104 protein-coding genes, 3 tRNA genes and 2 pseudogenes (1 of these 109 cut by a window edge) are annotated in these 114,397 nt (G+C 64.0%); 34 read left to right on the forward strand and 75 right to left on the reverse strand.

Annotated elements, in window-relative coordinates; all coding sequences use genetic code 11:
* From V8683_RS05790 to V8683_RS05850, 13 genes and pseudogenes are all read right to left on the reverse strand, one after another.
* Window positions 1-443, reverse strand: the 5' portion of a protein-coding gene (locus tag V8683_RS05790; RefSeq protein ID WP_411189427.1) for a MaoC/PaaZ C-terminal domain-containing protein. Its footprint begins 442 nt before the window's first position; the window shows 443 of its 885 coding nt (coding positions 1-443); the start codon lies at window positions 441-443; its stop codon lies beyond the left edge, outside the window.
* A 14-nt stretch (window positions 444-457) separates the two neighbouring features.
* Window positions 458-1,828: an MFS transporter gene (locus tag V8683_RS05795; RefSeq protein ID WP_411189426.1), complete on the reverse strand. Its 1,371-nt coding sequence runs from the start codon at window positions 1,826-1,828 to the stop codon at window positions 458-460.
* Window positions 1,829-1,926: 98 nt separating this feature from the next.
* Window positions 1,927-2,715: an SDR family NAD(P)-dependent oxidoreductase gene (locus tag V8683_RS05800; protein WP_411189425.1), complete on the reverse strand. Its 789-nt coding sequence runs from the start codon at window positions 2,713-2,715 to the stop codon at window positions 1,927-1,929.
* A complete protein-coding gene (locus V8683_RS05805; protein ID WP_411189424.1) occupies window positions 2,712-4,397 on the reverse strand; it encodes a class I adenylate-forming enzyme family protein in 1,686 nt (561 codons plus the stop codon). The genes V8683_RS05800 and V8683_RS05805 overlap by 4 nt, the downstream gene beginning before the upstream one ends.
* A gap of 41 nt (window positions 4,398-4,438) precedes the next feature.
* Window positions 4,439-5,431, reverse strand: a complete 993-nt coding sequence (locus V8683_RS05810; RefSeq protein ID WP_411189423.1) for an NADPH:quinone oxidoreductase family protein — start codon at window positions 5,429-5,431, stop codon at window positions 4,439-4,441.
* Between the two features lie 235 nt (window positions 5,432-5,666).
* Window positions 5,667-6,323 (reverse strand): 3-hydroxyacyl-CoA dehydrogenase family protein, encoded by a 657-nt coding sequence (locus V8683_RS05815; RefSeq protein ID WP_411189422.1) that lies wholly within the window; start codon window positions 6,321-6,323, stop codon window positions 5,667-5,669.
* A 2-nt stretch (window positions 6,324-6,325) separates the two neighbouring features.
* Entirely contained in the window at window positions 6,326-7,201 is an 876-nt protein-coding gene (locus tag V8683_RS05820; protein WP_411189421.1) for a 3-hydroxyacyl-CoA dehydrogenase family protein, read from the reverse strand.
* A 12-nt stretch (window positions 7,202-7,213) separates the two neighbouring features.
* On the reverse strand, window positions 7,214-8,380 hold the full coding sequence (locus tag V8683_RS05825) for an acyl-CoA dehydrogenase family protein (RefSeq protein WP_411189420.1): 1,167 nt from the start codon (window positions 8,378-8,380) through the stop codon (window positions 7,214-7,216).
* A 31-nt stretch (window positions 8,381-8,411) separates the two neighbouring features.
* On the reverse strand, window positions 8,412-9,173 hold the full coding sequence (locus V8683_RS05830) for an SDR family NAD(P)-dependent oxidoreductase (RefSeq protein ID WP_411189419.1): 762 nt from the start codon (window positions 9,171-9,173) through the stop codon (window positions 8,412-8,414).
* Between the two features lies 1 nt (window position 9,174).
* Window positions 9,175-9,945 carry an enoyl-CoA hydratase/isomerase family protein gene (locus tag V8683_RS05835; RefSeq protein WP_411189418.1) on the reverse strand — a complete coding sequence of 257 codons (771 nt, stop codon included), beginning with the start codon at window positions 9,943-9,945 and terminating at the stop codon, window positions 9,175-9,177.
* Window positions 9,942-11,651, reverse strand: a complete 1,710-nt coding sequence (locus V8683_RS05840; protein WP_411189417.1) for a class I adenylate-forming enzyme family protein — start codon at window positions 11,649-11,651, stop codon at window positions 9,942-9,944. The genes V8683_RS05835 and V8683_RS05840 overlap by 4 nt, the downstream gene beginning before the upstream one ends.
* A 9-nt stretch (window positions 11,652-11,660) precedes the next feature.
* Window positions 11,661-12,439 (reverse strand): annotated as a pseudogene (locus V8683_RS05845) (enoyl-CoA hydratase-related protein).
* A 29-nt stretch (window positions 12,440-12,468) separates the two neighbouring features.
* Window positions 12,469-13,650 carry a CaiB/BaiF CoA transferase family protein gene (locus V8683_RS05850; protein ID WP_411189416.1) on the reverse strand — a complete coding sequence of 394 codons (1,182 nt, stop codon included), beginning with the start codon at window positions 13,648-13,650 and terminating at the stop codon, window positions 12,469-12,471.
* A gap of 475 nt (window positions 13,651-14,125) precedes the next feature.
* Here V8683_RS05850 and V8683_RS05855 point away from each other — a divergent pair, with 475 nt between their 5' ends.
* Window positions 14,126-15,631, forward strand: coding sequence for a sigma-54 interaction domain-containing protein (locus V8683_RS05855; RefSeq protein WP_411189415.1), 1,506 nt, complete (start codon window positions 14,126-14,128; stop codon window positions 15,629-15,631).
* A gap of 132 nt (window positions 15,632-15,763) precedes the next feature.
* On the opposite strand, the gene V8683_RS05860 is transcribed toward V8683_RS05855, so the two are convergent.
* The 3 genes from V8683_RS05860 to V8683_RS05870 all read right to left on the reverse strand — a co-directional run bounded on the left by V8683_RS05860 (window position 15,764) and on the right by V8683_RS05870 (window position 19,263).
* Window positions 15,764-16,888 (reverse strand): CaiB/BaiF CoA transferase family protein, encoded by a 1,125-nt coding sequence (locus V8683_RS05860; protein ID WP_411189414.1) that lies wholly within the window; start codon window positions 16,886-16,888, stop codon window positions 15,764-15,766.
* Between the two features lie 420 nt (window positions 16,889-17,308).
* On the reverse strand, window positions 17,309-18,133 hold the full coding sequence (locus tag V8683_RS05865) for a CoA-transferase (RefSeq protein WP_411189413.1): 825 nt from the start codon (window positions 18,131-18,133) through the stop codon (window positions 17,309-17,311).
* A complete protein-coding gene (locus tag V8683_RS05870) occupies window positions 18,130-19,263 on the reverse strand; it encodes a CoA transferase subunit A (RefSeq protein ID WP_411189412.1) in 1,134 nt (377 codons plus the stop codon). Before V8683_RS05870 ends, V8683_RS05865 begins: the two co-directional genes overlap by 4 nt.
* Before the next feature lie 75 nt (window positions 19,264-19,338).
* Here V8683_RS05870 and V8683_RS05875 point away from each other — a divergent pair, with 75 nt between their 5' ends.
* The 3 genes from V8683_RS05875 to V8683_RS05885 are packed head-to-tail and all read left to right on the forward strand — an operon-like array spanning window position 19,339 to window position 22,126.
* Window positions 19,339-20,352, forward strand: a complete 1,014-nt coding sequence (locus tag V8683_RS05875) for a sugar ABC transporter substrate-binding protein (protein WP_411189411.1) — start codon at window positions 19,339-19,341, stop codon at window positions 20,350-20,352.
* Window positions 20,353-20,411: 59 nt separating this feature from the next.
* Entirely contained in the window at window positions 20,412-21,308 is an 897-nt protein-coding gene (locus V8683_RS05880; RefSeq protein WP_411189410.1) for a CoA transferase subunit A, read from the forward strand.
* Complete coding sequence (locus V8683_RS05885) at window positions 21,305-22,126, forward strand: hypothetical protein (RefSeq protein WP_411189409.1); 822 nt, start codon at window positions 21,305-21,307, stop codon at window positions 22,124-22,126. Before V8683_RS05880 ends, V8683_RS05885 begins: the two co-directional genes overlap by 4 nt.
* Window positions 22,127-22,221: 95 nt before the next feature.
* Here the strand turns inward: V8683_RS05885 and V8683_RS05890 are convergent, their stop codons facing one another.
* From V8683_RS05890 to V8683_RS05990, 21 genes are all read right to left on the reverse strand, one after another.
* Entirely contained in the window at window positions 22,222-23,115 is an 894-nt protein-coding gene (locus V8683_RS05890; RefSeq protein WP_411189408.1) for a CoA-transferase, read from the reverse strand.
* 39 nt (window positions 23,116-23,154) lie between these two features.
* Complete coding sequence (locus V8683_RS05895; protein WP_411189407.1) at window positions 23,155-23,919, reverse strand: CoA-transferase subunit beta; 765 nt, start codon at window positions 23,917-23,919, stop codon at window positions 23,155-23,157.
* On the reverse strand, window positions 23,912-24,841 hold the full coding sequence (locus tag V8683_RS05900) for a CoA transferase subunit A (RefSeq protein ID WP_411189406.1): 930 nt from the start codon (window positions 24,839-24,841) through the stop codon (window positions 23,912-23,914). The genes V8683_RS05895 and V8683_RS05900 overlap by 8 nt, the downstream gene beginning before the upstream one ends.
* Before the next feature lie 14 nt (window positions 24,842-24,855).
* Entirely contained in the window at window positions 24,856-25,647 is a 792-nt protein-coding gene (locus V8683_RS05905; RefSeq protein WP_411189405.1) for an ATP-binding cassette domain-containing protein, read from the reverse strand.
* A 5-nt stretch (window positions 25,648-25,652) separates the two neighbouring features.
* Window positions 25,653-26,660: an ABC transporter permease gene (locus V8683_RS05910; RefSeq protein WP_411189404.1), complete on the reverse strand. Its 1,008-nt coding sequence runs from the start codon at window positions 26,658-26,660 to the stop codon at window positions 25,653-25,655.
* Entirely contained in the window at window positions 26,657-27,682 is a 1,026-nt protein-coding gene (locus V8683_RS05915; RefSeq protein ID WP_411189403.1) for a hypothetical protein, read from the reverse strand. The genes V8683_RS05910 and V8683_RS05915 overlap by 4 nt, the downstream gene beginning before the upstream one ends.
* 50 nt (window positions 27,683-27,732) lie before the next feature.
* A complete protein-coding gene (locus V8683_RS05920) occupies window positions 27,733-28,764 on the reverse strand; it encodes a substrate-binding domain-containing protein (protein WP_411189402.1) in 1,032 nt (343 codons plus the stop codon).
* A gap of 15 nt (window positions 28,765-28,779) precedes the next feature.
* Entirely contained in the window at window positions 28,780-29,781 is a 1,002-nt protein-coding gene (locus V8683_RS05925) for an ABC transporter permease (RefSeq protein ID WP_411189401.1), read from the reverse strand.
* Window positions 29,774-31,288 (reverse strand): sugar ABC transporter ATP-binding protein, encoded by a 1,515-nt coding sequence (locus V8683_RS05930; RefSeq protein WP_411189400.1) that lies wholly within the window; start codon window positions 31,286-31,288, stop codon window positions 29,774-29,776. Before V8683_RS05930 ends, V8683_RS05925 begins: the two co-directional genes overlap by 8 nt.
* Window positions 31,289-31,342: 54 nt before the next feature.
* Window positions 31,343-32,530, reverse strand: a complete 1,188-nt coding sequence (locus V8683_RS05935) for a CaiB/BaiF CoA transferase family protein (RefSeq protein WP_411189399.1) — start codon at window positions 32,528-32,530, stop codon at window positions 31,343-31,345.
* 93 nt (window positions 32,531-32,623) lie between these two features.
* Entirely contained in the window at window positions 32,624-33,430 is an 807-nt protein-coding gene (locus V8683_RS05940) for a CoA-transferase subunit beta (protein WP_411189398.1), read from the reverse strand.
* Window positions 33,427-34,326, reverse strand: coding sequence for a CoA transferase subunit A (locus V8683_RS05945; RefSeq protein ID WP_411189397.1), 900 nt, complete (start codon window positions 34,324-34,326; stop codon window positions 33,427-33,429). The genes V8683_RS05940 and V8683_RS05945 overlap by 4 nt, the downstream gene beginning before the upstream one ends.
* Window positions 34,327-34,671: 345 nt before the next feature.
* Window positions 34,672-35,730, reverse strand: a complete 1,059-nt coding sequence (locus V8683_RS05950) for a LacI family DNA-binding transcriptional regulator (protein WP_411189396.1) — start codon at window positions 35,728-35,730, stop codon at window positions 34,672-34,674.
* Between the two features lie 148 nt (window positions 35,731-35,878).
* On the reverse strand, window positions 35,879-37,309 hold the full coding sequence (locus tag V8683_RS05955; protein WP_411189395.1) for an MFS transporter: 1,431 nt from the start codon (window positions 37,307-37,309) through the stop codon (window positions 35,879-35,881).
* 199 nt (window positions 37,310-37,508) lie between these two features.
* A complete protein-coding gene (locus V8683_RS05960) occupies window positions 37,509-38,276 on the reverse strand; it encodes an SDR family NAD(P)-dependent oxidoreductase (protein WP_411189394.1) in 768 nt (255 codons plus the stop codon).
* 76 nt (window positions 38,277-38,352) lie between these two features.
* Window positions 38,353-39,360: an ABC transporter permease gene (locus V8683_RS05965; protein ID WP_411189393.1), complete on the reverse strand. Its 1,008-nt coding sequence runs from the start codon at window positions 39,358-39,360 to the stop codon at window positions 38,353-38,355.
* Complete coding sequence (locus tag V8683_RS05970) at window positions 39,357-40,322, reverse strand: ABC transporter permease (protein WP_411189392.1); 966 nt, start codon at window positions 40,320-40,322, stop codon at window positions 39,357-39,359. The genes V8683_RS05965 and V8683_RS05970 overlap by 4 nt, the downstream gene beginning before the upstream one ends.
* Window positions 40,319-41,878, reverse strand: a complete 1,560-nt coding sequence (locus V8683_RS05975; RefSeq protein ID WP_411189391.1) for a sugar ABC transporter ATP-binding protein — start codon at window positions 41,876-41,878, stop codon at window positions 40,319-40,321. Before V8683_RS05975 ends, V8683_RS05970 begins: the two co-directional genes overlap by 4 nt.
* A gap of 7 nt (window positions 41,879-41,885) precedes the next feature.
* The gene (locus tag V8683_RS05980) at window positions 41,886-42,890 is read right to left on the reverse strand and encodes a substrate-binding domain-containing protein (protein ID WP_411189390.1); all 1,005 of its coding nucleotides are present in this window, start codon (window positions 42,888-42,890) and stop codon (window positions 41,886-41,888) included.
* Between the two features lie 122 nt (window positions 42,891-43,012).
* Window positions 43,013-43,894, reverse strand: a complete 882-nt coding sequence (locus V8683_RS05985; RefSeq protein ID WP_411189389.1) for an N-acyl homoserine lactonase family protein — start codon at window positions 43,892-43,894, stop codon at window positions 43,013-43,015.
* Window positions 43,895-43,897: 3 nt separating this feature from the next.
* Entirely contained in the window at window positions 43,898-44,470 is a 573-nt protein-coding gene (locus V8683_RS05990; protein WP_462847775.1) for a hypothetical protein, read from the reverse strand.
* 561 nt (window positions 44,471-45,031) lie between these two features.
* Between V8683_RS05990 and V8683_RS05995 the strand changes: the two genes are divergently transcribed.
* The 4 genes from V8683_RS05995 to V8683_RS06010 are packed head-to-tail and all read left to right on the forward strand — an operon-like array spanning window position 45,032 to window position 49,610.
* Window positions 45,032-46,768 carry an acetolactate synthase catalytic subunit gene (locus tag V8683_RS05995; RefSeq protein ID WP_411189387.1) on the forward strand — a complete coding sequence of 579 codons (1,737 nt, stop codon included), beginning with the start codon at window positions 45,032-45,034 and terminating at the stop codon, window positions 46,766-46,768.
* A 56-nt stretch (window positions 46,769-46,824) separates the two neighbouring features.
* On the forward strand, window positions 46,825-47,829 hold the full coding sequence (locus V8683_RS06000) for a dihydroxyacetone kinase subunit DhaK (RefSeq protein ID WP_411189386.1): 1,005 nt from the start codon (window positions 46,825-46,827) through the stop codon (window positions 47,827-47,829).
* Window positions 47,826-48,431, forward strand: coding sequence for a DAK2 domain-containing protein (locus V8683_RS06005; RefSeq protein WP_411189385.1), 606 nt, complete (start codon window positions 47,826-47,828; stop codon window positions 48,429-48,431). Before V8683_RS06000 ends, V8683_RS06005 begins: the two co-directional genes overlap by 4 nt.
* 30 nt (window positions 48,432-48,461) lie before the next feature.
* On the forward strand, window positions 48,462-49,610 hold the full coding sequence (locus V8683_RS06010) for a CaiB/BaiF CoA transferase family protein (protein WP_411189384.1): 1,149 nt from the start codon (window positions 48,462-48,464) through the stop codon (window positions 49,608-49,610).
* Between the two features lie 169 nt (window positions 49,611-49,779).
* Here V8683_RS06010 and V8683_RS06015 read toward each other — a convergent pair.
* A tRNA-Val gene (locus tag V8683_RS06015) sits at window positions 49,780-49,855 on the reverse strand.
* 79 nt (window positions 49,856-49,934) lie between these two features.
* Between V8683_RS06015 and V8683_RS06020 the strand changes: the two genes are divergently transcribed.
* Window positions 49,935-50,921 (forward strand): tyrosine-type recombinase/integrase, encoded by a 987-nt coding sequence (locus tag V8683_RS06020; RefSeq protein ID WP_411189383.1) that lies wholly within the window; start codon window positions 49,935-49,937, stop codon window positions 50,919-50,921.
* Between the two features lie 83 nt (window positions 50,922-51,004).
* Here V8683_RS06020 and V8683_RS06025 read toward each other — a convergent pair whose 3' ends face one another.
* The 8 genes from V8683_RS06025 to V8683_RS06060 all read right to left on the reverse strand — a co-directional run bounded on the left by V8683_RS06025 (window position 51,005) and on the right by V8683_RS06060 (window position 58,604).
* Window positions 51,005-51,439: a hypothetical protein gene (locus V8683_RS06025; RefSeq protein ID WP_411189382.1), complete on the reverse strand. Its 435-nt coding sequence runs from the start codon at window positions 51,437-51,439 to the stop codon at window positions 51,005-51,007.
* Window positions 51,436-52,122: a hypothetical protein gene (locus V8683_RS06030; protein ID WP_411189381.1), complete on the reverse strand. Its 687-nt coding sequence runs from the start codon at window positions 52,120-52,122 to the stop codon at window positions 51,436-51,438. The genes V8683_RS06025 and V8683_RS06030 overlap by 4 nt, the downstream gene beginning before the upstream one ends.
* Window positions 52,122-52,562 (reverse strand): hypothetical protein, encoded by a 441-nt coding sequence (locus V8683_RS06035; protein ID WP_411189380.1) that lies wholly within the window; start codon window positions 52,560-52,562, stop codon window positions 52,122-52,124. The genes V8683_RS06030 and V8683_RS06035 overlap by 1 nt, the downstream gene beginning before the upstream one ends.
* A gap of 709 nt (window positions 52,563-53,271) precedes the next feature.
* Window positions 53,272-55,176 (reverse strand): primase-helicase family protein, encoded by a 1,905-nt coding sequence (locus V8683_RS06040; protein ID WP_411189379.1) that lies wholly within the window; start codon window positions 55,174-55,176, stop codon window positions 53,272-53,274.
* A gap of 143 nt (window positions 55,177-55,319) precedes the next feature.
* Window positions 55,320-56,429: a DNA-primase RepB domain-containing protein gene (locus V8683_RS06045; protein WP_411189378.1), complete on the reverse strand. Its 1,110-nt coding sequence runs from the start codon at window positions 56,427-56,429 to the stop codon at window positions 55,320-55,322.
* A complete protein-coding gene (locus V8683_RS06050; protein ID WP_411189377.1) occupies window positions 56,429-57,475 on the reverse strand; it encodes a hypothetical protein in 1,047 nt (348 codons plus the stop codon). Before V8683_RS06050 ends, V8683_RS06045 begins: the two co-directional genes overlap by 1 nt.
* 243 nt (window positions 57,476-57,718) lie before the next feature.
* Complete coding sequence (locus V8683_RS06055) at window positions 57,719-57,952, reverse strand: hypothetical protein (RefSeq protein WP_411189376.1); 234 nt, start codon at window positions 57,950-57,952, stop codon at window positions 57,719-57,721.
* A 364-nt stretch (window positions 57,953-58,316) separates the two neighbouring features.
* The gene (locus V8683_RS06060; protein WP_411189375.1) at window positions 58,317-58,604 is read right to left on the reverse strand and encodes a hypothetical protein; all 288 of its coding nucleotides are present in this window, start codon (window positions 58,602-58,604) and stop codon (window positions 58,317-58,319) included.
* Between the two features lie 138 nt (window positions 58,605-58,742).
* On the opposite strand from V8683_RS06060, the gene V8683_RS06065 reads away from it, so the two are divergent.
* From V8683_RS06065 to V8683_RS06095, 7 genes are all read left to right on the forward strand, one after another.
* Complete coding sequence (locus V8683_RS06065) at window positions 58,743-59,312, forward strand: hypothetical protein (RefSeq protein ID WP_411189374.1); 570 nt, start codon at window positions 58,743-58,745, stop codon at window positions 59,310-59,312.
* Between the two features lie 10 nt (window positions 59,313-59,322).
* On the forward strand, window positions 59,323-59,553 hold the full coding sequence (locus V8683_RS06070) for a hypothetical protein (RefSeq protein ID WP_411189373.1): 231 nt from the start codon (window positions 59,323-59,325) through the stop codon (window positions 59,551-59,553).
* Window positions 59,554-61,710 (forward strand): lytic transglycosylase domain-containing protein, encoded by a 2,157-nt coding sequence (locus V8683_RS06075; protein ID WP_411189372.1) that lies wholly within the window; start codon window positions 59,554-59,556, stop codon window positions 61,708-61,710.
* A 126-nt stretch (window positions 61,711-61,836) separates the two neighbouring features.
* Window positions 61,837-62,412: a hypothetical protein gene (locus tag V8683_RS06080; RefSeq protein WP_411189371.1), complete on the forward strand. Its 576-nt coding sequence runs from the start codon at window positions 61,837-61,839 to the stop codon at window positions 62,410-62,412.
* Between the two features lie 69 nt (window positions 62,413-62,481).
* On the forward strand, window positions 62,482-62,985 hold the full coding sequence (locus V8683_RS06085) for a hypothetical protein (RefSeq protein WP_411189370.1): 504 nt from the start codon (window positions 62,482-62,484) through the stop codon (window positions 62,983-62,985).
* Between the two features lie 154 nt (window positions 62,986-63,139).
* The gene (locus V8683_RS06090) at window positions 63,140-63,880 is read left to right on the forward strand and encodes a hypothetical protein (RefSeq protein ID WP_411189369.1); all 741 of its coding nucleotides are present in this window, start codon (window positions 63,140-63,142) and stop codon (window positions 63,878-63,880) included.
* An 11-nt stretch (window positions 63,881-63,891) separates the two neighbouring features.
* Window positions 63,892-64,074 carry a hypothetical protein gene (locus V8683_RS06095; protein WP_411189368.1) on the forward strand — a complete coding sequence of 61 codons (183 nt, stop codon included), beginning with the start codon at window positions 63,892-63,894 and terminating at the stop codon, window positions 64,072-64,074.
* A gap of 212 nt (window positions 64,075-64,286) precedes the next feature.
* On the opposite strand, the gene V8683_RS06100 is transcribed toward V8683_RS06095, so the two are convergent.
* On the reverse strand, window positions 64,287-64,823 hold the full coding sequence (locus V8683_RS06100) for a hypothetical protein (protein WP_411189367.1): 537 nt from the start codon (window positions 64,821-64,823) through the stop codon (window positions 64,287-64,289).
* A gap of 59 nt (window positions 64,824-64,882) precedes the next feature.
* Between V8683_RS06100 and V8683_RS06105 the strand changes: the two genes are divergently transcribed.
* Window positions 64,883-65,554 carry a hypothetical protein gene (locus tag V8683_RS06105; RefSeq protein ID WP_411189366.1) on the forward strand — a complete coding sequence of 224 codons (672 nt, stop codon included), beginning with the start codon at window positions 64,883-64,885 and terminating at the stop codon, window positions 65,552-65,554.
* A 186-nt stretch (window positions 65,555-65,740) separates the two neighbouring features.
* Here V8683_RS06105 and V8683_RS06110 read toward each other — a convergent pair.
* From V8683_RS06110 to tig, 6 genes are all read right to left on the reverse strand, one after another.
* Window positions 65,741-65,816 (reverse strand) — tRNA-Val (locus V8683_RS06110).
* A 124-nt stretch (window positions 65,817-65,940) separates the two neighbouring features.
* Window positions 65,941-66,213 carry an HU family DNA-binding protein gene (locus tag V8683_RS06115; protein WP_027796408.1) on the reverse strand — a complete coding sequence of 91 codons (273 nt, stop codon included), beginning with the start codon at window positions 66,211-66,213 and terminating at the stop codon, window positions 65,941-65,943.
* A 318-nt stretch (window positions 66,214-66,531) separates the two neighbouring features.
* Window positions 66,532-68,961: an endopeptidase La gene (gene lon / locus V8683_RS06120; RefSeq protein WP_411189365.1), complete on the reverse strand. Its 2,430-nt coding sequence runs from the start codon at window positions 68,959-68,961 to the stop codon at window positions 66,532-66,534.
* Window positions 68,962-69,155: 194 nt separating this feature from the next.
* Window positions 69,156-70,427 (reverse strand): ATP-dependent Clp protease ATP-binding subunit ClpX, encoded by a 1,272-nt coding sequence (clpX, locus tag V8683_RS06125; protein ID WP_411189364.1) that lies wholly within the window; start codon window positions 70,425-70,427, stop codon window positions 69,156-69,158.
* A 276-nt stretch (window positions 70,428-70,703) separates the two neighbouring features.
* Window positions 70,704-71,357 carry an ATP-dependent Clp endopeptidase proteolytic subunit ClpP gene (clpP, locus tag V8683_RS06130; protein ID WP_411189363.1) on the reverse strand — a complete coding sequence of 218 codons (654 nt, stop codon included), beginning with the start codon at window positions 71,355-71,357 and terminating at the stop codon, window positions 70,704-70,706.
* Between the two features lie 161 nt (window positions 71,358-71,518).
* Window positions 71,519-72,865 carry a trigger factor gene (gene tig, locus V8683_RS06135; protein WP_411189362.1) on the reverse strand — a complete coding sequence of 449 codons (1,347 nt, stop codon included), beginning with the start codon at window positions 72,863-72,865 and terminating at the stop codon, window positions 71,519-71,521.
* Between the two features lie 471 nt (window positions 72,866-73,336).
* Here tig and V8683_RS06140 point away from each other — a divergent pair, with 471 nt between their 5' ends.
* Entirely contained in the window at window positions 73,337-74,485 is a 1,149-nt protein-coding gene (locus tag V8683_RS06140) for a glycerate kinase (protein WP_411189361.1), read from the forward strand.
* Between the two features lie 200 nt (window positions 74,486-74,685).
* Window positions 74,686-75,132 (forward strand): MarR family winged helix-turn-helix transcriptional regulator, encoded by a 447-nt coding sequence (locus V8683_RS06145; RefSeq protein ID WP_411189360.1) that lies wholly within the window; start codon window positions 74,686-74,688, stop codon window positions 75,130-75,132.
* A 104-nt stretch (window positions 75,133-75,236) separates the two neighbouring features.
* Here V8683_RS06145 and V8683_RS06150 read toward each other — a convergent pair whose 3' ends face one another.
* Both V8683_RS06150 and V8683_RS06155 read right to left on the reverse strand, forming a co-directional pair.
* Complete coding sequence (locus V8683_RS06150; protein ID WP_411189359.1) at window positions 75,237-76,340, reverse strand: DNA alkylation repair protein; 1,104 nt, start codon at window positions 76,338-76,340, stop codon at window positions 75,237-75,239.
* 71 nt (window positions 76,341-76,411) lie between these two features.
* Window positions 76,412-77,122, reverse strand: coding sequence for a helix-turn-helix transcriptional regulator (locus tag V8683_RS06155; RefSeq protein WP_462847823.1), 711 nt, complete (start codon window positions 77,120-77,122; stop codon window positions 76,412-76,414).
* A gap of 159 nt (window positions 77,123-77,281) precedes the next feature.
* Between V8683_RS06155 and V8683_RS06160 the strand changes: the two genes are divergently transcribed.
* Window positions 77,282-77,647 carry a hypothetical protein gene (locus V8683_RS06160; RefSeq protein ID WP_411189357.1) on the forward strand — a complete coding sequence of 122 codons (366 nt, stop codon included), beginning with the start codon at window positions 77,282-77,284 and terminating at the stop codon, window positions 77,645-77,647.
* Window positions 77,648-77,755: 108 nt separating this feature from the next.
* Here the strand turns inward: V8683_RS06160 and V8683_RS06165 are convergent.
* A tRNA-Leu gene (locus V8683_RS06165) sits at window positions 77,756-77,842 on the reverse strand.
* Window positions 77,843-78,144: 302 nt separating this feature from the next.
* Between V8683_RS06165 and V8683_RS06170 the strand changes: the two genes are divergently transcribed.
* On the forward strand, window positions 78,145-78,969 hold the full coding sequence (locus V8683_RS06170; protein ID WP_411189356.1) for a squalene/phytoene synthase family protein: 825 nt from the start codon (window positions 78,145-78,147) through the stop codon (window positions 78,967-78,969).
* A gap of 65 nt (window positions 78,970-79,034) precedes the next feature.
* On the opposite strand, the gene V8683_RS06175 is transcribed toward V8683_RS06170, so the two are convergent.
* The 3 genes from V8683_RS06175 to V8683_RS06185 all read right to left on the reverse strand — a co-directional run bounded on the left by V8683_RS06175 (window position 79,035) and on the right by V8683_RS06185 (window position 82,425).
* Window positions 79,035-80,252, reverse strand: a complete 1,218-nt coding sequence (locus tag V8683_RS06175) for a DUF1501 domain-containing protein (RefSeq protein ID WP_411189355.1) — start codon at window positions 80,250-80,252, stop codon at window positions 79,035-79,037.
* A 67-nt stretch (window positions 80,253-80,319) separates the two neighbouring features.
* Window positions 80,320-81,786 carry a DUF1800 domain-containing protein gene (locus tag V8683_RS06180; protein WP_411190531.1) on the reverse strand — a complete coding sequence of 489 codons (1,467 nt, stop codon included), beginning with the start codon at window positions 81,784-81,786 and terminating at the stop codon, window positions 80,320-80,322.
* Between the two features lie 297 nt (window positions 81,787-82,083).
* Window positions 82,084-82,425, reverse strand: coding sequence for a hypothetical protein (locus V8683_RS06185; protein WP_411189354.1), 342 nt, complete (start codon window positions 82,423-82,425; stop codon window positions 82,084-82,086).
* 227 nt (window positions 82,426-82,652) lie between these two features.
* On the opposite strand from V8683_RS06185, the gene ompR reads away from it, so the two are divergent.
* From ompR to V8683_RS06200, 3 genes are read left to right on the forward strand one after another with little or no spacing between them, the layout of a single operon-like run.
* The gene (ompR, locus tag V8683_RS06190) at window positions 82,653-83,387 is read left to right on the forward strand and encodes an osmolarity response regulator transcription factor OmpR (protein WP_027796422.1); all 735 of its coding nucleotides are present in this window, start codon (window positions 82,653-82,655) and stop codon (window positions 83,385-83,387) included.
* Between the two features lie 43 nt (window positions 83,388-83,430).
* Window positions 83,431-84,780, forward strand: coding sequence for an ATP-binding protein (locus tag V8683_RS06195; protein WP_411189353.1), 1,350 nt, complete (start codon window positions 83,431-83,433; stop codon window positions 84,778-84,780).
* A 29-nt stretch (window positions 84,781-84,809) separates the two neighbouring features.
* Complete coding sequence (locus V8683_RS06200; RefSeq protein ID WP_027796424.1) at window positions 84,810-85,358, forward strand: peroxiredoxin; 549 nt, start codon at window positions 84,810-84,812, stop codon at window positions 85,356-85,358.
* A gap of 6 nt (window positions 85,359-85,364) precedes the next feature.
* Here V8683_RS06200 and V8683_RS06205 read toward each other — a convergent pair whose 3' ends face one another.
* From V8683_RS06205 to ispD, 3 genes are all read right to left on the reverse strand, one after another.
* Window positions 85,365-86,513, reverse strand: coding sequence for an acyltransferase family protein (locus tag V8683_RS06205; protein ID WP_411189352.1), 1,149 nt, complete (start codon window positions 86,511-86,513; stop codon window positions 85,365-85,367).
* A gap of 194 nt (window positions 86,514-86,707) precedes the next feature.
* Window positions 86,708-87,187, reverse strand: a complete 480-nt coding sequence (gene ispF, locus V8683_RS06210; protein ID WP_411189351.1) for a 2-C-methyl-D-erythritol 2,4-cyclodiphosphate synthase — start codon at window positions 87,185-87,187, stop codon at window positions 86,708-86,710.
* Window positions 87,188-87,225: 38 nt separating this feature from the next.
* Window positions 87,226-87,948, reverse strand: coding sequence for a 2-C-methyl-D-erythritol 4-phosphate cytidylyltransferase (ispD, locus tag V8683_RS06215; RefSeq protein WP_411189350.1), 723 nt, complete (start codon window positions 87,946-87,948; stop codon window positions 87,226-87,228).
* Between the two features lie 185 nt (window positions 87,949-88,133).
* Here ispD and mfd point away from each other — a divergent pair, with 185 nt between their 5' ends.
* The 4 genes from mfd (at window position 88,134) to mscL (ending at window position 94,604) form a co-directional block, all read left to right on the forward strand.
* Entirely contained in the window at window positions 88,134-91,607 is a 3,474-nt protein-coding gene (gene mfd, locus V8683_RS06220; RefSeq protein ID WP_411189349.1) for a transcription-repair coupling factor, read from the forward strand.
* Window positions 91,608-91,728: 121 nt separating this feature from the next.
* Window positions 91,729-92,970, forward strand: a complete 1,242-nt coding sequence (argE, locus tag V8683_RS06225) for an acetylornithine deacetylase (RefSeq protein ID WP_411189348.1) — start codon at window positions 91,729-91,731, stop codon at window positions 92,968-92,970.
* A gap of 26 nt (window positions 92,971-92,996) precedes the next feature.
* Window positions 92,997-94,007 (forward strand): threonine/serine dehydratase, encoded by a 1,011-nt coding sequence (locus V8683_RS06230; RefSeq protein ID WP_411189347.1) that lies wholly within the window; start codon window positions 92,997-92,999, stop codon window positions 94,005-94,007.
* 150 nt (window positions 94,008-94,157) lie between these two features.
* Window positions 94,158-94,604 (forward strand): large conductance mechanosensitive channel protein MscL, encoded by a 447-nt coding sequence (gene mscL, locus V8683_RS06235; protein WP_411189346.1) that lies wholly within the window; start codon window positions 94,158-94,160, stop codon window positions 94,602-94,604.
* A gap of 100 nt (window positions 94,605-94,704) precedes the next feature.
* On the opposite strand, the gene V8683_RS06240 is transcribed toward mscL, so the two are convergent.
* From V8683_RS06240 to V8683_RS06250, 3 genes are all read right to left on the reverse strand, one after another.
* Entirely contained in the window at window positions 94,705-96,684 is a 1,980-nt protein-coding gene (locus V8683_RS06240; protein WP_411189345.1) for a hybrid sensor histidine kinase/response regulator, read from the reverse strand.
* Between the two features lie 82 nt (window positions 96,685-96,766).
* Window positions 96,767-97,246 carry a response regulator gene (locus V8683_RS06245; protein WP_411189344.1) on the reverse strand — a complete coding sequence of 160 codons (480 nt, stop codon included), beginning with the start codon at window positions 97,244-97,246 and terminating at the stop codon, window positions 96,767-96,769.
* A gap of 66 nt (window positions 97,247-97,312) precedes the next feature.
* A complete protein-coding gene (locus V8683_RS06250; protein WP_411189343.1) occupies window positions 97,313-98,935 on the reverse strand; it encodes a sensor histidine kinase in 1,623 nt (540 codons plus the stop codon).
* Between the two features lie 403 nt (window positions 98,936-99,338).
* Here V8683_RS06250 and V8683_RS06255 point away from each other — a divergent pair, with 403 nt between their 5' ends.
* Window positions 99,339-99,836 carry a hypothetical protein gene (locus V8683_RS06255; RefSeq protein ID WP_411190530.1) on the forward strand — a complete coding sequence of 166 codons (498 nt, stop codon included), beginning with the start codon at window positions 99,339-99,341 and terminating at the stop codon, window positions 99,834-99,836.
* 105 nt (window positions 99,837-99,941) lie between these two features.
* On the opposite strand, the gene V8683_RS06260 is transcribed toward V8683_RS06255, so the two are convergent.
* Window positions 99,942-102,275: an AsmA family protein gene (locus tag V8683_RS06260; protein WP_462880612.1), complete on the reverse strand. Its 2,334-nt coding sequence runs from the start codon at window positions 102,273-102,275 to the stop codon at window positions 99,942-99,944.
* A gap of 174 nt (window positions 102,276-102,449) precedes the next feature.
* Between V8683_RS06260 and V8683_RS06265 the strand changes: the two genes are divergently transcribed.
* Together V8683_RS06265 and V8683_RS06270 are read left to right on the forward strand one after the other, a co-directional pair.
* The gene (locus V8683_RS06265; RefSeq protein WP_411189341.1) at window positions 102,450-103,226 is read left to right on the forward strand and encodes an ABC transporter ATP-binding protein; all 777 of its coding nucleotides are present in this window, start codon (window positions 102,450-102,452) and stop codon (window positions 103,224-103,226) included.
* Window positions 103,223-104,035: an ABC transporter permease gene (locus tag V8683_RS06270; RefSeq protein WP_411189340.1), complete on the forward strand. Its 813-nt coding sequence runs from the start codon at window positions 103,223-103,225 to the stop codon at window positions 104,033-104,035. Before V8683_RS06265 ends, V8683_RS06270 begins: the two co-directional genes overlap by 4 nt.
* Window positions 104,036-104,093: 58 nt before the next feature.
* Here the strand turns inward: V8683_RS06270 and V8683_RS06275 are convergent, their stop codons facing one another.
* Both V8683_RS06275 and ligD read right to left on the reverse strand, forming a co-directional pair.
* Complete coding sequence (locus tag V8683_RS06275; protein ID WP_411189339.1) at window positions 104,094-104,654, reverse strand: DUF6013 family protein; 561 nt, start codon at window positions 104,652-104,654, stop codon at window positions 104,094-104,096.
* 254 nt (window positions 104,655-104,908) lie between these two features.
* Window positions 104,909-105,952: a non-homologous end-joining DNA ligase gene (ligD, locus tag V8683_RS06280; RefSeq protein WP_411189338.1), complete on the reverse strand. Its 1,044-nt coding sequence runs from the start codon at window positions 105,950-105,952 to the stop codon at window positions 104,909-104,911.
* Window positions 105,953-106,326: 374 nt separating this feature from the next.
* Between ligD and serB the strand changes: the two genes are divergently transcribed.
* Entirely contained in the window at window positions 106,327-107,166 is an 840-nt protein-coding gene (gene serB, locus V8683_RS06285) for a phosphoserine phosphatase SerB (protein WP_411189337.1), read from the forward strand.
* 81 nt (window positions 107,167-107,247) lie between these two features.
* On the opposite strand, the gene V8683_RS06290 is transcribed toward serB, so the two are convergent.
* From V8683_RS06290 to rimO, 4 genes are all read right to left on the reverse strand, one after another.
* Window positions 107,248-108,432 (reverse strand): cystathionine beta-lyase, encoded by a 1,185-nt coding sequence (locus V8683_RS06290; RefSeq protein ID WP_411189336.1) that lies wholly within the window; start codon window positions 108,430-108,432, stop codon window positions 107,248-107,250.
* A 52-nt stretch (window positions 108,433-108,484) separates the two neighbouring features.
* On the reverse strand, window positions 108,485-109,114 hold the full coding sequence (locus tag V8683_RS06295) for a hypothetical protein (RefSeq protein ID WP_411189335.1): 630 nt from the start codon (window positions 109,112-109,114) through the stop codon (window positions 108,485-108,487).
* A gap of 64 nt (window positions 109,115-109,178) precedes the next feature.
* On the reverse strand, window positions 109,179-110,105 hold the full coding sequence (locus tag V8683_RS06300) for a sugar kinase (RefSeq protein ID WP_411189334.1): 927 nt from the start codon (window positions 110,103-110,105) through the stop codon (window positions 109,179-109,181).
* Between the two features lie 5 nt (window positions 110,106-110,110).
* Complete coding sequence (gene rimO / locus V8683_RS06305; protein ID WP_411189333.1) at window positions 110,111-111,448, reverse strand: 30S ribosomal protein S12 methylthiotransferase RimO; 1,338 nt, start codon at window positions 111,446-111,448, stop codon at window positions 110,111-110,113.
* A 267-nt stretch (window positions 111,449-111,715) separates the two neighbouring features.
* Between rimO and V8683_RS06310 the strand changes: the two genes are divergently transcribed.
* On the forward strand, window positions 111,716-112,030 hold the full coding sequence (locus V8683_RS06310) for a transcriptional regulator (RefSeq protein ID WP_411189332.1): 315 nt from the start codon (window positions 111,716-111,718) through the stop codon (window positions 112,028-112,030).
* Window positions 112,023-112,307, forward strand: coding sequence for a helix-turn-helix domain-containing protein (locus V8683_RS06315; protein WP_411189331.1), 285 nt, complete (start codon window positions 112,023-112,025; stop codon window positions 112,305-112,307). Before V8683_RS06310 ends, V8683_RS06315 begins: the two co-directional genes overlap by 8 nt.
* 46 nt (window positions 112,308-112,353) lie before the next feature.
* Here V8683_RS06315 and phaR read toward each other — a convergent pair whose 3' ends face one another.
* The 3 genes and pseudogenes from phaR to V8683_RS06330 all read right to left on the reverse strand — a co-directional run.
* Window positions 112,354-112,926, reverse strand: a complete 573-nt coding sequence (gene phaR, locus V8683_RS06320) for a polyhydroxyalkanoate synthesis repressor PhaR (protein ID WP_411189330.1) — start codon at window positions 112,924-112,926, stop codon at window positions 112,354-112,356.
* A 141-nt stretch (window positions 112,927-113,067) separates the two neighbouring features.
* The gene (locus V8683_RS06325; RefSeq protein ID WP_027796445.1) at window positions 113,068-113,808 is read right to left on the reverse strand and encodes a 3-ketoacyl-ACP reductase; all 741 of its coding nucleotides are present in this window, start codon (window positions 113,806-113,808) and stop codon (window positions 113,068-113,070) included.
* A gap of 214 nt (window positions 113,809-114,022) precedes the next feature.
* Window positions 114,023-114,397: pseudogene (locus V8683_RS06330) on the reverse strand (acetyl-CoA C-acetyltransferase); the annotation flags it as partial.

The raw sequence follows: 114,397 nt of genomic DNA on the forward strand, positions 1-114,397 counted from the left end.
CCACGGCAAAACTCCGTACACCGAAGGGAAGCGATCGGCGCGTCGCTATCGGCATCGACGAGCTCTCGGCACGTGATCATCACCGCACCGCGCCCCGGCCCGCGATCGTAGACCTCCTCCACGCGATTCCGCCCGATCACCGTTCCGCTACTCGCCAACGGCCGATGCAGCACGACATCCTGCTCGACATGCAGAACCGCGCGCCAATCGATGCCGCTTGCCGGATCCCGCAGCCAGAAGCCGGGGTAGCCAAGCACGACAGCCATGGCGGGGATCGCGCGCAGCGCTTCCTCATACACGTAGCGCAAGGCGGCCGAATCCGGCGCATCGCAACCCCGCCCCGCGCCCACGCCGAGCGCGTACAGAATCGTGTCGCGCGGAGTGTAGTGCTGACGGACGTCCGTGAACGGCCATGCTTTCAGCGTCGCATAATCGATCGGCATGTCGAATGTGTCTTTTAGCGGTTGACGTGAACCGGCGCATGCGCCGGCAGAGCGGCATCCTCGTCTTCGTTGTGCTGAACGTGGCCATCCACTCTCTCAATCGAATCCTTGTATGTTTCGCGCGCCGACGCGACGGCGATCACCGACAGCACGCCGCCCGCCATGATGTACAGCGAGAGCGGCCACGATGCGCCCGCCCAGGCGAACAGGCCCGCCGCGATAAACGGCACCGGCCCGCTCGACGTCAGGCCACCCACCTGATAGCCGAACGCCGAGCCGGTATAGCGCAGGCGCGTTTCGAACTGCTCGGGCATGAAGCTCGCAATCGGGCTATAGGTGCTGGCATGGAGGATCGGCAGCGCCAGCATCAATGCGAGAAACACGCACGCGGTATTGCCGGTATCGAGCAACCAGAAAAACGGGAACGCCCCCAGCACGATGCCAATGGAACCGGCAAGCAGCACCGGGCGACGCCCGAAGCGGTCCGCGCACATCGCAAACATCGGGATCGTGAAAATCTGCACGAAAGACGCTGCACAGATCGCGCCGAGCAGCACTTCACGCTTGATGCCCACGCTTTGCGTGCCGTAGCTCAGGATAAACACCGTCGCGAGATAGAACAGAATGTTCGGCGCGGCGATGGCGAAGACCGTCTTCAGCACGGCGGGAAACGCCTTCGTCAGCACTTCGCCGGCGGGAAAGCGTGCTTCCTGCTTGCGCTCCTTCACCTGCTCGAAGGCCGGTGTTTCCTGGATCTTCAAACGAATCCACAAGCCCAGCAACACCAGAATCGCGCTGCCCACGAACGGCGCACGCCAGCCCCAGCTCATCATCTGATCGGGCGGCAGCTTCTGCACGAGATAGAACGACGCGGTCGCGAGCACCAGTCCGGCTGGAATGCCGCACTGCGGCCAACTGCCGTAGAAGGCGCGCTTGCCCGACGGCGCGTGCTCGACGGCCATCAACACCGCGCCGCTCCATTCGCCGCCGATCGCAATGCCCTGCATCAGACGGAAGAACACCAGCAGGCACGGCGCCCACAACCCCACTTGCGCATAAGTCGGCAAAAGACCGACCGCCGCCGTGGAGACGCCCACGATCGAAAGGCTCAACACCAACATGGTCTTGCGCCCGATGCGATCGCCGAAGTGACCGAACACCATGCCGCCGAGCGGCCGTGCAACGAACGCCGCGCCGAACGCCGCGAACGACGCGAGCGTACCCGTTACCGGCGTCAGGTTCGGAAAGAAGATCTTGTTGAATACGAGCGCCGCCGCCGTGCCGAATAGAAAGAAGTCGAAATACTCGATGAGTGTGCCGATAAAGCTGGCGCCCGCGACCTTCATCATGCCGGCGCGCCCCAAAAGCTTGCGTGTCTGGTCCATCTCTGTCTCCGTTTTATGTTGCGAACGGCACACGCGTAGCCGCGTGCCGGGCGCCCTTGTCAACCTGTCATATCGAGCTTGAACAGCTTCGCTTGCATCTACTTGACCAGCAGCCCGCCATCGACAACGATGGCCGCACCGTGGATGAATTCCGCGCCCGGTCCGCTCAGAAAGAGCGACACGTACGCGATGTCCGCGGCACGGCCAAGCCGGCCCGCCGGGACGCGTTTCAAGGTCTTGACGAGCGCCGAGTCCTCGTCTTCGAGCACGTTGCGCGTCATCGCCGTTTCGATCATGCCGGGGCACACCGCGTTGGCGCGAATGCCGCGCCGTCCGTAGTCGGCGGCAAGCTGGCGCGTATAGCCAATCACCGCGTGCTTGCTCGACGTGTAGGCGGCTCCGCCACCGCCCGCCTTGAAGGCCGCGACCGAGGCCATGTTCACGACGATTCCCGCGCCGCGTTCCAGCATGCCGGGCAGCAACGCGTTGGTGAGCCGCATCATGCCTTTCACGTTGATGTCGAACACGCGGTCCCATAGCGCTTCGGGCGTATCGAGCGTGCGCGCCCAACCGTCGAGACAACCGGCCGTGTTGCACAGAATGTCGATCGCGCCGAATGCGTTGAGACCTTGCGCGACGGCGTGCGTAATCTGCTGCGTATCGGTAAGGTCGGTGCGCACGCATAGCAGCGCATCGCGCGCGGGGCACGCTTCCTTTAGGCTGCCGAGGCCGTCGGCGTCGATATCCACGGCGACCACGCGCGCCCCCGCCGCGACGAACAACTCGACCTGCGCACGACCAATGCCCGATGCTGCACCGCTCACGAGCGCCACCTTGCCGCGCATGTCGACGAGCGAGGCAGGCGATTGACGGAACGAGCCGCTCATGCCGGCGACTCCGCGCGCCGTCCGGTCCAGCGCACCGGCTGCACGGCGAGCCGCCCTTCGCGCACTTGCACGGACAATTCGCGCTTGAGGATCTTGCCGCTCGCCGTCATCGGAAATTGCTCGACGCTGACAAAGTATTCCGGCATGTCGTACTTCGAAAGGCCTGCGTCGAACAGATGTTCCAGCATCTCGTAAGCATCCACCGTCGCGCCCGGCACGCCGATGATGCCGAGACATACTTTTTCGCCAAGGCGTTCGTCGACGACCGGAAACGCGGCAACCTTCACCACCATTTCATGCGTCAGCGCGAGACCTTCTATTTCGGCCGGATAGATATTGTGGCCGCCACGAATAATCAGATCCTTCGAACGTCCTGCGATCTGCAGATTGCCTTGTTCGTTGAAGCGCCCCAGGTCGCCGCTCATGAACCACCCCTGCGCATTGAACGACGCCTGGGTGGCCGCATGGTTACCGAAGTAGCCGAGCATCAGCGACGCGCCGCGTCCGCCTATCTCGCCGATTTCGCCAGGCGCGGCTTCGACGTCGCGGTCGTCGGTACGGAATACGCGCAGCTCGTAGCAAGGATTGCCGCGTCCGCACGTCTGGCCGACCGTCTCGATCATCGTATCGAGATCGTCGGTGGGCAACGTCGTGGTATGCGAGCCGTTTTCGGTCATGCCGTAGGTATTCTGTGGCGTGATCCCGCGCTCCACGAGCCGGCGCGCCAGTTCGGCAGGGATCGCCGCGCCGGACATATAGAACGTCTTCACGTTGCCGAGTTTGTCGAGTTTGCGCGATTCCATTTCTCGCAGGATGTCGATCGCATGCGTAGGCACGCCCATCACATAATCGGCTTCGCACGCGACGATGCGATCGAACGGCTTCTCGCCTTTCGAAAGATCGTTGACGACCAGCTCGCAGCCCGTCACCAGCGTTTGTTCGAGGCCGATGGTCGCGAGATGGTGGCTCAACGGCCCCAGGCAATAGATGACGAGGTCGCGCGTATGCGTCCAATCGTCAACCATCGCGCGGCCGTTGGCGAGCAGCGTGTTGTCGCTGTGCATCAATGCTTTCGGCGCACCGGTAGTGCCCGAGGTGAATGCGAGATACGTCACCTTGTCCGGGTTGTCATTGATCGGGCGTGCGGAGAAATCGGGCGGCAGTGCCGGAAATGCATGGCTATCCCGCGCTTGCGCTTGATTCGCCAACGCGTACACGCGCTTCATGCTCGCAAGCGACCCGAGCAGAGCGAAAATGTTCTTCACGTCCGAGTCCGAGCCATAACCGGGCAAGCCGACGAATGCCGATACCGCGCACCGTTCGAGCAGCGTCATGACTTCATCGACAGTATGGTTCTGATGCAGCGATAGCGTGCACACAAAGCCTTCGCGCGAGCAAGCCAGCAGCAGTACCGCGGATTCCACACGATTCGGCAGCCATGCGGCGACGCGATCGCCGGTACGCAGGCCCGCGTCGTGCAGTTCGGCGCCAAGCGCGTCGGCCCAGCACACCAGGTCCTTCCAGGTCAGGCGGAGATGCGCATCGCGCAACGCGAAGCGGCCAGGATAATCGCGCGCATGGCGGCGCGCAATCGTATACAACGTGTCGTCGCGCCATTGCCCGTTTGCGTAAAATTCACGCGCGAGCGCTGGATCATGCAAGGTCAGCAAATTGGAACGCATTCATGTCTCCGTGTTCTGGTTCGTTCGTCGCGTATCGACACTTAGCGGTCCATTTTCACCACGACCTTGCCGCGCACCAGCCCGTCGCGCACCAGACGCATGGCCTCCGCCGCTTCATCGAAGGCGAACGCGCGCATCACCACCGGCCGCACGTGACCTTCGCGCCACAGCCGAAACAGATCTTCCTGCGCGGCCTTCACTTTCTCCGGCGTGCGATCGCGGTAGTCGCTCCATTGCAGCCCTGCTACGGCGATGTTCTTCAGCAGCAGATAATTCACCTTCTGCGAGGGAATCTCGCCCGCCGCAAAACCAATCACGACGACGCGCCCGCACCACGCCGTGGTGCGTAATGCGCCCGCAAAGAAGTCGCCGCCGAGCGGATCGAGCACGACGTCCGCGCCGTGGCCGCCCGTCACCGCGTGAACCTGCTCGCGCACGCTTTCGCGCAGATTGCCGCCGGACAGATCGATCACGTAACGCGCGCCCGATTCGCGCACCACCTTCGCTTCCGCGTCGTTGCGCACGGCGGCGATCACGGTCGCGCCGTGGCCCACCGCGATCTGCACGGCGGCCAGACCCACGCCGCCCGAGGCTCCGCCGATCAGCACAGTTTCGCCCGGCTTGTACTGTCCGCGCTCCATCAGCGCGAACCACGCGGTCTGATACACGAGCCCCATTGCGGCGGCTTCCTCGAAACTCATTCCGTCCGGAATCCGAAACGATTGCGACGGCGTGGTGATGGCTTCGTGTGCGAGCGCGCCGTACTCGATCTGCGACATGATGCGATCGCCGGGCGCATACCCAGTCACGCCCTCGCCCACTTCGCGCACCACGCCGGCGAAATCCTTGCCCGGCGTGAAAGGCCGCGCAGGCAACAGTTGATACGCGCCCGACACGACGAGCACATCCGGAAAGTTGATGCCGGCGGCATGAACATCGACAGCTATCTGCCCCGCTTCCGGCTTCACGCCGGGAATATCCTCGATCAGCATCGAAGACGGATCGCCATGCTCATGCACTCGATAGCTACGCATATCTGTTTGGCCTTTTACATCCATAAAATAAGCATTCCGAAACATAAAGAATTGAAGCGCAGCGATTTACCCATCGACGTTCTGCTCGAACCGTCTTCATAAGGCAATAGCCATGCCAACATGAAGGCGGCCCGCCATCTCCGCCGATCCCGCTACCGCGCTTCGTCCCCGTTATATCCGATCTCGCGAGTGTCTTCGGTACGGACTGACTGTCCGTTGAACACACACGGTATGTTCAGTCGTCTTTAAGCGCCGCACGCGCGGCGGCGTTCGTCGCACGGCGCGCGGGCGCATAGGCCGGATCGCCGAGGGATTCGTACAGCGCTTTCGTAACGCCGTAGTGGTGCGCTAGCCCGCTGCGCTCGAGCAGCGCGATCGGCCCTTCCGGATACCCGAGGCCGAGGCATAGCGTTTTGTCGAGATCCGCCGCACTAGCCAGCTTTTCGTCGAGACGGCGCAGCGCGGCGTTGTAGTACGGTCGGGCAAGCCGGTCGACAATGCGGCCCGGGAAATCCCCGCATACGGCGACCACCAGGCCCGCCGACGCGAATGCGTCCTTCGCGGCCGCAAGCGCTTCGTCGCCGGTGCCGGCGGGCCGCACGAGTTCGATCAGATTGCTCGGCGCGGCATGGCCGAGACGAAATCGCGCAAAGCCGAAGACGTTGGCGGCTTCGCCTTCGTCCAGATACGCGCCGAGGCATTCGGTGCCGAGCTCGACCAGCACGAACGGCACACCGGCCAACGAAGCCTTGTCATGCGCGAAACGACGGCCTGCGCCTGCCCCCACGTAGACGCACGCGCTCGCGTCGCTCGACGCCCGATCGACGAACGTATGGCCTTCCGCGAACGAACGGCTTTCGCCCGTAACGATGATCTTGTAGGACTGTGCCATTGTCATGCTCCGTACATCTTGTTGTCGTCGTACTGATGGAAGCCGATCCCGCTCTTCTTGCCTAGTCGCCCCGCCGCGATCATGCGGCGCACGAGCGGAGGACACGCAGCGCGAGGCTCGTGAGTTAAGCCGTGCATGGCTTCGCACAGCAGCCGCTGCGTGTCCATGCCGATCAAATCCAGCAGTTCGAGCGGTCCCATCGGATAACCGAGCGCGGTCTTGATGGCGAGATCGATGTTTTTTGCGTCCGCCACACCCTGCTCGACGAGGCGGATCGCGTCGTTGTTAAACGGGATCAGGAAATAGTTGAGGATGAAACCCGGCGTGTCTTGCGTCTTCACCGGCTTCTGGCCGAGCGCGAGCGCGAAGTCCCATGCTTTTTTGAAGGTCGCCTCGCTCGTATTCATGCCGGGCGACATCTCGATCAACTTCATCAACTGCGCTGGCAGACAGAAATGCATGCCGACTACGCGATCGTCGCGACCCGAGCCGCCTGCGATTTCCGTGATGGAAATCGTCGACGTATTCGAGGCGAACAGCGCGTCCTTGCCGCAGATCTCGTTGAGTTTGCCGAACAGATCGTGCTTCACGCCGAGGTCTTCGAACACCGCTTCGATCACGATGTCGCAGTCGGCCATATCATCGAGCTTCGTCGTGCCTTCCCAGCGCGACATGATGCCGGACACCGCATCCGCCGGAATCTTGCCGCGCTGCGCGGATTTGTTCAGGAAACCCTCGGTCTGCTTGCGCGCGCGATCCAGCGCGTCCTGACGCGTATCGAACACCTTCGTTCTGAAACCCGCGCGCGCCGCTACGATAGCGATGCCGCTGCCCATCGTGCCCGCGCCCGCCACGCCGACCGTTTTAATTTCGCTCACATCCGTCTCCTGTTATTTCTGAATGAAGCTCCGCCCGATCAACTGGCGGTGCACCTGATTCGTTCCTTCCCAGATCTGCGTGATCTTCGCGTCGCGCATCAGGCGCTCCACGCGGTAGTCCGAGCAATAGCCGTAACCGCCGAACAGTTGCACCGCATCGGTGGTGATGCGCATGGCCGCGTCCGACGCGCGCAGCTTGAGCATCGACGCTTCAATGCCGAAGTCCGGATCGCCCGCGTCGACCATTTCCGCCACGCGCCATAGCCACGCGTCGCACAAGGCGAGTTCGGCAGCCATATCGGCGAGCATGAACTGGATACCCTGAAACTCGATGATCTTCTTGCCCGACTGCTTGCGTTCGTTGATGTACGCCACGGCATCGTCGAACGCGGCGCGCGCGATGCCGAGCGCATGTGCAGCGACGCTGGGACGCGAGCGGTTCAACGAGCCAAGCAGAATCTTGAGCCCTGCCCCCGCTTCTCCCATCAGATTGCCGCGCGGCACCCGGCAGTTTTCGAACGCGAGCGTGGCCGTGCCGGATGCCCGCGTACCCATCTTGTGCTCCGTGCCGACGACGGAGAGACCAGGCGTGCCTTTCTCCAGCACGAGTACCGAGATGGCTTTCTTCGGATCGTCGATACCCGCCCATTTGCCGAACAGCAGATAGATATCCGCGACGTCGCCGTTGGTAATGAAAGTCTTCGAGCCGTTGATGACGATGTGATCACCGTCTTCCCTGAAAGCGGTTTGCATGCCGGTGGCGTCCGATCCGGCATTCGGCTCGGTGATCGCAAGCGCGACGAGCGCGCCCTGCGCCACGCGCGGCAAAAACGTCTCTTTAAGATCGTTCCCGCCGTACGCGACGATCGGCTTTGCCGCATGAAAATTGGTCGCCCAAATAATGCCGGTCGATGCGCACGCTTTTGTAATTTCCTTCACGCATGCGGCATAACACGTAAATGACATCGGCACGCCGCCGTACTCCTCGGGCACGAACATCGCATTGAGGCCGAGTTCGTTGATGGCCTTCACGTTATCCCAGGGGAACTCGCCCGTGCGATCGTAATCGGCCGCGCGCGGCATGATCTGTTCGGCGCAAAGCTTCTTCACGCTGTCCAGCACCATGCGTTCTTCGTCGTTCAGCTTGATGCGCGCTTCGATTCGTTCGAGTACATTCATCTTCGTGTCCTTACTTTTTTTCGGCGCTCCGTTAGAGCGCCATACCCTGACCGCCGTCCACGTACAGCGTTTCGCCCGTCATGAAAGCGCCCGCCGGCCCGAACATCGACGCCACCACGTGCGCCACGTCTTGCGCCTCGCCCGGCGCGCGTAACGGAATGCGCTTTTCGAGGAACGCGCGCAGCGCATCGCCGTTCATCTCTTCGCGATTGAGGTCGGTAACGATGTAACCCGGCGCGACGTTTATCACGCGAATTCCGTGCCTCGCCCATTCGGCCGCAAGACAACGCGTAATGGCGCCCACCGCCGCTTTCGACGCGCAATAGGCGACGTTGCGCTTCACGCCTAGCTTGTCGAAGAACGAACCGATATTGACGACGACGCTTTTGCCCGCCTCGCGCAGATACGGAAACGCTGCCTGGCTCGCGGCCAGCAGCGCGGTCGCGTTGGTGGACATCACGCGATCGAAATCCTGCAGCGCGAATTTTTCAGACGGCCCTTCCAGATGAATGCCCGCGTTGTTCACGAGGCCGACGAGCGGCGCCCTGGCTTCCCGCGTCAACGTTTCGAACGCTACGGCGAGCGCCGCTGCGTCGTTGATGTCGCATCGGATCGGCATCCAGCGCGCGCGCACCTCGTCTGATACGTTCTCGCGCTGCGGCGCGCCGCCGGTTCGCGACAGACAGCCTACCGAATAGCCGCTCACCGCGAGTTCTTCGGCGATCGCCGCGCCGATGCCGCGGCTCGCGCCGGTCACCATCACACATCCGCGAATCTTGCTTTCCTGCGTCATATCAAGCGTCCTTGAATTGGGGCGCACGCTTTTCGACGAACGCGCGCATACCTTCGGCGGCATCCTGCGTGCGATACGCGAGCGTCGACAAATCGGCTTCGATTTGCAGGCCTTCCTGCAAGCTCACGCCGTGCGCCCGCTGCACGGCCTCACGCGCGAACGTCGACGCACAACGCGAGTACCGCGTGAACTGGCTGACGAACGCTTCGCCGATGGCTTTCGGTTCGCCGCCCTCCACTACGCGATTCACGAGCCCGATGCGCGCCGCTTCTTCGGCATCCACCGTGCGGCCCGACATGACGAGTTCGAGCGCCCGCGCCTCGCCGATCAGACGCGGCAAACGTTGCGTGCCTCCGTAGCCGGGAATCAGGCCAAGCTTGATTTCGGGTAGCCCCATTTTCGCGTTCGGCGTCGCGACACGAAACAGGCAGGCCATCGCCAGTTCGAGACCGCCGCCGAACGCGTAGCCGTGAATCACCGCAACGGAGGGAATCGACAGACGATCCAGTTTCGCGCACACGGCTTGTCCAAACGCCGCGCCGTCACGTTCTTCCATCAGGCTGCGGCCCGTGAGTTCCTTGATGTCGGCACCCGCGCAAAACGCTTTCCCGCCGGCGCCGGTGAATACCAGCGCTCGCGCGGACGAACGCGCCACCTCGTCGATCGCCGATGCGATCTCGCGCAGCACCGCGAAACTGAGTGCGTTCAATGCTTCGGGACGATCGAGCGTAATGTGCGCGATATCGCCGGAGAATGCGAGTTGCAGGCTCATGCTGCGCCTCCCGTTACCGTTTCGGCCGCTTCGGCAACCTGCTTCGGTGCGACGTAGCGCACCGCCACCGGCACGAGTTCGCCCGCGCGCGTGCTGTCGATCAACTGGCGCTTGAGAATCTTGCCGCTCGCCGTCATCGGGAACATCGGAAGCTGGAGGAAAAACTCCGGCATGTCGTATTTCGAGAGACCCACTTCCGCGAGATATCGCAGCAGCGCGTCCGGATCGACGGATTTGCCCGCTTTCGCGATAACGGCGAGACAGACTTTCTCGCCGAGGCGGTCGTCCTGTACCGGATAAGCGGCCGCACGTTCCAGATCGTGATGGCGCATCGCCAGTTCCTCGATTCGCGACGGATGGATATTGTGGCCGCCGCGAATGATGAGATCCTTGGCGCGCCCAACAATCTGCAGGCAACCGTCCGGCGTCATCACACCAAGGTCGCCGCTCATGAACCAGCCGTGACGATTGAATGACCGTTCCGTAGCGCTTTGATTGCTGAAATAGCCGAGCATCAGAAGGCCGCCGCGTCCGCCAATCTCGCCTACTTCGCCGGGCTGCACTTCGGTGTCGGGATCGTCCTGACGCCACAGCTTCACTTCGTAGCCCTTGCACGCGCGGCCGCAGGTCGACACGATGGAGTCCGGCGTATCGGTCGGAATGGTGTACTGGTGCGAACCGTTCTCCGTCATGCCATAGATGTTCTGCGGCGTGACGCCCAGGTTCACGAATTTTTGCGCGACTTCACGCGGAATCGCCGCGCCGGCCATATAGAAGGTCTTCACCTTGCCAATCGCGTTCAACCCGCGTGCGGAGACTTCGCCCAGAATGTCCATCGCGTGCGTCGGGACGCCCAGCACGTAGGTCGCGCCGGTTTCGAGCACCCACTCGAGGCCCTTCTTGCCGCGGATCGGATCGGTCATCACGAATTCGAGCCCCGCCACCATCATCTGCTCGATGCCGACGGTGGCGATGTGATGGCTCATCGGCGAGAGCGACAACATCACGGTATCGGTCGTATGCCCCCAGTCGTAGACAAGTGCGCGGCCGTTCGCGAGCAATGTGTTGTCGCTATGCATCACGCCCTTCGGCATACCGGTCGTGCCCGACGTGAACGCGAGGTAGGTGATCTTGTCGGGATTCAGATCGCAGGCGCGCGTGACGGCGGGCGGTACGCGCTCGGGAAACGGCGAGGCCTGTTCCTCGGGACGCAGTGAGTGCGCATGGCGCTCGAGCGCGTAGACGGCGCTCAGATTCGGCAGCGACGCCGCGCGCGCGAAGATCGAATGGCGATCGCTATCCGCGCCATAGCCGGGCGCGGCGAACAGCGCCTTCGCATCGACGCGTTCGAGCAGCACGGCGATTTCGTCCACCGTGTAATTCTGGTGCAGCGAAGGACAGCACACGTACCCGTTGCGCGAGCACGCCAGCAGAATCACGACGGTCTCGACCACGTTCGGCAGCCAGACGCCCACGCGGTCGCCCGAACGCAGCCCGGCGCGATGCAGTTCCTCGCCGACGCTGTCTGCCCAGTTCACCAGCTCGCGCCACGTGAGGCGCAACTCGGCGTCACGCAGCGCGCAGGCGGTGGAGCGCTCGCGCGCATGACGGCGCGCGAGCGTGTAGAGCGTGTCCTGCTGCCACACGCCTTCGAGATAGTATTCGCGCGCGCGCTGCGGATCGTGCAGGGTGAGAATGTTTTGCATATGCGTCGCTCAGTGGCCGAATTTGGAAGCATCCGGCTCGCGGCGCTCTGCAAACGCGGTGGCCAGTTCGTCGTGCTCCTGCGAATCCAGATAGCCGCGCAGCAGCAAGTCGTGGCTCATGCGCGACAGGCCGCTCACGCCGCCGTGACGCGCATTGAATGCAGCCTTCAGCGAAGCCAGCGCGAATGCGCCGCGCTGCGCGATTTCCAGCGCGTACTGGCGCGTCGCCTCCCTCAGTTCGGCGTCGGGCACGACCTTGTTGATCATTCCCCACTCCAGCGCCTCTTTCGCCGAGATTTTCGGATTGCGGAACCAGATATCCTTCGCGCGCTTCTTGCCGACGAGATCTTCCAGATACCACGTGCCATAGCCCGCGTCGAAGCTGCCGACCATCGGCCCGACCTGGCGGAAAATCGCGCTTTCCTTCGCAATGGTCAGATCGCACACGACTTGCAGCACGTTGCCGCCCCCACCGCATAGCCGTTTACCGACGCGATCACGGGTTTCTGCAAACGATCGATGCTTTCATACATTTCAAGCGTGGGCAGCACGCCGGCGTAGAGCGTGGAATTCTGCATGCCATCCTTGCGGCCGCCCGTGCAGAAGAATTTGTCGCCCGCGCCGGTGATGACGATGACGCGCGTGCGCGTTTCGCGGCGGATCGCGTTGATGCAGTCGCGGATCTCGTGACACATTCTTTCGGTGAACATGTTGCCGTCGTCGGGGCGGTTCAGCGTGATCGTGCCAATGGGACCGTCTTCGTGATAAAGGATTTCTTCGTAAGCCATTTTGGTTTTCGTCTCCTTCGAATTCGAATTCAAATGATTCCGTCGTGTTTAAGCTGCTCGACGCGTGCGTCCGACAGGCCGAGCCGCTCCCGTAATACGTCTTCCGTGTCCTGCCCCAGCGCCGGGGGCGCGCGGCGATGAATATCGCTGCGTCCGTCGAACTTGATGCCAAGCCCCACTTGCGGAACAAGGCCTGATTCGCCCTGCGCCGCATAGAACAAGCCTTCGTCGAGCAACTGCGAGTCCTGCACGAGCTGATCGATACGATTGATCGGACCGGCGGGAATGCGATGCGCGGCAAAGAGCGCCAGCCAATGCGCGCTCGATCTGGCTTTCAGGCGACAGGCAATCGCGTCGACGATTTCCTCTCGCGCCTCGCGCCGTTGCGCGTTACTGCGAAAACGCGGCTCTTCGGCGTATTGAGGCTCGCCGAGCGCGTTCCAGAAGCGTGTCCAAATCGCGTCGTTGCCGAGGCCGAGCGTGATCGGATCGTCCGCAGTATCGAATACCTGATAAACCGCAATCACCGAATCGCGGCCGCCCGATCGCGTGACCGACTCGCCCGAGCCGAGGTACGGCACGATGCGGGGCGCCATGAAGCGCACCATGCTTGACACCATCGACACGTCAATGCGTTTGCCCACGCCCGTGCGAATCCGTTCGACCACGGCAGCGAGCGTCGCAAGCGCGACGTCCTGCCCCGCGAGCAGATCGGCGGCGGGCGTACCGACTTTCTGCGGACCGTCCTCCGGCTCGCCGGTGAGATCCATCACGCCGGAGTACCCTTCCGCGATGAGGTCGTAGCAGGGCAAACCCGAACGCGGGCCGTCGGGCCCGAAGCCCGTCAGCGAGACGTGAACAAGACGCGGATATTTTTCGTGCAGCCGCGCGTAATCGACGCCAAGCTTGGCTTGTACGGCCGGCACCATATTAAGCACAAGCACGTCGCTCTGCTCGATCAACGCATCGAGAATAGCGCGACCTTCCGCATGCTGCACGTCGAGCGTGATGCTCGCCTTGTTGCGATTCACGCTCAGAAACCACAGCGATTCGCCGTTTTCGGTAAACGGCGGCCCCCAGGCGCGCGTATCGTCGCCTGCGCCCGTGCGTTCGACCTTCGTAACTTCGGCGCCCAGGTCCGCGAGCAATTGCGTTCCGTAGGGTCCCGCGACCGAAGTAGTCAGGTCGAGCACGCGTAGGCCCGCCAACATGCCGAGTCCGGCTGTCTCCATTTTTTTGGGAAGTCTGTCGAGCTGCCTCATTGTGTCCTCAGATCGAACGAGTGACAGCATTAGGGCAAGGTTCATGCCAATTTTCGCGAGAGAGACGCGTGAAATCATGAAGCGTTATAAACACGCTCGATGCCGCGGCTTTCTCGGGGTTTTCAAGTAAGCGCCGTGTTTCGTCTTTAACGAGCCGGGCGTTCTGGAATACAATCGTTCGCGTGCCGAGTGTTGTCGGTGCGGTCACTTTCCGCACGCATGTGTACACGGGCCACAAGACGCGAATCATCCGGCGAGAACCCAAGAGGGAGACATGTCGAGACAGGAATGCGGAGTGCTGGTGTTGGACGACACCGGTTCAGTCCGCCTATCCGCTGGGCTTTGCGAAGATACATCGCTCATCGCGGAGCTATCGGCTTTATGGCGCAATCGGGCCGACAACCGTCTGAAGCAGGTTTTTCCGTTGATCAACAAGGAACGGCCGCTGATGGTGTCGGCATTCAAGGCCGCCCAAGCCGTGTGCTTTCTCGTGTCGGTCAACGACACGAACGAGGCGCTGTCCGAGTTCATCTCCAGCGTCGATTTCTCCGACGACATTCTTCGCCACTTCGTTACCAATCCCTACGAAGCGATCACCGTCGTCGATCAAGCCGGCAAGCTGCTCTACATGAGCCCCGTGCATGAAAAATTCTTCGGACTCCGGCACGGCGAGGCGGTAGGTCAGCCCGTGACCGAAGTCATCGAAAACACCCGCCTACAGGAAGTTGCCGTGAGCGGCCGCGCGCAGATCGGCCGCGTGCAGGAAATGAACGGCGTCGCCCGGGTGGTAAACCGCGTGCCCATTTTCGACAAAGGCAAGCGTTGCGTCGGCGCAATTGGCCAGGTGATGTTCAAAGGCGTGGAAGCGCTCGAGGAAATGCGCGGCGAGCTCACACGCGTGCGTCAGGAACTCGACTTCTACAAGCGCGAACTCTCCGGCATTCGCAACCGCTCGTACGGTCTTCAGCAGATCGTCGGCAACAGCGATGCGATCAAACGGCTGAAGGAAGACATTTTGCGCATTGCGCCGCTCGACGTGCCGGTGCTCATCGTCGGCGAAAGCGGCACGGGCAAGGAACTGGTGGCGCACGCCATTCACATGCTGAGCCCCCGCAGCGCCAATCCGCTCGTGCTGGTGAACGCGGCGGCCATGCCAAGCACGCTGGTCGAGGCCGAGCTGTTCGGTTACGAAGGGGGCGCCTATACGGGCGCGGACCGCAAGGGACGTAAAGGCAAATTCGAGCAGGCGGATACGGGCACGCTGTTTCTCGACGAAATCGGCGACATGCCGCTCGACGTGCAGGTCAAGCTGTTGCGCACGCTGCAAGACGGCAGCTTCGAACGCGTGGGCGGCGAACGCCGCAGGCATTCGGATTTTCGCCTTATCACCGCGAGCAATCGCGACTTCGATTCGATGATCGAGGAAAGCACGTTCCGGCTCGATCTGTTCTATCGGATCGCGGCGATCACGCTGCGTCTTCCGCCGCTGCGCGAGCGGCTGGACGATATCGGGCTGCTGGCCGACGTGTTCCTGCAAGGCTTTGCCGACCGTCACGGCGTGCCGAAGAAAAGGCTCGGCCCCGAAGTCGTGCGCTTTCTGCAATCGCGGCCGTGGCCAGGCAATATTCGCCAGCTTCAGCATGCGGTCGAGCGCGCGGCGATTTTCAGCGATTCGGACACGATTTCCGTCGTCGATTTCGGCCTCTCGTTCGATCCCGCGAAGGAAACGCCACCGGCCAGCTATGCGGTGCTTTCCGCACAGCGCGATAACGCGCCCAACGACGTATGGGCTGCAAAGGATCGCCTGGAATCCGAGTTGATCGTGGAAACGATGCAGCGGCTCAAGGGGAACAAGAAGCGCGTGGCGGAAGAACTCGGCGTGTCGCGCTCGTATCTGTACAAGCGCTTGAGCGAGCTTTCGATCAACTGATGCACGCGTGGTGACGCGGCTTGGCGCCGTACCACGATCGGATTCGCGATAACGGCACCGTCGCGTGATCGGGTCACGCCGCGTACGAGCGGCGATTCCCGTTCTGGTCAGTCGTGGCCGATGAAGCGCATCTCATCGCCCGCCCGGCGCGAGCAATGTCGCGTTCGAATCGCCCAGCGCAGGCGCGTTCCGGCGCGCGGGCGGTGCGCGAAACACCGGCGCGACGGGAACCGGCAGCGCAGGCAGCGTCGTCTCGCCGAAACCGATGCGGTGTTCGAACAAACCGCGCGCCTTGACGTGTGGATCGTTCACCGCTTCTTCGAGCGTCGCGACGATCGAACAGCACACATCCTGGCCGTCGAACAGCGCTTTCCATTCGGACGCGGTGCGCGTTGCGATGCGCTTGCCCACTTCGGAGATGGCTGCGGCAGGGTCGGCCGCCGGATCCCGGAACGCTTCCGGCAATTCGATGATGCGTATAAACGCCGCCCAGAACTTTTCCTCGATCGGCGCAGCGGCGACATAGCGCCCGTCAGCGGTCGCATAGATCTGATAGCGCGGCGAGCCGCCTGTGACGAGCTCGCGGCCCGGCTTCGGCCAGCCCTGCCCCGACAAGCCACTGCCCACGCCCCAGTAATTGAATGCGAGCAGGTTGTCGGCCATCGAGATGTCGAGATACGCACCCTCGCCCGTGCGATCGCGCTGACGCAGCGCGAACATGATGTTCATCACCGCCGGCATCGCGCCGCCCGCGATATCCGCCGCGAGCACGGGCGGCAGCACGGGCTTGCCGCTGTCGTCCGCACCCAGGCCGAGCACGCCCGTTTCGGCAATGTAGTTCAGGTCGTGCGCCGCGATATGGGCTTTCGGGCCCGTTTGCCCCCAGCCGGTGATCGAGCAGTAGACAATACGCGGATTCATCTCGCGAACCTGTTCGTAGCCGAGACCGAGCCGCGCCATCACGCCGGGGCGAAACTGCTCGATTAACACGTCCGCCTTGTCGATCAGCGGGCGCAGGCGCGCGATGGCGTCGGGCGCCTTCAGATCGACAGCGAGGCTGTGCTTGCCTCGATTGAGCATCACGAAGTTCACGCTGTCGTCGCCGATGCGGGGGTGATACGAGCGCATTTCGTCGCCCGAACCCGGCCGCTCGACCTTGATGATGGTGGCGCCGGCCTCCGCCATGATGAGACCGGCGAGCGGTCCCGGCAGCAGCGTCGAAAAATCCAGAACATTCAAGCCTTCCAAGGCGGACATGAAAAATCCTCGCGTATTTCGTTCGGTGTGTATGGGATGGATGAATGGGAACAGTGCGCTCAGTTGGCCCGGCGTCCCGATACATGGCGCGTGCGCGCGGCGCGGATCGCGGCGTCGAAATCCGTTTCCGTCGCCAGATGTGCGTTTGTTTTCGAAAATCGTAGTAAGCGACTTTCATGCCAGTCGGGCCAGGGATACGCGAGCCATGCACGGAGGCGCCCTTCATGATGGACATAAACCGCCATGTCATTCGTTTCGCGCGGGCGAAACCACGGGCGAAAAACACGCGATGATGTCCTCGAACGCGACGCCCGCGCACTAACTGTCTTTCGCGCGTACACAAGTGTTCGGCGCTGTCGCGACCGACGGCATGGTGAGCGCGTGGCCGGAAGCCAACCGGCCGCATTGCGCAGCGTGTACCTACACGCGCAGCAGCACGCGGTTCGGATCGATGACCGAGCGGATCAGCCGCAGATGCTCGTCGTCCGGTTCGGGCGTCGTGAGCACGACGTCCGGAACCATGGGTCTAAAGGACATCAGATCGAATACCTCTTCCTTCGTCACCCCCGGGTGCAGCAACGCGAGGCGCATCTGTTTCGTCTCCGGCTCGAAGTCGAAAATCGCCTTGTCGGTGATGACGAGTTCAGGGCCGCCGGGTGGCAGACCGACTTCTTCGCGCGAACGACCGCCCTGGTAGTGCCCCACGCTCGTGATGAAGTCGACACGATCGACGAACACCCGCCTGTCGAGATCGACGACCACGAGAGGCCGAGGCACGAATGCGAGATGCTCCGGCTGCGCGAGACAGCCCACCAGCCGCACCGACGGCTTGCGGTAGTCGCCGATGGCCGTGATGTTGAGATTGCCGAACCGGTCGATCTGCGCGGCCGAATCGAAACACACGTCGAAGGCTTGACGCGCCAGCATGTCGCACTTGATGCCCGTATCGGAGGGGCACGACGAGGCGGGCCAGCGGGTGAATGTGTCCTGTTTGATGTCAGATGAGACCCTGCTGAGATCAGGTTCCAGCAGGTTGCCCCAGTAGACCGCCGCTGAGGGCGCATGGAGCATCTGCGCGAGCCGCACTGCAGTGAGTGGAATACCTACGGCAAGCGTGAACGCGCGGCCGTTGGTTCCCACGCCCACGAACACGAGGTCGCCATCGCGAATCTGCTTCGCGATCGCGCACGTCACGAGTTCGTTCATCGAATACGGCTGATCGGCCTCCCGGGCAAGCCTGCTCATACGTTACCTCCGTGACCCGTGACATTGAGCGCCCCCAGCGCGGCGAGACCGCCAACCTTCTCGATATAGGCGGCGTGCGAAGCAGGCGCGTGGACATACTCGTCGAGCCACTCCCGCGCACCTTCAGCCGTGCGGCTGCGCGTCAGATACTCGGCCAGCCGCGCTTCGTCCTCGTTGTAGTGCGCGTCGCATGCCCCGGGATGTGCGCCATACGGAGCCTCGACAATCGCTTCCACCCAATGCCCCGGAATGTAGGTCAACGTCGGCCGGCGGACAATCTCCTCGTGCGGGATGATCTTTTCGACGGTGACGATGAGCCGCTTTGCCGAACTCGCGATCATCTGGTCGATGTCATCGGTGTCGCGGACAATCGGCCACTGTACGTTGCCATAGCGGTCGCCGACGTAGCCATGAATGACGGTGAAATCAGCTTTCGCGGCCGCCACCGCGTGCAACGACGCACCCGAGAAAGGGCAGCGCATTTCGCGAAACTGCTCGGGGTTGAGGCGCGCGATATCCGAACCGAGCAATGTCTTGAGCGGCATGAATTCCAGCCCGGCCGAAGCTGCCCGAAACCGCGCGACCATCGCCGTCTCGGAGAAATCGCGCACCTCGATTTCGCCCGCCTCCACCCCGCGCCTGAAATTCGGTGCGAGGCCATGGCTGAACATGCCTACGTAGATGCCTTCATAACGGCGCAACGCGCCCGCCGCCGCAAGCATGTCGACCGCGGTGGTTGCCGCCCAGGTCTGTACGGTCAGGTCGCGCACACCATTGCGGATCAACTCGCGCACGGCGGCATTCGGCTGCCGGCGCAGCAGACTGCCGCCGAGCGCGACCGTGCTGCCCGAACTGACTGCTCGCAAGGCAGCGCCGAGTTCAACGAGCTTATCGTTCATCGATTCGTTATCCTCCGTAATTTTCAGCAATGGCAACGGTGCGCGGCCACGGCCGATGCAGCACGTGTCCGCCCCACCGCCATCACCCGTTGCGACGACGCCTGGGGTTACCCCGGACACATGGAAGCTTGCGCGAAAATAAAAACGTTTCGATAATTCTGTCTGATTGCACGAACGAATGCAACCAGAATTGGACGAACAATTCGGAATCTGCGCGTTCACCTCACTCATCAAGGCCGCGCCGTGACATCGACGCGGTCGTTGCGAGTCGTCACGAAAGCGATCCTCGCCACGCCAGGAGACAGGATGCAAACCGATCACGAACCCGAATGCCTTTCGACCGACATCAGCCGTCGCAGCATGCTGAAGCTCGGCGCCGCGAGCCTGCTTGGCGGCACGCTGCTCGCACTCGGCGCGAAGCCGGTGCGTGCCGCAGACAAGTTGACGATCGGCGCGATCATCTACGCGCGGGACTCGCAGTACTGGCAGCAGATCGAGAAGGGCATGCGCGATGCTGCGAAAGACAACAACGTGAATCTGCTGGTCGGCATGAACCAGCGTCAGCTACCGGTGGAAAGCCAGCTCGTCGACGACTACATGACGCGCGACGTGGACGCGCTGGTCATTCCTCCGCTAGACGCGCAAAGTTCGATTGCGGCGGCAAAGCGTGCGAAGAGCAAAGGCATTCTTGTGATCGAATACGACACCCAACTCGCGGACAAGTCGATCGCGAACCACTCGGTCGGCGTCGACAGCTTTGCACTCGCATCGGCGCTGGGCGAAGATATGCATCAGTACATCGCGTCCCGGCTCGGCGGCGCGGCCACGATCGGCCTGATCTCGCTGCCGCCGATGAACGCGAACAGCGGCCCACGCCGCTCGGGCGTGCTGAAGGGGCTGGAAGGCGTCAAGATCGATGTGGTGGCCGAGGTGTCGGGCAGCACGCCGGAACAGGGAGCAAATGGCTTCGAGAACATCATGCAGCGTAATCCGCATACGCAGCTCGTGTGGGCATCGAACGCAGGAACGCTTGCGGGCGCAGCGGTTGCTGCAACGCATTCGAAGTCGCCGGCGAAACTGTACGGCATCGACATGAGCCAGGAACTTGCGAACATGCTGCTCGATCCAGCCAACAATCTCACTGCGGTCGCCGACCAGCAGCCGTACCGCATTGGTCGTCTGACCGTGGAAACCGCCGTTCAGGCGAAACAGGGCAAGAGCGAACCGCGCTACGTGCTGGTGCCGCCCAAGCTCTACAGAAAGAGCGAGCCTGACGAGGTAAAGCAGTACCTCGCACTGGTGAAGTCGCTCGCGTCGTAATGAAGCAGTACAAGGAAGCAGCATAAGGAAGCAGGCTGGAATCCAACCACGAGGTTCACGTGTTGAAGAACAAATGTATTTCCCTTGAAGACGCGGTCTCGCTGGTCCCAGACGGCGCGCGTCTGGCACTCGGCGGCTTCGCCGTCTATCAAAAGCCGATGGCGTTCGTGCGCGCGCTCGCGCGAGCGCGGCGGCGCAATCTGACGATCGTCGGATCCGCGCACAGCTACGACGTGGATCTGCTCGCCGCGGCGGGCTGTCTCGCAACCGTCGAAACATCGTACGTCGGGCTCGAAAAACACGGCCTCGCGCGCAATTTCCGCCGTCGGGCCGAGGACGGCTCGCTGCGCGTCGTCGACTACCCGGAGATGGGCAGCTGGGACCGCTTTCGCGCAAACCAGGAAGGCCTCGCGTTCTGGCCGGTCGGTTTTCTCGGCGGGAACGACGTGCTCACGCACAACCCGGACATTCGCCCGTTCACCTGTCCGGTCACCGGCCGCCCGATGCAGGCGCTGCCTGCCGCGAACCCTCAGGTGGTGGTCATTCATGCCGTGGCGGCGGATGAGCAGGGCAACGTCGTGTTCCCCGCGCGCCGGCTGTTGCCGCAAAACGGCGACGTGCTGATGGCCCGCTCCTGCGACACGGTGATCGTCACCGCGGAAAGGATCGTGTCGAAGGCGTTCATCCGTCGCCACGCAAGACTCGTCGAGGTGCCGGCCTACCGGACCACGGCTGTCGTCGAAGTACCGTGGGGCGCACATCCCACGCCGCTGCTGTCGCGCTATCTTGCCGACGAGGAACACATGGCGGAATACGCGCAGGCCGCCGAGAGCGCTGCGACGTTTGACGACTATCTGCAACGCTACGTCTTCGAACCCGCTTCGCACGACGACTATCTGCAACGCGTCGGTGCCGCCCGCATCGCACGCCTGTCCGACATCGACTCCCTGCTATGAACCAGGCACCTACCCTTCACGAAACACTCGCCGTCGTTCTGTCGCGCACGTTCGTCGACGGCGAAGTCGGCTTCACCGGTCTGCTGACCGGCGCCGCGGCCGCGATCTACGGCACCTCGATTCCGCTCGCTGCAATGGAGCTGGCGCGACGCTCGCACGCCCCCAATCTGACGATCCTGCTGGCCGGCTGCTATCACAACCCTGTTCTGGACGAACTCGATCGGCTGCCCGATTCCGAGCACGATGCGCAACTGCGCGATCTCGCCTGCGAAGCGCAGACCATCGACTATCCGGGCCAGTGGGCACTCAAGCGCGGCGACGTCCGCTTTGGCTTCAGCAGCGCGGTCCAGGTCGACGTGGTGGGCAACATCAACAGTGTCTGCGTGGGTCCTTACGAACACCCGAAAGTCAGACTCGTCGGGCCGATCCTGCAGCCGGAACACATGACCCTGTTCGGCCGCGAATACGTGATGATGCCGCACCACGAGCGCCGCAATTTCGTCGAGAAAGTCGACTACGTATCAGGCGTCGGCTATCCAGGGGGAGAGGCGGGACGGCGCGCGCTCGGGCTCGACAGCGGCGGCCCCTGCTTCGTTATCACCCCGCGCTGCGTCTTCGACTTCGACCGCGAGGCGGGCCGGATTCGCGTGCACTCCATCCATGCCGGCGTATCGGCCGACGAACTGCGGGCAGCAACCGGGTTCGACCTTGGTGATCTTTCCGCCGTGCCAGTGACCGAAGCGCCCAGCACCGAAGAGCTGCGGCTGCTGCGCGAGTCTGTCGATCCGCGCAACATCCTGCGGTTGCGCGCGGACTGACGTCGGGGTCCGCACGCCGGCCCGCCCGGTGTGCGAGCCTCGCGCGCGCCATGCGGTCGCATCGCTACGCACGCAAGCGCCGCGCGCGACGCGGCTCACGCCTTCGCGTAGAGCTGCGTGGCAAGCGCCAGCAGACGACGGGCTCCGATACGCTGGAGGCACGCATCGTGATCCGGCTCGCCTAACGCGCTTTCTCGCAGCCAGCCCGCGAAGCTGTCTTCGCAACGTGCGGCGCGGGAGAACTCGTCGCACATCGCGTCGTCGCTGCGGTAACGCGCTCCGAATCCGTATGGCCACGCGCCGTACGGGGCTTCGACCACGCAGGACACTTTCGCCGCATCGAGAAGCGGTTGGCTTGCGAGCGCCGCAATCGTCTCGCGGCTGACGATCTGTTCGACAGAGACGATGACGGTCGTAGCGGCGCGCGCCAGCAGCAGGTCGACGTCGTCGCCCATGTGCGTCGGTGCGAGACGCGCGTTGCCGTCGCGATCTGCCAGTTGTGCATGGATGATCGCGAGATTGGGGCGCACGGCGGCAACTGAGGCCGCGACAACGCCGGAAAAAGGGCAGGTGCACGGTTTCAGCCAGGCATCTTCCCCGGCGACGGTCGCTTCGGCCAAAGGCTGGAACGAAGTGCCACCGGCGCCGGCGCCCAACGCGGCACGCATGACCACTGCGTCGTGTCGTTCGAGTATCGGCGCTGTCGACGTTCGTCGGATACCTTCGCAAAGGCCAGACGCGTCCTCGTCAGCGGCACAGTCGATCCGCTCCACGGCACCGGCGTCGACGAGCAGCCGCGCGTCGATGCCAATCCCGAAACACAGCAGATGCAGTGCCCGTCTGCGCTGCCGCGCAAGTTCCCGGGCCAATGCCACCGGGCGCCCGACGAGCCCACTGCCGCCAAGCGCGACCGTGGCGCCATCGGGTATCCCGGCTACTGCATCGCGCAACGACCGTACCTTCGATTGCGTCCTCGAGTTCTGCGTCATGGTCCGCTACCTCGTTCGATTGCATGCCCGTAATACGGTCTATCGGCCGACATACACGTGGCCAGGGTCGATCACTTCGCGCAGCAACTGCAGTTGTCGGGTGTCCGGCGCCGCAAGCCGCATGACCTGCGGTGCGAGTCCGAGTTCGAAGCTGCAACGCGCCTGCACGTCGACCGCCTCGACGCCCGGATACAGGGCCTCGATACGCATCCGCTTCGTGTCGGGATCGAAGCCGAGCACTGCGAGATCCGTGATCACGCGGGCCGGACCGCCTCCCGGCAAGCCGGCGTTCTCGCGCGCGCCCGGGCCGTTCAGGAATCCGGGCGTCGTCAGGTATTGCAGCTTCTCCACGAACCGTTTGCGCTCGAGCCGGCAGATCACGACAAACCGGCCCGCCATGCTGGCGATGTCATTGGCGCCGCCACTGCCGGGCAGGCGCACCTTCGGCCGGTGATACGGTCCGATCACGGTGGAATTGAGGTTGCCGTAGGGGTCGATCTCCGCAGTGCCGAGAAAACCCAGATCGATCACACCACCCTGCAGCAGGCTCAGTGCGTAAGCTGTACCGGCGACCATCGGCGCGCCATGCGCGAGACGGTAGTCGCCCACGCCAGTCGCCAGTTCGCGCGGCCGCGGGTCAACGATGCCGGATTCGAACACGAGCTTCACGTCCGGCGCGTGCGTGACTTTCGCCAGATACGCGGCGACCATCGGCAAGCCCGTCCCGATGAATGCGACGTCGCTGCTGCGGATTTCGGCGGCCGCCGAGACGGCCATGAGTTCATCTGGACTCGCGTTACTCATGTGCGTGCTCCGCGGGAACGTAGCCGAGCGCCGGATCGACGCGCAGTTTCAGCAGCCGCGCGACGCCGATCCGGTCGAGATAGGCCCAGTGATCCGTCACGCCATCTATCCATTCGCTCAACCACGCGTGTGTCGTATCGGCAGACTGCGAGGCCGTGTAATAGGCGTCGAGAAACGCGTGATCGTGCTGGTAGTAGCCGAAGTTGCCGAGTGGATGCGCGCCGAACGGCGCCAGCACGACAGCATCGACGAGCATTGCCGGCAGGATCGTGAATTCCGGGTGCTGCCGGATGATCGCCGTGTCCACGATCTCTTCGACGGAGACGATCACATGCGCCGCGGCCCGTGCCTGTTCGACGATCACGGAGGTCGGTCCGAAGAGCTGCACGTTACCTTCTTCGTCGGCACGCGCCGCATGGATGATGGCAACGTCGGGCCTGAGAGGCGACACCGCCAGCACCCGGCCGTTGCCGAACGGCGACTCGATCAGCCGGCTCTTGCCCGATGCCGGCTCGAATCCCGGCACGTTGAGCATGTCGGTGCCGGACATCGCTCTCATCGGCATGAACGGCAGGCCCATCGCCGCGGCGTTCAGCCGGTTGACCATCCCGAAGTGACTGTGATCCTCGACTTCGATCTCGCCGCTCTCCACGCCCGCGGAAAAGCGCCGACAACGCCCGAATCCTTCGAACATGAAGTTCGAGAAGTAGAAGCGGCTGAGCGCGCCGGCCGCGGCCATCCACTCGGCGACCCAGCACTCGGCCACGCCCATCAGCGTGAGGTCGCGCGGACATCGTCGCAGCAACCCGCGCAGCAGCGCCATCGGCTGATGCGAATGGGCGAAGCCGCCCGCGGTCACGGACATGCCGTCGCGGATCGCATCGAGCGCCTGATCGATCGATACCACTCTGCTTTGGCTCACGCTCGCCTCCGCATTCAACCCGCTACCGCGCGCCCGAACTCGCGCGGCTCTTCGATCCATCGCTCGGTGCCGCCGGTGATCAGCGACACGACGGCATCCGCATCGAGCTTCGACGTCGGCACGTCGCCCACTTTTTCGCCGCGACGCATGACAACCACCCGGTCGCTCATCTCCATCACCATCGGCATGCTGTGTGTGATCAACACCACCGCTGTGCCTTCGGCGCGGATCTGGCGCACGCTGTCCATCGCGCGTTTGGTCTCCTGCACGCCGAGTGCCGCGGTCGGTTCGTCGAGCAGGATCATCGAGCGCTCCCACAAACGTGCGCGCGCCAACGCGACCGCCTGCCGCTGACCGCCGCTCAGGCCCGCGACATTGGCCCACGTGCTCGGCACGTTGATCGACAGATCCTTCAGCACGTGCGCGGCGCGGCGATGCATCTCGCGCTTCGCAAGCCAGCGGAACGGCGTCACGCCGCGTTCCAGCTCGCGTCCGAGATAGATGTTCTCGGCAACGCTCAGGTTGGCGCACAGACCGAGATCCTGGTAGACGGTCTCGATGCCGAGATCGCGCGCCGCATCGGTGCTGTCGAGCGCGACCTCGCGTCCGTCGAAGGTGATCGTCCCGGCCGTCGGGCGGATCGCACCGGACAGCAACTTCACGAGTGTGCTCTTGCCCGCGCCGTTATCGCCGACGAGCGCGACCGTCTCGCCGCGCGAGATGTGGAAGTCGACGCCGCGCAGTGCCTCCACGGCGCCATACGTCTTGCGGACCCCGCGTGCCCGCAGCAGAAAGTGATCGTCCATGCCCGCTACTCCGAACGCCAGCCGCCGCGGCGGAGCATGCTCCACCAGACAGCAAGAATAATGACGAAGCCCTGCGCGATCATGAACAGGACCGGATCGACGCCCATCAGCACCATGCCGTTGCGCAGCGTCGCGACGAACAGCACGCCCAGCACGGTGCCGGCCATGCGCCCCGCGCCTCCCCCCAGCGTGGTGCCGCCGACGATCACCGCAGCGATCACATCGAGCTCGAGCAAATCGCCAACCGACGCGCTGCCGCTGTTCAGACGTGCTGTGAAGAGGACGCCGCCGAGCGCCGCAAGGCACTGCACGATCACCAGCACGTAGAGCCGCATCCGGTTCACGCGAATGCCGTAGCGTGCAGCCGTCACCGGATTGCCCCCGAGTGCGTACAGGTGACGGCCGAAACGGGTGTGCGACAAGGTCAGCCACCCCAGCGCCACAACCACGACCGTGATGAGAACCGGCACGGGCAGACCGAGTGCGCTGCCGAACCACAAGGACGCGAGCGCATCGGGCATCGGCCCGATATTGGTGCTGTCGCTGAGCAGGAAGGCAATGCCGCGCAGCGCCGATAGCAGACCGATCGTCGTGATAAAGGAAGGAATGCCCCACAGCACGCGCAACCCACCAATGAAGAGGCCGATCACCGCTGCGACCGCCAACACGCACAGAACGGCCAGCGGCATTGGCACGCCCTCCTTGACGACCAGCAGCGCGAACACGGTGCCGGACAATCCCACGCTCGCGCCAACGGACAGATCGATCTCGCCCGCGATGATCACCATTGTCATGCCGACCGCTATGATTGCCGTCACCGACACCTGGGTCAGGATCGACACGACGTTGTCGATGCTCGCGAAGTGCGGCGCGACAAAGCTGAACAGCACGAAGAGCGCGACCAGCCCGAGCCCGACGCCGAGCTCCGTGCGCCACGTATTCAGGATGGCTCGCGACGGTGCGACGCGACTGGCCACCGCCGCCGCCTCGACAGTCGAATGGGTCGCAGTCAATTGGCTTCTCCCACGACACACGACGCCCACCCGACCGTAGTCAGACGCTCGTCCGATGCGCGGCGAACCCAGACCTCGAGCTCGGCGCGCCGGCGGCCGTCCGCATCACGCACGAGACCGGTGACGACACCCGCGATCGTAATCGGGTCGAACACTTCGAGCGGTGCGACGAACTTGAGCTTGAACCAGCCCGCGCTGAACCATGCGGCACCGAACGCGTGCACCATCGCTTCGCCGACGAGCCCCGCCTGCTGCTGGCCCTGCACGATGAGCGTCGGCAACTCGCCCGCCCGCGCGATACGCAGATCGTTGTGGATGTTGTGAACGTACTCGCCGATGCGCGAGAACACCGCAGCCTGCTCCGCCGTCACGACCTTCGGCAGCGGCCGCAGCACGTCCCCCACGCGCGCGTCCCCGGTCACCGCGTCTATCACGCGGGCATCGCGCGGCACCTCGCCGGTCACGCGCTTTTCGGGCGCCGTCTCGCTGCCTCGTCCGCCGATCGCGCCCGGCACCGTGCGCAGGATCTCAACGCCGCGATGCCGCACAATGCTGCGCCCGTCCTCGCCGCGCGCCTGCGCCTCCATCACGACATAGCCCTGCCCGCGCCGTTCGTAGGCTTCGACGTAGCTGCCGGACATCGTCACTTTCTCGCCGAGCTTCAGCGGACTGTCGAACCACATCTGCTCCTCGGTATGGAAGCCGACGGTCCTGCTCGCGCGGTAGCGCGTCGTGAAGAGCTGCACCAGGTCGTTGCCGAGCAGACATGGCTGACCGATCCGCGCACCCCCGAACGGACTCGCGCCGTCGGTCAGATACCACGGATGATAGTCGTCCTGAGTGAACGAGAAACGCTTGATCTTGTGATCGTCGACGGTGATGGTGACAGGACCGAGTGCTTCGGGAATCTCCAGATTCTCGAAGACGGGCTCCTTGAGCCCCGCTTCCAGGTCCTCCACACCAACGGCGCGGCGCGGATCGGTCAGGTCGCGCCAGGGCGACAGCGGTTGCATGGTATTCATTCGCTCTACCTCGCGGTTACAGTTGCGGCTACGGTGCGACTTCGGTTGCTTCAGGCAGTCAGACCCATCGCATCCAGACGCGAAGGCGCGAGCTTCGCCTTGCCCGTCGCGGGATCGTAGTACTCCAGAACGTTTTCGCGCGAAATCATCGGCGCCTTGAAGGCGATGGTGTTCGGCGTCGGCTTCTTTTCGAGCACGCGTGCGGCAGCCTCGACGCCTTCCACCCCGAACGGGTGGTAGGACATGACCATCGCCAGTTCGCCGTCGTAGATCGCCTTCAGCGTTTCCGCGGCAACGCCGTCGTAACCCGTCACGAACATTTCCTTCTGCCGCCCGGCTTCGCGGATCGCCTGGATCGCGCCGAGCGCCATGTCTTCCGAATGCGCGTAGACGGCATCGATCTTCGGATGCGCCTGCAGCATGTCTTCCATGCCCTTCAGCGCCTTCGCGCGGTCGTAGTTGGCCATCACGCGGCCCACCACCTTGATGCCCGGCTGTTTGTCCACGACCTCGTGCCATCCCTGGCCGCGCGCCTGGTTGACGGTCGAACCGGGCGAACCGTCGATCTCGATCACGGTGCCCTGCCCTTTCAACCGGTCGACGAAATACTGGCCAGCGGCGCGCGCCGAGGCGAGCGTATCGACGCTCAGATACACACTCCATTTCGCACCGCCCACCAGCCCCGAACTCAATACGATCACAGGGATGCCCGCGCGATTGATTTCGAGTACCGCAGGGGTGATGGCCTCCGAGAAGTACGTGCTGATCAGTATCGCGTCGACACCTCGCGTGACGAGATCCTCGAGATCGCTGACCTGCTTCGCGGGGCTGTTGGCCGCGTCGAGCACGACGGTCTTCAGACCGAGTTTCGTGGCGGTATCCACCACGCCTTCACGCTGTTCGCGGATCCACTCGGTGGTCACGTACGACTGCGAGAAGCCGATGGTTTTGCCCGCCACGGGCGACTGCGCGTGCGCGAGCGTCGCGAGCCACGGCGAGAGCGCCACGCCGCCAAAGCTCATCGCGCCGAGTTTGAGAAGCTGCCGCCGGTTGAGGGCGAACGTCGGTTTGTTTGTGGACATGCTTGACTCCGATATCTAGCGTTTGCGAATGACGCTGACGATGACCGCCACGATGATGATCACGCCCTTGAGGAGCATCTGCGAGTAAGGCGAGATGCCGATGAGGTTCAGGATGTTCGAGAGGAACGCGAGAATCAGCACGCCGATCACGGTACCGCGCACGGAGCCGACGCCGCCGTCGAACGTCGTACCGCCGATCAGGCAAGCTGCGATCGCGTCGAGCTCGTAGAGCTGCCCCGAATTCGGATCGCCGACCCCGAGGCGCCCGGTCAGCACCAGTCCGCCCAGGCCCGCGAGCAGACCGCTGACCGCGTACACCCAGATCTGCACCGTGCGGGTACGGATGCCGGACAGCCGTGCCGCCTCCTCGTTCGCGCCGACCGCGTAGATCTCGCGGCCAAAGACGGTATGGCGCAGCACGACGTGGCCGATTACCGCGCACAGCGCGAACACGATCACCGGGACCGGCACGGGACCGATGTACCCCGAACCGAGAAACGCCACCGCGGCGGGCATCTGCGACACGACGACCGGGCTGCCGTCGGAATACGTGTAGACGAGACCGCGCGCGAAAATCATCATGCCGAGCGTCGCGATAAAGGGCTGCAGGCGCATCGTCGTGATCAGCACGCCGTTCACGACGCCGAGCGCAGCCGTGGCGAGCAGCGGAACGACTGCCCAGCCGAGCGCGCCTTTCGACACGAGCCCCGCCATCAGCACACCCGACACGCCGACGAGCGAGCCGACCGAGAGGTCGAGCCCGCGGTTGAGAATCACGAAGGTCATGCCGATGCTGACGATCCCTACCATGCTGGAGCCGCGCAGCACGTTGAAGATGTTGACGATGCTGAGGAAATGCGGCGAGAGAATGCCGCCGATCACGAGCAGCGCGGCCAGCGCGATCAGGTTGCTCCAGGTGACGCTGTGCGCAAGCATCCTGCGCAGCCATCCCGGCTGAGCTGCCGGCGCATGTTGCGACAGGGCCGCGACGTTCGATTCGGGTTCGAGCTCAGACATGACGGGTTTCGCTCCGACTGTTCGGGACCGCGAGCTGGATCACGGCGTCTTCCGTGGCCTCGGCGGCGATCAGTTCGCCGCGCATGCGGCCTTCGCACATCACCAGAATGCGATCGCTGATGCTGATGACCTCGGGCAGCTCGGACGAGATCATCAGAATCGCGTAGCCCTGGTCCGCCAGCTCGTGGATGAGGGTATAAATCTCGCGCTTCGCACCGACGTCGATACCGCGTGTGGGTTCGTCGAAGATCAGCACGCGCGAGCCCTGCATCAGCCAGCGGGCGATCACGCATTTCTGCTGGTTGCCGCCGCTCAACTGGCCGGCAGGCTGCTCGACCGAGGTCGTCCGGATCCGCAGCTTGCCGACATACGATTGCGCTTCGCGACGCTCGCCGGCTGCATCGATGAAACCCGCGCGCGCCACCGATCGGCGCGCGGCGAGCGTGATGTTCTGCTGGATCGACAGCGGGCGCAGCACGGAATCGCGACGGTCTTCGGCCAGGTAGGCAATGCCGCGCGCGACGGCCTGCGCCGGGTTCCGGAAGGTCACTGCCTGCCCGTCGAGCAGCAGGTCGCCGTGGGTCGCGCGCTCGGCGCCGCACAGCACGCGAGCGAGTTCGGTGCGCCCCGCGCCGACGAGTCCGGCCATACCGACGATCTCGCCGCGCCGCAGACACAACGACACGTCCGAGAAACCGGGCCCGCTCAGGCTTCTTGTCTCGAGCACGGGTTCGCCGGGATGCGCTACGCGGCGCGGTGGAAAGTGCGAACCGAGGTCGCGGCCGACCATCAGGCAGATCAGTTCGTCTCTCGTCGTGTCGGGCACTGCCTTCGTGACGACGTTGCGTCCGTCCCGCAGCACGGTCACGCGCTGGGCGATGTCGAAGATCTCGTCGAGGTGGTGGGAGATGTAGATGAACGCGACGCCGCGCGCGCTCAGCCGCCGCATTACCGAAAACAGCACGCGGGTTTCGACCGGCGTGAGGCTTGCGGTCGGTTCGTCGAGCACGATGACGCGCGCGTTCTGCGTGATCGCCTTCGCGAGCTGGACCAGTTGCCGCTGCGCAACGCTGAGCCGGCCCACCGTTTCCGCCGCGCCGAAGGACGCACCCACGTCCTGCAACGCCGCCTCGACCCGCGCGCGCATCGACGCCGCGTCGAGCCATCCGCCGCGCCGCGCAGGCAGGCGTCCCATCAGCACGTTCTCCGCCACGCTCAGCGCTTCGGCGACCTTCGGCTCCTGGTGCATCATCGCGATGCCGACACTGAGCGCTTCGCCCGGATCGCGAAAACGCTGCGCGCGGCCGTCGACGTGAATCTCTCCCGCGCTCGGCGGCAACGCGCCGCTCAGGATGTTCATCAAGGTCGATTTGCCTGCGCCGTTCTCGCCGATCAACGCATGCACCTCGCCGGACTTGACGTCGAGCGACACCTCGCTCAGCACCGTGTTGTTCGCGAAGCGCTTCGTAATCGAGCGCGCGGACAGCAGCTCTACCGCCTCCGTCATACCTCCTCCTGGTTTGCCTGCCGCTTTGCGCGGTCAGTTCACACGCGTTTCGGCCTACACCACGCCTGCTTCGCGCAGCGCAGAGATTTCGTCCGGCGACAGGCCGAGCCAGCCGGACAGCACTTCGTCGACATGCTGCCCAAGCAGCGGCGGCGGCGCGAATGCGGGCGGGTGGTCGCCCACCCGTACCGCCTGCCCGTGCATCGGCACCGGGCCCGCTTTCGGATGCTCGACATCCACGATGTAGGCGGCCTCCCGCATCAGCGGGTCCGCCACAATGTCCGCGATGCTCGCGACTCTGGCGGCAGGCAGCTCCGCAGCATTCAGGCGGCGCGCCGCTTCCTCCGCGGGCAGGCTCGCAACCCATTCGGCAGCAATCGCCTCGACGGCTTCGACATTCGCGCGGCGCGCGGCAAGCGTCGAGAAGCGTGAATCGCCGAGTAGATCGGGGCGGCCGATCAATGCCGCGAAGCGTTTGAACATCGGCTCGCCGCCCGCGATCACGTGCACCCATTTGCCATCCGCCGCACGGAAGGTGTTCGAAGGCGCCGTATAGCGATCCCGGTTGCCCGTGCGCGTGAGCAGCGTGCCCTTGACCACATACTCGGGAATCGCGGTCATCAGCAGCGACGTGGCCGCGCCCATCAGGCTCGCGTCGACGAGTTGTCCTTCACCGGTCCGCCGCCGCTCTTCGATCGCAGCGAGAATGCCGACGCATGCATAGAGCGCAGTGCTGTAGTCCACCACGAAGGTACCCGCCATGGTCGGCGGTCCGTCGGGCGAACCGGTCAGGTCCATCAACCCGGAATTCGCCTGCGCGATGCCGTCGAAACACGGTTCGCCAGCGCGCGGACCGGATTGTCCATAGCCCGAGATGCGGGCCATCACGAGACGCGGATTGAGCGCATGCAGGTCGTCCCACCCACACCCCATCTTCTCCATCGTGCCGGGGCGAAAGTTTTCGATCAGCACATCGGCTTCGCACGCCAGACGTCGAAGCAGGTCCTGTGCAGCCGGGTTCCGAAAGTCCAGGGTAATGCCCCGCTTGTTGCGATTGAACATCAGGAAATAAACGCTCTCGCCCTCGATATTCGGCTCGAGCGCACGGCTGTCGTCTCCTTGTCGCGGACGCTCGACCTTCACCACGTCCGCGCCCAGATCGCCCAGCACACTGGCGCAATGCGGCCCGGCGATAAAGCGCGAAAGATCGAGCACCTTGAGTTCCGAGAGCGGTTGCGACATGGGTTCTCCGTCCTGTTGGCTGCCCTGCTCCACGCGTGGCAGCGGTCGTTTGCGATAGCCCTGCACGTGCGCGCACGCACGCATGCGGGCTGCTCAGGCGCGCAGCAGCGCGTGCCCGGGATCGATTTGCGAACGTATGACCTCAAGCTGTTCGCTCGATGGCTCAGGCGTCACGGTCAGATCGGAGGACGCCTCCACCTCGAAACCCATCAGCGCGCGAACCTCGTCGCGCGTCACGCCGGGATGCAGCGAGCGCAGCCGCATCGCACCGCCTGCACCCGAGAAATCGAACACTGCCTTGTCGGTAACGCACAACTGCGGACCCGGTCCGGGAAGCGCGTAGTACTTGCGACGCACGCCATTGCGCTGATGTCCGAAACTCGTCACGTAGTCCACCGCTTCGACGAATGTGCGCCGTCCCAGGTCGGCGACGATGATCGGTTTGCGCACGAATGCGAGGTGCTCGGGCTGTGCGAGACAGCCAATCAGCCGTTTGTGCAACGCGCCCGCTTCGTCGTCGATGCGCGTGATATTCAGGTTGCCGAAACGATCGATCTGCGCCGCCGATTCGAACGATACGTCGAAGCGGCCGCGGCCGAGCATGTCGATCTTCTGCGACGTTTCGGTGAGCTGTGCCGCGCAAGGCCAGCGCGTGAACGCGTCCTGCTGCCAGACCGCCGGCATCCTCCCGAGATCGGGACCGAGCAGATTGCCCCAGTAGAGCGACGCATGCGGCGCATGATCGAGCTGTGCAAGACGCGTGGCGGCGACAGGAATGCCGACTGCGAGCGTGAAAGGCCGCCCTGCCGTGCCAACGCCGACGAACACGAGATCGTCGTCACTGATCTCGCGGGCGATCACGCACGCCATCAGTTCGTTGATGGTGAAAGTCGGGCTCATCGCGGCTCCGCGTGCACAGCGAGCCGGCCGGTCAGCGCCTCGACGCCGCCACATTGCGCGAGATAACCGTCATGCGAGTGTGCGCCGAACACATAGCGCTGCAGATAGTCGCGCGCGCCGGCGTCGCCCGAGCACTGGTCGACGTAGTCGCGCAGATGCGCTTCGTCCTCGTCGTGAATCGTGTCGCATGCGAGAGGATGCGCGCCGAAAGGCGTCTCGACTACGGCCTCGACCCATTCGGCCGGGATGTAGGTGAGATTGGGCGTTGCCCGGACGGCGTCATGCGAGACGATGCGCTCGACCGTCACGATCAGGCGGCGCGATCCGCGCGCGATGATCTGGTCGATGTCATCAGCATCACGTGCGACAGGCCATTGCACGTTGCCAAAGCAATCGGCCGCATAGCCGTGAATGATGGTGAAATCCGCGTCGATGGCGCGCACTGCTGCATACGGCTCGCCGGTAAACGGGCACGCGAACTCGGTGACGATCGAGTTGTCCTGACGTGCCATGTCGGTGCCGAGGATCGCTTTCACAGGCATGAAGCTCGTGCCGTGAGCAGCGGCAAGAAAGCGGGCCACGATCGAGGATTCCGGGAAATCGCGGACTTCCACCTCCCCCGACTCCACCGCGCGGCGGAAATTCGGTGCGAGCCCGTGCCAGAACATGCCGACATAGGCGCCCTCGAAGCGCCTGAGCAGACGGGCAGCGGCAAGCATGTCGACAGAGAAACCGGTCGCGAAGGCGTACACCGTGAGCTCGCCGATCCTCTGACGGATCAGTTCGCGCACCGCTGCATTCGGCTGACGACGCATGATGTTGCCGCCCAGCGCAATGCTGCTGCCTCCAGGAATACGGGCGATGGCCTCCGACAGGCGTACCAGTTTGTCTCGCATGCTTGCTCTTGATAAGCCGCTTCTTTCCGCGCATCGAAAAAATCCTCGAATGCGTCTTTTCCTGCGAAAGAAACGTTTTTATTAACGTTGAAGCCGACTATAGAAACGTTTTTATTTTGTGTCAAGAAAGGGTTTGCGCGCAGGGCCGTGGATCCTTATCCAATCGGCTGCACGGGTGTGCATGCCCTGTTCGAGGCGCGCCGATCTCGCACGACGGCTTCGATTCGTTTTGGCGAAAGCTCGCGTGAAAGACGCGCGCGACGACGCACCCATCGTTCGACGGATCGTTACGCCGGGAGAAAATGGAGGATTGGGACTGGCGGCTGTTGCCGCGAGCGCAGCGTGTCAGCCCGCCTTGACCCGGGTGCGTTTTTTGAGCGCCGGCCCGGTCGAGCCGCGTACGACGAGGCGCATCGGGAACAGCACCTGTTTGGCCTTCTTGCGGTTGTTCTTGATCCGGTCCATCAGCAGTGTGGCGGCCGCCGCGCCCATTTCGCGCCGCTGCAGCGCGATGGTCGTGAGATTGATCGGCGCGTACGAGGCCAGTTCGATATCGTCGAGGCCGATGATGGACAGTTGTTCTGGAATGGCGATCCTGGCTTCGTGCGCTGCATTCATCACGCCGATCGCACTCATGTCGTTCGCGGCGAGAATGGCGGTGGGCGGATTGCGCAGGGCGAAAAATTCTTTCGCGGCGCGATACCCGCCCTCCACGTGATAGTTGCCCTGCACGATGAGGCTCGGATCGTCGTCGATGTGCAACCGCTCGACCGACTGCTGGAACGCGACCATCCGCTCGTCGGCCGTGCTCGACTCTGAAGGACCGCGTATCAGACCGATACGCGTGTGACCGAGCTTGACGAGGTGCTCGACAGCGGCGGAAATGCCCTCGTTGTTGTCGGCTCCCACATAGTCGTCCTGATGCTTGCGCGAGCGGCGCTGCAGGAACACGAACGGCGTGCCGGAATCCAGCAGTTCGCGAACGAGAGGCGGTTCGCTGTACTGCGAGAGCAGAACGAGACCGTCCACGCGACGATCGAGCAGCACCTTCATCTGCGTGATCTGCTTCTCCAGCACGCCGTCGGTGTTGCACACCAGCAGACTGCACGACTCGCGGTCCGCGACATCTTCTACGCCGCGCAGAAAATCGGGCGATGAAGGATTCGACACGTCCGCGAGCAGCACGCCGAGTGTGAACGTGCGCTGCATCCGCAACGCGCGGGCCACCACCGATACGCGATATCCCATGCGGTCGGCGATCTCCTGGATCCGCACGCGGGTGGATTCCTTGACGATTTCCTTGCCGGCCAGCGCGTTCGATACGGTCGACAACGCGACACCGGCTTCACGCGCGACATCGTGGATCGAAACCTTGGGCTTTGCGGGACTGTTCTTTTTGGTCACGGGACGTTCCGACCTGCCGTGCGACGCACGGTCTCACGGGTAATTGCAGATGCGGCTATTGTACTCAATCGTCCAGCACGAAAAAAACGTTTTCGTTCGGGCGGGAACCGGAGCCCGCGGGTTTGCCCCGCGGTTGCCCTGCGGTTACCTAGTCCCGGCCACGAATGCGCGTGAGGTCCGCGTGGCGTGTCTCCGGTGCGATGAACGCGCACATCCCGCCGACCAGCACACAGGCAATGGTGGTCGCCGCAAGCGGCCACGGGTCGCCATGCGACCACACGAGCAGGCCTGCGGACGCCATCGGCCAGAGACCGATCACGATGCTCGGCACCTGAGCGGCCAGCGAGATTCCCGTGTAGCGGACCCGGGTGCCGAACAGCTCCGAGAAGAAGCTGGGCTCCACCGCATACGTCGCCCCCACGCCCAGCGTATAAGCGAGGAAGTACATCACATACACCATCGGGATGTTGCCGATGCGCAGCGCCCAGAAGAACGGGAAGATGGTGATCACGCCCGCGGCCGTGCCGAGCATGAACGTCCAGCGCCGGCCGATGCGGTCGGACAGCCGTCCGAAGAAGAAGAACGCGTAGATACCGCCCGCCGCCGCCAGCGTGCCCGCCCAGAGGATGTGCACGTCGGGTGTCTTCGTGTAGTGCGTCGCGTAGGCAAGGCCGACGGTAAGCGTCATGTAGCCGAATACGCCTTCGCCGAGTCGCATGCCCATGGCCAGCAGCAGCGGCTTGAAGAAGCGCACGAACACGACGGAAATCGGCAGCTTCGACGCGTCGTCGACGATCTGCGCGGCGGTGCTGCCGTCGTCATGCGCATCCCGCTTCGCTTCGATCTGGCGCCTTGCTGCCTCGAAGGCGGGTGTTTCGGTCAGCCGCATCCGGATGAAGAGACCCACCACCACGAGCGCGATGCTGAGCAGGAACGGCACACGCCAGCCCCACGCCATCAGGTCGTCATGCGACATGCGCGCGACGACGGCGAACACGCCGGTCGCCATGACGAGACCAATCGCGTTGCCAACCTGCGGCACGCTTCCGTAGGTGCCGCGCTTGCCTTCGGGCGCGAACTCGACCGCGACCAGCGACGCGCCGCCCCATTCTCCGCCCACGCCGAAGCCTTGCAGCAGGCGCAGTATCACCAGCAGGATCGGCGCCCAGATGCCGATCGACTGCGTGGTTGGCAGACAGCCGATCAGGAAGGTGGCGATACCCATCATCATGAAAGTGATGACGAGTGCCTTCTTGCGGCCCAGCCGGTCGCCGATATCGCCAAAGACGATGCCGCCAAGCGGACGCACGACGAAGCCGACGCCGAGAATCGCGAACGACTTGATCGCACCCATCATCGGAGAATTGCCCGGGAAAAACAGGCTGCCGAATACCAGCGTCGAAGCCGTGGCGAAGATGAAGTAGTCGTACCACTCGACCGCCGTACCGACCAGACTCGCGAACACGGCGCGCCGCAGCAGTGCCGCGCGCTCCCTCCCGGACATCGACAACGCGCTCGCCTCCCGCGATTGGTCCATCTCGCCGGTCGCGAGACTCATCGACGTACTGCCTGACTTCATCACGTCTTCCTCCTGTTATCCGGGCGGTGGCGGCTCGACATCGCGCATGCCCCGAAGCGCGGCCTGTAACCGGCCAGCCAGAGCGCCGCCACCCATGATCGGCTTCAATATTTCACCAAAGCCAATGTACCAATAAAAACGTTTCTATAGCAGGGTTTTCTCGTCTTCCCTGGGTAAATACCGAGCGCCTCGCATGCCGCTACGCATGCCACAGACGCGCCGACACCCCACCGTCCACCAGCAGCGTGGTGCCGTTCACGAACGAAGCGTCTTCGCTGGCGAGAAACGCAATCGCGCTCGCCACTTCATCGGGCTGACCCAGACGACCGAGCGGCTGAAACGTTCGCATGCGGTCGAGCGCCTGATCGGGATCGGCGACCGTATCGAGCCAGTTCTGCAGCATCGACGTGTGGATCACGCCGGGCGCCACCGCATTCACGCGAATACCGTGCGCGGCGAGCTCGACTGCTGCGCTGCGCGTGAAGCCCGACAAGCCCGCCTTCGAGGTGGCGTAGGCGGTGAAATCGCCGATCGTCGCACCCGCGTGAAACGAGGACACGTTCACGACCGACGGCACGGCGCTCTTCAGCAGATGAGGATGCGCGGCCCTCAGGAACAGCCATGACGAGCGCAGGTTGACCGACTGCACGCGCTCCCACTCGTCGACGGTCATGTCGACGAGTGATCGCAGCAGCGAAATGCCGCCGTTGTTGACGACCGTATCGAGCGAGCCGAAGCGGTCGATGGCCAGTTGCACCGCTGTGGCCGCCGTTGTCTCCTGCGCGATGTCGCCCTGCAGAAACACCGTCTGCTCGCCGAGTTCGTCCGCCAGTGCGCGGCCCGACTGCGCGACATCGACCAGCACCACGCGGTGTCCGTCCCGCACGAAGCGGCGCGCGGTAGCAGCGCCAATGCCGTTCGCCGCGCCCGTCACGATCGCGGTCCTTGCCTTTTCGTTCCTGTTCACGACTCGTCCATCCATTGTCCGGTGAAGTTGGGGCGACGACAGCCGCCGGCTGGCAGCGATCCTGCCGCGGCGACGTTCAGGTTGTCTTGCGGCTGTACGCCAGTACCGCGAGCAGCAGGATCACGCCTTTGACTGCAGGTTGAACGAGCGCCGAGATGCCGACGAGATTCATCGTGTTGTCCACCAGCGCAAGAATCAGCACGCCGATGAAGCCCGCAACCAGGTTGCCCTGGCCTCCTGTCAGGCTGACGCCGCCGACCGAGATCGCGGCGATCGAATCGAGCGGCAGCCACACGCCGGTATGAGGATCGCCGTAGCCTACGCGCATCGCGAACAGCAGCCCCGCCGCCGCGGCGATGGTCGAGCCGGTGGCATAGGCCGCGAGGCTCACCTGCTCGACCGGAATGCCCGCGAGGCGTGCGGCACGGCGGTTGCCGCCGATCGCGAACGTGAAGCTGCCGGTCGCGGTACGCAGATACAGCGAGCCGAGACCGAGCACTGCAAGCGCGGCCCAGAACGCCAGAGGCAGGCCAGCAAGCTTCTCGCTGTAGAAGTCGAGCATGGCGTGGGGAATGTGGCGTCCACCGGCCGACGTGTCGACCGTGCCGCCATGGCTCCACAGCTTGGCGACCGAGTAGCCGATCTGCATCGTGCCGAGCGTTACGACGAACGCAGGTAGGCGCACGAAGGTGACGAGCAGTCCGTTCACGAGACCGAACACGCAGCCCGACAGCAATGCCGCGAAACAGGCGAACACGGGCCCCGCGTCCAGTGCGCTCACGAACACCACGCTCGACAGCGCGATCACCGCGCCGACGCTCAGATCGATGCCCCCGGTCGCGATCACAAAGAACTGCGCGGTGACGAGCACCAGCAGGATCGACTCCTGCTGGACGACGTCGAGCAGGTTGGACGGCCGCAGCAGAATGCCGCCCGACGCGAGCGTGCCGATCAGCACGACGCCGGCGAGAATGCATGCGAGCCGCAGCGTCGCGCCATGCGCGCCGAGCGGTGCGGCCCAGGCGCGCGTCGCGCCTGCGGTGCGACCGGAGCCCGCGCCGGTGTTGGCGTTGGAAGTCGTCATGCGTGCACCCTGCCCTTGAAGCGGAACTGGTTGAACTGGCTCAATGCCAACGCCAGCAGAACGATGGTGCCCTTCACCGCGCCCTGCAGATCCGGCGTGAGGCCCGAGAGATTGATCGCGCTGTCGAGCACGCCGAGCAGCAGCACACCCGCAACGAGCCCCGACACGCGGCCCACGCCGCCGAACAAGCTGGCGCCACCGATGATGACCGCCGAGATGCTGACCAGCTCGTAGCCGGTGCCCGCGAGCGGATGACCCGTACCCATCCGCGACGCCATCAGCACGCCGCCGAGGCCGCCCGCCAGGCCCGACAGGCCGTACACGACCAGCTTCACGCGCACGATGCGCAAACCCGTCAGTCGCGCGTTTTCCTCATGCCCGCCTACGGCGTAGATCGCGCGTCCGAGCGGCCAGCCGGCGAGGAATGCTGCCATGGCCAGCGCACACAGCAGGAAGAACAGGAACGAAACCGGTACGTCGAACAGACGCAGACTCGCCAGCGACATCAGGGTGGCGTCGCCCAATGGCACCGGCTGCGCGCCCGTCACGGTCAACGACAGGCCGCGCGCAAGACTCATGGTGCCGAGCGTGGCCACGAACGGCGGGATGCGCGTGAACGACACGATGAGACCGTTGAGCACGCCCACCGCGATGCCGACCGCCGCGGCAGCCGCGATTCCCGCCGGGTAACCCAGCGATGCGCTGACCATCGCGCACGCCACTGCACCAAGGCCGATCACGGACCCTTGCGACAGGTCGATGCCGCCTGTGACCACCGCGCAGAACTGACCGAGCGCGATCAGTCCGATCACCGAGTACTGGAAAGCAATCGCCGAAAGATTGAAGCGCGACAGAAACGGCGGCTCGAACCAGGCTGCACATGCAACCAGCACGACGAGCGCGATCAGCGTGCCGTGCTCGCCCAGTCCGCGCAGCCTCGCGAGAAAAGATGGCGGGTTCATGCAATGGCTCCCTGTTCCGTTGTCGGCGGACGGCGGCCCTCGGTGGTCTGGAAGGCCAGTGCCATCACCACCTCCTCGGTCGCTTCGTCCGCACTCAATTCGCCGGCGATCCGCCCCTTCGCCATCACATAGATGCGATCCGATTGCGACAGCACTTCGGGCAGGTCCGACGAGATCAGCAGCACGCCGAGCCCGTTCGCCGCCAGTCCGCGAATCATGTCGTAGATCTCGCTGCGCGCCCCGACGTCCACTCCTCGCGTGGGTTCGTCGAGAATCAGGAACCGGACGCCCGCCGCCAGCCAGCGGCCCAGCACGACTTTCTGCTGGTTGCCGCCGCTCAGTCTCGCAACGAGCGCCGCCGGATTGCGCGGCTTGACCGCCGTTGCGGTCATGCTCGCGCTCACCTCGCGTCCCACACGCGACCAGTGCACGAGACCCGCGCGCGCGACCTTGCGCACCAGCGTATAGCCGACGTTCTCGCCGATGCTGCGGGTCAGCACGAGGCCGTCGAGCTTGCGGTCCTCGGGGACCATGCCAATGCCGAGGCGCACCGCGTCGAAGGGCGTGCGCGGTGCGATCTCGCGGCCGGCCAGCCGGATCGTTCCCTGCGTTGCGACGTCAGCCCCGAAGATCAGGCGAGCCACTTCCGTGCGGCCCGCACCGACGAGACCCGCCATGCCGACGATCTCCCCTTCGCGCACCTGAAGCGACACGTCCTTCACGGCCACGCCGTCGCCCAGATGACTCACTTCGAGCAGCACCGGCGCATCGACTTTCGCGACGCCACGTTCGGTGCGGACCACGTCGCGGCCCACCATGTCGCGCACGAGGCGGTCGTGGCTGTAGTCCGCGATCGGCCCGGAGCTCGCGACGATGCCATCGCGCAATACCGTGACCCGGTCTCCGATCTCGAAGATCTCTTCCATGTGATGCGAAATGAAGATGATCGCGATGCCGCGCTCGCGCATGCGCCGTATCAGCTCGAACAGCGCACGCGTCTCGGCCCCGGTGAAGACGGCGGTCGGTTCGTCGAGAATCAGTACCCGGCAATCGTTGGTGAGCGACTTCGCGATCGCGATCATCTGCTGCTGTGCGATCCCGAGTTCCCTGACCGGCCGCTCGAGGTTCGCGCTCACGTGCATCGAATCGAGAATTTCCTGCGCGCGCGCCCGCATCTTTCGACGGTCGATCAACCCGAACCTGCGTTGCGGCGCGCGGCCCAACAGGATGTTCTCCGCGCCGCTCAGGTTCGGAATCAGATCCAGCTCCTGGTAGATCGTCGCGATGCCGAGTTCGCGCGCCGCGGCGGGTGTCAGGCGCGCGAAGTTCGAACCTCGCGCGCGCAGATCGGCCCCGTCGAACACGATCTCGCCCGAATCGGCGTGATGCGCACCCGACAGGATCCGGATCAAGGTCGACTTGCCCGCGCCGTTCTCCCCCATCAGGCAATGCACCTCCCCCGGATTGAAATCGCAGGAGACGCCCTTGAGCACCTTGACCGGCCCATAGGCTTTGCTGACGTCGCGCAACGACAGGACGGGTGTGATCGTATTCATGCCGGACTCAGAACTTCAGGCCCTTCGCCTGGATCGATTTCAGATACGCGAGCGCCTGGTCCTTCTTGTCGGCGTCGAACACCTGGATCTGCAGCCCTTGCTCCGGCTGCACCTTCTGCCCGGCCAGCAGCTTCTTTACGTTGTCGACCACGTCCTGACCGAAGTAAGGCGGCGTCTGCGTCTCGCGTGCGATTTCGCCGCGCGTGACGGCTTCGATCGCCTGGATCTGGCCGCCCTCGCCGACGATGTTGCCCAGCAGTTCGGTACGCCCCGCGGCCTTGATCACCTGGATCGCGCCCATCGTCTCGTCGCTGTAGTCCGACCAGACCACGTCGATCGAGCCCTTCGGATAGCGTTGCAGCAGATCCTGCATCGCCTTGATGCCGCCTTCCTTGGTGAACTGCGCATTCGGCGAAGCAATGACCTTGATGTCCGGATAGTTCTTCATCACCGAATCCCAGCCCGCGCGCGCATCGGCCACGGTCGACGCACCCGGAATGCCTGCGAGACGCACGACGTTGCCCTTCGGCTTGCCATATTTGGCCTTAAGCAGTTCGACCGTCTTTTCGGCGAGCAGCTTGCCGGACGCCGCATGACTCTGCACGATCGCGACCTTGTACTCGCCCGTGCCCGGCGCGACCGACAGCTTCCGGTCGATGACGATCATCGGCACGCCCGCGTCGTTCGCCATCTGCACGGCGGGCGCCAGCGCGACCGATTCGATCGGCGAAACAACGATCACGCTCGGCGACTGCGCGAGCAGATTCTGGATGTCGGACAACTGCTTGGCCGGGTCGTTGTCCGCCGACGTGCTGATCAGCTTCCAGCCCGCGGCCTTCACGTGCTCCTGCATGTCGCGCTGACAGGTCTCCTTCCAGTCGTTGCTCAGGTCCGATAGCGCGAACGCAACCGTTACAGGCTTGTCCGCGAACGCAGGCGCGCTCGCACCGATCATCCAGCACATACCGGCTGCCGACAGCAGCGCCGTTGCCCATCTCCTGCTCGATACCATCTCCGTCTCCGTTTTCGGGGTTATAGGTGTGCCGTCATCGCCGGTTCCCCGCTGGTTTCCGGCTTGTTTGCATCGGCACACTGCGATGTGGCGAATCTCCGCGGCGTGTGGCGCCGAAGGGACTACGCCGTGGTCAAGCTGCTCTCTCCGTCGCCGAGCGCGATCTCGAATACCCGCAAACCTTCGCGCGTCGTGCGACACGGGAATTTCGTTCCCAGACGGTCTTCATGGACCGGCACGACGCGGCGCGGATCACCGCCCGCGAGCCGCACCATCTGGTCGATCGAAAACAGGATCTCGGTGTGACTGCCGACGGCGAGACCGATCGGCAGGTATTCGGGATCGGACGCATCGCGTCCGACCAGATTCTCGAAGCAGTACACGTTGTCGCCGGCGAAAATCCAGTTGTCGTCGCTGTCGCGCCTGCCGTCGTTTCGCACGCGGACGAACATCGAGCCCCACGTATGGGTGTCGAATGCCGCATGCAGATCGATGCCGGACAGCACGTCCTCCACGTCGCCGTTCACGCATTTCAGCCGGCCCTGGCGGGCGAGATCCACCGCCCGGAGGATGTCGGCCGGATCGGTCGCGCTCATCAGGAAGCGGAAGCGCCGGTCGAGCGCCATCGCCCACACCCATTTCGACAGTTCGCGCTCCTGAATGTAGAACGTGGCGTTCGGGAACGCTTCGATGCCGCCCATATGGTCGTAATGCGCATGCGTGAGGAACACGTGCGTCACGTCCTCGGGCGTGACGCCGCATTCGGCGAGCACGGTTGCGGGCGAGCGCCAGTTGACGATGTCGAACTCCTCGGCAAGCACGGCGCCATAATCCTTGCGATTGAAACCCACGTCGATCATGGCCACCACGCCGGAGCCCTTGATGAGCACATAGGCGAACGGGATCCGTCGCGTGCCCTCGTTGTGCGCCGCGTAGATCTGCACGCTGACTGGAACCGCTTCGATATAGCTGTATTCCAGCACCCAGATCGAATACCTCGACATCGCTCAGTCTCCCTTTGCGAAACGCGCGTGACACGCACAGGATTCGGAAACGGACACGAGTTCGAGACCGGGAAGACACCCCGCCGCGAACCGCAATTCCTGCAGCGTGTTCTGCAGGCGCCCATAGATCTGGGCGAGGTCCTGCGTCGGCTGGGCCACTCGTGCCGAACCCGCGGCGCGGATGGACGACAGCGCTGCCCGCAGCGCTTCGGCCGCATCGGACAGGTGAAGATGTCCGTGCCTGCCCCCAGCCGGCACTGCAAGCTCCGACAGGCGCTCGCGAACTTCGCGCTCGCTCTGTTCCACCACGGCGAGCATCGGATGGGCGGTGGCGCCGGAGCTGCCGCTAGCGACCAGCACCAGGATGGCCGCGGTCTGGGACGCGGCGTCGCGCAGCAGTTCGAAGGTGGACTGGACGCGCAGGAGATACGCGATCAAGGCATCGTTGAGCGTGACATCGTGCTCAGGGGCATAGCTCCCAGCGCAATGCTCTCCATGTGCCTTCGTATTCGCGGCGGCATGACGCTCCAGACCGTCTGGCATCTCCTGGAGAAACGGATGTTCCGCAGACATCATTGGCACTCCACATCGTATGCATGACAACCTTGTCTCTCGAACGAGTCGCAGGCGATCACTGTCTCCGTAGCCGCGCGCTTCGAACCCCGCGTGCGACCTCCTCTTTTCGCGCAATTCCGGTGGCTGTCGATCACGAAAGTGAAAGCGAGCCTCGACCGTCGATGCAATCTAGCATAAAAACGTTATTATAGAAACGTTTTTATTTTCGGGTGTTCCCTGGGAATCAGCCCGTGCCGGGCTGTCCGGCAGGACCTGAGGCCTCGCGTCCCGGATCGATGTCACAGGCGCTCCCGACAACGCCCGACATATCAGTAGTTACCCTGAAATAAAAACGTTTTTATAATAACGTTTTTATGATAGATTGAACTGGTGACCCGTCTGCTGCCGACGCACCGCACGACTGTGCCGATGCGAACGCGTGGCGGGTTAGGGAGCGGGTCTGCAGACGAGCGGACCGGCACCGGTTCAACCTCATCGTGCAAACACGCTTCGCATTGCTGCCGCGCACCGTGCGGGCGCATCTCATGCAGACATCGCGAAGCCATCATGGAGAAAGACTTGATGCAGTCCAATCAGGCGGAAGTCGACGCGCTTCAGAAGAAGACCGTGGCGCAGGTATTTGCTGCGGCGCTCAAGCGTCATGGGGTCGAGGTCATATTCGGCCAGGCCATTCCGGCGGCGTTGTTCCTCGCGACGCCCGAGTACGGGATTCGCCAGGTCGGCTACCGCACCGAAAACGCAGGCTCCTACATGGCGGACGCCTATGCCCGCCTCACCCACAAGGTACCGGTCGTGACCGCGCAGAACGGGCCGGCCGCCACGCTGCTGGTGGCAGGGCTCGCGGAAGCGTACAAGGCGTCCATACCGGTCGTGGCGATCGTGCAGGACGTCCATCGCAAGCAGACCGACAAGAACGCGTTCCAGGAGCTCGATCATCTCGATCTGTTCAAGGGCGCCGCCAAGTGGGTGCGCCGCGTGACCGAAGCCGACCGGGTGGACGACTATGTCGACATGGCCTTCACGGCTGCTGCGTCCGGCCGTCCCGGGCCGGCCGTGCTGATCGTCCCCATCGATCTGTTCGTCGAGCCGGCGCAGGTCACCGCGCGCACGCATGCGAGCAACCTCGGCAGCTTCCCGCTCGATCGCAGCGTGGCCGCGCCCGACATGATCGAAGCCGCCGCGGACCTGCTGGCCAATGCCCGCGCGCCGCTCGTCATCGCGGGCGGCGGCGTGCATACGTCGGATGCCGCGGCGGAACTCGCCCGGCTCCAGGAGACGGCTTCGCTGCCGGTCGCGACGACCGCGATGGGCAAGGGTGCCGTCGACGAAACCCATCCGCTTTCGGTGGGCGTGGTGGGCTACTTCATGGGGACGCGCGGCCGTACGCGTCACCTGCGCCCGCTGGTCGAAGACGCGGACGTCATCGTGCTGGTGGGCAACCGCACCAACCAGAACGGCACCGATAGCTGGAGCCTGTATCCGGCCAACGCGCGCTACATCCACATCGATATCGACGGTCAGGAAATTGGTCGCAACTACGACGCGTTGCGGCTCGTCGGCGATGCACGGCTGTGTCTCGCCGCATTGACGGACGCGCTGGCACGGCGCGATCTCGCGAAACGCACGGAGCAGCGCGACGCGCTCGCCAGCACGATCGCCGACGGGCACGCGAAATGGCAGGCTGACATGCGCACGGCGGTCGATCTCGACGCGACGCCGGTTCGCCCGGAGCGGCTGATGGCCGATCTCGACAGCATCCTGACGCCAGAGACCGTCGTCGTGGCCGATGCGAGCTACTCGTCGATCTGGGTCGCGAATTTCCTGACCGCGCGCGGCGTGGGCACGCGCTTCGTCACGCCTCGCGGCCTCGCCGGCCTCGGCTGGGGCCTGCCGTTCGCGCTCGGCGCGAAGATGGCGCGCCCGGGTTCCCCGGTGTTCGCGCTGGTCGGCGACGGCGGCTTCGCTCACGTGTGGTCGGAACTGGAAACGGCGAAGCGTTCCGGACTCAATCTCGTGCTGGTGGTGCTGAACAACCAGATTCTCGGCTACGAAAAGCACGCCGAGAAAGTCTTCTTCAACGACTACTCGAACGCCTGCGATTTCGAACCGGTGGATCACGCCGCGATTGCGCGCGCGTGCGGTTGCGAGGGTATACGCGTCGAGCGTCCGGACGAGTTCCTGCCCGCGCTGAAGACCGCGTTCGCCACCAACGGCGTCACGGTGATCGACGTGGTGACCGACCAGACTGCGTATCCGCCGGTCACCGTTTTCGAAGAGCGGGCCGCCCTGCGCTACTGATCAATCGAAGCGTCATGGCGGCAGGCAATGCCGCCGCGACGCGGAGGAGACACTACGTGAAGAAACTCCTGAACCGCCCGGACGCGTATGCGGACGAGGCACTCGCCGGCCTGTGCGCCGCTCACCCCGGCATCTATCGCCAGCTCGGCGAAACGGGGCGTGTGATCGCGCGCGCGAAGCCGACGCGCGCCGGAAAGGTCGGCGTCGTGTCGGGCGGAGGTTCCGGTCATCTGCCCACTTTCACCGGCTACGTCGGCGAGGGGCTGCTCGATGCCTGCTCGGTCGGCAACGTGTTCGCCGGTCCGGCCGTGCACGACTGCATGACCGCCGCCACGGCCGCCAGTGGCGGGAAAGGCGTCCTGTTCCTGTACGGCAACTACGGCGGCGACAAGATGAACTTCAACATGGCCGCCGAGATGCTGGAACTCGAAGGCATCGCCACGAAAACCGTGCTGATCGCGGACGACGTCGGCAGCGCCCCGCGAGCCGAGCGCGAGAAGCGCCGCGGTGTCGCGGGCCTGATCTATCCGTACAAGGTGGCCGGCGCCGCGGCCGAACTCGAGAGCGCCACGCTGGAAAGCGTCGCCGCGATCGCGCAGAAGGCCGCGGACGCAACGGTGACGATCGGCGTGGCGCTGACCCCTTGCACCGTGCCCGAGGCCGGAGAACCGACCTTTTCGATCGGCGACGGCGAAATGGAGCTCGGCATGGGCATTCACGGCGAACCGGGCATCCAGCGCGGACCGATGATGAGCGCGGACGCCGCCGCCGACACGATGCTCGGGCAGCTGCTCGACGACAGCAGCATCGGCAAGGGCGAGCGCGTTTCGGTGCTGGTGAACTCGCTCGGCGCGACGCCGCTCGAGGAGCTCTACATCCTCTATCGCCGCGTCGCCTCGAGGCTGGACGAACGAGGCATCGAAATCGTGCTGCCGCGCGTGGGCCGCTACGCGACTTCGATGGAGATGACCGGCGCTTCCCTCTCGTTGTGCCGGCTCGACAGCGAACTGGAAACGCTGCTGCGCGCGCCAGCCGTCTGTCCTTACTGGAGTGCCGTATGACCCCGATGACCACCGAAGAGATCGCGGCCGCGCTGCTGCGCTGCGCCGACCAGGTGGACAGCTTCGCGCCCGAACTGAACCGCCTCGACGCCCAGCTCGGCGATGGCGATCTCGGCGCGACGCTGCAGAAGTGCGCGGTCCAGATCAGGTCCGCGCTGGCGACGCCCGCCGGCTCGCCCGACGAACTGTTCCGCCAATGCGCGCTTGCCTGTACCCGCGCCTCGGGTTCGAGCTTTGGTACATTGCTGGGTGTCGCGTTCATTGCGTGTGCGAAGCAGACCGCCGGTCAGACGGCGCTCGCGCCCAATGCGCTGCCCGCGCTCCTCAAGAGCGTGCTCGACGCGTTGATCGCGCGCGGCGGCGCGGCGCTCGGCGACAAGACCGTGCTCGATCCGCTCGCCGCCGTCCAGACCGCGATCACGGGCCACGCCGATCGGGCCAGCCAGTACCGGGCCGCGGTCGACGCGGTCGACGCGACACTGGCAACCTATCGCGGCAAGCCCAACCGGATCGGACGTGCGCGGATGTTCGCCGAGCGCTCGATCGGACTCGACGATCCGGGCATGGTGGCATTCCGATGCCTGTTGCACGCGATCGCATAGACAAAATCAACTATCCCGGAGACATCAGGAATGGCAGGCGCGCTGGAAGGCATCAAGGTACTCGATCTCTCGCGTTACATCGCTGGTCCCATGTGCGCGATGCAGCTGGCGGACATGGGCGCCGACGTGATCAAGGTGGAACGCACGGGCAAAGGCGAAGACACGCGGCAAAATCTGCCGCAGATAAATGGCGAGAGTCTCTATTTCATGACGTTCAACCGCAACAAGCGGAGCGTCGCGCTGGACTTTCGCAATCCCAAAGATCAGGAAACGCTGCGCCAGCTCGCGAGCAAAGCCGATGTGCTGATCGAAAATTTTCGGCCCGGTACCATGGAAAAGATGGGATGCGGCTGGGACACGCTGCAAGCGCTGAACCCACGGCTCGTGATGGTGCGGATCTCCGGATTCGGACAGACTGGTCCGCTCGCCAGGCGTGCCTGCTTCGACGCAATCGCGCAGGCCATGAGCGGGCTGATGAGCATGACAGGTCAGTCGGATGGACCGCCTACGCTGGCGGGTACGTTCATGGTGGACTACACCTCCGCGCTCTATGCGACCATCGGTACGCTTAGCGCCCTGCACAGCCGCCAGACTTCCGGAAAGGGACAACTCGTCGAGGCCACGCTGCTCGAAAGTGCAGCGAGCCTGCTGCTTACCGCGATCCCGCAGCAGAAGCAGCTCGATAACACGATGTCCCGTTGCGGCAACCTCGATCGCTACACCGCTCCGGTCAACAGCTACCAGACGTCGGACGGCCGATGGGTGTATCTCGCGGCCGGCACCGATGCGCTTTTTCCGCGACTGGTGAGCGCAATGAAGCAGCCGGGGCTGCTCGACGACGAGCGCTTTGCCACGGCGCATGCACGGCTCGCCAACGGCCTTGCCATCGACGCGGTGGTGGCCGAATGGGTCAAGGGCAGGACTGCCGATGCGGTGGTCGAAGCCATGGACGCGGCGGCCGTGCCGTGCGCCAAGGTCGCAACGATCGACGAAGTCGTCCAGAATCCGCAGTTGCAGGCGCGCGGCCAGATCGTCGACATCGATCACCCTGTCGCCGGGCGCTATACGACGCACGGCGTGACGGTGAAGCTTTCCGACACGCCGGGTTCGGTACGGCGACCACCACCGACCGTTGGGCAGCACAATGAAGAAGTGCTGCGCGAATGGGGCGTGAATTGAGTGCCCTGGTTTGGGCGACGTGTCTCTGACAGCGGGAAAGCGGGGGATGATTGGACGTTTCTGGACCGTCCGCGAAAAACAAAAAAACCGCAAAGCCAATGGCCGTGCGGGTTTCAGGGACTACAACCTACTTTTTCAGACTGCGCTGGACAACTGCAGATCACGAAACTGGTGGGTGCTGAGAGGCTCGAACTCCCGACCTACGCCTTGTAAGGGCGCCGCTCTACCAACTGAGCTAAGCACCCGTTTCCCTTATGAAACGGGCTTCCGCCGCATTTTTGCGCTCCGTCTCTGCGTCCGTAGGACTCGACGAAGGACGCAATCATGCCAACGATCAGCAAACGTGTCAACCAAGCTGGCGAAGTCTCGTATCAAGCGAAGTGCCGCCGCAAAGGCTTCCCCATCCTATCGAAAACGTTTTTGGACAAGAAAGAGGCTATCAAGTGGGCACGCGGCATCGAGCGCTCATGGGATACAGGCGAAGGTCTCGCCGCAGCCAAGCAGGAGTCGGTGAACGAATCGACCGTGGCCGACATACTAATAATGTACGACACGCGCTGCGTACCGGCGCACCGGAGCGCGGATGACGAACACCGGCGCATCGCCGCCCTGCTCAAGCACCCGTTCAGCCGCGTGCGGGCGGCGGACCTGACGCCCGATGTCCTCGCGAACTACCGGGACGAGCGGCTAAGGGCGGTCAAGCCGGGAACGGTCCTCAAGGAACTGAACATTATCCGGGCGGCGCTCAACCGGGCGCGTCTCGAATTCGGGATCAGCGTGCCGGACGTTCGCATCACCCGCCCGCGAGCGCCTGCCGCGCGTGATCGGGTACTCAAGCCGGAAGAAGAGATTTTGCTGCTGGCGGCGGCACACGACTCCGGCAACATATATCTGGCAGCGGCAATCGAGTTCGCGCTGGCGACCGCGATGCGACAAGGCGAAATTCTGGCCCTTTGCCGCAAGGATATTGACTGGGATCGGCGCGTGGCACGGTTGCACATGACGAAGAACGGAGCGCCGCGCGATGTGCCACTGTCCTCGAAGGCTATATGTATATTGCGCGCGCTGCCGGAAGGGACGGAGCGCATGTTCGCGTTGGGCGACATCACGCACAACTTCATCCGGGCCGTCCGCCGCGCCAAGATACCGCACATCACGTTTCACGACCTGCGACATACAGCTTGCACGCGATTGGCTCGCGACGGGCTGACTACGGCACAACTGCGCGTCGTATCCGGTCACAAGACGCTCGCCATGCTGCAACGCTATGTCAACCTGTCTGCGGACGATCTTGTGGCGGTGCTTGGGTAATTTCTCGCACAACCCGCGCCTCTGAACGGCGTTCGCCCTGTTGATGGGCGCGGGTGAGACTTGAGAAGGGACGCGGGCGGGACTCAGTTGTGCCCCGCTCCCATCGAAACGAGCTTGAGGAAGAACGCCATGCCGCGCCATGCCCGCTCGTCCTGCTCCTTGGCCTTCTTCGCGCGGGCTGCTTCACGCTTGGCGACGGCTTCCGGGTGCGATGATCGTTCGGCGCGGTGCGTGCTGAAAAGGTCGCGCGGATCGTCGCTCAACAGCGGTGCGTGATTGAGGCGCTTACCGCCTTCGATCTTGCCGCGCGATGTGGGTCGTTCCTGTGCGGGCGCTTCCGTCACTTCCGGTTCGCTGGTGATGATTTCTGCGTCGCGCCACTTGCGCTGGTCGATTCCGGTGGTGCTGCTGCCCGATGACTCGAAACCGTCCCAGAACGTGGCTGCGGGCTTCTCGCTGACTTGTTCGGTATCCTTGGTTTCTGGCGCTTTCGATGGGCGCTTGGATCGTAGGCTCATTTCTTTGGCTCCTGTTTAGGCGTGGCGGATTCCTTCCCACGCAGCTTTGACCGAAACGCCATGGCTTCGGGCGTGCCGGGATCGGGCCATAGCTTCGGCGCTTGCTCTTCGCCGCGTGACCACGAGAAGGCCCATGCGAACACTTCTCCGATGACGGATATGTCGTCTTCGCTCAGGCTCGCGGACCATGCAGCCCAGCCGCGCCACTCCGGGAACCACGCGCAGAATGTCGCGCCATCCGCTCCGAAGGGGCCGATGGCACTGCTGTCTTCGACCGTGACGAACTCGCCTTGATCGTCTGCGATGCTGTCGAAGACTTCGATGGACTGGCCGCAGATAAGACTCTTGTACAGAAATGCGATGACCCAATCGCCCCAAAACTCGCGCGCTTTGACTAGCTGATCGAGCCATTCCGCGCTCGCGCCTTTCGTGCTGATATAGATGATGCTGTGCTCTTCGTATGGGTGGTTTTCGTAGAGCCGAGTCCAGCCCATCGGATCGAACTGGCGAAGCACTCCTGTTCGGCAACGCTCGTTCTCCGGTAGCTTTCGCTCGTCGCCATAGCACGCATAGAATGAAGTCCAATCACGCTGCTCTGGCGACTGCTCCGCGACGAACGCGCGATTGGCGACGCGCCGACCGTGCGTGTCGAGCAGCCGTTGATAGGTCGCGCGGTCGATCATTAGTGGACCTTCGACGCTGCGCCCGGTGCGGACGGCGTCATCCTGAGCACGTCTTCGACCGTCAGACCGCCGCGACGCGTGTTGCCGTCCTTATCGACAGTCACGATGCCGAGCAGGACGTTCAAGCGGTCGATGGCGCCGAGCTTGACGTTGCCTTTCTCACTGGGATTTTCGACCAAGCGGAGAAGGTGAACGATGGCCGCGTTCGCGCTCCACGCTTTCTGAGGGTCCAGCTTCGCGGTCTCTTGCTCGATCAGGTGAAGCACATACGGGTCGGTTTCTGCGTTTCGAATCCACTGCTCAACCTGATCGGGATCGACGCCCACGCGTAACGCCGCTTCTTGCTTGGTGCAGCCGCGCCACACGATTTGCTCGATGTACGTGCTGTAGATGCGTCGCAATTCGGCGCTGATGTTGTCTTTGATCGGATCGTAGATCATGGCGTTGGCTAGGCATTCGATGTCCTGCTCGCGATTCTCCGTGTGTCTGGTGTCGATGGCTACGTGTTCTGGTGTCGTGGGCGTAGAGGCGTAGAGGCGTTCGAACTTGCTTCGGGTAGGTCGATGTGGGCCGGGTCGCTCGACGGGCGTAGGACACGGATTTAGGCCGGATGCACCCGTTTAACGGTCGGGTATCGGGTCGGCGTTTGCGTCCGGTCGCCTTCGATTTCGCCGCGCCAGTCCCGGATGCGTCCCCGCCCTTCATCACACCTTGTTCCGCTTGTGGGAGAACGCCGAATAAAGGCGTCGTGCGTTTGAGCGTCCGCTGGCGCGCCTTCGGCGCTGGACTTCGCCGCGCCATGCAAGTGGGAAAAAGACTAACAGATTAACGCCTAAATTTACGGTAAATCTGGCATAGGGCCGCGCCCTGCTTGGACTCTAGGTGTTTAGGATTAACAGATTAACAAAATCTAAACTTATCTCGGCTGCATATTTTTCTCTTACCGGATATGCAATTTTGTTAATCTGTTTATCCGGCCGACCGAAAAACGCCTATAACACGTTGATTTCAAACAACTTATCACTAGATTAAGACCTAATCCTGTTTTCTTAATCTAGATCGCCAAAACACACAAAAACAGGTCGAAATACAGCATTTTTGCCGAATTTCGACCCGTTAACATCAAACCTACAACAATCGTCAGCAGGTTCAAAACTTCTTCGGCGCAACTCCGATAGCAGAAACGCCCTCCGTCGAGCACCACCACGCCTCCAGCTCCCTCACGAACTTCTCACCAAGCGCCCGCTTTTCCTTCATCGTCAGATCATTGCCGAAGCGCTCAGGCAAGTAGTACAAGGCAGTCTGCACACGAATCGCGCCCTTCGACTGATCGGCAATCTTCGGAGCCTTTCCGACCCATTGCGCCTTCCCATCGGGCGGCATCAGCTTTTGATAGCCAGCATTCGACATGAGCCGTTCCATGTATCCGTTCTTCCGCTTCGATACATGGATGCGCTCGCCCTCGCCATCATCATCGTAGGACGCTTGCGTATTCAAAATCTGCTGCCCCGCCACGATAGCCGGCCAATCCGCACGACTTACCACGGACGGGTCGCAAGGGTACTTCTCATCGTTAAACTCGACATGCTGCGGCCAATCACGATCAGCAGTCGGATCGAAGTCAGGCATAAAGCCCATCAAATCCATCCCGCGCTCCTTCATCCACCGCCACCGACCAAACGTGACCGTGATTTCACTCAAGGCTGACTCAAGCGCGTGCGGCATCTCGTGCCCCTTCCGATACTCGTCATACTCCGCCATCAGCGCGGCAGGCAAGTTATGCGGATCGAACTTGGAGATATCCCGTTCCAACAGGAAGTGCGTGAAGCCGTCCCCATACCCTTCCTTACGCAACTCTTCGAACTCGACCGTATCGAAATCTCGCCCAAGCACATCGGCAAAGACGCCGCGCATATACTCTTTCACCTGCTCTTTCGTCACGTGCGACGAGCAAATAAAGAATCGGCGGTCGTCTGGGTCGCGCGGAATCTGCTGCTCATAGTTCGTCGCGATCAAGATGCGGTGAATATTCGCCACCTGCGCCAGATTCCGGTTCTTCGCATTCACGCTCAACGAGCGGTCCCCCGCGATCCACGATTTCAGGTTGTTCTTAATCTCCATGTAGTTCTTGTCGGACCGCTCAACGTGGAACTCATCAATGAAGACAATAGGCTTCAGCAAGAATTCATTGAACGGACCGCAAGCGGTGCCAGTATTGATGCTCGAAACCTTGTCCTGCCGCGCGAAGGTGTACTTGAAGAAGTCGATGATTGCGCCTTTGCCGATGCCTTGGCCGCCGCCGAACACGATGCAGGTCTTCGGCTTCACGAGGGGCTGCTGATACGCGTGCGCCATCCAATCGAGAATATGCGCGGCGCGGCCCGGATAGATGAACTCTAGCCACTTCTCCACGACTTCGCCAATCTTCAAATACTCCGCGCCGGGTGACGGCGGTAGGACCAGTTCCTTATATTGATTCAAGCACCGCTCGCCGTTATCGTTCGTGTAAACGCGCGAGCGGTACGGGTCCATCGTCAGATTGTGAATCTCGAAATCCTCGCACGACAGGTGCGAGCGCGAAGGCGGCACGAGCACGGGCTTATTCGATTTCATGACCACAACCCCTCGCCCGTCCCGCTCCTTCTCCCAGTGCCGTTTCGGGATGCGCTCGTCCATGATCTGCGCCTTATACGCGCGGAACGGGTTGTCCTTGTGGAAGTAAACAGCGGTCGTCTGCCCCATGCCAGCCATCCAATACCAATCTTCCGGCAGGCTTTCAATTCGGTTCACGCCAGAGTACGCGCCTGCTGCTTGCTCCTGCTGCTGGCGCTTCGCGATAATGTCCGTGGCCGCGCCTTGTTCGATGACGGAGCGGGCTTGCTTCACGGCCGCATCCAACGCCCAACGCGCCTCTCCTTCCGCCGCGCCGGACATAATCTCGCTTGTATTCGCGTCGAGTTCGGATACGGTCTTGAACCGCTCAACGAACTGCGCGGCGAGCGCATCCTTGGCTACGTGTTTCGTTGCGTACTGTGTTTCGCCAATGGTCAACATAATAATAAGTAATCCGAATCTAATGGACGATTGCGGACGATAAAGGCGCGTATAATTTCTCTTGCCTTCTCTGCGTCCGTCCGGGATACAGAATTTTTCAGACCGCTCAGGTTCGCGCCTCAGCGGTCTTTTTTCTTGCCTGTTCAATTCCGGATCGGAAACCTCCAACCGTCCAACGTGTCAGGCGCGGCAGCGTTCGCATCGTCCAGCTTCGCCACAATCGCCGGGATCACGATGGTGTCCACGAAGTGCGACCACGACGCGCGCCACTTATTCTGTTTGCAAAAATCGTGCGAGCAGTCGTACACGTAGTCGAACTCACCGGACGGAATCTTTCCGCGCATGTACGCGCCGTAGGGATCGCCGTTGCCGTGGTGGTCGGCATTGATACATCGCAGCCGGTACTTTCCCGACATGTTCATCTCGACCGCGCCGCCACGACCTTCGCCCATCTGCGCGGCGCTCAGCACGATCCGCGCAATTTCGAGCCAGCGCGCGTTCGCGTCCGCCCCATCCGCATCCGGGTTGCGCGGTCTCGGCGTGCGGATTTCGATGACGAACCCGAAGGCAGACGCAATTTCGTCCAGCGTGTAGCGCGTGTCGTAATCGGAATACAGCAGGCGGACCCGAAAGCCTTCGGGGTACTTCAACGAGCCATCCGGCAGGCGCTTATTGTTGTACCCGGCAGGAAGCCGACCAACGCGCTGAATATCCTTGATGGTCACGTCCCCGCCGCGATCACGCAGCACGTTCCACACGAACGAATCGAGAAAGCCCTTAAATTTGAATCGGTTATCTTCGGGCGCGCTGAGGAAATACCAGACCTGAAAGTTACCGGGCGAAGACTCAACCACGGCACTGGGCGGCAAGATCGCTTCGATATCGGAGAGGCGCAAGCTGCCCTTCGAGCCAACGCCGCTCCCAACGTCATCAATGAAGAAGCCGAACCCGCGCCCGAAGTTGTCCACGCCGCGCCAGAATCGCCACTCGTCCGTCTTCACGTTGAGCGACTTGATCGAAGACGAGATGGGAACGTAGCAATTCGCATCCACGTCAATCCGCTCTTCGCGATAGATCGATGGGAAGAAGCCATTGTTGCGGCGCTTGCCGTCCACGCCAGTCTGTACCTGCGCGTCTTCCGCGTAGCTCACCATCACGCGCTCGTGCGGCAAGATGCCCCGGAACAGTTCGTGAACGAACTCTTTTACAGCAGCCGTTTCCGCCGCGCGTTGCTGTTTGCTGAGGGTCGCCATTACACGATCCCTCGGAGCATGTTGAATATGATCCGACTGGCTTGTGCAAACGATAGATACACCGTGCCGTACCCGCTTTCAGAACCGATAAGCCACCTCGATTCGATTCCGATTCCGTCCACGCTTTCTTTCAAGGCGTGATGGATCAGCGCATACGGTATGCGTCGCACGAAGTCCGGAATCTGTTCGTTGAATCTTTTGCGAGCAGATTCGATGTTGAAGGCAAACTGATTAGCGCCGTGCCACGATATGATCAAATCATCGGCATTCGTCAGCGCGCGCTTGATGTATCCATATGCCGATATCATAGAGCTTGCATCGTCACCAAACAGATCAACGAAATTGCCACTGGACATCATGTGCGTACCAACATCATCAAGCGTAACTAACGTCACGCCCGACCGACTGAAGTAATCTTCGAGTTCCGCCAGCGTAGCCACGCAGTCAATTTCTTCGGCATACAGGATGTAGCTATCAGCTTGCGCAGTGTTACGCTGGCGGACAGCTTGCCGAAGGATGGCGGCGGGGTCTTCGATGACTTCGCCCTTCACGGTTCTGCGATCGCTAATGATCGGCTTGATTTCGATAGCAAATGAGACGCCTTTACCGCCGCAAAACTCGCGGTCACCAGTGCAGTTCGGCTCGCCGCAGTGCAGGCAATTCGCGCCAACGTACAAGTCCCAACCGAACATCGACTCAGGAACGGCGCGAACGTTCTTTCCATGCGTCAGCCAATTGATCGGCCACCCCTCCTCTTCCGTCACGATGTTCAAGACGGTATCGAGAAACCGACCATCGAGAAAATCCAACTGCGCGCGATTGTGGCGAGGCGTCTTGCTAGCACTCAACCGGCTTTTGGTAGCGGCAACAAGGTAGTTGGCGATGTCGGGGTGCGCCGCGCATCGTTCACGATCTTTGAGAAACCAAAGGGCGACATCGAGCCGGTCCTTGATGACGGTATCAAGGGCTTTTCCGAAGTGCGGGCCTGAGACGGGAAATTTGGTGCGACCGTTTGCGGGTCGGATAGATGAGCTTGAGCCAGCCATGGCGCGGCTTCTCCACAAAACGTTGTCCGGGTTGGTCCGGGTGCCTTATTGATCCCGTGACCGCTCTTTCTCACCCGCCTGACATTCTGCGTAGGTCGGTGCTGCGCTAACTGCTCAACTGTTGCCCGGCTATCTTACGTCCAGTCGCGTGTTCATCGTGTCTATCTCCATCGAGACACCGCGAGCGAACAAAGGCCCGCAGCACGAAGCCGCGAGCGGTCATCGGGATTGCATCAGGCCGACTTATGCAGTCTGGTGCTTCAGCTGGATTACAGGAATCTCCATCCCGTACTCATCCATCGTTTCGACTGCCTTCGATAGCGCCTGAAATAACACAGGAAGTTTCTCAGGATCGCTGTAGGAAACCTCTACACACGCTACCGGATCGCACCAACTGATGTTGGCCACGGCCCAGCCTAATCCGGTAGCGTGGATTGCAGCGTTGATGACCAGTTCTGCCGTCTCGATGTTGCACATGATTTGTCCGTCCTCAGAGATTGAGCGCGCACGAACGCAGTCACGCTGCGTGGGCGCGGCGATAAGTAAAAGGTAAATTTTCCGGCTCGAAACTAATCAGACCGCGTTGCGCGATCAGCCGAGATAGGCGGGGTTGGTTATGCGGGCGTCCTGCCTTTGGGGTGCAGGATAGACCAGATACGACAAACCGGACGAAGGTGGTGCCCGGTGCTCAGAGGCAAGGCGATGATAGATCAACGCCCACCCTCTCTGCAAGCCCTTCGAGCAGCCTATTTTGATCAGCAGAGTATTGACTTGTTTACTGACCCGCAGTAGCGCTCCCGAACGCCTGCCACGGCCCACCCGCCGCCAAATCCGGGCGTATCTAAATGTCCGATTCGTCGGATTCTTCGTCACCGCCAGCGAGCGCCGCCAACTCAGCAGCCGTCTTGAACTTACCGCGCAACATCAGTTCCGCACGCGCCTTATCTGCGGCGATGGATTCCGCCGTCTTGCACGTCCGCAACTCCGCACCGGCACGACGCCCTAGCGCAATCAGCGCGCGCTCCACCGACATGCGCGGCTCCGTAAGCGAGGTAAGCGATGCACTCGTGACCGTGGCGGACGAAGCCACTTTGCCGCCGATGTAGATGCGTGATGTGAACTCGGACATAGCCTTTCCTCTTCCAACGTAATTCGGACGCTCCGAAGTATCGCTGCTTCGATGGCGCGGCCACGTACATAACGAGCGCCGACAATACCTGTAGGCGAACGGTTCGCCCCTCCCGTTCAATAAGGATAACTATCAAAAATGAAATCAAATCACAACCCGCTTCACAAAATCCAGATCGCCTTCGATGAAGAGCGATTTCCGGAAGGCGCGAACACCCTCTATCCCGAAGACTTCGCCAGCCGCCCGGTGATCCGCGCGCTTCTCCCCGTTGAAGACAGGCGCTTGTATGCGCTACTGCGCGCCTACGGCCTGTCCAGCGTCGAATCGTGGTCCGCCGCGTTCGCCAAGCACTTCCACATTCACCCGGACGCCGTGGCGAAGGTCGCAGAAGTGTACGAAGAAACCTCCATCGCCAAGCGCGAACTGATCGAAGTGCTCGATACGACCGACCCGCACACGCTGAAAGTCGAATGGGCGCGGCAAGTCCAGCTTATGTCCGTGGCAGCGGAAGACGCAGCAATTCATATTCGCCGCGAATATCTGGTCGATTACCGGGCGATTGACAAGAGCCGGTACGCGCAGCCTTCCGATCACATTGCCCTCGCGGCCATCCTCAACGAGCGTTCGCGTGAGATCGAAATTGAGGAAGCCATCGAACGCGGTGACGGCCCGAAGATCGACTGGGATCGCAAATTCGAAGGCGAGTAAGGAGCGCAATGTGAATCAGATTCCTCTCTCCGCAGTAGTGGCCAAGGCAGCAGAAACGGCAAAAGGCAGGACGCGCGGCGGCAAGGTGGCCGTTTCGACAGCAGACATCCGCGCCGCTGCGGCAGACCTCGGCGCGTGCCTCGACGGTAATTGCCGTGCATTCGGCAAGGCGATGGCTGACCTTGGTTATAAGCGCGCACCGAACGGCCATGACACGGCCCGATACTACAAGGAGCATTAAATGAGCGATCTGGACAAGTTTGTACTCCAGTACCAAGTGGACCTCAAGGACAGTATCAAGCGCCTAGAGTTGCTACAGGACAGGATGAACAAGGTTGGCGACGGCGCGAAGAGCAGCGCCAACGAACTGAAGTCATTCGCCGCAGACGCGTCCGGCGAACTCGGCAAGCTCGTCCCCGGTCTCAACGCAGTGTCGTCCGCCGTCCGTGCGATGGGTACGGAGTTCGCTGTGGCAACCGGCGCACTCGCCACGCTCGCGGTCGGCGTGAAGATGGTCATGAACCTGCGCGACCAGTACAACGGCCAGCGCACGGAAGGAATGCAGTTGGGCGTATCGTCGCTGCGGCTCGAAAACTATCAACGCGCATTCGTTCGCGCCGGTAGCTCGCGGAACGTCACGCGCGATTCCGCATCGCAAGGCATCACGGCCTTCTCCGACATGGCGAACGCCGCCTATCAAGACCCGTCCCGGCTCGGCAGAGAGGCGCGGGTCATGCGTATGCTCGGCGTTGATGTAGGCGCGCGCGGCGCAACCCCGACCGGCACGAACGAGCGCCTTGTCCAACTCGCCACCGGCCTACAGGGAAAGTCTGCCGGACAGGTGCAAGGCATCGCGAAAGCAACCGGCATGAATCAAGATTGGCTGCTGACACTCCAACAGATCGGGCCGCAGATCGGCAAGATAACCGAACTGACGAGTCAGGAAATCGAAACGCGCGGGCAGGCTGAACAAAGCCTTGCCAAGTTCAACGATCAACTCGGCAAGCTGAAAGAGAACTTCCTTGAAGTCTCCAACGCTCTCGCAGAGCCACTGCTGCCCGCCCTGACGAGCCTTGTCCAGTTGATGGAACGGCTCGCGGCAGCTATCCCGAAGTCCGACAACTCGAAAGAGGCAAAGGCAGTCAAGGACTTCGTTGCCGACAAGCGCAGCGGCCCCGCCATGTTTCTCGATCTGCTCAAGGACAAGTACGGCATCGGCCCTGGCGGCGATGTGGTTGACAACAATTCATTCCTCAAGGGCGGCGGCATTCTCGGCGCGCTTGGCTTTGGCGACGAGCCGAAGAAGAAAACCGCAGACCAACAGCAGGCGAAGCAAGCCGCAAAGAAGGAGCAAGACACTCGCGACGCGGCGGTAAACAAGATGGACGAGTCAAACAAGCAAGGCTTGCAGACCGCGAACACGATGGCACTAGCCGTCAATATGTTCGCGGGCGCTGTCCAGTCGTTCTCTTCGGCAATCAACATTCAGCAGGCGTGGGCCGCATGGGCAGGCGAAATCGGGCGCGCAAACAACCTTCCCGGCTCGACCGGCTCGGGCGCACCTTCGCTGTCGGGTGGTGGTCGCGGAAATTGGGCGGCGAATCAGTACGCGTCAGAAATCCGGGCCGCAGCGGCGAAGTACGGCGTTGACCCGCAGATGGTCTATTCGATCATGATGGCCGAATCGACCGGCCGCAACGGTCAATATAGCTCGACGGGCGCGGGCGGTCTGATGCAGGTCACACGCGGCAATTGGAAGGCTTACGGCAATGGCGCGAGCGTCATGGACCCAGCTAGCAACATCATGGTCGGCACCCGCATCTATGCGGAAAACTTGAAGCGATTTAACGGCGATCAGGCCGCAGCCCTGCGCGCCTATAACGGCAATAGCGATGCCAATTATGTCGCGAAGGTCTCCGGGTTCTATGGCGGCAACGTTCGTGGCATCGGTGAGAGCAAAGAGAAGATCAACATTCGCAACGTTCAGCAGAGTATCGCGGACTGGCTCCACGTTCCCGTTGACCAGATTCAGCGCGGCGGCGTTTCGCGCGGCGACGCATCATGGGCGCGCTCGCAGATCGAAGCGGGCATTCAGAACAACATCTACGGCATCCAGAAGCAGCTATCAGTAGGCGGTCTGCCACAACAGGATTACGCCAAGCTCCAACAAGACCTATACGCGCAGTCGCGCGGTCTCGACCTGATGCGCCAGTACGCGCGCGGCGTTGTGGATCGTCAGCCGCTCGGCGACCGTCAGCGAACAATCGGGGAAATGCAAATTCAGATCAACGTGAACGGTACAACCGACCCGAAGGCTGTCGGCCAAGCTGTGAACGACGCGCTGCGGAAGTCGATGACGGATTTGCTCGTCAACAACGCGACGGGCATCAAGGGCTGATCGAGCGCCGCCCGGTGTGACGGTGATGTTCTGCCGTACACCGGGCCACGAGAGAATTCTATTCAGGCGAACCGTTCGCCTTTAACCCCGTATTCGTCAGGAATACTATTAATCAAAGGAGCCGACATGGCAACCCGAATCGTCCACGACAAAATCCCGCGCAATCCGCGCGTCGTCCGCGCTCGTGGCAAGCGCACGGCACAAGATACCGTCACCCCCAGCACGCGCGGCATCCGCACCATCGCTCCTTCCACCATCGGCATCCAAGATCGCGAATACTTCAGCCGCGTCATGACGGTCGCGCAGGCCGCAGGCGACGCGCTCGCCATCTGCCAGAAGCTCCGCGCCACCGGCGATGCAGCGGCCATGAAGACCGCAGACGCGGCAATCAAGCCAATCGGCAAGCTGCTCAAGTCGCTCGACTCCGTCATGCGCGAGTACGTCGCGAATTCGAACGACGATCCCGAAGACCTCGATCACTCCGGCACGGCCAACGCGCCGACCGAAGGCGACCCGAACGCCATCACTAGCCAGGACGCTGCGCAAGTCGCGCGCATCCGCCACGCCCGATTTTCCACGGCAGCGGAGCAGGCCGCAGCGCTAGGCGCATACAACCCCGCACGCGTCGCGCTCGGCCTGCCGGACGAAGTGCCCGATGACGTTTACGCGTTTATTGGCGACGTGTCGAAGGTCAGCAAGTAACGCGCTCGCCGCGCCCGCCGCGCCCGCATCAGGTGGGCGCGGCTGTCGATATTCATCAGGTTAACCAATATGTCAATCCACAGAGCTATCGCGTCGAAGCTGTTCAAGGCGCAAATGTTCCGGCTCGTCGCTACTGACGGTGCAAACAGGGTGGAACTCGATCACAACGAGTTCTTCATCATCCCGTCAGCCACACGGAATAGCGACCGCGACATCGTGGCGTTTCAAGGCGTGTTTTGCCGAAACGACGGCTTCACAGCCAACGCCTTCGTTCTCTCGTTCACCAAGACGGCAAGAGGCGTGCGCTGCACACCGGCACAGTTCGCGTGCGCCGGTCTCGTCAAATCGGAAACGCGATTACTTGGGCTGGTCAGCGTTCTGGACTTCATGATCGCTGCTGGCTGCTATCTGCCGCCCGACTCTTCGGACCTTAACGGTCACATCAGCTACATGACGCGCGCTGGAAGACTTTCCAGCCGCTCTTCGATCATTGCGGACTACCCGGAGTTCAGGAAGCGCGCCGCAAAGATGCTCGATTACGACGATTCGCTGGTCGTGCTGGAAGCCGCGTGACGGTCAGGCGCGGCGTTGTACTCGCACTTGCAGCAGCGTACTTCGCCGCGCGAATCACCGGAGCAATCTTCGCGACACTAGGCAAGAAGTGAACGTATGACGACACCTATGCAAACGAGAATCTTTCTCATGCCAATTAACTTAGGTATGCATAATGATCGTCACCGAAGAGAACATCAACGCCTTGCGCGGCAAGGCAGGCATCTATCGCTTCGTCAACCCGTCCGGTTATGTGTATGTCGGGAGTGGTGTGGATTTGCACAGGCGGCTGAGGGGTCACGAGCGCGACTGCCACAACTCGCATCTACGCCGCAGCATCGCCAAGCACGGGTTCTTCGCTCACGCGATCACAGTTGTCGAGTTCATCGACATCGAAGGGTTGTCTAAGTACGCAGCGCGCAAGGTCATTCTGGCAGCAGAGCAGCGGTGGATTGATGACGGGTTCGCGCGGCACGGCGACAAGTTGATGATGAACATTTACTCTTCTGCGACGGGAAGCCCTCTTGGATTTAAGTGGAGCGAAGATAGACGTTCGAAGTTGAGTGTGTCGAAACGAAAGCTATATGAAGATCAAGCTGCCCTCTCGAAGTTGAGTGCCGCGCACTTGAAGAGTTACGAAGACCCTACCAGAAGAGCGAATAACATCGCCGGGCAGATAAAGAGCTTTGAAGACCCGGCCAGAAGAGCAAAACACCACGCGGCGATGTTCAGCATAAAGGTCATGATGAACGGCGAGCGCTTCGAGCGCTTGAGCATCGCCTTCGAAAAGGCCGGATTCTTTAGTCTAGGAATGCTATCAGAGCACGTTAAAGCCTTCGTCACCCTGTTGCGACGCGACGGAAAGGTGACGATGAACATTGGCGATGAATCGTTTGAGTTCATCGAAATACGTTGATTGAGGAAGAGATGACCAAAGCCGAATTCGACGCGCTCTGGGACGGCGGCCAGTTCGACAAAATCTGGAGCCGCGACCGGGCGATTGCCGCGCTGGAACGGATGGCGACTTTTCCGAATGGAAACAAGTTCACGCGTGCTGCCGCTCGCCGCGAGTTGCGTGAGCTACTCGCGGTTCCCGCTCAGACACGATAGGCCGTGCCCGGACGGCTCCGCGCCGCCGCCCGAACCCGAACCCCTCAGCCCGCTACGCCGACCGCCTAGCGGGCTTCTTTTCGACCGCTCGCGGCTCCCGTTCGAACACTCTATAGAGCGCCGACCGCTCGCGGCGTGGGCCGTCGCCCGCCCCTCGTCCCTCCTGCGTCCCTTCCGCCGCGCTACGCAGTCCCGTACACAACGCGAACGCCCTATCCGGGCGGTTTCGCAGCCTGTATGCGCGCTGCCGTCATAGCCGTCTGCTGCCCTGCAATCTGGCGGCGCGAATCGGCGTCCGCCGCAAGCTCTCCACGATATTTTTCTACCAAGGTGGACAGGCTAGTCTTGATTTTGTGCGCGGCAATAATCTCGGATTCCAACTGCTTCTCGGACATGGCGGAAAAATCAGTGCCTTCGCGCGGGATCGCCGCAGCGATTTTGGTCACTTCGGCGCGGTCAGCTTCAAGCGTCTGTTCCCAGACGACCATAGCGCCTGATCTGCCAAGCCCCCTTGCAGCCATATTCGCCTTCCGAGACCCATCTGCTTGGGACATCACCTGCCGAAGCGTGCCGATTGACTCGCGAGCTTCGCCCAAATCCTTCCGAAGTGCCAGCCGCAAGTCCAGAGCTTTGATCTGGTTGCTTCGCCGGTAGCCGATATAGCCCATGACTGCGCCGGAGATTCCCGTCGCCATGCCGACCATCCCGGCCACCGCGCCAACGTAGTCTGTCCAACCCAGATTAGCCATTTGGCCCCCGCATGTGCTGTTTTGGCTATCATACGGTGGACCGAAGTACGGAGACCACTATGGCTACAAGTAATAACGACAAGCCCCAAAAATCGCCTTGGCGGAGAAGGATTGTCTGGTTCGCTGCCTTCGTTATCGCATTCGTGGCGGTGAAGTCATACAAACAACACGCGGCGGATAGCGAAGCCATCGCGCAAGGCACGGAAAAAGCAACAGCCTCAATGCAGCAACTCCAGAGTCAGGCGGCCCAGCAGCACCCGGACCAGCCGCTGGGCGTCGCCACAAGCAATGCAGCGGCTGCACAGGGTCAGGCGAGACTCGCATCGGAATCAGGGGCCCAAAAGGCTGACGAAGCTGCCGGCCAATTTCTGGGCTACTACCTCGCCAATGTCCGAGCGCGGTTTGATTACTGCAAGTCGCAAGGCGTGGATATCAGCACGTTTGTTTCTGCATTCAAGCAGCATAACGCGACCCTCTATGAAAAGAGCCGAGTGATCAACGCTCGCGGCCCGTATTCGGCAGATGTGTTGGAAGACACAATGTACAAACAGATGGGCCCGACGATGGAGCAGATGATTCGGAAGAACACAGAGGACTTGGCAACGCGATCAAATACGACTGCGGCCGCTCTTTGCCAAGCACTGGCCGCATCCCCGGTCGAAGCGGTGAACCAACTGGATTTATCGCAGATAAACCCGCCGCTCTATCAGGCCCTCTCGGAAGCGCAATAGTGGTCCGTTCGCACGGTAGACCATAGCTGCCTGCCGCACCACGCCCTTCTGCGTCCCGCAAGGTAAAATAGTGGCTCGCGGATTTGACGCAGGGACGCCCAAGGACTTTTATGGGACTCCGCGAGCGCAGAAATGAAAAAAGGGCTCACGACTGAAAATCGTAAGCCCTTGATTCTATGGAACTTTTGGTGGGTGCTGAGAGGCTCGAACTCCCGACCTACGCCTTGTAAGGGCGCCGCTCTACCAACTGAGCTAAGCACCCAGCTTCGCGATTCCTGTACTGCGGGTGCCACATGGATGCCACGCTTGCGCCACCTTGGCTAACCCGCGCATTCCAACACGACCTCAAATCACCTGAGCGGAAGCGCCGTCAACCAGCTAGCCAATTAGTTTAGCGCATCTTTCAGTGCTTTGCCAGGCCTGAATTTCGGAACCTTCGCGGCCTTGATCTTGATCGCATCGCCCGTGCGCGGATTGCGGCCCGTGCGCGCGGTGCGCTTGCCGACGGCAAAGGTGCCGAAGCCGACCAGCGTGACCGATCCCCCCTTCTTGAGCGTGCCCTTGACGCCGCCGATCACGGCGTCGAGCGCGCGTCCTGCCGCCGCTTTTGAGATATCGGCTTGTTGTGCAATATGGTCGATCAATTCCGTCTTATTCATTCCAGCCCCCGAGAATGTGTTTGACAATCGTTATGGCGCCTGCCACGCCGGATAAAGGAACCAGGCAGGAACAAAAAACTGGAACACACAGCCCGGCAGAACGCCGGGCCCCGCACATTTAACGGAGCCGAAAGCGCGATGTCAAGCGGGGTTCCGCCTGATTCGACGGGACATTCGAGGGAATATTCGATTTCCGCATCCAGGCGCGGATCAGGCGGAGCGGCCATAAAAAACCCGCGGACAAAGCCGCGGGTTCTCGGGACCTTCGCCGCGCCGCGCCCGCACCGGGCGGTGCGGCGGGCACAGGATCAGCCGGTTTCAGTGCTTGACCACTTCGGTCGTAGCACCGGCATCCTTCGATTCGGCCACGGGCGCCTTGGCGTCCTCGGCCTTCACCTCTTCTTCCGGCAGCGGCTGCGGCACCCGCTCGAGCGCGAGTTCGAGCACCTTGTCGATCCAGCGGACCGGCACGATTTCGATCGCGTTCTTCACGTTGTCCGGAATCTCGGCGAGATCCTTGACGTTCTCTTCCGGGATCAGCACGAGCTTGATGCCGCCGCGATGCGCCGCGAGCAGTTTCTCCTTCAGCCCGCCGATCGGCAATACTTCGCCGCGCAGCGTGATTTCGCCCGTCATCGCGACATCGGCGCGCACCGGAATGCCCGTGAGCACCGACACCAGCGCGGTCGTCATGGCGCCGCCGGCGGACGGACCGTCCTTCGGCGTCGCGCCTTCCGGCACGTGGATGTGGATGTCCTGCTTCTCGAACGCCTCGTCCTTGATGCCGAGACGACGCGAACGCGAACGCACCACCGAACGTGCCGCTTCGACCGATTCCTTCATGACGTCGCCAAGCGAACCCGTGCGGATCACGTTGCCCTTGCCGGGCATGACCGCCGCTTCGATCGTCAGCAGGTCGCCGCCCACTTCCGTCCATGCGAGGCCCGTGACCTGACCGATCTGGTTTTCCTTCGCCGCAAGACCAAAGTCGTACTTGCGCACGCCGAGGAAGGTGTCGAGGTTGGCGCTGTCCACCGTGACGGCCTTGTCGGCCTTCTTCAGCAGCAGCATCTTCACGACCTTGCGGCAGATCTTCGACACTTCGCGCTCGAGCGAACGCACGCCCGCTTCACGCGTGTAGTAGCGAATGATGTCGCGGATCGCGCCTTCGGTCACCTCGATCTCACCCGGCTTCAGCCCGTTGTTCTTCTTCTGCTTCGGCAGCAGGTAACGCTGGGCGATGCTGACCTTCTCGTCTTCCGTGTAGCCCGAGAGGCGGATGACTTCCATCCGGTCGAGCAGCGGCGGCGGAATGTTCAGCGAGTTCGACGTGGCGACGAACATCACGTCCGACAGATCGAAATCGACTTCGATGTAGTGGTCGGCAAACGTGTGGTTCTGTTCCGGATCGAGCACTTCGAGCAGCGCCGACGACGGATCGCCGCGGAAATCCATGCCCATCTTGTCGACTTCGTCGAGCAGGAAGAGCGGATTGCGCACACCGACCTTCGCGAGGCTCTGCAGGATCTTGCCCGGCATCGAACCGATATACGTACGGCGGTGGCCACGAATCTCGGCCTCGTCACGCACGCCGCCCAGCGCCATACGCACGAACTTGCGGTTCGTTGCACGCGCAATCGACTGGCCGAGCGAGGTCTTGCCGACGCCGGGGGGCCCGACGAGGCACAGGATCGGCGCCTTGACCTTTTCCACGCGCTGTTGCACCGCGAGATACTCGAGAATGCGTTCCTTGACCTTCTCCAGACCGTAGTGGTCTTCGTCGAGCACGGCTTCGGCATTCGAGAGGTCGTTGTTGACCTTGCTCTTCTTGCGCCACGGCAGGCCGATCAGCGTGTCGATATAGTTGCGCACGACAGTGGCTTCGGCCGACATCGGTGACATCAGCTTGAGCTTCTTGAGCTCGGCGTCGGCCTTCTTCTTGGCTTCCTTCGGCATGCGCGCGGCGGTGATGCGCTTCTCGAGCTCTTCGAGATCGGCGCCCTCTTCGCCTTCGCCCAGTTCCTTCTGGATCGCCTTGACCTGTTCGTTCAGGTAGTACTCGCGCTGGCTCTTCTCCATCTGGCGCTTCACGCGGCCGCGGATGCGCTTTTCCACCTGGAGAATGTCGATTTCGGCTTCGAGCTGGGCGAGCAAATGCTCCAGACGCTCCACGACCGGGAACATTTCGAGGATGTGCTGCTTCTGGTCGAGCTTGAGCGGCAGATGCGCGGCGATGGTGTCGGCAAGACGGCCTGCTTCGTCGATGCCCGACAACGAGGTCAGGATTTCCGGCGGGATCTTCTTGTTGAGCTTCACGTATTGATCGAACTGCGAGACGATCGCACGGCGCAGCGCTTCGGTTTCCGCGCTGTCGGCATGATCGGGCTCGAGCGGTTCGACCTCGCACGAGAACTGCGTTTCCTGTTCTTCGATCGAGAGCGTTTTCGCGCGCTGCAGGCCCTCGACGAGCACTTTCACCGTGCCGTCGGGCAGCTTCAGCATTTGCAGGATGTTTGCGATACATCCCACTTCATACATGTCTTTTTCGGTCGGCTCATCCTTGGCGGCGGTCTTTTGCGCGACGAGCATGATGTGCTTGCCGCCCTCCATCGCCGCTTCGAGGGCCTTGATCGATTTCGGCCGGCCCACGAAGAGGGGAATCACCATATGCGGGAAAACTACGACGTCTCGCAGCGGCAGCAGCGGGAGCGTGGTGCGTTCCGGCGGAAGGAGTTGGGTGCCTGACATTTCATTTCCCCATGAATGGAATCAATTGTTCGGTAAGTGAGGCCTGAAAAACCGATTGCAAGCCTCGCGAGGGTGGGAAAAGTTCAGTGACTCCAAAAAAAGTGCGCCATCGACCACAAGATAAACGAAAAAGCCGTTCATCCGATTGTATGAACGGCTTTTTCCCGGTACTCTTTAGCCGATCATCACCGCCATCAGTTCGACCCTGCAACTTTGGGCGCGTCCTCATAGATCAGGAGCGGCTTGCCGTCGCCATCGATCACGTTGTCGTCGATGACCACCTTGCTCACGCCCTTCATGGCCGGCAGCTCGTACATCACGTCGAGCAACGCCTGTTCCAGGATCGAGCGCAGGCCGCGCGCCCCGGTTTTGCGGCGGATCGCCTTGCGGGCGACGGCCTGCAGCGCGGCCGGACGAATCTCCAGCTCCACGCGCTCCATGTTGAAGAGCTTGTGGTACTGCTTGACGAGCGCGTTCTTCGGCTCGACCAGAATCTTCATGAGCGCGGCTTCGTCGAGCTTGCCGAGCGTGGCGACCACCGGCAGACGGCCGATCAGTTCCGGAATCAGGCCGAACTTGATCAGGTCTTCCGGCTCCGTCTCGCGCAGCACCTCACCCGTGTCGCGCTCCTGCTTGCTCTTCACGCTCGCGCCGAAGCCGATGCCGGTTTTCTCGGTGCGGTCGGTAATCACTTTCTCCAGACCATCGAAGGCGCCGCCGCAAATGAACAGGATATTGGTCGTATCGACCTGGATGAAATCCTGGTTCGGATGCTTGCGGCCGCCCTGCGGCGGCACCGATGCCATCGTGCCCTCGACGAGCTTGAGCAGCGCCTGCTGCACGCCTTCGCCCGAGACGTCGCGCGTGATCGACGGGTTATCCGACTTGCGGCTGATCTTGTCGATTTCGTCGATATAGACGATCCCGCGCTGCGCCTTGTCGACTTCGTAATTGCAGTTCTGCAGCAGCTTCTGGATGATGTTCTCGACGTCCTCGCCCACGTAGCCGGCTTCGGTCAGCGTGGTGGCGTCGGCGATCACGAACGGTACGTTCAGAAGGCGTGCGAGCGTTTGCGCGAGCAGGGTCTTGCCGGAGCCCGTCGGCCCGATCAGCAGGATATTGCTCTTCGAGAGCTCGACGTCGTCTTTCTTGTCGAGGTGCTTGAGGCGCTTGTAGTGGTTGTACACCGCCACCGCGAGGATCTTCTTCGCGCGCTCCTGGCCGATCACGTACTGATCGAGGATGTCGCGGATCTCCTGCGGGCTCGGCAGGTCCGAGCGCGACAGCGCAGCGTCGACGCCGGCGCCCGCGGCTTCGTCGCGAATGATCTCGTTGCACAGGTCGATGCATTCATCGCAGATGAACACCGACGGACCCGCAATCAGCTTCTTCACTTCATGCTGGCTTTTGCCGCAAAACGAGCAATACAACAGCTTTTCGCTGTTAGAACCTTTCTTGTCCGCCATGGATAGAGAGCCTCCGGACACTCTGTTACATAATACGCCGTTTTTCCCCCGGCCACGCCGGGCGGGGGGCGCACGAACCGCTTGCTGTGACGGCGTGCGGGCCGCAGGCTGCGAGCGCGTATGCCGATTATTTCACACGGTCCGCGCGGCGGCGCCAATCCCTTTTTGCACGAGGTCCATGAGGGCCGAACCCTCGCCCCGTGCCTCGGGCAGCGCGCCTGATTAAATAAAACTGCGTAAAACTGCGTAAAACTGCGTAAAACTGCGCGGGCCGGATCAGGGGCGCTTGTGCAGCACCTGGTCCACGAGACCGTACGCCTGCGCGTCGTCGCCGGACATGAAGTTGTCGCGGTCGGTGTCGCGCGCGATGCGCTCGACCGGCTGGCCCGTGTGATGCGCGAGCAACTGGTTCAGGCGCTCCTTCAGGTACAGGATTTCGCGGGCCTGGATTTCGATGTCCGACGCCTGGCCGCGCGCGCCGCCGAGCGGCTGGTGAATCATGACGCGCGAGTTCGGCAGCGCAAAACGCTTGCCCTTCGAGCCCGAAGCCAGCAGGAACGCGCCCATGCTGGCCGCGAGGCCCATACAAAGGGTCGAAACGTCCGGCTTGATGAACTGCATCGTGTCGTAGATCGCCATGCCGGCCGAAACCGAACCGCCCGGGCTGTTGATGTACAGGCTGATGTCCTTGTCCGGGTTCTCGCTTTCCAGGAACAGCAACTGGGCGACGACGAGGTTCGCGGTCTGGTCGTTCACTTCGCCGACCAGGAATACCACGCGCTCCTTCAGAAGACGCGAGTAGATATCGTAGGAACGTTCGCCACGGCCGCTCGTTTCCACGACGATCGGCACGAGCCCGAGCGCCTGCGGCTCAAGATCCCGCGACGCATGGGAGGTCAACGTATCCAGCGATTGAGCGCGAATGGTCATGCGGTGCATCCTTGTCTGGAAAAGTTCTTCTGATTAACCCGAATGGCGACGGACCCTGCAAAAATCAACCACACCGCCAGCGTGGCTAAATTGCGCGGATACAAAAACGGCGTGCTCGCCGTCGGTCGCCCCGACAGCCGGCACGCCGGAGCACAGCAACTTCAAGCCTGCGCCGTTGCGCTTGCCAGTTCCTCGAAGCTCACTTGCTTGTCCGTCACTTTCGCCTTGCCCAGCACGAAGTCCACGACGTTCGATTCGACGACATAGGCTTCCATTTCGGCAAGGCGCTGCTGGTTCGAATAATACCAGCGCACGACTTCCTTCGGGTCTTCGTAGCTTTTCGCGAATTCGTCGACTTCGGCACGGATCTGCTCCGGCTTCGCCTCGAGGCTGTTCGCCTTCACGAGCTCGGCCAGCACGAGGCCCAGCTTCACGCGGCGCTCGGCTTGCTCCTTGAACATCTCGGCCGGGATCGGCGCGTCCTTCGCGTTGGGCACGCCGCGCTGCGCGAGGTCGGCGCGCGCCATTTCGACGAGGCGCTCCTGGTCCTGCGCGACGAGCGCGTTCGGCACGTCGAGATCGGCGATCTTCAGCAGCGCGTCCATGACCTGGTTCTTCACGATGGCCTGGGTGCGGCGCTTCGCTTCACGTTCGAGGTTGTCCTTGATTTCGGCGCGCATCTTCACGAGATCGCCGTCGGCAATACCGAGCGACTTCGCGAATTCCGCGTCGATTTCCGGCAGATGCGGCCACTCGACCTTCTGCATCGTGATCGTGAACTTCGCGGTCTTGCCGGCGACGTCCTTGCCGTGATAGTCCTCGGGGAACTTGAGGTCGAACTCGCGCGACTCGCCAACCTTCAGGCCCGTCGCCGCGGTTTCGAATTCCGGCAGCATGCGGCCTTCGCCCAGCACGAACGCGAAGCCCTCGGCGCTGCCGCCCTGGAATGCGACGTCGTCGATCTTGCCGACGAAGTCCACCGTCACGCGGTCGCCGCTCTTCGCTGCGGCGTCGGCACCGCCGTCACCGTGCTCGCCCGCTTCGCCGCGTGCGTGGAAGTGCACGCGCTGCTTGCGCAGGATGTCGAGCGTGCGATCGATTTCCGCGTCGGTGATGGTTGTGGTCGTGCGCTCGATTTCGGCGCTGCCCACTTCGCCAATCTTGACTTCCGGATAGACCTCGAAGGTCGCATCGAACGCGTAGTCGCTTTCGGCTGCCTCGGCCTTCGGCGCGAAGCTCGGCTGGCCGGCCACGCGCAGGTTCTCGGCGCGGCTGATGTCGAAGAATTCCTTGCCGACCTTGTCGCTCAGCACTTCGGCTTCCACCTGGCCCGAGTACTGCTGGGTGACCATCTTGAGCGGCACCTTGCCCGGGCGGAAACCCGGCATGCGCACGTTCTTCGCAAGTTGGCGGATGCGCGAGTCCACTTCTTTCTGCACGGCATCCTTCGGCAGGGAAATCGTCACGCGGCGTTCGAGCTTGCCGAGGTTTTCTACAACGTTAGCCATGGCTTCAATCGTCCTAAAATTTGTTCGAGCGAATCAGTAATCTTTGCTGTGCCGCGGTCCGCCATCCGTCGGGGTAGCGGACCAGGCGCGCTGCTTTTGTCCCTGCTTCTGTCCCAACGGCGTCACACCTCGTTGCGCCGCTCACGGGAAGCATTCAGGCAGCGTTCGACACGGTTCCGTCAAAAGAGCCAAGTATTTTAGCAAACTATTTTCCCCATAAAACGAATTTACCCTTCGGGGTTGCCCGGAATGCCGGAAAGGCACGTCCGAACCCGTCAAAACCGGCCCAAAACGTCGATTTCCGGAAGGATCGGCGCAGCGCGCCCCGCGCCATGCCGGGCGCCGATCCACGCTATCGCTGGCAGGGTATCCAGCGGACACGGTGAGGCTGTTAAGCTTACGGACGAGCCGGATGCCCCACCGGCCTCAGCCGACGCTTGAGACACGTCAACCCTTGCCAGCAGAGACATCATGCCCAACCCGTCATCCGACGCTCCTGTCGTCGTCATTGCTCCAGATTCTTTCAAAGGCTCGCTGAGTGCGGACGGGGTCGCCGCCGCGATCGCCGAAGGCATCCGCCGCGCCCGTCCGGACGCGCAAATTCACATCTGCCCGATGGCCGACGGCGGCGAAGGCACGCTCGACGCCATGCTGTCGGTCGGCGGCGAGCGCCGCGTCATGACCGTGCGCGGCGCCGCGGGGCCTGAGCGCCAGGCCGCTGCCGGCGTCCTCCACGACGGCAGTGCGATCATCGAAACGGCCGAGATCGTCGGCATCACCGACCCGGTCGGCATGGGCGTGCCCGTGGCCGCCCGCAGCACGGTCGGCATGGGCGAAGCGATCCGCGCGCTGCTCGACGAAGGGGTGCGGCGCGTCTACGTCGCGCTCGGCGGCAGCAGTACCAACGACGGCGGCGCCGGCCTGCTCGCGGGGCTCGGCATGCGGCTTTTCGATGCAAACGGCGAGGCGCTCGCCGCCACGCCCGATGCGCTCGCACACGTTGCGCGCGTGGACGTCTCGGGACTCGACGCGCGTCTTGCCGAAACCTCGTTCGTCGGCATGTCCGACGTCGACAACCCGCTCACCGGCGAGCACGGCGCAACGGCCGTATTCGGTCCGCAAAAGGGCGTGACGGCCGAACAGGTCGCGCCCATCGACGCCGCGCTTGCGCGTTTCGCCGACCTCGTCGAAGCGGCGCTCGGGCGGCGCGTGCGCGACGAATCCGGATCGGGCGCGGCGGGCGGGCTTGGCTTCGCGCTGCGCATGCTGGGCGCGAGCTTCGAACCGGGCGCGGAGGTCGTGGCGCGCCAGATCGGCCTCGACGATGCCCTGCGCGGCGCGAACTGGCTCATCACCGGCGAAGGCCGCTCGGACGTGCAAACGCTGCACGGCAAGGCGCCCTTCATCGCCTGCCGTCATGCGCGCGCAGCGAACGTGCCCGCAACGCTGCTGTCGGGCGCCGTCGACCCGGCCGCGCTGCCACGGCTCGCCGAGCACTTCAGCGGCTGCTTCTCGCCCGCTCCCGGGCCCATCACGCTCGATACGGCGATCCGCGATGCCGCGAAGCTGCTCGCCAACGAAGCCGAGCAACTGACACGCCTCGCCTTCGGTTCGCGCTGATTAGCGACAAAGAAGCGGACGAAGAAGCGGATGAGCAAACGGCAAGCGCTTCGCTTTCCTATTTAAGCGATTAAAAGATGCGCGCGCCACGTTCTTTCGTGGTGCGCGCGATGCGTTACGAATTGACCCGCGCGCCGGTTGCGGCAACAATCACGTCACGCGCGACACGATCGCGCCATCCTCACGCGACCAGGACGACCATGAAGGCAAGCAAAGCCGGACTCGAGCAGTTTCTGACCTATCGGCTCCATGTCCTGAACAAGCTGTCCGAACGGGGCAGCAGCGAACGCTATCAGGCGAAACTCGGGATCACGCTGCCCGAGGCGCGCCTCATCGCGGCGGTAGGCGCATTCGGCCCGTTCTCGGTGATGGAGCTCGCACGTCACGCGAATCTCGACAAGAGCCAGGCAAGCCGCGCCGCCGAGGCGCTGATGCGTCGCGGTCTCATGCGCCGCGACACGAGCGAGGAGGACGGCCGCCTCGTGCTCGTCTCGCTCACGCCGGAAGGGCGCGAACTCTACCGCAAGGTCATGCCCATCGCCCGCAAATGGAATACCGACCTGTTCGCGTGCCTCGACGAGAAGGAGCGTGAAACGTTGCGTCGCGCGCTCGACAAGGTGATCGAGGCGGCACACGCGGAACTGTGAGCATCCGCTCGCGCGTCTTGCGTGAGCCCATGGCCGGATAGATCGGAGGAATCGCAGGACGCGAGCGGCTTGCCCCGCTCGCGCTGCCGCCGGGGTCATACGCGTCATCGCACCAGATCAAAAGAAGTCTGCGCAACGACACCGCCGTTGACGATCAGCTCGATCTCATGCCTGCCCGAATAATGCGTGCGCGTCGTGAAATCGCGAATCGGCTGGCTACGGCCAAGCGTAATGCGCTGGCTTGGCGCCAGCGTCAGGGTCTTCAGCTTGAACACTTTTTTCGTCACGCCGCTCCGCTTGACGTAAGCAATGCGGTAATCGACCACGAGCCGCTGCGCCGCGTCTGCCGTCGAGCGCAGTTCGCACGAAAGCGTGATCGCGCCACCGAGGACGACCGTTTCCGGCGTCACGGAAAACGGCCCGACAGCGATGCCGGGCGTGCTTTGCGCACCCAGCATCGCTAGCGCCCGCGCGTCGCCCCGCTTCACCAGCGTACGTAATGCGTGGGAAACGATCCATCGGGTAGGCGGGTCCTCGATACCCCATCGGGTAGCTTGCTCCAGCACCCACGCGGGATGAACCTTCGTCACGTCGTTCAGATGGTTCGCGACCGACCGGCGCACGTACGGGCTGGGGTCCGCGCGAAGGTTATCGAGAATTCGCCTCGTCAACGCCGGGTCGGTATCCAGTTCACGAAGTCGAAACGACCATGGCAGACGCGGCCGGCTGCCTTCGCTGGCCAGCCGTCGCACGGCATCGTCGGCATCGCGCGACCAAATCTCCATGGTCGCCAGCGCACGAGGCAGGTCATCGCGCAGGAATTCGCGCACCGCGAATTCCGACGAACCGAACCGGGTGAAGTATTTCAATGCGTCCATCGAGCGATCGAAGGCATGCCGGCCGTGCTGCCCGACAAAGTCGGGCGCGACAAGCGCAACGAATCCCCGGTCGAGCCGGGGCGCGGCCTGCGTCAGCAGCGCGAGTACCGCGTCGTAGCCGTCCGGCAACGCGTGCGCCCCGGCATGAATGGCATGGCTGGCGCGGCGTATGCGTGCCATCAGGGACAGCGAGTCCAGGTCGTCGAGTGCGGTCGCGAGAAAAGCATGCGCGTCGAAAGCAGGCTCGATCGATTTCAGCAGGGTCGACAGAGCGCGGAACTGTAGCTCTCCTATCGATTGCTTCAGCGGCACAGCAGCTTGAGTGGTCATGGCAAGGCGGGTAGCCGGTCGCACGGCGGGCCCGTGAGTCGGAGAAGCAGGGAGTGTCGCCGAAGCGGCTGTCAGTTCCTGTCAGCAGCGTGCGGCTCCATGGAAAGCGCAAGATGCTCGTGCAAGCGGCGCATCAATTCGGCGCGACTATCCGGATAGCGTGCACCTTCCGTCGCTGCGAGGATCCGGTCGGTTCGGAACGTGCGAAAGGCTCCGCGGAGTTCGCACCATGCGGCAAGCACTCGCGCGCTGTCCATGAAACCGATCTGCACGGGCCAGACCACGCGTTGCGAACGACGCCCGGCCGCATCGGCATAGACGATTTCCAGACGACGCTGCGCCCGGATCGCGGCACGCAGGCGCGCCAACTCGACCAGGTTGCCGGGAAAGGATGGCGCGGGCGGCCCCGGCATCGCCAGCGGCACGTCGAGTGTCTCGCCCGCCTCCGGCGGCAAGACGGCGGCGATCTTCGCCAGCGCCTTCGCGGCGGCGGTTTTCAGCACGTCGTCGCCGCGCTGGTCGACGTAGCGCAGACCCAGCATGATTGCCTCGATTTCCTCGCGCGCGAACATCAGCGGCGGCAGGACATGACCGGGTTTCAACAGGTAGCCGATGCCGGCGCCGCCTTCGATGGGCACGCCCTGCGCGACCAGCTCGGCCACGTCGCGATAGATCGTCCGCTCTGACACCGCGAGCTCGTCCGCGAGTCGCGCGGCCGTTACGGGCCGCCGCCTCGTGCGCAGTATCTCCATCAGGCCCAGAAGGCGCCCAGAACGTGACATCCGCCGCTCCCGGTTCGACAGGGATCTCGATCCCAAACACATTCCGGAGATTGTAAGCCGTCTGCAGCACAACACCGGAGCAGGCCAAGGCATGCCGTCCTGACAGGAACTGACATTCCCTTCGCTTACGATCGTTGCCAGACCTCTCTGGAGAACCCCATGGAAGACATCACCCACACCCTTCCCGACGTCATTGCCGCTCACATCGCCGCGCACAACCTCGCCGATCCGGCAGCGTTCATTGCAACATTTTCCGCCGATGCATGGCTCAATGACGTCCGGCGAGAATTCATCGGCCATGACGCCATCCGGGCATGGGCCGACAAGGAAATTTTTGGCGACCACGTGACAATGCAGGTCGAAAAAGCCTTCCGGAATCATGCGAATGTCGTGATCCACGCGAAAGTCGATGGGAATTTCGACAAATCGAATTTGCCCACGCCCCTTATCCTCAGCTACTACTTCACGTTAGAGGCGAGAAAGATCACGCAATTGATTATTCTGCGGAACGAGCCCGAACGGTAAGTTTCGATAGTGCGCCCGCGAAGGCCGGATTATCGGGGCCAGAATTGGCGAAAGGCCGTCGGGAAAGCAAAAAAGGCCACGTTCCTTCGAACGCGGCCTTTTCTTTTATGGTGCGTGAGGCCGGACTCGAACCGGCACACCCTTGCGGGCGTCAGGACCTAAACCTGGTGCGTCTACCAATTTCGCCACTCACGCGAATCTTCTCGCCTGGCCGGCAGGACCGCTGCGAAGTCGCGTGCGAGTCAATTTTCTGCGAACCATCGGCGCCGGGCAGGACGTAGGCCGATACGTAACACGTACCAATACCGCCGGCGAGCGCCCGTCAAGCGCGAGCGCGAGATTCTAACCGATTGCCCGACGCTTGTCTGCATGTGCGCGTGCGGCAATTCCGGGCCCAGTGCTAGAATCGCGCGTCTGCCGCAGCGGCCACGGCTACCGCCCGTTCCGGGCTGCGCTGGCGCACTTCCCCACCCCCTCGTTTGCCGCGAACTTCGGCCGTGAACTTCGACGACTACTGCCTGCAAAAGGCGGCTCCGCCCGGATCGAGCACCTACTATGCGCTGCGCCAGGCGAGCGCCGCGCGCCAGCCTCTGCTCGCCGCCCTCTTCGCCCTGCGCCGCGAGCTCGAGGAAACGGCGAGAGAAACGAGCGATCCCACCGTCGGCCGCACCAAGCTTGCGTGGTGGCAGAAGGAGCTTGCCGCGCTCACCGAGGGCAAAGCGGCGCACCCCGTCACCCAGGCGCTCGCAGCACATCTGAAGCAGGACGTGAAGACCGCGTACCCAGCACTTCAGGCGCTGCTCGCCGGCTACGAGATGGATTTCGAGCAGGCACGCTATCTCGACTTCCCGAATCTGAAACGCTATATCGAGGGCGTGGGCGGCACCTTCGCTACGCTGATTGCCCGCGTGAGCGCACGCCATCCGGAAGCGGTCGGGCAATGGGCTGCACCGCTCGGCCATGCGCTCGTGCTTGCGCAGTTCGTGGCGGAGATCGGCAACGACGCGCGCCATGGCCGCATCTACGTGCCGATCGACGAACTGCAGCGCTACAACGTCACCGCCGCGGATCTCATCAACCGCCGCTACAGCGACGACTTCACCGAACTCATGCAGTTCCAGACAGCACGCGCGCGCGAAGCCATCGACACGGCGCTCGCCGCCATTCCGGCCGACGAACGCCGCGGCCAGCGCACCCTGCGCGCACTGGCCGCGCTTTCACTGGCCCTCCTCGCCGAGGTGGAGCGCGAGCAGTTTCAGGTGCTGCATCAGCAGATTGTCCTCACGCCCATTCGCAAGCTCTGGATCGCCTGGCGCGCCTGAGCCCCGGATACCCGCAACGGCCCGCGTCGCGCGTGCATCGCGCGTGCATCGCCTTGGGCGGCACTTCAGGCCCGCAGGAGCGGCAGCGGCTGAAAGTTGCCCTGCAGCACGGTCGGCGCATCGAGCCCCCACCACGGTCCCAGCACCGTCGCATAGATCTGCCGGAAATCGACGCCAACCGGGAGATTGCCGTTGCCGTCCAGACGCGCCAGTTGCGGCGCCTCGCCATAGAGACCACCCGCCACACGGCCGCCCGCCACGAAGTGAGCGGACGCCGTGCCATGGTCGGTGCCGTGGCTCTGGTTCTCGCGCACACGCCGGCCGAATTCCGCATACGTGACGATCATCGTGCGGTCCCAGCGGCCGAGTTCACCGAGCGCATCGCGTAGCGCCACCATGCCCGTCGCGAACTGACGCAGCAAGTCCGCGTGCCGGCCCGGCTGGTTCTCGTGCGTGTCGAAGCCGTTGAGCGTGAGGCGGATCACGGCCACGCCCTTGCCAAGCACCGGTCCGCCCTGCGGCGTGTCGCTAGAGGCAAGCGCCTGCATCGCCGTCTTGATCGACGCGCCGAACGCCCCCTGCGGGAACGCCGTCTTCAGCGCGTACTGCCCCGGCCGCGGACGCAACTGGTCGGCGGCATGCACGATGTCGTTCTCGACATCGAGGATGTGCGCGAGCGCGGGGTTGCGCTCCTTCAACGACACCGGCGTAACGAGCCTCGAGGCGCGCGCGAATTGCGCCGGATTGACGAGCGCAATCGCGCGGGCGCCGTTCGCCATGGGCCCCATCTCGGCGCTGCCGAGCACGAGGCCGTCGGCGACGAAACCCTTCGGCACCGGTGCACTCGCGAAGGCGCGCGTGAGCCAGCCTTCGCGCAGATATTGGTCGGAGCGCGACGCCGTGTCCCAGATTTCGATCGAGCGGAAATGCGAGAGGTTGGGCTGCGGATACGTGACGCCCTGCACGATCGCGAGCTGCCGCGCGCGCCACATCGGCAACAACGGCGCAAGCGCCGGATGCAGCGCCGTGCGCTCGTCGAGCTGGACCGCCTGCTCGCGGCGCACGCCTATGTTCGCGCGATAGCTGTAGTAGAGCGGATCCGCGAACGGCACGACGGTGTTCAAGCCGTCGTTGCCGCCCTTCAGCTCGATGAGGATCAGCAGATTGTCGTAGCCCGCGGCCGCGGCGCCGGGCGCCACGCCGCCCTCCGCGCGCACCGCGTTCGGCAACCACAGCGACGTGCCCGCCGCCGCGGCCGCCGCCAGAAACTCGCGTCGTTTCATGCTCCGCCTCGCTCCTCGTCACGGCGACCCGCGCCGTCCGGTTCGTCGAACCGACTTGTCATGTCTGCTATTTCAACTGGTAGACCGGATCCATCAGCAGTGCTTCGAGATACGCGCCCGCGTTGCTGCCCGCCGCGAGCGCGTCGACCGGCGCGAGCGGCAGCACCGCATGCTGCATTTGCAGTTGCTCGGAAAGACCAGGCGTGTCGTCGGCGCTCACGTGAAAACGTGCAAGCCAGCCATCGAGATCGAAACGCATGCCACCGGGCCCCACGCGTGCCGAACCGGGTCCGGTAGCCATGGAGGAACCCGTCGGCGATAACCTGGGCGGAACCATCGAAGCAGCCGTCTTCGTCACCGCGCCGGCCTTCTTCGGCTGCGCCGTTTCGGTCGCGCGAAAGAGCTGCTCGACGAACTGCTTGCGCGCGAGCAGCGTCGAGCTGTTGATCCACGCCGTGCCGCCCGGCCAGCCCTTCACGTTCGGCGGATAGAACAGGTTCTCGCCAAGCGATGCCGTCGTCCGTGCGAAGGGCATCGCATCGCCGTAAGAGACGTCGAAGCGCCGGATCGTGCCCACGACGAATTCGACGGGCGAGCTCACCAGCGTGCCGCGATTGTCTTCGTCCCAAAAAGCGGACGTGAGCAGTAGCGCGCGCAGCCCCGTGCCGATGTCGTAGCCGCTTGCGCGAAACCGTTGCGCGGCCAGGTCGAGCTGGGCGTCGTCGGGAGCGGGCGAGACGAACTCGCGCCAAAGCTTGGCCGCGACGAACTGGGCCGTCTGCGGTTCTTCAAGCAGGATGTCGAGCACCGCGTCACCGTCGAATGCGCCGCTGCGGCCCAGTACGGTTTTTTCACCGCCGTCGTGCTGCTCCGGCCGCCACACGTAGTGCCAGGTATCCGGATCGACGCCCCAGCCGGTGTACGCGCGAGCCGCCTCCGAGACGTCGCGCTGCGTGTACTGCCCTTCGCCGAGCGTGAACAGCTCCATCACCTCGCGCGCGAAGTTCTCATTGGGCTTGCCCTTGCGATTGCTCGCCCCGTCGAGATAGAGCAGCATCGCGGGATCCTTCGCGACGCCGTGCAGCATCGCGGCGAAACTCCCGAGCGCTTCGCGCCTCAGCAACGCGTTTTGCGAGGCCATCAACTGCGGCTCGGACACCTTGTCCTGGCCGGACGTGAAGTGGTTGTGCCAGAAGAGCGTCATGCGCTCGGTGAGCGGCGAAGGCGTGACCAGCATCTCGCCCAGCCACCAGGCCCGCAACTGGTCGTAGTGCTGGCCACGCCGCTTGTCCGCTTCGCGGCGCTGGTCGGGCGTCCATGCGGCGCGCTCCGCGCGCGTTGGCGGAGCCGCGGCGGTCCAGTCGGGAAACGGCGTGAACGCAACGGTCCGGCCGGTCGCCAGCACGCGGTCGACGGCGTCGCCACGCGAAAGGCCCACGTACGGCGCGACGTCGGCCGCGGACGGCGCGAAACCGGTACGCAGCAAGAGATGGCGCGCGTCGTCCGGGTCGAGCAGCAAGTCTTCGCCCGGCATCGCGGCAAATGGCCGCCGCAAATGCGGCGCCGGCGTCTCGTCTTCGGCGGCCGCCGCGCGCAGCGGCAACGCAGCCGCGAGCAACGCGCCTGACGCCGCGAAACGTGGCGGGTTCATCGGCCTGAGCGGTTCCATATCGCCTCGGACAAGAAGGCGCGCACTCGTGCTTCGGCACGCGCAGATTGAATGTATCGGCTTAACGAGCGATCCGGTACGGATGTTGACGACGCAATTGCTACGGAATTTTTCAGACCTGCACAACGGCAGCGCACGGCCGCGCTGTGCCGCGCCGCGACATCAGCGCTTGTACAGCTCGCGCACGGCGTCTTCGATGTGCTGACGCAGGAGGCGGCGCTCTTCGGGCGTCATGTGGCCGTCGCGGCGGCGCTGATCGAGGTCGGGCGGCACGCCGGACGTACGCATGCTGAGATCGGAAGCGGTAGTGTCGGGAGAATCGCTGCGAAAGCGCCGGGGGGGCGGCTTGCTGCCGGGAGGGTACGAAGGCGGACGGGGAACTTCGAGGCGGTCGGCCGAGGGCTGGGAATGGGCTGCGACCGGGTTCAATGCCACCACGACGCCGCTGGCCAACGCCAGTGCAGTCACGGTGTGGCGCATTGTCGGCCCGACCCCTCCCTTCATTTTCTTCCCTTCGTGACGCGGCAAACGGCTACCTCGAAAACAGACACGGACCCGCCCCGACGCGGGTGGCGATGTAAAAGTCGGTTGAAGTATCTACCGAACGGCCGCATTCAGTAAAGCAGTCTATCTGTCAGTGCTTGCGGTCGTGGCACGTCACCGGTAAATTTTGTAACTGACTGTTACCTGATAATTGGTGCAAACTCGCACCTGTATCCAATCGCGATAAGATGCCACGCATGGAAACCAAAAACCCATCGAAAATTCTCGTAGTCGACGACGACCCGCGCCTCCGCGATCTGCTGCGGCGCTATCTCGGCGAGCAAGGCTTCAACGTGTACGTGGCCGAAAACGCACCCGCCATGAACAAGCTGTGGGTGCGCGAGCGTTTCGATCTGCTCGTGCTGGACCTCATGCTGCCCGGCGAAGACGGCCTGTCGATCTGCCGCCGCCTGCGCGGCAGCAACGACCGCACGCCCATCATCATGCTGACGGCGAAGGGCGAGGACGTGGACCGCATCGTCGGCCTCGAAATGGGCGCCGACGACTATCTCCCAAAGCCGTTCAATCCGCGCGAACTGGTGGCGCGCATTCATGCGGTGCTGCGCCGCCAGGCGCCTTCGGAGCTGCCCGGCGCGCCGTCGGAAACTACCGAGGTGTTCGAATTCGGCGAGTTCGCGCTGAACCTCGCCACACGCACGCTCACGAAGGCGGGCCAGGAAATCCCGCTCACTACAGGTGAATTCTCGGTGCTCAAGGTGTTCGCGCGTCATCCGCGCCAGCCCCTGTCGCGCGAAAAACTCATGGAGCTCGCGCGCGGCCGCGAATACGAAGTGTTCGACCGCAGTCTCGACGTGCAGATTTCGCGTCTGCGCAAGCTGATCGAGCCGGATCCGGGTAGCCCGCGTTTCATCCAGACAGTCTGGGGCCTCGGCTACGTGTTCATTCCGGACGGCGCGGCCTGATCCGGCTGGATGTCTGCAATTCCTCTGTCGACAGGAAGGTTTCATGCGGATTGACCGGCGTGTGCTGACGCTTGCGTTCGGCGACCTGTTCTGGCGCACCTTCCTGTTGATCGCGCTTCTCATCGCGGTCAGCCTCGCCGCGTGGTTCCAGAGCTTTCGCGTGATCGAGCGGGAGCCGCGCGCGCAGCGCGTGGCGCTGCAGCTCGTCGCCATCGTCAAGCTCACGCGTACCGCCCTGCTCTATTCCGATCCCGATCTGCGCCGCGCGCTCCTGCAGGATCTGGAGAGCAACGAGGGCGTGCGCGTCTATCCGCGCGAAACCACCGACAAATACAAGCTCCAGCCCGACGAGTCGCTCAACCGCCTCATCGAGCACGACATCCGCGGGCGGCTTGGCGACGATACCGTGATCGCCCAGTCGGTGAACGACATTCCGGGCGTGTGGATCAGCTTCAAGATCGACGACGACGACTACTGGGTCGCGCTCGACCGCGATCAGCTCGACAACGTCACGGGCCTGCAGTGGGTCGGATGGGGCGTGTCCGCCCTCGCGCTGTCATTGTTCGGCGCGGCGTTCATCACGAGTCTCGTGAACCGGCCGTTCGCGCGGCTCGCGATGTCGGCGCGCATGGTGGGCTCCGGACAATCGCCCGCCACGCTGCCCGAAAGCGGCATGGGCGTTGCCGCCGAAACCAACCGCAGCTTCAACCAGATGGTGCGCGACCTCGAACAGCTCGAGGCCGACCGCGCGCTCATGCTGGCCGGCATCTCGCACGATCTGCGCACGCCGCTCGCACGCCTGCGGCTCGAAACGGAGATGAGTCCGTCCGACCAGACCACCAAGGACGCGATGATCGACGACATCGAGCAGATGGACATGATCATCGGCCGCTTCCTCGATTACGCGCGGCCCGTGCAGCGCAGCCCCGAGCGCGTCGATCTCTCCGTGATCGCGGGCGAGATGGCCGCGCGCATGGCGAGCGAAGACGGCGTGCGGCTCATCACACGGCTCGCGCCGTCGGCCATGATCGAGGCCGACGACACCGACATGCGGCGCGTAGTGGGCAACCTGATCGAGAACGCGCGCAAGTACGGCGTGAGCGAGACGGACGGCATTCCGCACATCATGCTCGAAACGCGCGTATCGCATTCGCGCGTCGAGCTTTCGGTCGTCGACGAAGGCCCCGGCATTCCCGAAGACCAGCTCTCGCTCGTCACACGGCCGTTCTATCGCGTCGACACCGCGCGCACCCAGGCCAACGGCACGGGCCTCGGCATGGCGATCGTGCAGCGGCTCGTGGGCCGCTATCGCGGCGCGCTGCGCCTGCGCAACCGTCAGCCCGGCCCAGGGCTCGAAGTGACGATCGAGTTTCCGCTCGCCAAGGGCGTGTAACCCTACTCTGCCTACTCAGGAGCTGCCGCATGAAAACCGTGGGCGACAAACTCGAAGCCTTCACCGTCAACGCCGCGAAGCCCGGCTTCAACGAGCCCGAGGAGAACGGCGAATCGGCCTTCGTCGAAATCACTGAGCAGACCTTCTCGACCAAGTGGAAAGTCATCTATTTCTACCCGATGGACTTCACGACGGTCTGCCCGACCGAAATCGTCGCTTTCGCGCGCCTGCAAAAGGAGTTCGAGAACCGCGATGCCGTGCTGCTCGGCGGCAGCTGCGACAACGAATACGTGAAGCTGGCATGGCGCCGCGAGAACAAGGATCTCGACCGCCTCAACCACTATTCGTTCGGCGACGTGAAGGGCGAACTGATCGACCAGCTCGGCGTGCGCGACAAGGAGGCCGGTGTCGCGCTGCGCGCCACCTTCATCGTCGATCCCGACAACACGATCCAGCATGTCTCGGTCGACAATCTGGACGTCGGACGCAGCCCCGACGAGGTGCTGCGCGTTCTCGATGCGCTGCAGACAGGCGCGCTGTGTCCGAGCGGGCGCGCGATCGGCGGCGCGACGCTCTGACAGCGGTCAGCCGTCGCTGGCTGCCGGTCCGGAATACCGCCCTGCGGCCCTGTCGGCGCCGGACGGCATGCGCTGCCGGATCGCCGCCTGCAACGGCCCTTTCCAGTCCAGCACGCGCTTTTCGAGCAGTTGCCACGATAGATGCGCGAGCAACAATGCCAACGCGAACTGCACCGCGAGCGGCAGCGCCGCCTCCACGACCGGCGGCAGGCCGAGATGGGCATAGAGTGCCGGGGCCTCGCCCAGTTTCGACGGCACGAGGTTGTGGAAGAGATAGAAGCCGTAGCTGATGGTGCCTAGCCAGGCGAGCGGCCTGAGTTCGAGAATGGCGACGGGAACCGAATCCGGGCGGCGCACAATCCAGAGAAACACCGCGCCCAGCATCAGCGCGAGCCCAATGTCGAAAACGCCGGGGAGCACGGAGGCTTCCGGCGCCACGCCTTGCGCGCAATGCGCTCGCGCCAGCGCGCAAGCTGCAATCCCGCCGATGCCCGCTGCCAGCCACATCGCGCCTGCCATGCCGCGCGGCGGCGACACGCGCCGCCCGACGATGGCCACTACGCCCCCCAGCGCGATAAGCGCGAAATTCCACGGCGAAAACGCGTAAATCAGCGGTTCGCTCGCCTCATGCAGATAGAGCATGCAGTGCGCCAGCGCAGCGGCGACGATGACCGCCGTGCAGAGCGCGAGATGCCGCGAAGCACGCGTAAAGAGCAGCGCAAACGGCGCGACGAGATAGAACTGCTGCTCGACAGCGAGACTCCAGAAATGGGACACCGTACCGGGCCAACTGTCGCGCACGACACCGATCCAGTAATTCGAGAGGAATGCGAAATGCCATGCGAGGCCCAGATCGACGTCACGCTGATAAAAGCCTGCGTGCGCGATCGCCAGCGCAATCAGCAAGAGGTAATAAACCGGCCAGATACGCAGCGCGCGCTTGACGAAAAACACGCAAAGCACCGCATCCTTGCGCGCCGTATGCTGCTCGACCCGCAAGCGGTTGCGATGCAATTCGCCAATGATCAGATAGCCGCTGATCAGGAAGAACAGCCACACGCCCAACTGCCCCACGTCCACCGCGTCGACGTGCGCTTTATGCGCAAGAAACACCATCACCACTGCCAGCGCCCGGAGACCGTCGAGACCTTTCACCCGCCTTTCGTCCGCCGCCATCGCTCTCCCCGCTTTACGCCAATGATCAGTATCGGTGCAAAAAAAGCGGAAATAAATCGACAATAAAAACGGCCGACGATCGCATAAGCCTCGTCGGCCGTTTTTGCGGGCTGGAACGCGGCCTGCCTCGCACGCCGACGCTCTGGCAGCACGGCGCAAGGCCCGTGCGCCGCTTACGCGCGTGTCAGGAGCACGGCGGCTTGCGCCTCGATCCCCTCGCCGCGGCCGAGGTAGCCCAGTTTTTCGTTGGTCTTGGCTTTCACGTTCACCCGGTCGAGCGGCAGCCCGAGATCCTCCGCGATATTCGTCCGCATCGCCTCGATGTGCGGCGCGAGCTTCGGCGCCTGCGCGATCACGGTGCTGTCCACGTTGACGAGCGCAAAGCCCGCCGCCTGCACGCGGCGCAGGCACTCGCGCAGCAGCACGCGGCTGTTGGCGCCGTAGAACTCCTTGTCGGTATCGGGAAAGTGGCGGCCGATGTCGCCCAGCGCCGCCGCGCCGAACAGCGCGTCGGTGATCGCGTGCAGCAGCACGTCGGCGTCCGAGTGGCCGAGCAGTCCGCGCTCGTAAGGCACGGTCACGCCGCCGATCACGAGCGGGCGGCCCGGCACGAGGGCGTGCACGTCATAGCCTTGTCCGATTCTGATGTCCATGAGGAAAGTCTTCCGTAGTGAAATGGCGTACGCGGCGCTCAGTTCGCCGTCTGGCGGCCAAGAATGGCCTCGGCGAGTGCGAAATCTTCGGGGTACGTCACCTTGAAATTGCGCAGGCTGCCCTGCACGAGGCTCGGCGCATGGCCGAGCCATTCGATCGCGCTCGCTTCGTCGGTGAGATCGTGGCCGTCCTGTTGCGCGCGCTCGATCGCGGTGCGCAGCATGCCGATGCGGAACATCTGCGGCGTCTGGGCCTGCCAGAGACCGTCGCGCGCCTCGGTGCGGCCAATACGTGCAAGGGGCGCCGCGCCGCCGCCCGGCGCTACGCGCTTGAGCGTGTCCGCCACCGGCAGCGCCATGATGCCGCCCACGGGATCCTCCTTGAGCGCCTCCACGAGCGAGCGGATCAGCGCGGGCGTGATGCCGGGGCGCGCCGCGTCGTGGACGAGCACCCAGTCCTCGTCGCGCGCGCCGAATTCGGCGAGGCCGGCGAGACCGTTGTACACCGAGGCCTGACGCGAAGCGCCGCCGCAGCGGCGCACGGCGAAGCGCAGGCCGCTGAAGCGGCGGGCGTCGAAGTGGGCGTCGTCGGGGGCGATCACCACGAGGGTCTGGGTGAATTCGCTGCAGGCGTCGAAGGCGGCCAGGGTGTAGTGCAGGAGGTCGCGACCGGCGACGGTCCGGTATTGCTTGGGCATGGCCGAGCCCGAGCGGCTGCCGGTTCCGGCGCACGGGATCAGGGCGAAAAGGCGTGGGGTCACGTTGGTGCTAGCCGCATGAGTCAAAGTAAAGGACGGATTTTATAATACGTCCTTTGCCCGGTGCGCCCCGGCCCACCGCATGGACCCGCTGGACTCGCGCCCGCCACCCGTCCCCCGTTTGGGAGACGGGGGTTCGGGAGCGAAACCAGGCCCAAACCAGGCCAAGTCAGGCCAACCTGTAGCCTATGTCCGATATCGCCGCTTCCCAGCAGTCACCGTCTCCGTCCCCCGTCGCCGTCGTCAAGCCGGGGCAGCGCTTCGCGTTCGACGGTACGCACGGCTCGTCCGACGCGCTCCTGATCGCCCGCTACCGCGAGGCGTCGCGCGCGAGCGCGCCGCTCGTCGCCGTGATCTGCGCGAGCGCCGTGGACGCGCAGCGGCTCGCGCAGGAAATCCCGTATTTCGCACCCGAGGCCCGCGTGCGCCTGCTGCCGGACTGGGAAACGCTGCCCTACGACACGTTCTCGCCGCACCAGGATCTCGTTTCCGAACGGCTCGCGACGCTGCACGACCTCGGCGAAGGCCGCTGCGACATCCTGCTCGTGCCCGCCACGACGGCGCTCTACCGCATGCCGCCCGCCTCGTTCCTTGCGGCCTACACGTTCTCGTTCTCGCAGGGCGAGCGGCTCGACGAAGCGAAGCTCAAGGCCCAGCTTACGCTGGCCGGCTACGAGCACGTGAGCCAGGTCGTGCGACCGGGCGAATACTGCGTGCGCGGCTCGCTGATCGACCTGTTCCCGATGGGTTCGCCGCTGCCCTACCGCATCGACCTGTTCGACGACCAGGTCGATTCGATCCGCGCCTTCGACCCGGACAGCCAGCGCAGCCTCTACCCGGTAAAGGACGTGCGCCTCCTGCCCGGCCGCGAATTCCCGTTCGACGAGGCCTCGCGCACCGCATTCCGCAGCCGCTGGCGCGAGGTATTCGAGGGCGACCCGAGCCGCGCGACGATCTACAAGGACATCGGCAGCGGCGTGCCGTCGGCGGGTATCGAGTACTACCTGCCGCTCTTCTTCGAAGAAACCGCCACGCTGTTCCACTACCTGCCCGACAACGCGCAACTGGTGTTCTCGGGCGATCTGGACGTCGCGATCCGCCGTTTCTCCAACGACACGAAGCAGCGCTACAACTTCCTCTCGCACGACCGCGAGCGGCCGATCCTGGAGCCGCAGCGCCTCTTCCTCGCCGAAGACGACTTCTTCACGCTCGCCAAACCCTTCGCACGCCTCGTGCTGCCGGCGGCCAGCGCAGGCGGCTGGGCGAACGCGCTGCCGAACCTCGCGATCGATCGCCACGTGGACGAGCCGCTCGCGGCGCTGCGCGACTACCTGGGCACGACGCAAAACCGCGTGCTGTTCGCGGTGGAATCGGCGGGCCGCCGCGAAACCATCGCGCAACTGTTCGCCGACAACCATCTGCGGCCCGCGTCCGTGGACAGCTACGAAGACTGGCTGACCTCCGACGAACGTTTCGTGCTGGGCGTCGCCCCCCTTTCGAGCGGCTTCGCGCTGCCGGCCGAAGGGCTCGCCATCCTCACCGAAACGGAGCTCTACGGCCCGCTCGCGCGCCGCGCGGGACGCCGCCGCCAGGAGCAGGCGAGCAACGTCGACTCGATGGTGCGCGACCTCTCGGAGCTCAAGGTGGGCGACCCGGTCGTCCACACCCAGCACGGCATTGGCCGCTATCACGGCCTCGTGACGATGGACCTCGGCGAAGGCGACACCGAGTTCCTGCACCTCGAGTACGCGAGCGGCAGCAAGCTCTACGTGCCGGTTTCGCAGCTTCACGTGATCTCGCGCTACAGCGGCGCCGATCCGGACAGCGCTCCGCTGCACGCGCTGGGCTCCGGCCAGTGGGAGAAGGCGCGCCGCAAGGCCGCGCAGCAGATTCGCGACACCGCTGCCGAACTGCTCAACCTCTACGCGCGCCGCGCGGCGCGCGAGGGCCACGCATTCCAGCTCGAACCGCGCGACTACGTGAAGTTCGCGGAGAGCTTCGGCTTCGAGGAAACGCCCGACCAGGCCGCCGCCATCGCGGCCGTGATCGGCGACATGACGAGCGGCAAGCCGATGGACCGGCTCGTGTGCGGCGACGTGGGCTTCGGCAAGACCGAAGTGGCGCTGCGCGCGGCGTTCATCGCCGTGATGGGCGGCAAGCAGGTGGCGATTCTTTCGCCCACCACGCTGCTCGCGGAGCAACACACGCAGACCTTCACGGACCGCTTCGCCGACTGGCCCGTGCGCATCGCCGAACTCTCGCGCTTCAAGTCCGCGAAGGAAGTGAGCGCGGCAATCCAGCAGATCAACGACGGCAGCGTCGACATCGTGATCGGCACGCACAAGCTGCTCTCTTCGGACGTGCAGTTCAAGCGGCTCGGGCTCGTGATCATCGACGAGGAGCACCGCTTCGGCGTGCGCCAGAAGGAGGCGCTCAAGTCGCTGCGCGCCGAGGTGGACGTGCTCACGCTCACCGCGACGCCCATTCCGCGTACGCTCGGCATGGCGCTGGAGGGCTTGCGCGACTTCTCCGTGATCGCGACCGCGCCGCAGAAGCGCCTCGCGATCAAGACCTTCGTGCGCCGCGAGGAAGACAGCGTGATCCGCGAGGCCATGCTGCGCGAACTCAAGCGCGGCGGCCAGGTGTACTTCCTGCACAACGAAGTCGAGACGATCGAGAATCGCCGCGCGATGCTCGAAGCGCTCGTGCCCGAGGCGCGCATCGCCGTCGCGCATGGCCAGATGCACGAGCGCGAGCTCGAAGCGGTGATGCGCGACTTCGTGGCCCAGCGCGCCAACGTGCTGCTCTGTACCACGATCATCGAGACCGGCATCGACGTCCCGACGGCAAACACGATCCTCATCCATCGCTCCGACAAGTTCGGCCTCGCACAACTGCATCAACTGCGCGGCCGCGTCGGGCGCTCGCATCACCAGGCCTACGCCTATCTGCTCGTGCACGATCCGCAGGGGCTCACGAAGCAGGCGCAGCGCCGTCTGGAAGCGATCCAGCAGATGGAGGAACTGGGCTCGGGCTTCTACCTCGCCATGCACGACCTCGAAATCCGCGGTACGGGCGAAGTGCTCGGCGACAAGCAGTCGGGCGAAATCCAGGAAATCGGCTTCCAGCTCTACACGGACATGCTCGCCGACGCCGTGAAAGCGCTCAAGGAAGGCCGCGAGCCGGATCTCAACGCGCCGCTCGCCGCAACGACCGAGATCAATCTGCACGCGCCGGCCATTCTGCCCGCGGACTACTGCGGCGACGTCCGGGAGCGCCTGTCGCTCTACAAACGCCTCGCGAACTGCGAGCACGACGATTCGATCGACGGCATCCAGGAAGAGCTGATCGACCGCTTCGGCAAGATGCCGCCGCAGGCGCATGCGCTGATCGAGACGCACCGGCTGCGCCTCGCCGCGAAGCCGCTCGGCATCACGAAGATCGATGCGGGCGAAGCCGTGATCGGACTGCAGTTCGTGCCGAATCCGCCCGTCGACGCCATGCGCATCATCGAGATGGTGCAGAAGCACAAGCACGTCAAGCTCGCCGGACAGGACAAGCTGCGCATCGAAACACGCAGCCCGGACCTGGCGGTGCGCGTGGCGACGGTCAAGGAAACGCTGCGCGCGCTCGGCGCCCCGGCGCGCACGGCCTCGCGCTGATCCGGCCTGCTCGGGCACGTCCTCTGCTGCGTCGCACAAAGATACCCGCCATGCGGGTATCTTTGTCCTGACTTATCCTTTTTGGGTAAGATGGCTACGACTAGCAAGCTGGAGCCCCCTCATGTCCGTCGCCGCTGAATCAGCGCAACCCTCGCAGTCGCCCGCCGCCGCTTCTTCCGCCTCCGCTGTCCCCGTTTCGCTACCCTGGGTCACCCGGCTCGTGTCGATGGACACGGTCAGCCGCCACCCGAACCTCGGCCTGATCGAGACAGTCCGCGACGACCTGCGCGCACGCGGTATCGAGTCGACGCTCACCTACGGCCGCGGCGGCCGCTGGGCCAACCTGTTCGCGACGCTGCCGGCGCACGATGGCGCGACGAACGGCGGCATCGTGCTCTCGGGTCACACGGACGTCGTGCCCGTGGATGGCCAGAAGTGGGACAGCGATCCCTTCAAGCCCGAGGTCCGCGACGGCCTGCTCTACGGCCGCGGCACCTGCGACATGAAAGGCTTCATCGGCGCGGCGCTTGCCCTCGTGCCCGAGATGCAGCGCGCGCAGCTTGCGAAACCGATCCATCTCGCGCTCTCCTTCGACGAGGAAGTGGGCTGCGCAGGTGCGCCCTTCATGATCGAGGAACTCGTGAAGCGCGGCGTGCAACCCGAAGGCTGCATCGTCGGCGAGCCGACGGGCATGCGCCCCATCGTCGCCCACAAGGGCATCAACGCGTACCAGTGCTGCGTGCGCGGTCACGCGGCGCACTCGTCGCTCACGCCGCGCGGGCTCAATGCCATCGAATACGCGGCGCGCCTCATCTGCCATATCCGCGACCTGGCCGACGAGTTCCGCGCGAAGGGTCCGTTCGACGAGCTCTACGACGTGCCGTTCACGACCTCGCAGACGAGCACGATCGAAGGCGGCAACGCGATCAACACCGTGCCGGCCGAGTGCCGCTTCGTGTTCGAGTTCCGCAACCTGCCGTCGCTCGATCCCGACGCGATCTTCGCGCGCATCGAGCGTTACGCGCGCGAGACGCTGCTGCCGAAGATGCAGCGCGAGCACGCGTCTGCCGCGATCGAGTTCACGAAGATCGCCGCGGCGCCGGGCCTCGACGCCGCGGAACAGGCGGCGATCACGCAGCTCGTGCGCACCCTCACGGCGGACCGGTCGCAGCGCAAGGTGGCCTACGGCACCGAAGCGGGGCTCTTCGCGCGCGCGGGGATTCCGAGCGTGGTGTGCGGCCCCGGCGACATCGAGCAGGCCCACAAGGCCAACGAATTCGTCGCGCTCGAGCAACTGGGTGCGTGCGAAAGCTTTTTGCGCAAGCTGATCCACGGCATGTCGCTGGAAGCGCAACCCCGATAATTACGCACCCACGCCCCGCTACCGCCATGTCCACCGGCACGCCGCTTCCCACCGACCATACGATCGACGGCGAGCCCATCCCCACGCTCGACGGGATCGCCTCGCAGCATTTCGCGCTCGCGCCGTGGGTGCTGCGCACACCGGTGTTCGACCGCAACGACCTGCCCTCGCTCGAAGACACGCTCGTCAACTTCAAGTTCGAACTGCTGCAGGCGAGCGGCAGCTTCAAGGTGCGCGGCGCGTTCACGCATCTGCTCGCCCTCGATGCCGCACAGCGCAGCGCCGGCGTCACCTGCGTCTCGGGCGGCAATCATGCGATCGCCGTATCGTATGCGGCGATGCGGCTCGGTATCAGCGCGAAGGTCGTGCTGTTCGCCACCGCGAGCGCGGCACGCATCGCGCAATGCCGGCGCTTTCACGCCGAGATCGTCATGGCGGGCAACAGCAGCGAAGCCTTCGACATCGTCAGGCGTATCGAGTCGGAGGAAGGCCGCTATTTCGTGCATCCGTTCAATGGCTATCGCACGGTGCTCGGCACGGCGACGCTCGGCTACGAGTGGGCCACCCAGGCGAACGACCTCGACGCCGTGATCCTGCCGATTGGCGGCGGCGGCCTCGCCGCGGGCGTCGCGACGGCGCTGCGGCTCGCGAATCCGCGCGTGCGCGTGTACGGCGTCGAGCCCGCAACCGCCGACGCGATGAGCCGCAGCTTTGCCGCGAACCATACGGTGCGCATCAGCCACATGCATTCGATCGCCGATTCGCTGATGGCCCCGCACACGGAGCAATACAGCTACGAACTGTGCCGCCGCCATCTCGAGCGCATCGTCACGGTCTCGGACGACGAACTGCGCGCCGCGATGCGCCTGTTGTTCGACCAGTTGAAGCTGGCCGTGGAGCCTGCCTGCGCGGCGGCCACCGCGGGCCTCATCGGGCCGCTGCGCGACACCTTGCAGGGCCGGCGCGTCGGCGTCCTGCTGTGTGGGACCAACACCGACCCGGCCAGTCTCGCCGGCCAGCTCGCGCGCACCTCTTAAGTTTCGACCGGTTCGAGCGGCTTGAGCGGCGGTGCAGCGACATCGGCCGCGGGTCAGAAAGTGTCAAATCGCTACCGCATCGCGGACGCGTTCGCTATCATTGCGGCATTCAGTCACAGTCAACCGCCCCTTCCCTCGGAGAGCCCGCCCATGAGCATAATCAAGGAATTCAAGGAATTCGCCGTAAAAGGCAATGTAATGGACCTCGCCGTCGGTGTGATCATCGGCGGGGCCTTTTCCACCATTGTCAACTCGGTGGTGAAAGACCTGATCATGCCGGTCATCGGCGTCGTCACGGGCGGCCTCGACTTCTCGAACCAGTTCATCCGGCTCGGGCACATTCCTGCCAGCTTCAAGGGCAACCCCGATTCGTACAAGGATCTGCAGACGGCGGGCGTGGCCGTGTTCGGCTACGGCTCGTTCATCACGGTGCTGATCAACTTCATCATTCTCGCGTTCATCATTTTCCTGATGGTGAAGTTCATCAACAACCTGCGCAAGCCGGAAGAGGCCGCGCCCGCAGAGCCGGCGCCCACGCCCGAAGACGTGCTCCTGTTGCGCGAAATCCGCGACGAGCTGAAGAACAACCGGAGCTGAGCGACGCCCGCGCGGCCGTCCGCGCAAATACCGACGCAAACGCCCGCACAAGAGCCCGCACAGGCGTGAACGCCGCGCGGGCTTTTTTGCGCGCCCTTCGTCAGCAGGACGGACGATCCGCTACGCGCGTCACCGCGGCCTTCTCGATCAGCCGTTCGAGGTGCTCGAAATTGACCGGCTTCGTGAGGTGCGCCGTAAAGCCCGCTTCGAGGCAGCGGCGCACGTCGTCGTCGGTGCCGAAGCCAGTAAGCGCGATGGCAGGCGCGGCCGAGTGCTTGCGGAACGCGTGAATGAAGTCGATGCCGGTGCCGTCGGGCAAGCCGATATCGCTCAGTACGAGGTCGAAACGATTCCGTGACGCGAGAGCGAGTGCGCTCGCCACGCTGTCGGCCACCGCCACCTCGTGCCCAAGCCCGCGTATCAGTTGCGACATGACCTCGGCCGTGTCCTCGTGATCCTCGATCAGAAGAATGTCGAGCGCGCCCGCCAGGTGCGGGCTGCCGACATCGTCGGGAGCCGTCGCGCCCGGCACCGGCGTAGCCGTGGGCAGCACGATCGAGAAGGTCGCCCCGCAATGCGCGCCAGGACTCTGCGCCGTCACGCTGCCGCCGTGCGCCTCGGTCAGCGCCTTCGTGACCGCGAGCCCCAGACCGAGGCCGCCGAACTGTCGCGTCATGTTGTGGCTGCCCTGCTCGAAGGCATTGAAGAGCTTGCCGATCTGCTCCGGTGCGATGCCGATACCCGTGTCCTCCACTTCGATCAGCATCTGCATACGCTCGTCGCGCGTACGCACGTAAATATGGCCGCCGTCCGGCGTAAACTTCGCGGCATTGCGCACGAGATTCCAGAACATCTGCTGCAGGCGCGCGCGATCGCCGCGCACGTAATGATGCTGCGCACGCAGATCGACGTGCACGTCCTGCTGCTTCACCTGAATCTCGCTGTGAAAGAGTTCGAGCACGGCGTCGATCACCTCGTGCACGTCCACGGTATCGAGCGCGAGGCTGAGCTTGCCGTTGGCCACGCGCGTGAGGTCGAGCAGATCGTCGATCAATCGTGCCTCCAGCTCGATATTGCGGCGGATCATCAGTACGCCCGCGCGCGCCGCCGCCGGCAAGTCGGGAATCTGCTCGATAAGGCGTGTGCCGGCCAGCACCGGTGTGAGCGGCGTGCGCAATTCGTGCGAGAGCATCGCAAGGAAACGGTCCTTCGCGCGGTTGGCCTCTTCCGCCGTCTGGCGCGCGGCCTGCGCGGAAGCGAGCAGACGCTCGCGCTCTTGCGTCGACTCGCGCTGCACATGGATATCGGTGCAGCTGCCGAACCATTTGTTCACGCCGCCGCGCGGATCGCGCATCGCAACGATACGGACATCGAACCAACGGTACGCGCCGTCGTGGCGGCGGATGCGCAGCTCGTGCCGATAGTCGGTCGCGCCGCTCGCCACGGCCTTCAGCCAGCTGCGCCGGATCTCCTCCCGGTCGTCGGGATGCACGGCGTCGAGCCAGGCCAGACCGTGCGAATGACGCGCGTCGAGCCCCGTGTAGTCGAGCCACTGCTTCGACAGGAAATCGCAGTTGCCGTCCGCGCCGCAGGTGAGCACGAGATGCGGGAGCGCCTCCGAGAGCGTCCGGTAGTGCTCTTCGCGATCGCGCAGCAGCAGCGCTTCGTCGGAGGCGCGCTGCAGCGCGACCTGCGAAAGCACCCGCGCAACGGCCTCGGGCAAATAGTCGAGATAGCCGCCCGCTTTCGGCACGACATCCGATACGCCGGCACGCAGCGCCGCGATCACGCGCGATTCGTCCGTGAAGCCGGTCACGAGTATCGCGGGCACGCGCACGTCCTGGGCACGCAGCCGGCGAAAGAGGTCGAGGCCAGTTTCCGCACTGTCCAGCTGATAGTCGAGCACGAGCACGTCGGGCGTGCGGGCGGCCAGCACCGCGAGCGCCTCGCTCACGCTCGCGCAAGTGTCCACCAGCGCGCCGGCTCGGGCGAGCGACTTGCGCGCGAGCCGCAGTATGCCTTCGTCGTCGTCGACGACCAGCACGTGTGCACCCGCCAACAGGTTGACTTCGTCGTTCATGCGCTGGACGTTCCTCCAGGAGTCAAAATTGCGCAAGGGGTGGATCGGCAAGCCGGGCGCCGCTCAAGGCCGCTGCGCGCCGCTAGCGCGCGTAACGATGCCCCGGCGGCAGCTTGACGACCTGCAGGAAGAAGCCGAGCCGCCGCACGGCTTCAATAAACGCGTCATATTCGACCGGTTTCGTGATGTACACGTTGCAGCCCAGTTCGTAGCAGCGTTCGATCTCGCGCGGGTCGTCGGTGGTGGTGAGCACGATCACCGGCACCGATGCCGTGGCCGGATCGGCCTTCAGGCGGCGCAATACCTCGAAGCCGTCCACGCGCGGCATGCGCAGGTCCAGCAGCACGACGACGTTCGCAAGATCTTCGCGTGACGGGACGCCCGGCGCCCCAGCGCCTCCGGCGGCCGCCGACCCGAAGAAATAGTCGAGCGCCTCCTGACCGTCCGAAAAGCGCACGAAACCATTCGAAACCCCCGAGCGCCGCAGGTTGCGCTCGACCAGCGTCGCATGGCCATCGTCGTCTTCGATCAGCACGATGCTGACCCGTTCCTCGTCCGTCATTTCATCTCCCCGATGGGTACGTACCGGCTCGCGGCCGGGCCGCCGCGACGCTACGCATCGTAGCGCTCATGCCGCACGCGCAGGTTGCTCGGGCAGCGCGACGAAGAACGTCGAGCCCACTCCTTCGGCCGACTCCACCCACATCTGCCCCCCATGCCGCTCCGCAATGCGTCGAGCGAGCGCGAGCCCGATGCCCTCGCCACCCGAATCGCCGCCATGCAGACGCTGAAACGCGCGAAAGAGCTTCGGCTGCCAGGCCTCCGGAATGCCCACGCCATTGTCGCGCACATAATACGTTCGCGTACGCGGCGCAGGCACACGGGGTGCCGCGGCGCCAGTGCCATCCCCGTCGGCCTGCGTCTCGAGCGCGCCGATCTCGATGCGTCCCGCCCGTTGCGGATCGAGATGGCGCAGCGCGTTCTCGATCAGGTTGCCGAAAATCTGCTCGATGGCCGCGGGATCGCCCCAGGCGGGCGGCAGATCGCGCACGTCGATACGCGTTGCATCCGACACGACGTCAAGACCGACCAGCACCCGCTCGACGATGCGTCCCATGTTCACGCGCTGCCAGCGATATTCCCGCCGCCCGGCGCGCGAGATTCGCAGCAGCGCGTCGATGATCGCCGCCGCACGCGCCACCGCCTGGCGCAGGAATTGCAGCGATTCGTCGACGTCGCCGTCGAGCAGCCCGGTCACGCGGCGATGCTCGTCGGCAGGCAACCCGGCTGCGTCGATCCGCGCGCGCAGGTCGTCGCAGGAAACCTGCAGCTCCTTCGAAAACCCCTGCAGATTCACGAGCGGCGAGCGCAGATCGTGCGAGACGCTGTAAATGAACATCTCGTTGTCCTGCGTCTCCTGGCGCAGATGTTCGTTGGCGTTCGCGAGGTCGGTAGCACGCCCTTGCAACTGGTGTTTGAGCGCGGCCTGGTCCCGTTCGGAGTCGACGAGACGCGCGCTCGTCTCATGCAGCACCGCGTCGAGCGCGGCGATTTCGTCGTTGCCCGACAGCGCCGGCGCCAGCCTCACCCCGTCGCCCAGCCGGCGGGCATTGTCGCCCAGCGCGGCAAGGCGCCTGCCCACGTTGCGCGCGAATACCGCTGCGGTGACGCCCCACGCCAGCATCGAGCCGAGCACGGCTGCGATCAGCGCGTCCTGCAGGCGCGCACGCGTCATGCTCCAGGACGCATTGCGCCGTGCGTCGAGGCGCGCTTCTTCGGCCATGAACTCGGCCAGCTCGCTGCGCACCGTCTCGATCTCGGGCGGCAGCGTGGCGGCAGCGGTGCGCGCCCACGCGACGCTGCGTCCGGCGCGCAGCGCATCGGCAATGTCGCCGGCCTGGGCGCGCCAGGCATAGGCCGCCGCGCGCATGTGGTCGACGCGCGCGAGCTGGACGGGATTGTCGGCCACCATTTGCGAGAGCAAGGCGATGCGGTCGGCAAACTCGGTCCACACCGCACGACGATCGATGAAAGAGGGATCGTCGAGCGCGATCCCCGTACGCACGCGCGCGGCCTCGCGCAACAGCGGGTCGACGAGGCTCGACGCCTGCCAGAGTATCTGCTTGCTGTTCTGCTCGCCTTGCGCCGCACGCACCGCGGCCTCCTGCGTATCGAACACCACGCCGAGCAGCGCGAGTTCGACGACGCTCGGAATCGCGATCAGCAGCAACCCCTTGGTGAACAGTTTCATGGCGGGTCTGGCGCGTGGGTATCGGCGTGAGTACGGACTGGCGGATCGACGCGGCACGGTGGCCCGCGCAACGCCAACGGGCTGCAGGCACCAGAACCCGAACATTATCGGCGCGAAATATCAGGATGACAACGGATGTGGCCCCTGCCACGGAATCGTGACAAAAGCCCGCTTTTTTACGAATGATGGCCACACCGTGCGCGTCAGCAGGACTATTATTGAGACGGAGACAGAAAGAAGGGAAAAGGAGAGCCGGGATACCTACATCAGAGCGCGGCGAGCGGTCGGGCACGGCGGCTGCGGACACCCGCGAGGGCTCGGACAACCTCGAATCCTCGTGAATCCTGCAGAACCCTATGCTATAAAGGATCGACGTGCGGCGCGCAAAACCGGGAGTGGTCGCATGGAACAGCTGCGTTTTTTGCAATCCTTTTTCAGGCGAGTTTTTATGTCCTTCCCGAAAAAGCGTAAACGCGTCAAGGCGGACGGCGACGAGTCGTTCCTTGCCGTGCTCGACCACTTCAAACCGTTCGGACAGCTCGATACCAAGATTGCGCGAGCCCGCGCCCAGGACGAGCCCGTACTCTACGCCCACATTCTGCCAGGACTCGATGTCCTGCTTTGCAGTGTGCGCGGCGCGCACCCCCCCTATCCGGCCACGAGCGAATTGCGGCGGCGCTGCATCGAATCCATTGCGCATGCGCTCGAGCAGCCCATCGAAGGGCTGGAAAACGGCGGCTACTGGTACGAGGCGGACGGCTTCGGCTTCCTCGTGTTTGCCAGCCGCGCGCGCAGCCGGATCCTGCCCGAATTCGGCGCGGCCCGCCCTGGCCTGACCACGCGACGCGTCACGCGCCGCCAGGGCGCAACGGGCGATACCGTACCGCGTTCACTGCGTTAAGGCCTGTTCGCGCCGCAAGCGCGGCGACAGGCCCGATACGCGAGTGTCCCGCGGGTCCTCCGCGGGTTTGCCATTTTCTAATCGTGGTTCGCCACCGCCGCGGCCCTAGCGGTTAGCGGTGCCTGCCGGTGCGCGCATCTTCTGGCCTGGCGGGGGCGCCACGGGTCGTGTGCGCATTTCGGCAAAGAGATCCTTGCACGCCAGCGGCTTGTTATTGCTCGGCGCAATCAGCGGAATCAGCGCGGCGAACGGATTGATCAGGCCGAGCCCGACCATGGCTCCGGCACGCAGCGCAAGCGCTGTCGCATCCACGCCGACGTGGGGATCCTTGAATGTTCCCTTGGCATAGAGCGGCGAGCGCAGCGAAAACACGCGAAACCCTTTGGTGTGCGGATGGATCTTCAGATCCAGCGATTCGTCGCGCAGATTGATCGGCCCGCTGATGTCGATCACGGCGTCGTCCGTGTCGAGCGCGAACACGCGCGGATCGAGCACGCCGTTGGTCGCGACGAAATCGGTGGCCGCGCAGTTGATCTTGACGTCCTGCGTGCCGAACAGCTTTTCGTACACCACGTTCGCCACGTTCAGGCCGGCCGCCTCCATGAGCAAGCGGCTGATCGTGCCCTGCGTGACCAGCATCTTCACTTCGCCGTTCGAGGTCGCGGCAAGCGCCGCCGGCGAATTGCCGGTGGCCGAAAGCGAGGCATCGCCGTTGACCTCGCCGAGCGCCGACTGCATCGACTTGGCGTTGGGGAACAACTGCTTGAGCTTCAAGTGCCGCGCCTCGGCCGAGACCCGCGCCTTGAGCGGCACGCCGCTGCCGTCCAGCGCGATACGCGTGGCGAGCGTCCCGCCCGCCACGCCGAAGCGCAGCGGGTCGAGCGACAGCACACCGTCCGTCATCACGACGTGCGCATAGAGATCGGAGATCGGCAGGCTGCCCTGCCTGACGATGCGCCGGCCGGTGAACGTGACGTCCGTATCGATCGCGCTCCAGCGGTTGGTGCGGAACGGCTCGACCGGAATGACACGATCGGCGGGCTGCTTCACGGCATCGCCGCGCTTTGCCTTGCTCGCATTGCTGTCGGCGCCGATGATCGGGGCGAGATCGGAGAACTGCAACAGGTTCGACACCAGTTCGCCCTTGAGCAGCGGACGCGGATCGCGCTGCACGTAGGCAAGCGTGCCGTTCAGGTCCGAACCGCCGACGCGCCCTGTGAAATTCTCGTAGCGGAACTCGCTCGCCCCGCGGTGAAACTCGCCCACGAAATGGCCTTCCGTGGCATACGGCGGCGTCTCGGGCAGCGTCACGCCGGTCAGGCTGTACAGATGCGCCATGCTCTCGCCCTGCAGCCACAGGCGCAGGTCGACGGCGGCCAGATGGGCGGGATCCGTGAGCGTGCCAACGAGTGCGATATGCATATCGCCTGCGCGCACGTCGGCCTGAACCGGGAACGGGCGCTTCGCGTCCTGCAGCGCGAGCACACCGCCCAGCTTGCCCGTGCCGGACACGGGCGTCTTGTTGTACGTGCCCTTGAGCGTCCAGCCGATGGCGTAGAACGGCTCGGCCGGCTTCGCGGCGCTCGTCACGTTCGTTGCAGAAGCGGTGGAAGCACCCGACGCAGTGCTCGCCAAAGCCGAAGCGGGCGTCGCAGCCGCGCCGCCGCTGCTCGCTTCGCTTACGGCGCTGGCTGCCCTGGCCGCGCTCGCGGCCGCCGCTTCGGATGCCTGCTGGGTCCGCGCCTGCTGCGCGAGCCGACGGGCGCCCGCCGCGCCGATCGCCTGCGCCGACTCGCTACGCGAAGTCGCCTCCTGCTGCGCCATCGCGGCGCCGATCGGAATGCCGTGGCCGAGCAGATCGACGGTGATCCGCAAATCGGTCTTCGTTTGCCGATCGTCGACGGCAATATTGCCCGAGGCGAAGGCGATGTCGTGCAGATCGAGCTTCCACGTGGACGGACCGCTCGACGAAGCCAGCTTGAACGTCCAGTTGTTGCGCCCGTCCGCAAGCCGCTCGACGTCCACGGACGGGTTCACGAGATTGATGGCCGGAATCACGATGTCGTGCGCGAGGAGCGGCAGCACCATGACCTCGAAGTCGATCTCGTCGAGCGTGGCGAAATGCGGCGATTTCGTCCAGTCCGGATTGGCCACCTCGATGCGGGTGGCCGAAAAGCGCGGCCACGGCACCCATGCGCGCCAGCCCGTCTCGCCCACCGGCGCGCGCCAGCCGATCTTCAGATCGCCCTCGATGGCGAACGGCCGGCCGATCGCCTCGCTCACCTTGTCGTTGACCCAGGGCTTCGCGCGATTCCAGTCGAAGGTAAGAAGAACCGCCACGAGTATCCCAACGAGGACGACGACAACGAGCGCAAGCCATGCGAAGATCCTGGCGAACAGGCGGCCGATGCCGCGAGGCTTGGGTTGCGGTGACGTCATTCACTCTCCGTGATTCTGGGTCGTTTTTTTAAGGCAGGAGGCAAGCAGGCGGCGTGCCTGCCGTCGGCCTGCGTTACGTCCCGCTGTATGTCCTGCGGTCCATCCTGTTTCCTGCCCGGTGCGCCATCATGCCGTATCGCAACGGGGCGCGCACTTTTTGTTTGCAATCCTCTCATGACCCGATCCCCCGTTTCCAGCCAGCCAGACGAAAGCGGCGCCGAGAGGCGCGTTGCGCTCGTCGAAGCCCGCCAGATAGCGCGTCACGCCCGGCAGCACGGCGAGTATCTGCTGCATCCCGCCGACTTCGCCTTGCATGCGGGCGAGCGCGCCGTGCTGACGGGGCCGTCCGGCTCGGGCAAGAGCGTGTTCCTGCGCGCCCTCGCGCTGCTCGATCCACTCGACGGCGGCACCGTGCTGTGGCGCGGCAAACCGGTCCCGCGCGCGAGCATCCCGCGCTTTCGCCGGCATATCGCCTACCTGCGGCAACGGCCCGCCCTGCTCGATGGTACCGTCGAGGACAACCTGCGCTACCCCTACACGCTCTCCGTCTATCGGGACGCCGCATTCGACGCCGCGCGCGTGAAGGCGCTTCTCGACGCCGCACGACGCCCGGCTGACTTCCTCGCGCGTCATGCGTCCGAACTCTCGGGCGGCGAAGCCCAGATCGCCGCGCTCGTGCGCGTGCTTCAACTCGATCCGGATGCCCTGCTGCTCGACGAGCCCACGGCCTCGCTCGATCCCGATTCTGCACGCGCAGTCGAAGCGCTGGTTGGCGGCTGGTTCGACGCCCAACGCACCGCGCGTGCCACGGTCTGGGTGTCGCACGACCCGGCTCAGGCCGCCCGCGTCGGCAACCGGCATCTCACGATGACGGCCGGCGTGCTCGACGCGGCCGGCGAACCCGCGCCCGCCCCCGCTCGCACCGAGGGAGCCGCAGGAGCCAGCCGATGAATTCCGTCCTCCAGAACCTCGGCCTCGGCGACGTGGCGATCGCGGCGCTGCTCGTGTTCGTCAACGGCGCGGTATCCGTGCTGCTCAAGCTCGACCTCGAACGCAAGCTCGCCTGGGCCGCCGTGCGCACCGTGGTGCAGTTGCTCGCGATCGGCTACGTGCTTGGGTGGGTATTCGCGTACAACCGCTGGTACGTCGTGCTGCCGCTGATGGCGCTCATGACGCTGATCGCGGGCGTGGCCGGAGCGCAGCGCGGTGCGCGCACCTACGCGGGGCAGCGTGCCGACAGCATCGTTTCGATCTGGGTGAGCGCGTGGCTCGTCGCCGCGGTGGGGCTTTTCGTCGTGATCCGCATCCACCCGTGGTATGAGCCGCAATATGCCATCCCGATCCTCGGCATGATCCTCGGCAACACGCTGACGGGGGTGTCGCTCGGCGTCGAGCGGATGATGCAGGAGCTTACGGCGCGGCGCGACCGCATCGAGACCTCGCTCGCTCTCGGTGCGACGCGCTGGGAAGCGGCCCAGGCCAGCGCGCGCGAAGCCGTGCGCGCCGGCATGATCCCGACGCTGAACCAGATGGCCGTGGTGGGTGTGGTAAGCCTGCCGGGCATGATGACGGGCCAGGTGCTTGCCGGCCAGCCGCCGCTACAGGCCGTACGCTATCAGATCGTGATCATGTTTCTGATCGCCGCCTCGTCGGCGCTCGGCACCGTCGGCGCGGTCCTGCTCGCGTACCGGCGCGTGTTCTCCGCCGAACACCGCTTCCTCACCTCGCGGCTCATGGAGCGAAGCGCAAATGCAAAATAGCGCGCGTCGTTGACGCGCTACGGCCCGCGTTATAGCCCGCTTTACGCTTTACAGCCCGTCAGCGCTGCGCGGAAATCGCGATCTGGGTGCCGTCGCCGAGCTTGACCGTCTTCACCGTGCCATTGGTCGGCATCGAGAAGCGGACGACCTCGCTGTACGACACGACCGCGGGACAGGTCAGCGTCTTGCCCTCGTTTTCGACGCTGCGCGTGCCGTGCGGCGCCTGGGCGCGGAAGCTCGCCTGGACATTGGCCGTGCCGTGCTCGTCGACAATGGGCGCGAGGCGCAACTGCGTCTGCCGCATCATCGCGCCGTTCTCGTCGAGCGGCAGCGAGGCATTGCCGGGACAACCATCGGGAGACGGCACGACGCCGCCCGGAGGCGTGGTGCGCCAGGTGAAGTCGTCGGTGTCGCCCGAGCGCAGCGTGCGCGTCTCGCTGGAGTTGCCGTACTGCTTCGAGGTAACGCGCACGGTGTAGCGGATCGGGCCGTCCGTTGGCGTTTTCGAGGTCACGTTGATTGGCGTGCTCGCCAGCGCGGGCAGCGCGAGCGCGCACGAGGCCGCGAATGCGGCATGGACGAGCGCCGCACGAGCGCGGCGCGAGCGGTGGCAATGCATGCGTCACCTCCTGACGAAAGCCGCCGCGTGCCGCCCGTCGTTACCTGCCTTGTGAACGGCGCACGCCGCATGGCGTAGGGTCCTGCTCCATTTACCTAGTCTAGCTCGCCCCACGCCGCCTTGCGCCGAACGTACTCCCCTCGCCGACCAGGTTTTATCCCGCTTGCCACGCCGGGAATTTTGCAGGCGCAACGAACGGTTCTGCCCGCCGCGGCGGGCGGCTGCACGGGCCGCCGCTTGCCCTCCATTCCCGGCTATTTGCCGCTCTCTTCCAGCCCGATCGTGAGCTCGGCCGTGATCCGCTGCCCGACGCTCGCGTAGCCTGCCCACGGATCCACGCGAGCCAAGGCCGCCAGCCGCTCGTCGATATTGCGCAACGTCCACTGCGCGCCACCGGTGGTGCTCCCGAGTTCCTCCCACGAGATGGGCACCGATATCCCCATTCCGCTGCGCGCCCGCACTCCGTATGCAACCGCCGTGCTCGCACCGCGCGCGTTGCGCAGGTAGTCGACGAAGATCCGCTTTTTGCGATGCTCGGGGCCCATCGTCGCCGTGATCTGCGTCGGCGCCGTCGCGGCCAGATGGTGCGCGACCGCGCGCGCGAATGCCTTCGCATCCTCCCAATCCGCCTGCGGCACGAGCGGCACGACAACGTGCAGGCCCTTGCCGCCGCTCGTCTTGCAGAACGACTCGATTCCGAGATCGCGCAGCAGCGCGCGCGTCATTTCAGCGGCTTCGATCATGCGGTCCCAGCCGAGTGCCGGATCCGGATCGAGGTCGAACACGACGCGGTCGGGCCGCTCGATGTCCGCGGCCAGCGCGTTCCATGTATGCAGTTCGATGACATCCATCTGCGCGGCACCGATGAGCGCCTCGAGCGTGTCGATCGTAATGAGCGGAGGATGGCCCGGGTCGAGGTCTTCGTGCTCGGTCACCCCCGGAATCGGCGGACGTCCATTGTGGCGCTGGAAAAACATGTCCCCGGACAGGCCGCGAGGCGCCCGCACGACCGAAACCGGACGCGCGGCCAGATGAGGCAGCAGCCATGGCGCCGCGCGCGCGTAGTAGCGGACGAGATCGATCTTGTGGGTGCCGCTGACGGGATCGATCACGCGTCGCTCGCTCGTGATCGGAACGCCGGCAATCTCGGTGCCCGCCTCCGTGTGGCGTACCCGGGACGGCGAGCGCGGCGCGGACGTGGTCCGCGAGACTTCAGCGGCGGCGTCCTTGACAGCCGACCGCGTGCGGCGCGACCTCCGGGTGGGCGACGCGTGCTGATGCTTGTGAGCGTCCTGCATACCGGTTCCCCTGGCGCGGATTGGCGCATGTGACGCGCCGCGCGACGCAAGTCGCGGCACGTGCGGTTCACGGCATACGGCGACCGGGCCCGTGTATCGCTGTCGACAGGAGTCAGGGCTTCAGTCCTGACTCCGTCCCATGCGGAGCTGTCGGACCGCCGCGCTAGCTTTCATTTTGCAACGAATAGGCGCCTTCGTCCCGAAAAACTGTGGGGACGGATCGCTTTTCCATGCACCCGGCTTCGGGCATGCTCCCTAAAGCGCGCGGGCACAGGGCGCCAGCCAGATGCCAACTACGAGCAGTTACAATGTCGTGATTTACCGCGCATCAGGACGCGGCACCCTCGCCGCTGCTCACCTACAACCTGCACGACATGAACCTCGTCATCCAGAGCCTTGCCCCGCTGCCCGCCGTCCACCACAAGCCGTTACTCGCGCTCGCGCGCGGCAGCCGGCTCGCGCCGATCGACGAATGCGCCCTGCGCATCGAAAACGCGGTGCCCGGCCAGCGCGCCGATATCGAGGTCTATTGCAGTACGCATCAACTCGACTATGCGTTCGTGGAAAGCGGCCGCGCGCTCGCCGACTTCGGTCTCCTCGCCATGGACATGGACTCGACGCTCATCACGATCGAGTGCATCGACGAAATCGCCGATTTCTGTGGTCTGAAGGCGGAAGTCGCGGCGATTACCGAAGCCTCCATGCGCGGCGAAATCAAGGATTTCAACGAGAGCCTCACGCGCCGCGTTGCACTGCTCAAGGGGCTCGACGCAAGCGCGCTCGAACGCGTCTACGAAGAGCGCCTGCAACTCTCGCCGGGCGCCACGCAGATGCTGGCCGGCGCGAAAGCCGCGGGCCTGAAGACGCTCCTCGTTTCGGGTGGCTTCACGTTCTTCACCGAGCGCCTGAAAGCGCGCCTGAACCTCGACTACACGAATGCCAACACGCTGGAAATCGTGGACGGCAAACTCACGGGCCGCGTGAGCGGCGAGATCGTCAATGCCGAGGTGAAAGCCCGCACGCTCGCGCAAACCTGTGCGCAACTGGGCATCGAGCCGAGCCGGGCCATTGCGATGGGCGACGGCTCGAACGATCTGAAGATGATGGCGGAAGCGGGACTTTCGGTGGCGTTCCGCGCGAAGCCCGTGGTGCGCGAGGCGGCGAGCGTCGCATTCAATTTCGTGGGACTCGACGGCTTGCTGCGGCTTTTCTGATCGGCTCGCAGCCCTTGCATTGCCTCGCGCCGCCGCGCGAATCATGCGCCGCGGCCGTTGTCGTCCGGCCCGTTCGCGCGCTCAGGCGAGCGTCGCGAGCGCCTGCTCGATGTCGGCGCGCAGGTCCGCTTCGTCTTCGAGACCCACGTAGAAACGCACCAGCGTACCGCGATGCGGCCAGCGCGCGGCCGTACGCATCGATTCGACGTGGTAAGGCATGACGAGACTGTGCGCCCCGCCCCAGCTCCAACCGAGCGCAAAGAGGTCGAGCGCTTCGCAGAACGTATCGATCTGCGAAGCGCTGTAGCGCTCGTCGAAGACCACGGAAAACAGCCCCCCGGCGCCCGTGAAGTCGCGCTCGAACGCGGCGTGGCCGGGGCAGTCTTCGAATGCGGGATGCAGCATGGCCGCGATCTCGCAGCGCGTCTTGAGCCAGCCCGCTAGCGCGAACGCGCTGCGGTCGTGCGCCTCGAAGCGCGCCTTCATGCTCGGCAGCCCGCGCAGCACGAGCGAGCAATCGTCCGATGAAACGCCGATGCCAAGACGCATGCGTGCCTGCTTGAGCTTCAGATGCAAGGCACGATCGCGCGTGATCGTCGCGCCCATCAGCACATCGCTGCCGCCCGACTGGTATTTCGTGAGCGCCTGCACCGAGATGTCGACGCCATGTTCGAACGGCTTGAACGCGAGGCCGGCCGAATACGTGTTGTCGATCGCCGTCACCACGTTGCGCGCACGCGCCACGGCCGTGATCGCACGCACGTCGGGCACTTCCATCGTGACCGAGCCCGGCGCCTCGATCCAGATCAGCTTCGTCTCGGGCCGGATCAGTTCCGCGATGCCGGCACCCACCAACGGATCGTAGAAACGCGTCGTGATGCCGAAGTCGCGCTCGAGCCACTCGCCATGTTCACGGTTGGGCGAGTAGACGTTGTCGGGAATCAGCACGTCGTCGCCCATCTTCAGGAGGCCGAAGTATACGTTCGAGATCGCCGAGAGCCCCGAAGGCTGCAGCAGTGCGTGCTCGCCGCCTTCGATGGCCGCGAGCCGCTGGGTCAGCATGGCGGAAGTCGGCGTCGCATGCAGGCCATAGCGCCACTGCGAGTCGTCGCGCCAGTCGAGTCCGCGCACCGTCGCCAGATCGGGGAAGACCACGGTGGAGGCCCGCGTGACGGGCGCGGCGAACGATTCGAAGCCCGGCGTGATCTCGTCTTGCGGATGGATGAGGCGCGTCTGCAATGCGCGGCTGGAGTCGGTTTTCTTCATTTCGGAATCGAAAAAACGATGAAGGCCAGATCGACCGGCGGCAAGCCGGGGGTTATTCGCCGGTGCTCAGATTGCTGACACCGTTGACCTGCTGGGCACCGCCGGGCGCCGGCGCGGATGCGGCCTGCCACTGCTGGGCGTGACTTTGGGCTGCCTCGCGAGAAGCCGAAGCGGGCGGGACCGGCTGCCCGGCCGCGAGCGGCTTCAGCTCGAAATCGACCGGGTTCGAATCGTCCACTTCCATGCGCTCGCCGGACACCGTTCCGTCGGGCGAGAACGTCCCCACCCAATTGCCGGTGATGTGCGTGCCGTCGTTCGATTCCTCGCCCTCGAAGGTCGTGCCTTCGTGATCGCCGGCAATCAGAATGATTTCGCCCGTGTCGGTGAACTGGTACTCGCCGTGCACGCCGCTCGGATCGTCGGTTTTCGGGCCGAGGCGCATCACGATCTGCCGCTTGCCGAGCATGCCCACGTAGCGCGGAAACTGCGCGAACTCGGGGTTGGGCTTGAGCGGCAACTGGATCGCGGGCGGCGCGGCCAACGCCTTCACGGGATCGGCAGTATCCTGCGCAAACCCCATGACGGGCAACGCAAGCGCCGCAACGGCGAGCGCACACGCGCGCGCCGCATGACCCACGCCGCGCGACGCGGCGCCCCATTGTTTCAAGGTCGATACTTCCATCTGACTCCTTCCTTCGAGTACGCCGCGACCGAACGGTTGGGTCGCCGCACGCGGCAGCCTGCGCTCAGCCGGCCAGCAGTTTTTCGACAGCCTCGCGCTGCGGAATCGGCGCAACGGCGCCGTACCCCAGCGTCGAGAGCGCGGCTGCCGCGTTCGCGTAGCGCGCCGCTGCAAACGGATCGTCTCCCGACACGAGACGGGCTACGAACGCCCCGCCAAAGCAGTCTCCCGCCCCCGTCGCATCGACCGCCGCGACGGCACGGCCCGGCACGAGCCGCCGCTCTTCGGCCGTCGCCACGTAGGCGCCTTCCCTGCCGAGCTTCAACGCCACCACGCGCGGCCCGCGCGCGAGCAGCCAGTCGACGATGGCGTCGCGCTCGTCCAGCCCGGTCAGCACCGTCACGTCGTCCCAGCTAGGCAGACAGATGTCGGTGACGCGCAGCACCTCGCTCATCACGGCCCGCGCGCGCGGCAGCGGCCAGAGCTTCAGACGCAGGTTCGTATCGAAGCTCACCCGGCCGCCGTTGGCGTGCACGTGGTCGATGGCCGCGAACGCCGCGTCGCAGGCCGTATTGCTGATCGCCACGCTGATGCCGGACAGATGCAGCACTTGCGCCGCCGCAAGCGCTTCACGCGGCAGATCGCCCGGCGCATAGCGGCTCGCGGCCGACCCGGCGCGCAGATAATCGAAGGCATGGCCATCGGGACCGTGCGAAACGAAGTAGACGCCGGTGGGCGCTGTCGGATCCACGCGCACGGTGGACGTATCGACACCCTCGCGGGCCCACAGGTCGAGCAGCAGACGTCCGAACTGATCGCCGCCGACTGCCGAGACAAAGCCGGTGCGCACACCCTGGCGCGCGGCTGCAATGCAGAAGTTCGACGTATCGCCGCCAAAGCCCTGCAGGTATTCGGGCTTGTCCGGCGACGCCTGGTTGAATTCGACCATCGCCTCGCCGAACGCGAGAACCTGCGGGGCAGCGGCGCTCATGCGGCTCAGACCTCGCCCCAGAGATCGTGGCCGTCTGCGCCCGTGATCTTCACCGAGACGAAGTCGCCGACCTTGTAGCGCTTCGACGCCTTCGTCGATGGCGCGACGTAGACGACGCCGTCGATCTCCGGCGCGTCGGCAGCCGTGCGGCCGATGCCGCCATCGGCGTTGATCTCGTCGATCAGCACCTTGAGCGTCTTGCCGACCTTGCGCTGAATGCGCTTCGCCGACACGGCCTCGGCCACCTCCATGAAGCGCGCGCGACGCTCCTCGCGCACTTCGTCGGGCAGCGCGCCATCGAGCTCATTGGCGCTCGCGCCCTCCACAGGCGAGTACGCGAAGCAGCCCACGCGATCGAGCTCGGCCTCGCGAATGAAGTCGAGCAGCGTTTCGAACTGCGCCTCGGTCTCGCCGGGGAAGCCGGCAATGAACGTGCTACGGATCGTGAGATCCGGGCAGATCTCGCGCCAGGCCTTCACGCGCTCCAGTACCTTCTCCGCATTGGCGGGACGCTTCATGCGCTTGAGCACTTCGGGATGCGCGTGCTGGAACGGCACGTCGAGATACGGCAGGACGTGCCCCTTGAACGGACCCTCGGCCATCATCGGAATGACTTCGTCGACGCTCGGATACGGATAGACGTAGTGCAGGCGCACCCAGGCGCCGTACTGCGCGGCCAGTTCGCCCAATGCACCGACCAGCTCGGTCATGCGGGTCTTCAGCGGCCGGCCGTTCCAGAAGCCGGTGCGGTACTTGACGTCCACGCCGTATGCGCTCGTGTCCTGCGAGATGACGAGCAGTTCCTTCACGCCGGACTTGAAGAGGTTCTCCGCCTCCAGCATCACCTCGGCCACGGGACGGGAAACGAGATCGCCGCGCATCGACGGGATGATGCAGAACGTGCAGCGGTGATTGCAGCCTTCGGAGATCTTCAGATATGCGTAATGGCGCGGCGTGAGCTTCACGCCAGCGGCCGGCACGAGATCGACGAACGGATCGTGCGGCTTGGGCAAATGCGTGTGCACGACCTGCATGACTTCGCCCACGGCATGCGGGCCGGTCACGGCCAGCACCTTCGGGTGGACTTCCTCGATGAGATTCGAGCCGCTCGCGCTCTGCTTCGCGCCGAGGCAGCCCGTCACGATCACCTTGCCGTTCTCGCTGAGCGCCTCGCCGATGGCGTCGAGGCTTTCCTGAACGGCTTCGTCGATAAAGCCGCAGGTGTTGACCACGACCAGATCCGCGCCGTCATAGGTGCCGGAAATCTCGTAACCCTCCGCGCGCAGTTGCGTGATGATCTGCTCGGAGTCGACGAGGGCCTTCGGGCAGCCAAGGGAAACCATCCCGACACGCGGAGCAGGGTTGCGGGAGGTCGTTGATTCAACAGGGTTTTTCACGTGTACGTCCGGATGTGGGCGCAAGGCGAGCGATGCGCCGTGCGAGATCAAGCCAGTCCGTCATTTTACCCGTATGTCATATGGAGCGCCGCTCCTTTGCTGCGTAGCATCGGGAAAGTCGGGCCGCAACAGGATTGCGCTAGGCAAATTTCTTGATCGGCATCACTCACCCAACATACGGCAAAGCCGTATAATCATTTCCGCTTCTTTCTTATGCTCACGATCATCGAAACGGAAACGTTTCAGCGGTACGCGGCCGATATCTGGCGCGATAGCGAACGCGAAGCCTTCATCACATGGCTAGCCGACCACCCGCTGGCGGGCGACGTCATCCCCGGCACCGGCGGCCTGCGCAAGGTTCGCTGGACGCGCTGGGGATTCGGCAAACGCGGCGGCACGCGGGTGATCTATTACAACATGCTCGATCAGGGCTGCATCTGGCTCCTGATCGTCTACGCAAAGGCAAAATTCGACAACCTGCCGGCAGCGTTTCTCAGCCGGCTGCGCGAAGAGGTGGAATGTGGATAAGGAACTGGAACAGTTTCAGGCGGACCTGCTCAAGTCCGTCCATGAAATGAAGAGCGGGCGCGCGGCGCGCACCACGCGCGTCGAGCCCACCGCCGCGGCGCTCGCACGCGCAAAGGTCGGGCTTTCACAAAGCGCCTTCGCCGCGCTGCTCGGCGTCTCCACGCGTACGCTGCAGGATTGGGAGCAAGGCCGGCGCCAGCCCACGGGCGCCGCACAAACGCTGCTGCGCGTCGCAGCGCTCCATCCCGAAGCGCTGCGCGATCTCAAAACGGCTTGAGCGGCCGGCGCCTGCCAGGCCGCCCGCCGCGATCACGTCCTGACGATCACTTCTTGTCGTCGCCCTCGGGCGTTTGTCCAGCCGGTTTGAACGGAAACGTGCCGAACATCGACTTCGCCTGGTTCTGCATCTGCTCCTGCATCTGCACGAACATGTTCTTCGACTGCTCGATGTAGCTCGTCATCATGCCCTGCATCATCGGCGCCTGCATGTTCATGAACTGCGTCCAGACCTCGGGATTCATCGCGTTGCCTTCGTAAAGGCTCTTCGACTGGTCCGCGAGCTTGTTCTGGATGTCGATGAAGGCCTGGATGTTCTTTTCCAGGTAGGTGCCCATCATCCCCTGCATCGCGTGGCCGTAGAAGCGGATGATCTGTGACAGCATCGACGACGAGAACATCGGCAGACCGCCGCTTTCCTCTTCCAGAATGATCTGCAACAGGATGCTGCGCGTCAGATCCTCATTGGTCTTCGCGTCGATGACCTTGAACTCCTCCTGATCCAGCACGAGCTGCTTCACATCCGTCAACGTGATGTAGGTGCTCGTCTCCGTGTCGTACAGCCGACGGTTCGGATACTTCTTGATCAGTCGTTCGGCGGTTTTCTTTGTAGTCGTCATATGTCGCCCTTGTTCGTCCGGCCAACCCTGTGCGCCGGTCTAGCCAGGAGGTTGCGCCTGCCCCGGTGTGCAGCAAGGCGCGCCGCCCGTGTGGATCCTTGCGTAGCCGCCCGCCGGGGAAGGACGTGCGGCGCGGCCGGATCAGCCCATGTGCAACCCGCCGTTCAGCGAGAAGTCCGCACCGGTTGAAAAACCCGACTCGTCGGAGGCGAGCCAGGCGACAATCGACGCGATTTCTTCGGGTGCGCCGAGGCGCCGTACCGGGATCGTCGCGACGATCTTCTCCAGTACGTCGGGACGGATCGACTTCACCATGTCCGTGCCGATATAACCCGGCGAAACGGTGTTGACCGTCACGCCCTTCGTGGCCACTTCCTGCGCAAGCGCCATCGTGAAGCCGTGAATGCCGGCCTTGGCGGTCGAGTAGTTGGTCTGGCCGAACTGGCCCTTCTGGCCGTTCACCGACGAGATATTGATGATGCGGCCCCAGCCGCGCTCGACCATGCCGTCGATCACCTGCTTCGTCACGTTGAAGAGGCTCGTGAGGTTCGTGTCGATCACGGCGGTCCAGTCTTCGCGCGTCATCTTGCGGAACACGACGTCGCGCGTGATGCCCGCATTGTTGACCAGCACGTCGATCTCGCCGACTTCGGCCTTGACCTTCTCGAATGCCTGGCACGTCGAATCCCAATCGCCGACATTGCCTTCCGAGGCGATGAAGTCGAAGCCCAACGCCTTCTGGTCTTCCAGCCACTTCACGCGGCGCGGCGAATTCGGGCCGCAGCCAGCCACCACGGTGAAGCCCTGCTTGGCGAGGCGCTGGCAGATTCCCGTTCCGATTCCGCCCATGCCGCCCGTTACATACGCATTACGCTCTGACATAAACCCAACTCCATTATCGTTTTCCGGGGTGCCGAACGGCTGCCCCGGCCTCGCCCTCTCCTGTGTTCCCGCCCGTGCTGCCGCGCCTCGCCGGAGGCGCCTTGACACGCTTTGTGGCGGCCGGGCGTCCGCCTTTCCCTTACAGCACGCGCCGCTTCTTCCAGCGCCTCTGGCGCCACAGCGGGCTGCGCTGCAGCCCGCTGCGTTCATCACATCACGAACGCTCGAGCGCGAGCGCCACGCCCATGCCGCCGCCGATGCACAGCGACGCCAGGCCCTTCTTCGCATCGCGCTTCTGCATCTCGTACAGCAGCGTGACCAGCACCCGGCAGCCCGACGCCCCGATCGGGTGTCCGATCGCAATCGCCCCGCCGTTCACGTTGATCTTCGACGTGTCCCACCCCATCTGCTTGTTCACCGCCAGCGCCTGCGCCGCAAACGCCTCGTTGATCTCCATCAGATCCAGATCCTGCGCCGTCCAGCCCGCGCGCTCCAGGCACCGCTTCGACGCCGGCACCGGACCCATGCCCATGATCTTCGGGTCCAGACCCGCGTTCGAGTACGCCTTGATGCGCGCCAGCGGCTTCAG

This window comes from Paraburkholderia sp. AV2, from assembly GCF_054968425.1.

Excerpts from the sequence above, each read along its gene's own strand:
- V8683_RS06245 (WP_411189344.1), bottom strand. The coding sequence starts at position 97,246 with ATGACGGACGAGGAACGGGTCAGCATCGTGCTGATCGAAGACGACGAT.
- mscL (WP_411189346.1), top strand. The coding sequence starts at position 94,158 with ATGAGCATAATCAAGGAATTCAAGGAATTCGCCGTAAAAGGCAATGTA.
- V8683_RS06080 (WP_411189371.1), top strand. The coding sequence starts at position 61,837 with ATGGCAACCCGAATCGTCCACGACAAAATCCCGCGCAATCCGCGCGTC.
- V8683_RS05905 (WP_411189405.1), bottom strand. The coding sequence starts at position 25,647 with ATGGACGATCACTTTCTGCTGCGGGCACGCGGGGTCCGCAAGACGTAT.
- V8683_RS05825 (WP_411189420.1), bottom strand. The coding sequence starts at position 8,380 with ATGAATGTACTCGAACGAATCGAAGCGCGCATCAAGCTGAACGACGAA.
- V8683_RS06030 (WP_411189381.1), bottom strand. The coding sequence starts at position 52,122 with ATGATCGACCGCGCGACCTATCAACGGCTGCTCGACACGCACGGTCGG.
- V8683_RS05890 (WP_411189408.1), bottom strand. The coding sequence starts at position 23,115 with ATGACGCAGAACTCGAGGACGCAATCGAAGGTACGGTCGTTGCGCGAT.
- V8683_RS06270 (WP_411189340.1), top strand. The coding sequence starts at position 103,223 with ATGAATTCCGTCCTCCAGAACCTCGGCCTCGGCGACGTGGCGATCGCG.
- V8683_RS05885 (WP_411189409.1), top strand. The coding sequence starts at position 21,305 with ATGAACCAGGCACCTACCCTTCACGAAACACTCGCCGTCGTTCTGTCG.
- V8683_RS05850 (WP_411189416.1), bottom strand. The coding sequence starts at position 13,650 with ATGTTGGCGGGCCTACGCGTGCTCGACCTGACTACTTCGGTCGCGGGA.
- V8683_RS05990 (WP_462847775.1), bottom strand. The coding sequence starts at position 44,470 with ATGATGTCTGCGGAACATCCGTTTCTCCAGGAGATGCCAGACGGTCTG.
- V8683_RS05965 (WP_411189393.1), bottom strand. The coding sequence starts at position 39,360 with ATGACGACTTCCAACGCCAACACCGGCGCGGGCTCCGGTCGCACCGCA.
- V8683_RS06290 (WP_411189336.1), bottom strand. The coding sequence starts at position 108,432 with ATGAAGAAAACCGACTCCAGCCGCGCATTGCAGACGCGCCTCATCCAT.
- V8683_RS06160 (WP_411189357.1), top strand. The coding sequence starts at position 77,282 with ATGGAAGACATCACCCACACCCTTCCCGACGTCATTGCCGCTCACATC.
- lon (WP_411189365.1), bottom strand. The coding sequence starts at position 68,961 with ATGTCAGGCACCCAACTCCTTCCGCCGGAACGCACCACGCTCCCGCTG.
- V8683_RS06200 (WP_027796424.1), top strand. The coding sequence starts at position 84,810 with ATGAAAACCGTGGGCGACAAACTCGAAGCCTTCACCGTCAACGCCGCG.
- V8683_RS06115 (WP_027796408.1), bottom strand. The coding sequence starts at position 66,213 with ATGAATAAGACGGAATTGATCGACCATATTGCACAACAAGCCGATATC.
- V8683_RS06040 (WP_411189379.1), bottom strand. The coding sequence starts at position 55,176 with ATGTTGACCATTGGCGAAACACAGTACGCAACGAAACACGTAGCCAAG.
- V8683_RS05800 (WP_411189425.1), bottom strand. The coding sequence starts at position 2,715 with ATGAGCGGCTCGTTCCGTCAATCGCCTGCCTCGCTCGTCGACATGCGC.
- clpX (WP_411189364.1), bottom strand. The coding sequence starts at position 70,427 with ATGGCGGACAAGAAAGGTTCTAACAGCGAAAAGCTGTTGTATTGCTCG.
- V8683_RS05955 (WP_411189395.1), bottom strand. The coding sequence starts at position 37,309 with ATGAAGTCAGGCAGTACGTCGATGAGTCTCGCGACCGGCGAGATGGAC.
- V8683_RS05920 (WP_411189402.1), bottom strand. The coding sequence starts at position 28,764 with ATGTCCACAAACAAACCGACGTTCGCCCTCAACCGGCGGCAGCTTCTC.
- V8683_RS06150 (WP_411189359.1), bottom strand. The coding sequence starts at position 76,340 with ATGACCACTCAAGCTGCTGTGCCGCTGAAGCAATCGATAGGAGAGCTA.
- V8683_RS06055 (WP_411189376.1), bottom strand. The coding sequence starts at position 57,952 with ATGTGCAACATCGAGACGGCAGAACTGGTCATCAACGCTGCAATCCAC.
- V8683_RS05925 (WP_411189401.1), bottom strand. The coding sequence starts at position 29,781 with ATGTCTGAGCTCGAACCCGAATCGAACGTCGCGGCCCTGTCGCAACAT.
- V8683_RS05895 (WP_411189407.1), bottom strand. The coding sequence starts at position 23,919 with ATGAGTAACGCGAGTCCAGATGAACTCATGGCCGTCTCGGCGGCCGCC.
- V8683_RS06025 (WP_411189382.1), bottom strand. The coding sequence starts at position 51,439 with ATGAGCCTACGATCCAAGCGCCCATCGAAAGCGCCAGAAACCAAGGAT.
- V8683_RS06300 (WP_411189334.1), bottom strand. The coding sequence starts at position 110,105 with ATGAGCGCCGCTGCCCCGCAGGTTCTCGCGTTCGGCGAGGCGATGGTC.
- V8683_RS06010 (WP_411189384.1), top strand. The coding sequence starts at position 48,462 with ATGGCAGGCGCGCTGGAAGGCATCAAGGTACTCGATCTCTCGCGTTAC.
- rimO (WP_411189333.1), bottom strand. The coding sequence starts at position 111,448 with ATGGTTTCCCTTGGCTGCCCGAAGGCCCTCGTCGACTCCGAGCAGATC.
- phaR (WP_411189330.1), bottom strand. The coding sequence starts at position 112,926 with ATGACGACTACAAAGAAAACCGCCGAACGACTGATCAAGAAGTATCCG.
- V8683_RS05810 (WP_411189423.1), bottom strand. The coding sequence starts at position 5,431 with ATGCGTAGCTATCGAGTGCATGAGCATGGCGATCCGTCTTCGATGCTG.
- V8683_RS05835 (WP_411189418.1), bottom strand. The coding sequence starts at position 9,945 with ATGAGCCTGCAACTCGCATTCTCCGGCGATATCGCGCACATTACGCTC.
- V8683_RS06090 (WP_411189369.1), top strand. The coding sequence starts at position 63,140 with ATGATCGTCACCGAAGAGAACATCAACGCCTTGCGCGGCAAGGCAGGC.
- V8683_RS05830 (WP_411189419.1), bottom strand. The coding sequence starts at position 9,173 with ATGACGCAGGAAAGCAAGATTCGCGGATGTGTGATGGTGACCGGCGCG.
- V8683_RS05860 (WP_411189414.1), bottom strand. The coding sequence starts at position 16,888 with ATGTCCGCCTTGGAAGGCTTGAATGTTCTGGATTTTTCGACGCTGCTG.
- V8683_RS06155 (WP_462847823.1), bottom strand. The coding sequence starts at position 77,122 with ATGTCACGTTCTGGGCGCCTTCTGGGCCTGATGGAGATACTGCGCACG.
- tig (WP_411189362.1), bottom strand. The coding sequence starts at position 72,865 with ATGGCTAACGTTGTAGAAAACCTCGGCAAGCTCGAACGCCGCGTGACG.
- V8683_RS06020 (WP_411189383.1), top strand. The coding sequence starts at position 49,935 with ATGCCAACGATCAGCAAACGTGTCAACCAAGCTGGCGAAGTCTCGTAT.
- V8683_RS06085 (WP_411189370.1), top strand. The coding sequence starts at position 62,482 with ATGTCAATCCACAGAGCTATCGCGTCGAAGCTGTTCAAGGCGCAAATG.
- V8683_RS06075 (WP_411189372.1), top strand. The coding sequence starts at position 59,554 with ATGAGCGATCTGGACAAGTTTGTACTCCAGTACCAAGTGGACCTCAAG.
- V8683_RS05840 (WP_411189417.1), bottom strand. The coding sequence starts at position 11,651 with ATGCAAAACATTCTCACCCTGCACGATCCGCAGCGCGCGCGCGAATAC.
- V8683_RS06140 (WP_411189361.1), top strand. The coding sequence starts at position 73,337 with ATGCCCAACCCGTCATCCGACGCTCCTGTCGTCGTCATTGCTCCAGAT.
- ligD (WP_411189338.1), bottom strand. The coding sequence starts at position 105,952 with ATGCAGGACGCTCACAAGCATCAGCACGCGTCGCCCACCCGGAGGTCG.
- ispF (WP_411189351.1), bottom strand. The coding sequence starts at position 87,187 with ATGGACATCAGAATCGGACAAGGCTATGACGTGCACGCCCTCGTGCCG.
- V8683_RS05985 (WP_411189389.1), bottom strand. The coding sequence starts at position 43,894 with ATGTCGAGGTATTCGATCTGGGTGCTGGAATACAGCTATATCGAAGCG.
- V8683_RS05915 (WP_411189403.1), bottom strand. The coding sequence starts at position 27,682 with ATGAATACCATGCAACCGCTGTCGCCCTGGCGCGACCTGACCGATCCG.
- V8683_RS05795 (WP_411189426.1), bottom strand. The coding sequence starts at position 1,828 with ATGGACCAGACACGCAAGCTTTTGGGGCGCGCCGGCATGATGAAGGTC.
- V8683_RS05930 (WP_411189400.1), bottom strand. The coding sequence starts at position 31,288 with ATGACGGAGGCGGTAGAGCTGCTGTCCGCGCGCTCGATTACGAAGCGC.
- V8683_RS06105 (WP_411189366.1), top strand. The coding sequence starts at position 64,883 with ATGGCTACAAGTAATAACGACAAGCCCCAAAAATCGCCTTGGCGGAGA.
- V8683_RS06050 (WP_411189377.1), bottom strand. The coding sequence starts at position 57,475 with ATGGCTGGCTCAAGCTCATCTATCCGACCCGCAAACGGTCGCACCAAA.
- V8683_RS05875 (WP_411189411.1), top strand. The coding sequence starts at position 19,339 with ATGCAAACCGATCACGAACCCGAATGCCTTTCGACCGACATCAGCCGT.
- V8683_RS05805 (WP_411189424.1), bottom strand. The coding sequence starts at position 4,397 with ATGCGTTCCAATTTGCTGACCTTGCATGATCCAGCGCTCGCGCGTGAA.
- V8683_RS05975 (WP_411189391.1), bottom strand. The coding sequence starts at position 41,878 with ATGAATACGATCACACCCGTCCTGTCGTTGCGCGACGTCAGCAAAGCC.
- V8683_RS06255 (WP_411190530.1), top strand. The coding sequence starts at position 99,339 with ATGGAACAGCTGCGTTTTTTGCAATCCTTTTTCAGGCGAGTTTTTATG.
- V8683_RS05815 (WP_411189422.1), bottom strand. The coding sequence starts at position 6,323 with ATGGCACAGTCCTACAAGATCATCGTTACGGGCGAAAGCCGTTCGTTC.
- clpP (WP_411189363.1), bottom strand. The coding sequence starts at position 71,357 with ATGACCATTCGCGCTCAATCGCTGGATACGTTGACCTCCCATGCGTCG.
- V8683_RS06295 (WP_411189335.1), bottom strand. The coding sequence starts at position 109,114 with ATGGAAGTATCGACCTTGAAACAATGGGGCGCCGCGTCGCGCGGCGTG.
- V8683_RS06065 (WP_411189374.1), top strand. The coding sequence starts at position 58,743 with ATGAAATCAAATCACAACCCGCTTCACAAAATCCAGATCGCCTTCGAT.
- V8683_RS06145 (WP_411189360.1), top strand. The coding sequence starts at position 74,686 with ATGAAGGCAAGCAAAGCCGGACTCGAGCAGTTTCTGACCTATCGGCTC.
- V8683_RS06035 (WP_411189380.1), bottom strand. The coding sequence starts at position 52,562 with ATGATCTACGATCCGATCAAAGACAACATCAGCGCCGAATTGCGACGC.
- V8683_RS05935 (WP_411189399.1), bottom strand. The coding sequence starts at position 32,530 with ATGTCGCAACCGCTCTCGGAACTCAAGGTGCTCGATCTTTCGCGCTTT.
- V8683_RS06175 (WP_411189355.1), bottom strand. The coding sequence starts at position 80,252 with ATGAAACGACGCGAGTTTCTGGCGGCGGCCGCGGCGGCGGGCACGTCG.
- V8683_RS05865 (WP_411189413.1), bottom strand. The coding sequence starts at position 18,133 with ATGAGCAGGCTTGCCCGGGAGGCCGATCAGCCGTATTCGATGAACGAA.
- V8683_RS06275 (WP_411189339.1), bottom strand. The coding sequence starts at position 104,654 with ATGCATTGCCACCGCTCGCGCCGCGCTCGTGCGGCGCTCGTCCATGCC.
- V8683_RS06195 (WP_411189353.1), top strand. The coding sequence starts at position 83,431 with ATGCGGATTGACCGGCGTGTGCTGACGCTTGCGTTCGGCGACCTGTTC.
- serB (WP_411189337.1), top strand. The coding sequence starts at position 106,327 with ATGAACCTCGTCATCCAGAGCCTTGCCCCGCTGCCCGCCGTCCACCAC.
- V8683_RS05970 (WP_411189392.1), bottom strand. The coding sequence starts at position 40,322 with ATGAACCCGCCATCTTTTCTCGCGAGGCTGCGCGGACTGGGCGAGCAC.
- argE (WP_411189348.1), top strand. The coding sequence starts at position 91,729 with ATGTCCGTCGCCGCTGAATCAGCGCAACCCTCGCAGTCGCCCGCCGCC.
- V8683_RS06250 (WP_411189343.1), bottom strand. The coding sequence starts at position 98,935 with ATGAAACTGTTCACCAAGGGGTTGCTGCTGATCGCGATTCCGAGCGTC.
- V8683_RS06240 (WP_411189345.1), bottom strand. The coding sequence starts at position 96,684 with ATGAACGACGAAGTCAACCTGTTGGCGGGTGCACACGTGCTGGTCGTC.
- V8683_RS05945 (WP_411189397.1), bottom strand. The coding sequence starts at position 34,326 with ATGCGAGACAAACTGGTACGCCTGTCGGAGGCCATCGCCCGTATTCCT.
- mfd (WP_411189349.1), top strand. The coding sequence starts at position 88,134 with ATGTCCGATATCGCCGCTTCCCAGCAGTCACCGTCTCCGTCCCCCGTC.
- V8683_RS05980 (WP_411189390.1), bottom strand. The coding sequence starts at position 42,890 with ATGGTATCGAGCAGGAGATGGGCAACGGCGCTGCTGTCGGCAGCCGGT.
- V8683_RS06185 (WP_411189354.1), bottom strand. The coding sequence starts at position 82,425 with ATGAAGGGAGGGGTCGGGCCGACAATGCGCCACACCGTGACTGCACTG.
- V8683_RS06180 (WP_411190531.1), bottom strand. The coding sequence starts at position 81,786 with ATGCCGGGCGAAGACTTGCTGCTCGACCCGGACGACGCGCGCCATCTC.
- V8683_RS06265 (WP_411189341.1), top strand. The coding sequence starts at position 102,450 with ATGACCCGATCCCCCGTTTCCAGCCAGCCAGACGAAAGCGGCGCCGAG.
- V8683_RS05940 (WP_411189398.1), bottom strand. The coding sequence starts at position 33,430 with ATGAGCCCGACTTTCACCATCAACGAACTGATGGCGTGCGTGATCGCC.
- V8683_RS06060 (WP_411189375.1), bottom strand. The coding sequence starts at position 58,604 with ATGTCCGAGTTCACATCACGCATCTACATCGGCGGCAAAGTGGCTTCG.
- V8683_RS06230 (WP_411189347.1), top strand. The coding sequence starts at position 92,997 with ATGTCCACCGGCACGCCGCTTCCCACCGACCATACGATCGACGGCGAG.
- ompR (WP_027796422.1), top strand. The coding sequence starts at position 82,653 with ATGCCACGCATGGAAACCAAAAACCCATCGAAAATTCTCGTAGTCGAC.
- V8683_RS06100 (WP_411189367.1), bottom strand. The coding sequence starts at position 64,823 with ATGGCTAATCTGGGTTGGACAGACTACGTTGGCGCGGTGGCCGGGATG.
- V8683_RS06260 (WP_462880612.1), bottom strand. The coding sequence starts at position 102,275 with ATGACGTCACCGCAACCCAAGCCTCGCGGCATCGGCCGCCTGTTCGCC.
- V8683_RS05870 (WP_411189412.1), bottom strand. The coding sequence starts at position 19,263 with ATGAGTGAGGTGAACGCGCAGATTCCGAATTGTTCGTCCAATTCTGGT.
- V8683_RS05995 (WP_411189387.1), top strand. The coding sequence starts at position 45,032 with ATGCAGTCCAATCAGGCGGAAGTCGACGCGCTTCAGAAGAAGACCGTG.
- V8683_RS06045 (WP_411189378.1), bottom strand. The coding sequence starts at position 56,429 with ATGGCGACCCTCAGCAAACAGCAACGCGCGGCGGAAACGGCTGCTGTA.
- V8683_RS06095 (WP_411189368.1), top strand. The coding sequence starts at position 63,892 with ATGACCAAAGCCGAATTCGACGCGCTCTGGGACGGCGGCCAGTTCGAC.
- V8683_RS06310 (WP_411189332.1), top strand. The coding sequence starts at position 111,716 with ATGCTCACGATCATCGAAACGGAAACGTTTCAGCGGTACGCGGCCGAT.
- V8683_RS06325 (WP_027796445.1), bottom strand. The coding sequence starts at position 113,808 with ATGTCAGAGCGTAATGCGTATGTAACGGGCGGCATGGGCGGAATCGGA.
- V8683_RS06005 (WP_411189385.1), top strand. The coding sequence starts at position 47,826 with ATGACCCCGATGACCACCGAAGAGATCGCGGCCGCGCTGCTGCGCTGC.